Annotated in this window: 111 protein-coding genes, 1 tRNA gene, 1 pseudogene and 1 riboswitch (1 of these 114 running past the window's edge); of the genes and pseudogenes, 60 read left to right on the top strand and 53 right to left on the bottom strand. The window is 71.9% G+C overall.

Going from position 1 to position 110663, the window contains the following annotated elements:
* From paaZ to QRN56_RS11635, 4 genes are all read right to left on the bottom strand, one after another.
* A protein-coding gene (gene paaZ, locus QRN56_RS11650) for a phenylacetic acid degradation bifunctional protein PaaZ (protein WP_285103366.1) crosses the window boundary here: on the bottom strand, nucleotides 1-2084 show its 5' portion. 16 nt of this gene lie to the left of the window's left edge; 2084 of the gene's 2100 nt are visible here — the first part of the coding sequence; its start codon is at nucleotides 2082-2084; its stop codon lies off the left edge, out of view.
* Nucleotides 2085-2121: 37 nt separating this feature from the next.
* Entirely contained in the window at nucleotides 2122-2973 is an 852-nt protein-coding gene (locus tag QRN56_RS11645; protein ID WP_285103365.1) for a 3-hydroxyacyl-CoA dehydrogenase family protein, read from the bottom strand.
* Nucleotides 2970-3710, bottom strand: coding sequence for an enoyl-CoA hydratase/isomerase family protein (locus tag QRN56_RS11640; RefSeq protein ID WP_285103363.1), 741 nt, complete (start codon nucleotides 3708-3710; stop codon nucleotides 2970-2972). Before QRN56_RS11640 ends, QRN56_RS11645 begins: the two co-directional genes overlap by 4 nt.
* Nucleotides 3711-3820: 110 nt before the next feature.
* Entirely contained in the window at nucleotides 3821-4489 is a 669-nt protein-coding gene (locus QRN56_RS11635; protein ID WP_285103361.1) for a TetR/AcrR family transcriptional regulator, read from the bottom strand.
* A gap of 101 nt (nucleotides 4490-4590) precedes the next feature.
* Between QRN56_RS11635 and paaA the strand changes: the two genes are divergently transcribed.
* From paaA to QRN56_RS11605, 6 genes are read left to right on the top strand one after another with little or no spacing between them, the layout of a single operon-like run.
* Nucleotides 4591-5565: a 1,2-phenylacetyl-CoA epoxidase subunit PaaA gene (gene paaA, locus QRN56_RS11630; RefSeq protein ID WP_285103359.1), complete on the top strand. Its 975-nt coding sequence runs from the start codon at nucleotides 4591-4593 to the stop codon at nucleotides 5563-5565.
* Nucleotides 5562-5861, top strand: coding sequence for a 1,2-phenylacetyl-CoA epoxidase subunit PaaB (gene paaB / locus QRN56_RS11625; protein WP_285103358.1), 300 nt, complete (start codon nucleotides 5562-5564; stop codon nucleotides 5859-5861). The genes paaA and paaB overlap by 4 nt, the downstream gene beginning before the upstream one ends.
* 50 nt (nucleotides 5862-5911) lie before the next feature.
* Nucleotides 5912-6739: a 1,2-phenylacetyl-CoA epoxidase subunit PaaC gene (gene paaC, locus QRN56_RS11620; RefSeq protein WP_285103356.1), complete on the top strand. Its 828-nt coding sequence runs from the start codon at nucleotides 5912-5914 to the stop codon at nucleotides 6737-6739.
* Nucleotides 6739-7266, top strand: coding sequence for a 1,2-phenylacetyl-CoA epoxidase subunit PaaD (paaD, locus tag QRN56_RS11615; protein ID WP_285103354.1), 528 nt, complete (start codon nucleotides 6739-6741; stop codon nucleotides 7264-7266). Before paaC ends, paaD begins: the two co-directional genes overlap by 1 nt.
* Nucleotides 7266-8399, top strand: a complete 1134-nt coding sequence (gene paaE, locus QRN56_RS11610; RefSeq protein ID WP_285103352.1) for a 1,2-phenylacetyl-CoA epoxidase subunit PaaE — start codon at nucleotides 7266-7268, stop codon at nucleotides 8397-8399. Before paaD ends, paaE begins: the two co-directional genes overlap by 1 nt.
* Entirely contained in the window at nucleotides 8396-9166 is a 771-nt protein-coding gene (locus QRN56_RS11605) for an enoyl-CoA hydratase/isomerase family protein (protein ID WP_285103351.1), read from the top strand. Before paaE ends, QRN56_RS11605 begins: the two co-directional genes overlap by 4 nt.
* A gap of 25 nt (nucleotides 9167-9191) precedes the next feature.
* Here QRN56_RS11605 and QRN56_RS11600 read toward each other — a convergent pair whose 3' ends face one another.
* The 3 genes from QRN56_RS11600 to QRN56_RS11590 are packed head-to-tail and all read right to left on the bottom strand — an operon-like array spanning nucleotide 9192 to nucleotide 12678.
* Nucleotides 9192-10565: a dihydrolipoamide acetyltransferase family protein gene (locus QRN56_RS11600; RefSeq protein ID WP_285103349.1), complete on the bottom strand. Its 1374-nt coding sequence runs from the start codon at nucleotides 10563-10565 to the stop codon at nucleotides 9192-9194.
* On the bottom strand, nucleotides 10562-11572 hold the full coding sequence (locus tag QRN56_RS11595; protein WP_285103347.1) for an alpha-ketoacid dehydrogenase subunit beta: 1011 nt from the start codon (nucleotides 11570-11572) through the stop codon (nucleotides 10562-10564). The genes QRN56_RS11600 and QRN56_RS11595 overlap by 4 nt, the downstream gene beginning before the upstream one ends.
* Complete coding sequence (locus QRN56_RS11590; protein ID WP_285103346.1) at nucleotides 11569-12678, bottom strand: thiamine pyrophosphate-dependent enzyme; 1110 nt, start codon at nucleotides 12676-12678, stop codon at nucleotides 11569-11571. Before QRN56_RS11590 ends, QRN56_RS11595 begins: the two co-directional genes overlap by 4 nt.
* Before the next feature lie 89 nt (nucleotides 12679-12767).
* Between QRN56_RS11590 and QRN56_RS11585 the strand changes: the two genes are divergently transcribed.
* The 6 genes from QRN56_RS11585 to QRN56_RS11560 all read left to right on the top strand — a co-directional run bounded on the left by QRN56_RS11585 (nucleotide 12768) and on the right by QRN56_RS11560 (nucleotide 18278).
* Nucleotides 12768-13277, top strand: coding sequence for an Lrp/AsnC family transcriptional regulator (locus QRN56_RS11585; RefSeq protein WP_285103345.1), 510 nt, complete (start codon nucleotides 12768-12770; stop codon nucleotides 13275-13277).
* Nucleotides 13278-13312: 35 nt separating this feature from the next.
* Entirely contained in the window at nucleotides 13313-14320 is a 1008-nt protein-coding gene (locus QRN56_RS11580; RefSeq protein WP_285103343.1) for a LacI family DNA-binding transcriptional regulator, read from the top strand.
* Between the two features lie 136 nt (nucleotides 14321-14456).
* Nucleotides 14457-15626, top strand: coding sequence for a Gfo/Idh/MocA family protein (locus tag QRN56_RS11575; RefSeq protein ID WP_285103341.1), 1170 nt, complete (start codon nucleotides 14457-14459; stop codon nucleotides 15624-15626).
* Nucleotides 15626-16723, top strand: coding sequence for a Gfo/Idh/MocA family protein (locus tag QRN56_RS11570; protein ID WP_285103339.1), 1098 nt, complete (start codon nucleotides 15626-15628; stop codon nucleotides 16721-16723). Before QRN56_RS11575 ends, QRN56_RS11570 begins: the two co-directional genes overlap by 1 nt.
* 100 nt (nucleotides 16724-16823) lie before the next feature.
* The gene (sigJ, locus tag QRN56_RS11565; RefSeq protein WP_285103337.1) at nucleotides 16824-17717 is read left to right on the top strand and encodes an RNA polymerase sigma factor SigJ; all 894 of its coding nucleotides are present in this window, start codon (nucleotides 16824-16826) and stop codon (nucleotides 17715-17717) included.
* Between the two features lie 105 nt (nucleotides 17718-17822).
* The gene (locus tag QRN56_RS11560; RefSeq protein WP_285103336.1) at nucleotides 17823-18278 is read left to right on the top strand and encodes a carboxymuconolactone decarboxylase family protein; all 456 of its coding nucleotides are present in this window, start codon (nucleotides 17823-17825) and stop codon (nucleotides 18276-18278) included.
* Nucleotides 18279-18307: 29 nt separating this feature from the next.
* On the opposite strand, the gene QRN56_RS11555 is transcribed toward QRN56_RS11560, so the two are convergent.
* The 8 genes from QRN56_RS11555 to QRN56_RS11520 form a co-directional block, all read right to left on the bottom strand.
* Nucleotides 18308-18598 (bottom strand): hypothetical protein, encoded by a 291-nt coding sequence (locus QRN56_RS11555; RefSeq protein ID WP_285103335.1) that lies wholly within the window; start codon nucleotides 18596-18598, stop codon nucleotides 18308-18310.
* Nucleotides 18599-18662: 64 nt separating this feature from the next.
* Nucleotides 18663-18911, bottom strand: a complete 249-nt coding sequence (locus QRN56_RS11550; protein ID WP_285103334.1) for a hypothetical protein — start codon at nucleotides 18909-18911, stop codon at nucleotides 18663-18665.
* Between the two features lie 76 nt (nucleotides 18912-18987).
* The gene (locus tag QRN56_RS11545) at nucleotides 18988-19608 is read right to left on the bottom strand and encodes a DUF3618 domain-containing protein (RefSeq protein WP_285103333.1); all 621 of its coding nucleotides are present in this window, start codon (nucleotides 19606-19608) and stop codon (nucleotides 18988-18990) included.
* A complete protein-coding gene (locus QRN56_RS11540; protein ID WP_285103332.1) occupies nucleotides 19605-20066 on the bottom strand; it encodes a phage holin family protein in 462 nt (153 codons plus the stop codon). Before QRN56_RS11540 ends, QRN56_RS11545 begins: the two co-directional genes overlap by 4 nt.
* Before the next feature lie 4 nt (nucleotides 20067-20070).
* Nucleotides 20071-20574, bottom strand: a complete 504-nt coding sequence (locus QRN56_RS11535) for a hypothetical protein (RefSeq protein ID WP_285103330.1) — start codon at nucleotides 20572-20574, stop codon at nucleotides 20071-20073.
* Between the two features lie 349 nt (nucleotides 20575-20923).
* Nucleotides 20924-21637, bottom strand: coding sequence for a PAS and ANTAR domain-containing protein (locus tag QRN56_RS11530; RefSeq protein WP_285103329.1), 714 nt, complete (start codon nucleotides 21635-21637; stop codon nucleotides 20924-20926).
* Between the two features lie 200 nt (nucleotides 21638-21837).
* The gene (locus QRN56_RS11525; RefSeq protein WP_285103327.1) at nucleotides 21838-22614 is read right to left on the bottom strand and encodes a PAS and ANTAR domain-containing protein; all 777 of its coding nucleotides are present in this window, start codon (nucleotides 22612-22614) and stop codon (nucleotides 21838-21840) included.
* Nucleotides 22615-22724: 110 nt separating this feature from the next.
* A complete protein-coding gene (locus QRN56_RS11520) occupies nucleotides 22725-23393 on the bottom strand; it encodes a GAF and ANTAR domain-containing protein (protein WP_285103325.1) in 669 nt (222 codons plus the stop codon).
* Nucleotides 23394-23751: 358 nt separating this feature from the next.
* Between QRN56_RS11520 and QRN56_RS11515 the strand changes: the two genes are divergently transcribed.
* From QRN56_RS11515 to QRN56_RS11470, 10 genes are all read left to right on the top strand, one after another.
* Complete coding sequence (locus QRN56_RS11515) at nucleotides 23752-24393, top strand: hypothetical protein (protein ID WP_285103323.1); 642 nt, start codon at nucleotides 23752-23754, stop codon at nucleotides 24391-24393.
* A gap of 18 nt (nucleotides 24394-24411) precedes the next feature.
* On the top strand, nucleotides 24412-25440 hold the full coding sequence (locus QRN56_RS11510) for an SRPBCC family protein (RefSeq protein ID WP_285103322.1): 1029 nt from the start codon (nucleotides 24412-24414) through the stop codon (nucleotides 25438-25440).
* The gene (gvpJ, locus tag QRN56_RS11505) at nucleotides 25437-25925 is read left to right on the top strand and encodes a gas vesicle protein GvpJ (protein ID WP_285103320.1); all 489 of its coding nucleotides are present in this window, start codon (nucleotides 25437-25439) and stop codon (nucleotides 25923-25925) included. The genes QRN56_RS11510 and gvpJ overlap by 4 nt, the downstream gene beginning before the upstream one ends.
* Before the next feature lie 30 nt (nucleotides 25926-25955).
* Nucleotides 25956-26681: a GvpL/GvpF family gas vesicle protein gene (locus QRN56_RS11500; protein WP_285103319.1), complete on the top strand. Its 726-nt coding sequence runs from the start codon at nucleotides 25956-25958 to the stop codon at nucleotides 26679-26681.
* A gap of 3 nt (nucleotides 26682-26684) precedes the next feature.
* Nucleotides 26685-26939 (top strand): c-type cytochrome biogenesis protein CcmI, encoded by a 255-nt coding sequence (gene ccmI, locus QRN56_RS11495; RefSeq protein WP_285103318.1) that lies wholly within the window; start codon nucleotides 26685-26687, stop codon nucleotides 26937-26939.
* A complete protein-coding gene (locus QRN56_RS11490; RefSeq protein WP_285103316.1) occupies nucleotides 26932-27234 on the top strand; it encodes a gas vesicle protein GvpO in 303 nt (100 codons plus the stop codon). The genes ccmI and QRN56_RS11490 overlap by 8 nt, the downstream gene beginning before the upstream one ends.
* Before the next feature lie 61 nt (nucleotides 27235-27295).
* Nucleotides 27296-27778: a gas vesicle protein gene (locus tag QRN56_RS11485; protein ID WP_285103314.1), complete on the top strand. Its 483-nt coding sequence runs from the start codon at nucleotides 27296-27298 to the stop codon at nucleotides 27776-27778.
* Nucleotides 27775-28425 carry a gas vesicle protein gene (locus QRN56_RS11480; RefSeq protein ID WP_285103312.1) on the top strand — a complete coding sequence of 217 codons (651 nt, stop codon included), beginning with the start codon at nucleotides 27775-27777 and terminating at the stop codon, nucleotides 28423-28425. The genes QRN56_RS11485 and QRN56_RS11480 overlap by 4 nt, the downstream gene beginning before the upstream one ends.
* Nucleotides 28412-28729, top strand: coding sequence for a gas vesicle protein K (locus QRN56_RS11475; protein WP_285103310.1), 318 nt, complete (start codon nucleotides 28412-28414; stop codon nucleotides 28727-28729). Before QRN56_RS11480 ends, QRN56_RS11475 begins: the two co-directional genes overlap by 14 nt.
* Complete coding sequence (locus tag QRN56_RS11470) at nucleotides 28726-29535, top strand: GvpL/GvpF family gas vesicle protein (protein WP_285103308.1); 810 nt, start codon at nucleotides 28726-28728, stop codon at nucleotides 29533-29535. The genes QRN56_RS11475 and QRN56_RS11470 overlap by 4 nt, the downstream gene beginning before the upstream one ends.
* A 14-nt stretch (nucleotides 29536-29549) precedes the next feature.
* Here QRN56_RS11470 and QRN56_RS11465 read toward each other — a convergent pair whose 3' ends face one another.
* Complete coding sequence (locus QRN56_RS11465) at nucleotides 29550-29723, bottom strand: CsbD family protein (protein WP_285103306.1); 174 nt, start codon at nucleotides 29721-29723, stop codon at nucleotides 29550-29552.
* A gap of 116 nt (nucleotides 29724-29839) precedes the next feature.
* Here QRN56_RS11465 and QRN56_RS11460 point away from each other — a divergent pair, with 116 nt between their 5' ends.
* Entirely contained in the window at nucleotides 29840-30247 is a 408-nt protein-coding gene (locus tag QRN56_RS11460; RefSeq protein WP_285103454.1) for a hypothetical protein, read from the top strand.
* Between the two features lie 145 nt (nucleotides 30248-30392).
* On the opposite strand, the gene QRN56_RS11455 is transcribed toward QRN56_RS11460, so the two are convergent.
* The 8 genes and pseudogenes from QRN56_RS11455 to QRN56_RS11420 form a co-directional block, all read right to left on the bottom strand.
* Nucleotides 30393-31178 carry a MerR family transcriptional regulator gene (locus tag QRN56_RS11455; RefSeq protein WP_285103304.1) on the bottom strand — a complete coding sequence of 262 codons (786 nt, stop codon included), beginning with the start codon at nucleotides 31176-31178 and terminating at the stop codon, nucleotides 30393-30395.
* 110 nt (nucleotides 31179-31288) lie between these two features.
* Nucleotides 31289-32392 (bottom strand): serine hydrolase domain-containing protein, encoded by a 1104-nt coding sequence (locus QRN56_RS11450; protein ID WP_285103302.1) that lies wholly within the window; start codon nucleotides 32390-32392, stop codon nucleotides 31289-31291.
* Between the two features lie 331 nt (nucleotides 32393-32723).
* Nucleotides 32724-32921, bottom strand: a pseudogene (locus tag QRN56_RS11445) (IS3 family transposase); the annotation flags it as partial.
* A 365-nt stretch (nucleotides 32922-33286) separates the two neighbouring features.
* Nucleotides 33287-33892 (bottom strand): NADPH-dependent F420 reductase, encoded by a 606-nt coding sequence (locus QRN56_RS11440; RefSeq protein ID WP_285103301.1) that lies wholly within the window; start codon nucleotides 33890-33892, stop codon nucleotides 33287-33289.
* Entirely contained in the window at nucleotides 33889-35361 is a 1473-nt protein-coding gene (locus QRN56_RS11435; protein WP_285103299.1) for an MFS transporter, read from the bottom strand. Before QRN56_RS11435 ends, QRN56_RS11440 begins: the two co-directional genes overlap by 4 nt.
* On the bottom strand, nucleotides 35358-36098 hold the full coding sequence (locus QRN56_RS11430; protein WP_285103297.1) for an SDR family oxidoreductase: 741 nt from the start codon (nucleotides 36096-36098) through the stop codon (nucleotides 35358-35360). The genes QRN56_RS11435 and QRN56_RS11430 overlap by 4 nt, the downstream gene beginning before the upstream one ends.
* Before the next feature lie 217 nt (nucleotides 36099-36315).
* Nucleotides 36316-36786 carry a nuclear transport factor 2 family protein gene (locus QRN56_RS11425; RefSeq protein WP_285103295.1) on the bottom strand — a complete coding sequence of 157 codons (471 nt, stop codon included), beginning with the start codon at nucleotides 36784-36786 and terminating at the stop codon, nucleotides 36316-36318.
* 55 nt (nucleotides 36787-36841) lie between these two features.
* Nucleotides 36842-37243: a nuclear transport factor 2 family protein gene (locus tag QRN56_RS11420; RefSeq protein WP_285103293.1), complete on the bottom strand. Its 402-nt coding sequence runs from the start codon at nucleotides 37241-37243 to the stop codon at nucleotides 36842-36844.
* A gap of 202 nt (nucleotides 37244-37445) precedes the next feature.
* Here QRN56_RS11420 and QRN56_RS11415 point away from each other — a divergent pair, with 202 nt between their 5' ends.
* Nucleotides 37446-38276: a helix-turn-helix transcriptional regulator gene (locus QRN56_RS11415; RefSeq protein ID WP_285103291.1), complete on the top strand. Its 831-nt coding sequence runs from the start codon at nucleotides 37446-37448 to the stop codon at nucleotides 38274-38276.
* On the opposite strand, the gene QRN56_RS11410 is transcribed toward QRN56_RS11415, so the two are convergent.
* On the bottom strand, nucleotides 38248-39156 hold the full coding sequence (locus QRN56_RS11410; RefSeq protein WP_285103290.1) for a helix-turn-helix transcriptional regulator: 909 nt from the start codon (nucleotides 39154-39156) through the stop codon (nucleotides 38248-38250). The genes QRN56_RS11415 and QRN56_RS11410 overlap by 29 nt on opposite strands.
* Before the next feature lie 114 nt (nucleotides 39157-39270).
* Here QRN56_RS11410 and QRN56_RS11405 point away from each other — a divergent pair, with 114 nt between their 5' ends.
* Nucleotides 39271-39483, top strand: coding sequence for an OsmC family protein (locus QRN56_RS11405; RefSeq protein WP_350224566.1), 213 nt, complete (start codon nucleotides 39271-39273; stop codon nucleotides 39481-39483).
* Nucleotides 39484-39596: 113 nt separating this feature from the next.
* Here QRN56_RS11405 and QRN56_RS11400 read toward each other — a convergent pair whose 3' ends face one another.
* On the bottom strand, nucleotides 39597-39944 hold the full coding sequence (locus tag QRN56_RS11400) for a nuclear transport factor 2 family protein (RefSeq protein WP_285103286.1): 348 nt from the start codon (nucleotides 39942-39944) through the stop codon (nucleotides 39597-39599).
* Nucleotides 39945-40317: 373 nt separating this feature from the next.
* On the opposite strand from QRN56_RS11400, the gene QRN56_RS11395 reads away from it, so the two are divergent.
* From QRN56_RS11395 to QRN56_RS11375, 5 genes are all read left to right on the top strand, one after another.
* Nucleotides 40318-40929, top strand: coding sequence for a TetR/AcrR family transcriptional regulator (locus tag QRN56_RS11395; RefSeq protein WP_285103284.1), 612 nt, complete (start codon nucleotides 40318-40320; stop codon nucleotides 40927-40929).
* The gene (locus QRN56_RS11390; protein ID WP_285103282.1) at nucleotides 40922-41293 is read left to right on the top strand and encodes a nucleoside triphosphate pyrophosphohydrolase family protein; all 372 of its coding nucleotides are present in this window, start codon (nucleotides 40922-40924) and stop codon (nucleotides 41291-41293) included. The genes QRN56_RS11395 and QRN56_RS11390 overlap by 8 nt, the downstream gene beginning before the upstream one ends.
* 54 nt (nucleotides 41294-41347) lie before the next feature.
* Nucleotides 41348-41935 carry a GyrI-like domain-containing protein gene (locus tag QRN56_RS11385; protein WP_285103280.1) on the top strand — a complete coding sequence of 196 codons (588 nt, stop codon included), beginning with the start codon at nucleotides 41348-41350 and terminating at the stop codon, nucleotides 41933-41935.
* Between the two features lie 103 nt (nucleotides 41936-42038).
* On the top strand, nucleotides 42039-42869 hold the full coding sequence (locus tag QRN56_RS11380) for a helix-turn-helix domain-containing protein (protein ID WP_285103279.1): 831 nt from the start codon (nucleotides 42039-42041) through the stop codon (nucleotides 42867-42869).
* Between the two features lie 115 nt (nucleotides 42870-42984).
* Nucleotides 42985-43833 (top strand): enoyl-CoA hydratase/isomerase family protein, encoded by an 849-nt coding sequence (locus tag QRN56_RS11375; protein WP_285103277.1) that lies wholly within the window; start codon nucleotides 42985-42987, stop codon nucleotides 43831-43833.
* A 59-nt stretch (nucleotides 43834-43892) separates the two neighbouring features.
* Here the strand turns inward: QRN56_RS11375 and QRN56_RS11370 are convergent, their stop codons facing one another.
* Nucleotides 43893-44462, bottom strand: coding sequence for a TetR/AcrR family transcriptional regulator (locus QRN56_RS11370; protein WP_285103275.1), 570 nt, complete (start codon nucleotides 44460-44462; stop codon nucleotides 43893-43895).
* Nucleotides 44463-44663: 201 nt separating this feature from the next.
* Between QRN56_RS11370 and QRN56_RS11365 the strand changes: the two genes are divergently transcribed.
* Entirely contained in the window at nucleotides 44664-45641 is a 978-nt protein-coding gene (locus QRN56_RS11365; protein ID WP_285103273.1) for a saccharopine dehydrogenase family protein, read from the top strand.
* Nucleotides 45642-45664: 23 nt separating this feature from the next.
* Here QRN56_RS11365 and QRN56_RS11360 read toward each other — a convergent pair whose 3' ends face one another.
* From QRN56_RS11360 to QRN56_RS11350, 3 genes are all read right to left on the bottom strand, one after another.
* A complete protein-coding gene (locus QRN56_RS11360; RefSeq protein ID WP_285103272.1) occupies nucleotides 45665-46645 on the bottom strand; it encodes a helix-turn-helix transcriptional regulator in 981 nt (326 codons plus the stop codon).
* 145 nt (nucleotides 46646-46790) lie between these two features.
* Nucleotides 46791-47708 carry an alpha/beta fold hydrolase gene (locus QRN56_RS11355; RefSeq protein WP_285103271.1) on the bottom strand — a complete coding sequence of 306 codons (918 nt, stop codon included), beginning with the start codon at nucleotides 47706-47708 and terminating at the stop codon, nucleotides 46791-46793.
* Nucleotides 47705-49054 carry an MFS transporter gene (locus QRN56_RS11350; RefSeq protein ID WP_285103269.1) on the bottom strand — a complete coding sequence of 450 codons (1350 nt, stop codon included), beginning with the start codon at nucleotides 49052-49054 and terminating at the stop codon, nucleotides 47705-47707. Before QRN56_RS11350 ends, QRN56_RS11355 begins: the two co-directional genes overlap by 4 nt.
* A gap of 403 nt (nucleotides 49055-49457) precedes the next feature.
* Between QRN56_RS11350 and QRN56_RS11345 the strand changes: the two genes are divergently transcribed.
* Both QRN56_RS11345 and QRN56_RS11340 read left to right on the top strand, forming a co-directional pair.
* Nucleotides 49458-50384 (top strand): helix-turn-helix transcriptional regulator, encoded by a 927-nt coding sequence (locus tag QRN56_RS11345; RefSeq protein ID WP_285103268.1) that lies wholly within the window; start codon nucleotides 49458-49460, stop codon nucleotides 50382-50384.
* 175 nt (nucleotides 50385-50559) lie between these two features.
* Complete coding sequence (locus QRN56_RS11340) at nucleotides 50560-51303, top strand: SDR family NAD(P)-dependent oxidoreductase (RefSeq protein WP_285103267.1); 744 nt, start codon at nucleotides 50560-50562, stop codon at nucleotides 51301-51303.
* Between the two features lie 183 nt (nucleotides 51304-51486).
* Here the strand turns inward: QRN56_RS11340 and QRN56_RS11335 are convergent, their stop codons facing one another.
* Together QRN56_RS11335 and QRN56_RS11330 are read right to left on the bottom strand one after the other, a co-directional pair.
* On the bottom strand, nucleotides 51487-52293 hold the full coding sequence (locus QRN56_RS11335) for a tyrosine-type recombinase/integrase (protein WP_285103265.1): 807 nt from the start codon (nucleotides 52291-52293) through the stop codon (nucleotides 51487-51489).
* A 313-nt stretch (nucleotides 52294-52606) separates the two neighbouring features.
* A tRNA-Met gene (locus QRN56_RS11330) sits at nucleotides 52607-52680 on the bottom strand.
* Nucleotides 52681-52791: 111 nt separating this feature from the next.
* On the opposite strand from QRN56_RS11330, the gene QRN56_RS11325 reads away from it, so the two are divergent.
* Nucleotides 52792-53610: a nicotianamine synthase family protein gene (locus QRN56_RS11325; protein ID WP_285103263.1), complete on the top strand. Its 819-nt coding sequence runs from the start codon at nucleotides 52792-52794 to the stop codon at nucleotides 53608-53610.
* Nucleotides 53611-53670: 60 nt separating this feature from the next.
* On the opposite strand, the gene QRN56_RS11320 is transcribed toward QRN56_RS11325, so the two are convergent.
* Entirely contained in the window at nucleotides 53671-56688 is a 3018-nt protein-coding gene (locus QRN56_RS11320; RefSeq protein WP_285103262.1) for a UPF0182 family membrane protein, read from the bottom strand.
* A 141-nt stretch (nucleotides 56689-56829) separates the two neighbouring features.
* Nucleotides 56830-57930, bottom strand: coding sequence for a YlbL family protein (locus QRN56_RS11315; RefSeq protein WP_285103452.1), 1101 nt, complete (start codon nucleotides 57928-57930; stop codon nucleotides 56830-56832).
* 139 nt (nucleotides 57931-58069) lie between these two features.
* Here QRN56_RS11315 and QRN56_RS11310 point away from each other — a divergent pair, with 139 nt between their 5' ends.
* Nucleotides 58070-58612 (top strand): SprT-like domain-containing protein, encoded by a 543-nt coding sequence (locus tag QRN56_RS11310; protein WP_285103261.1) that lies wholly within the window; start codon nucleotides 58070-58072, stop codon nucleotides 58610-58612.
* A 14-nt stretch (nucleotides 58613-58626) separates the two neighbouring features.
* Here the strand turns inward: QRN56_RS11310 and QRN56_RS11305 are convergent, their stop codons facing one another.
* Complete coding sequence (locus QRN56_RS11305; protein WP_285103259.1) at nucleotides 58627-60042, bottom strand: zinc-dependent metalloprotease; 1416 nt, start codon at nucleotides 60040-60042, stop codon at nucleotides 58627-58629.
* A gap of 150 nt (nucleotides 60043-60192) precedes the next feature.
* Here QRN56_RS11305 and QRN56_RS11300 point away from each other — a divergent pair, with 150 nt between their 5' ends.
* Nucleotides 60193-61257 (top strand): ThiF family adenylyltransferase, encoded by a 1065-nt coding sequence (locus tag QRN56_RS11300; RefSeq protein ID WP_285103257.1) that lies wholly within the window; start codon nucleotides 60193-60195, stop codon nucleotides 61255-61257.
* Between the two features lie 8 nt (nucleotides 61258-61265).
* On the opposite strand, the gene QRN56_RS11295 is transcribed toward QRN56_RS11300, so the two are convergent.
* Both QRN56_RS11295 and QRN56_RS11290 read right to left on the bottom strand, forming a co-directional pair.
* The gene (locus tag QRN56_RS11295; RefSeq protein ID WP_285103255.1) at nucleotides 61266-61631 is read right to left on the bottom strand and encodes a WhiB family transcriptional regulator; all 366 of its coding nucleotides are present in this window, start codon (nucleotides 61629-61631) and stop codon (nucleotides 61266-61268) included.
* 500 nt (nucleotides 61632-62131) lie between these two features.
* Nucleotides 62132-64156, bottom strand: coding sequence for an ATP-dependent DNA helicase UvrD2 (locus QRN56_RS11290; protein ID WP_285103253.1), 2025 nt, complete (start codon nucleotides 64154-64156; stop codon nucleotides 62132-62134).
* 88 nt (nucleotides 64157-64244) lie between these two features.
* Here QRN56_RS11290 and QRN56_RS11285 point away from each other — a divergent pair, with 88 nt between their 5' ends.
* Complete coding sequence (locus QRN56_RS11285; RefSeq protein ID WP_285103251.1) at nucleotides 64245-64514, top strand: mycoredoxin; 270 nt, start codon at nucleotides 64245-64247, stop codon at nucleotides 64512-64514.
* Nucleotides 64515-64520: 6 nt separating this feature from the next.
* Here QRN56_RS11285 and QRN56_RS11280 read toward each other — a convergent pair whose 3' ends face one another.
* Complete coding sequence (locus QRN56_RS11280; protein WP_285103249.1) at nucleotides 64521-65438, bottom strand: phosphotransferase; 918 nt, start codon at nucleotides 65436-65438, stop codon at nucleotides 64521-64523.
* Between the two features lie 114 nt (nucleotides 65439-65552).
* Between QRN56_RS11280 and nudC the strand changes: the two genes are divergently transcribed.
* Complete coding sequence (nudC, locus tag QRN56_RS11275) at nucleotides 65553-66470, top strand: NAD(+) diphosphatase (protein WP_285103247.1); 918 nt, start codon at nucleotides 65553-65555, stop codon at nucleotides 66468-66470.
* 18 nt (nucleotides 66471-66488) lie between these two features.
* Here the strand turns inward: nudC and QRN56_RS11270 are convergent, their stop codons facing one another.
* The 3 genes from QRN56_RS11270 to QRN56_RS11260 form a co-directional block, all read right to left on the bottom strand.
* A complete protein-coding gene (locus QRN56_RS11270) occupies nucleotides 66489-69878 on the bottom strand; it encodes an ATP-dependent helicase (RefSeq protein ID WP_285103245.1) in 3390 nt (1129 codons plus the stop codon).
* Entirely contained in the window at nucleotides 69875-73087 is a 3213-nt protein-coding gene (locus QRN56_RS11265) for an ATP-dependent helicase (protein WP_502928789.1), read from the bottom strand. Before QRN56_RS11265 ends, QRN56_RS11270 begins: the two co-directional genes overlap by 4 nt.
* A gap of 170 nt (nucleotides 73088-73257) precedes the next feature.
* A complete protein-coding gene (locus QRN56_RS11260; RefSeq protein WP_285103241.1) occupies nucleotides 73258-74226 on the bottom strand; it encodes a DUF3152 domain-containing protein in 969 nt (322 codons plus the stop codon).
* Between the two features lie 178 nt (nucleotides 74227-74404).
* On the opposite strand from QRN56_RS11260, the gene QRN56_RS11255 reads away from it, so the two are divergent.
* From QRN56_RS11255 to QRN56_RS11245, 3 genes are all read left to right on the top strand, one after another.
* Entirely contained in the window at nucleotides 74405-74626 is a 222-nt protein-coding gene (locus tag QRN56_RS11255) for a DUF3107 domain-containing protein (RefSeq protein ID WP_285103239.1), read from the top strand.
* A gap of 314 nt (nucleotides 74627-74940) precedes the next feature.
* Nucleotides 74941-76593 (top strand): DEAD/DEAH box helicase, encoded by a 1653-nt coding sequence (locus QRN56_RS11250; protein WP_502928788.1) that lies wholly within the window; start codon nucleotides 74941-74943, stop codon nucleotides 76591-76593.
* Nucleotides 76594-76682: 89 nt separating this feature from the next.
* A complete protein-coding gene (locus QRN56_RS11245; RefSeq protein ID WP_285103237.1) occupies nucleotides 76683-76979 on the top strand; it encodes a DUF1905 domain-containing protein in 297 nt (98 codons plus the stop codon).
* A gap of 22 nt (nucleotides 76980-77001) precedes the next feature.
* On the opposite strand, the gene QRN56_RS11240 is transcribed toward QRN56_RS11245, so the two are convergent.
* Both QRN56_RS11240 and QRN56_RS11235 read right to left on the bottom strand, forming a co-directional pair.
* A complete protein-coding gene (locus tag QRN56_RS11240; protein ID WP_285103234.1) occupies nucleotides 77002-77637 on the bottom strand; it encodes a MarC family protein in 636 nt (211 codons plus the stop codon).
* The gene (locus tag QRN56_RS11235) at nucleotides 77634-78482 is read right to left on the bottom strand and encodes a PHP domain-containing protein (protein WP_285103232.1); all 849 of its coding nucleotides are present in this window, start codon (nucleotides 78480-78482) and stop codon (nucleotides 77634-77636) included. Before QRN56_RS11235 ends, QRN56_RS11240 begins: the two co-directional genes overlap by 4 nt.
* A 159-nt stretch (nucleotides 78483-78641) precedes the next feature.
* On the opposite strand from QRN56_RS11235, the gene QRN56_RS11230 reads away from it, so the two are divergent.
* On the top strand, nucleotides 78642-79475 hold the full coding sequence (locus QRN56_RS11230) for an alpha/beta fold hydrolase (RefSeq protein WP_285103230.1): 834 nt from the start codon (nucleotides 78642-78644) through the stop codon (nucleotides 79473-79475).
* A gap of 12 nt (nucleotides 79476-79487) precedes the next feature.
* Nucleotides 79488-81029 carry an aminopeptidase P family protein gene (locus QRN56_RS11225; protein WP_285103228.1) on the top strand — a complete coding sequence of 514 codons (1542 nt, stop codon included), beginning with the start codon at nucleotides 79488-79490 and terminating at the stop codon, nucleotides 81027-81029.
* Nucleotide 81030: 1 nt separating this feature from the next.
* Here QRN56_RS11225 and QRN56_RS11220 read toward each other — a convergent pair whose 3' ends face one another.
* Nucleotides 81031-81849 carry a YflT domain-containing protein gene (locus QRN56_RS11220; RefSeq protein WP_285103226.1) on the bottom strand — a complete coding sequence of 273 codons (819 nt, stop codon included), beginning with the start codon at nucleotides 81847-81849 and terminating at the stop codon, nucleotides 81031-81033.
* A gap of 73 nt (nucleotides 81850-81922) precedes the next feature.
* On the opposite strand from QRN56_RS11220, the gene QRN56_RS11215 reads away from it, so the two are divergent.
* On the top strand, nucleotides 81923-83236 hold the full coding sequence (locus QRN56_RS11215; RefSeq protein WP_285103224.1) for a magnesium transporter MgtE N-terminal domain-containing protein: 1314 nt from the start codon (nucleotides 81923-81925) through the stop codon (nucleotides 83234-83236).
* Nucleotides 83229-83753 carry a DUF1003 domain-containing protein gene (locus tag QRN56_RS11210; protein ID WP_285103222.1) on the top strand — a complete coding sequence of 175 codons (525 nt, stop codon included), beginning with the start codon at nucleotides 83229-83231 and terminating at the stop codon, nucleotides 83751-83753. Before QRN56_RS11215 ends, QRN56_RS11210 begins: the two co-directional genes overlap by 8 nt.
* Here the strand turns inward: QRN56_RS11210 and QRN56_RS11205 are convergent.
* Nucleotides 83708-85642 carry a hypothetical protein gene (locus QRN56_RS11205; RefSeq protein ID WP_285103220.1) on the bottom strand — a complete coding sequence of 645 codons (1935 nt, stop codon included), beginning with the start codon at nucleotides 85640-85642 and terminating at the stop codon, nucleotides 83708-83710. The genes QRN56_RS11210 and QRN56_RS11205 overlap by 46 nt on opposite strands.
* A gap of 117 nt (nucleotides 85643-85759) precedes the next feature.
* Between QRN56_RS11205 and QRN56_RS11200 the strand changes: the two genes are divergently transcribed.
* From QRN56_RS11200 to QRN56_RS11165, 8 genes are all read left to right on the top strand, one after another.
* Nucleotides 85760-86899 carry an Mrp/NBP35 family ATP-binding protein gene (locus tag QRN56_RS11200; protein WP_285103218.1) on the top strand — a complete coding sequence of 380 codons (1140 nt, stop codon included), beginning with the start codon at nucleotides 85760-85762 and terminating at the stop codon, nucleotides 86897-86899.
* A 261-nt stretch (nucleotides 86900-87160) separates the two neighbouring features.
* Nucleotides 87161-88150 carry an NAD-dependent epimerase/dehydratase family protein gene (locus tag QRN56_RS11195; RefSeq protein ID WP_285103216.1) on the top strand — a complete coding sequence of 330 codons (990 nt, stop codon included), beginning with the start codon at nucleotides 87161-87163 and terminating at the stop codon, nucleotides 88148-88150.
* Between the two features lie 117 nt (nucleotides 88151-88267).
* On the top strand, nucleotides 88268-90199 hold the full coding sequence (locus QRN56_RS11190) for a glycosyl hydrolase 53 family protein (RefSeq protein WP_285103214.1): 1932 nt from the start codon (nucleotides 88268-88270) through the stop codon (nucleotides 90197-90199).
* Between the two features lie 36 nt (nucleotides 90200-90235).
* Nucleotides 90236-92308 (top strand): beta-galactosidase, encoded by a 2073-nt coding sequence (locus tag QRN56_RS11185; protein WP_285103212.1) that lies wholly within the window; start codon nucleotides 90236-90238, stop codon nucleotides 92306-92308.
* Between the two features lie 84 nt (nucleotides 92309-92392).
* Nucleotides 92393-93625, top strand: coding sequence for a galactokinase (galK, locus tag QRN56_RS11180; protein ID WP_285103210.1), 1233 nt, complete (start codon nucleotides 92393-92395; stop codon nucleotides 93623-93625).
* Between the two features lie 154 nt (nucleotides 93626-93779).
* Nucleotides 93780-94856: a permuted SH3 domain-containing protein gene (locus QRN56_RS11175; protein WP_285103208.1), complete on the top strand. Its 1077-nt coding sequence runs from the start codon at nucleotides 93780-93782 to the stop codon at nucleotides 94854-94856.
* Nucleotides 94853-95614 carry an ABC transporter ATP-binding protein gene (locus QRN56_RS11170; protein WP_285103206.1) on the top strand — a complete coding sequence of 254 codons (762 nt, stop codon included), beginning with the start codon at nucleotides 94853-94855 and terminating at the stop codon, nucleotides 95612-95614. Before QRN56_RS11175 ends, QRN56_RS11170 begins: the two co-directional genes overlap by 4 nt.
* Entirely contained in the window at nucleotides 95611-96795 is a 1185-nt protein-coding gene (locus tag QRN56_RS11165; protein WP_285103205.1) for an ABC transporter permease, read from the top strand. The genes QRN56_RS11170 and QRN56_RS11165 overlap by 4 nt, the downstream gene beginning before the upstream one ends.
* Here QRN56_RS11165 and QRN56_RS11160 read toward each other — a convergent pair.
* A complete protein-coding gene (locus tag QRN56_RS11160; protein WP_285103203.1) occupies nucleotides 96792-97616 on the bottom strand; it encodes an exodeoxyribonuclease III in 825 nt (274 codons plus the stop codon). The two genes, QRN56_RS11165 and QRN56_RS11160, sit on opposite strands and share 4 nt — an antisense overlap.
* Nucleotides 97617-97798: 182 nt before the next feature.
* Here QRN56_RS11160 and QRN56_RS11155 point away from each other — a divergent pair, with 182 nt between their 5' ends.
* Nucleotides 97799-98527, top strand: coding sequence for an alpha/beta fold hydrolase (locus QRN56_RS11155; RefSeq protein WP_285103201.1), 729 nt, complete (start codon nucleotides 97799-97801; stop codon nucleotides 98525-98527).
* A gap of 56 nt (nucleotides 98528-98583) precedes the next feature.
* Nucleotides 98584-99240 (top strand): trimeric intracellular cation channel family protein, encoded by a 657-nt coding sequence (locus tag QRN56_RS11150; RefSeq protein WP_285103199.1) that lies wholly within the window; start codon nucleotides 98584-98586, stop codon nucleotides 99238-99240.
* 5 nt (nucleotides 99241-99245) lie between these two features.
* Here QRN56_RS11150 and QRN56_RS11145 read toward each other — a convergent pair whose 3' ends face one another.
* The 3 genes from QRN56_RS11145 to glyA all read right to left on the bottom strand — a co-directional run bounded on the left by QRN56_RS11145 (nucleotide 99246) and on the right by glyA (nucleotide 102060).
* On the bottom strand, nucleotides 99246-99728 hold the full coding sequence (locus tag QRN56_RS11145; RefSeq protein WP_285103197.1) for a VOC family protein: 483 nt from the start codon (nucleotides 99726-99728) through the stop codon (nucleotides 99246-99248).
* Between the two features lie 165 nt (nucleotides 99729-99893).
* Nucleotides 99894-100775: a bifunctional methylenetetrahydrofolate dehydrogenase/methenyltetrahydrofolate cyclohydrolase gene (locus tag QRN56_RS11140; RefSeq protein ID WP_285103195.1), complete on the bottom strand. Its 882-nt coding sequence runs from the start codon at nucleotides 100773-100775 to the stop codon at nucleotides 99894-99896.
* A 4-nt stretch (nucleotides 100776-100779) separates the two neighbouring features.
* Entirely contained in the window at nucleotides 100780-102060 is a 1281-nt protein-coding gene (glyA, locus tag QRN56_RS11135; protein ID WP_285103193.1) for a serine hydroxymethyltransferase, read from the bottom strand.
* A 98-nt stretch (nucleotides 102061-102158) separates the two neighbouring features.
* A riboswitch (ZMP/ZTP riboswitch) is annotated at nucleotides 102159-102245 on the bottom strand.
* A gap of 154 nt (nucleotides 102246-102399) precedes the next feature.
* Here glyA and QRN56_RS11130 point away from each other — a divergent pair.
* The 3 genes from QRN56_RS11130 to QRN56_RS11120 all read left to right on the top strand — a co-directional run bounded on the left by QRN56_RS11130 (nucleotide 102400) and on the right by QRN56_RS11120 (nucleotide 105203).
* Nucleotides 102400-103230: a hypothetical protein gene (locus tag QRN56_RS11130; RefSeq protein WP_285103192.1), complete on the top strand. Its 831-nt coding sequence runs from the start codon at nucleotides 102400-102402 to the stop codon at nucleotides 103228-103230.
* A 75-nt stretch (nucleotides 103231-103305) separates the two neighbouring features.
* Nucleotides 103306-104772: an NAD(P)/FAD-dependent oxidoreductase gene (locus QRN56_RS11125; protein WP_285103191.1), complete on the top strand. Its 1467-nt coding sequence runs from the start codon at nucleotides 103306-103308 to the stop codon at nucleotides 104770-104772.
* A gap of 38 nt (nucleotides 104773-104810) precedes the next feature.
* Nucleotides 104811-105203 (top strand): PPOX class F420-dependent oxidoreductase, encoded by a 393-nt coding sequence (locus tag QRN56_RS11120; protein WP_285103189.1) that lies wholly within the window; start codon nucleotides 104811-104813, stop codon nucleotides 105201-105203.
* Between the two features lies 1 nt (nucleotide 105204).
* Here the strand turns inward: QRN56_RS11120 and QRN56_RS11115 are convergent, their stop codons facing one another.
* Nucleotides 105205-105714 carry a GNAT family N-acetyltransferase gene (locus QRN56_RS11115; protein ID WP_285103188.1) on the bottom strand — a complete coding sequence of 170 codons (510 nt, stop codon included), beginning with the start codon at nucleotides 105712-105714 and terminating at the stop codon, nucleotides 105205-105207.
* 89 nt (nucleotides 105715-105803) lie between these two features.
* Between QRN56_RS11115 and QRN56_RS11110 the strand changes: the two genes are divergently transcribed.
* Nucleotides 105804-106403, top strand: a complete 600-nt coding sequence (locus QRN56_RS11110) for a GNAT family N-acetyltransferase (RefSeq protein ID WP_285103186.1) — start codon at nucleotides 105804-105806, stop codon at nucleotides 106401-106403.
* A gap of 9 nt (nucleotides 106404-106412) precedes the next feature.
* A complete protein-coding gene (gene purU / locus QRN56_RS11105) occupies nucleotides 106413-107273 on the top strand; it encodes a formyltetrahydrofolate deformylase (RefSeq protein WP_285103185.1) in 861 nt (286 codons plus the stop codon).
* A 19-nt stretch (nucleotides 107274-107292) separates the two neighbouring features.
* On the opposite strand, the gene QRN56_RS11100 is transcribed toward purU, so the two are convergent.
* The 3 genes from QRN56_RS11100 to QRN56_RS11090 are packed head-to-tail and all read right to left on the bottom strand — an operon-like array spanning nucleotide 107293 to nucleotide 110406.
* The gene (locus tag QRN56_RS11100; RefSeq protein ID WP_285103184.1) at nucleotides 107293-108177 is read right to left on the bottom strand and encodes a carbohydrate ABC transporter permease; all 885 of its coding nucleotides are present in this window, start codon (nucleotides 108175-108177) and stop codon (nucleotides 107293-107295) included.
* Entirely contained in the window at nucleotides 108177-109052 is an 876-nt protein-coding gene (locus tag QRN56_RS11095) for a carbohydrate ABC transporter permease (RefSeq protein ID WP_285103182.1), read from the bottom strand. The genes QRN56_RS11100 and QRN56_RS11095 overlap by 1 nt, the downstream gene beginning before the upstream one ends.
* 4 nt (nucleotides 109053-109056) lie before the next feature.
* On the bottom strand, nucleotides 109057-110406 hold the full coding sequence (locus QRN56_RS11090) for an extracellular solute-binding protein (protein ID WP_285103180.1): 1350 nt from the start codon (nucleotides 110404-110406) through the stop codon (nucleotides 109057-109059).
* Between the last annotated feature and the right edge of the window lie 257 nt (nucleotides 110407-110663).

The raw sequence follows: 110663 nt of genomic DNA, 5'->3' as shown, positions 1-110663 counted from the left end.
CCGGCGCGGTCCTCCTTGGCGACCAGGGTCAGCACGTCGTACGTGGCCACCTGCTCGTCGCGCTGGTTGGTGAGCACGGCATCCCAGCGCACCTCGCCGTAGTCCTCGTCCTCGCGCGGCGTGATCTGGGCGGCCGTCAGCCGCACCCGGATCGTGTCCCCGGGCGACACCGGCGTCAGGAAGCGCAGGTTCTCCAGGCCGTAGTTCGCGAGCACCGGCCCCGGCGCGGGGTCGACGAACAGCCCCGCCGCGAACGACACGAGCAGGTACCCGTGCGCCACGCGCCCGGGGAAGAACGGGTTGGCGGCGGCGGCCTCCTCGTCCGTGTGCGCGTAGAAGGTGTCGCCGGTGAAGTCGGCGAAGTGCGTGATGTCGTCGAGGGTCACCTCGCGCGGCGCGGACTCGACGGCGTCACCGATCCGGAGGTCGGCCAGCGACCTGCGGAAGGGGTGGCCCGCGTCGGTGCGCGACGGCGCCCCCGCCCGCCACCTGCCGGTCAGGCCGGTCAGCGCCGCGGGGGTGCCCTGGATCGCGGTGCGCTGCATGTAGTGCTCCACGGCGCGGACGCCGCCGAGCTCCTCACCGCCGCCCGCGCGGCCCGGCCCGCCGTGGACCAGGTGCGGCACCGGGGAGCCGTGGCCGGTCGACGACCGCGCGTCGTCCCGGTCGAGCACCAGCACCCGCCCGTGCATCGGCGCGATCCCCGTGACGAGGTGCCGCACCACGTCGGGGTCGGCGGACGCGACGGTGGCCACCAGCGAGCCGCCGCCGAGGTTGGCCAGCCGGACGGCGTCGTCGAGGTCGCGGTAGCCGATCACCGAGGCGACCGGCCCGAAGGCCTCGATGTCGTGCACGGCGGGCGCCGCGGGGTCGGCGAACCGCAGGAGCAGGGGCGCGACGAACGCGCCGTCCGGCGCGGGTCCGCGGCTGCCGTCGGCGTGCACCACCTCGGGCTCCGCGAGGTCGCCGACCACGATCAGCCCGCCGCCCGCGACGAGCTCCCGGACGCGGCGCAGCACCTCCTCCTTCTGCCCCGCGCTCGCCAGGGCGCCCATCGTGACGCCGTCGGCCCGCGGGTCGCCGACCACGACGCGCTGCGCGATCCGCTCGCGCACGGCCTCGATCACGGCATCCTCGCGGTCGGCCGGGACGATCACCCGGCGGATCGCCGTGCACTTCTGCCCGGCCTTCACGGTCATCTCCGTGACCACCGAGCCGACGAACGCCTCGAACTCCGGGCTCCCGGGCTCCACGTCCGGGCCGAGCACCGCCGCGTTCAGGGAGTCGGTCTCCGCGGTGAGCACCACGCCCCGGCGGATCACGGCGTCGTCGACCGCGAGCACCCGCGCCGTGGACGCAGACCCGGTGAAGCTCACGGCGTCGCGCACGTCGAGCACGTCGAGGAACCCGCGGGCCGGGCCGCTGACGAGCTGCAGCGCGCCGTCGGGCAGGAGCCCGGAGTCGACGATCGCCCGCACCGCGGCCTCGGCGAGGTACGCCGTGGCCGAGGCCGGCTTGACGACGGTCGGGACGCCCGCGAGGAAGGCGGGCGCGAACTTCTCCAGCATGCCCCAGACGGGAAAGTTGAACGCGTTGACCTGGAAGGCCACGCCCTGCCGCCGCACGCGCACGTGCTGGCCGCCGAACGACCCGTCGCGGGACAGGCTCTCCGGCGGCCCGTCGACCAGGAGCTGCGCGTTGGGCAGCTCCCGGCGCCCCTTCGACCCGTAGGTGAACAGCACGCCGATGCCGCCGTCGATGTCGACCAGGGCGTCCCGCCGGGTGCCGCCGGTGCGCAGGCTCACCTCGTAGAGGTCGTCCTTGACGCCGGTGAGGTGCTGCGCGAGCCGCTTGAGCAGCAGCGCGCGCTGGTGGAAAGTGAGCGCGCCGAGCGCGTCCTGGCCCACGGTCCGGCCGTAGTCGACGACGGCCCGCAGGTCGACCGGGCTGCCGGAGACCGCCGCGACCGGCTCACCGGTCGAGGCGTCCCGCACGACCTGGGCCTCGGCGTCCGAGGGCGGGCGCTGCCACGCCCCCAGGACGTAGCTGTCGAGGGTGCGCACCGGGGTCTCCGTCGCGGTCATGGCGTCTTCCTTTCGGCTGTACCGACGTCTCTGCAGGTCACTCGTCCCATGTGAAGAACCCTTCGCCGCTCTTGCGCCCCAGCCGGCCCGCTTCGACCATCGCCCGCAGCAGCCGCGGCACGGCGAACCGCTCCCCCAGCTCGCGCTCCAGGTGCTCGGCGATGCCGAGCCGCACGTCCAGGCCGACCAGGTCGGTCAGGCGCAGCGGCCCGACGGGGAACCGGTAGCCGCGCACCATCGCGGTGTCGATGTCGGCGGGCGAGGCGACGCCCTCCTCGACCATGCGGATCGCCTCGAGCGCGATCACGACGCCCAGGCGGGAGCTCGCGAAGCCGGGCGTGTCGGACACGACGATCGAGGCCTTGCCGAGCGCTGCGACCCAGGCGCCGGCCTCCTCGACGAGCACCGGCACGGTCGCCCGGCCACGCACGATCTCCACGAGCGCCGACGCGGGCACGGGGTTGAAGAAGTGCAGCCCCACGAAGCGCTCGGGGCGCTCCAGGTGCCCCGCGAGGGTGTCGATCGACAGCGACGACGTGTTGCTGGCCAGCCAGGCGGTCGGCGACAGCACCCGCTCGACGCGCGCCAGGACCTCGACCTTGGCCGCGAGGTCCTCGGGCACCGCCTCGACGACCAGGCCGGCCGGCCCGACGTCCGCGACGTCGGTGGTCACGCGCGCCCGCTCCGTCAGCTCGGCGACGGTGCGCGGGGTGGTCCCGCGCTCCACGCTGGCGGTCACCGCGCGCTCCAGCCCTGCCTGCGCCCGGGCCGCCGACTCCCCGTCGCGCTCGACGACGACGACGTGGGCCCCCGCCAGCAGGAAGGCGTGGGCGATCCCGACGCCCATCCGGCCGCCGCCGACCACACCGACGTTCCGGGGCAGCGTCATCGCTTCTTCCGTTCCAGGAACGCGGTCATCCGCTCGCGCTTGGCGGGCGACTCGAACAGCACGGACTGCGCCAGGTCGTCGATGTCCGGGTGCGCCGCGCGCGGCGCCCGGAAGACCTGCTTGGTGTAGCGGACCGCCGTCGGGTCCTGCTCCGCGATCCGGTCCGCGAGCGCGTCGGCCGCGCCCACCAGGTCGGACGACGCGTGGACCGCGCTGACCAGCCCCGCCGCCAGCGCCTCGGGGGCGTCGAGCACGCGGCCGGCGAGCAGGACCTCCAGCGCGAGCGTCTCGCCGACGAGCTCCTTGAGCCGCCAGGACGCGCCCGCCGCGGCGATGATGCCGAGCCCCACCTCGGGGTTGCCGAACCGGGCGTTCTCGCCGGCCAGCCGGAAGTCGGCCGCGTAAGCCAGCTCGGCGCCGCCCCCGAGGGCCCAGCCGTCGACGGCGGCGATCACCGGCATCGGCAGCCGGGCGATCCGCTCGAACAGCCGCGAGTTGATCCCGGCGAGCGCGTCGTCGCGGCCACGCTCGCGCAGCTCGGCGATGTCGGCGCCGGAGGCGAACACGCGCTCGGAGCCGGACAGGACCAGGATGCGCGGCCGGGCCTCCAGCTCGGCGCAGACCTCGTGCAGCTCGCCGACCATCGCCTTGTCGATGGCGTTGCGTACCTCGGGCCGGTCGAGCCGGACGTGGAGGCGGTCCGCGCGGTCATCGACGCGCCGCAACGCTGCTGCCATGGCCTCATCACCTGGGGGTCGCACCGGCGTAGCGTCGTCGCGCTACTTACTGACCGTTCGTTCTGTGCAGCATGGCACGCGGGACGGCCGGGTTCAAGAGCGGCGATTCGTCAGCGGCGGGCGCCGGGCTGGGCGCGCAGCCCCTCGAACGCCATGGCGACGACGGCGTCGGCGAGCTGGTCGGCCGTGAGCCCACCGCCGGGGCGGTACCACTCCACCAGCGAGTTGACCATGCCGAAGAGCAGGCGGGTGGCGGTGCGCGCGTCGACGTCCGACCGGAGGGCGCCGTCCGCGACCGCCTCCTCGACCAGGCGCGCCACGGCGTGGTCGAACTCGCGGCGACGCGCCAGCGCCTCGCGCTCGACGTCGGTGTTCCCGCGCAGGCGCAGCAGCAGCGTGACGAACGGCAGCTCCTGCACGAGCACCCGGACGGCACCCCGGATGACGCGTTCGAGCCGCTCCAGCGCGCTCGGCGCGGCGGCGTCCGGCGCCCCACCCGGCTGGCCGTCCGGCTCCTGGAGGAGGGCCTCGAGGTTGCCGAGCGCGCGCTCCAGCGCCAGCCGGAGCAGCTCCTGCTTGCCGCTGACGTGGTAGTAGATCGCGGACTTGCTGGTCCCGAGGCGTTCGGCCAGCTCGCCCATCGACGTCGCGTCGTACCCGCGCTCGTTGAACGCCTGGACGGCGACGGCCAGCACCGCGTCCAGGTCGTACGCCACACGCCCGGCGCGGCCGTTCCCGCCCCGTCGAGCGGGTGCGGGAGCGGCGTCGGGATCACTCATGCGAGCCAACCTAACCGACCGGGAGGCCGTTGCCGCCGCCCCCACCCCGGTGTTAGCCTGACTGAACGATCGGTAAGTAGGGCTCCAGCACAGGAGACGTCATGCCCGCAGAAGAACCGCCCACGACCGCTTCCCAGGAAGCCGCGCGGCTCGCGGCGTTCGACTCGCTCATCGCCGCCGACCAGCGGATCGAGCCCACCGACTGGATGCCGCCGGCGTACCGGAAGGCGCTGGTGCGGCAGATGTCGCAGCACGCGCACTCCGAGATCATCGGCATGCAGCCCGAGGGCAACTGGATCACGCGCGCGCCGAGCCTCAAGCGCAAGGCGATCCTGATGGCAAAGGTGCAGGACGAGGCCGGGCACGGGCTCTACCTCTACTCGGCGGCCGAGACGCTGGGGACCACCCGCGACGAGATGCTCGACGCCCTGCACTCGGGCAAGGCCAAGTACTCGTCGATCTTCAACTACCTCGCGCCGTCGTGGGCCGACATGGGCTCGATCGGCTGGCTGGTGGACGGCGCCGCCATCGCGAACCAGGTGCCGCTGTGCCGCGCGTCCTACGGCCCGTACGGGCGCGCGATGGTGCGCATCTGCAAGGAGGAGTCGTTCCACCAGCGGCAGGGCTTCGAGATCCTGCTGGCGCTGATGAACGGCACCGACGAGCAGCAGGCCATGGCGCAGGAGTCCGTGAACCGCTGGTACGCGCCGGCCCTGATGATGTTCGGCCCGCCCGACGCAGAGTCGCCCAACTCGCGGCAGAGCATGGCCTGGAAGATCAAGCGCTTCTCGAACGACGAGCTGCGCCAGCGGTTCGTCGACATGATCGTGCCGCAGGCCGAGATCCTCGGGATCACGCTGCCCGACCCCGACCTGCGCTGGAACGAGGAGCGGGGCCACCACGACTTCGGCGAGCTCGACTGGGCCGAGTTTCACGCCGTCCTGCACGGGAACGGGCAGGCGAACGCGCTGCGCCTGGCCAAGCGCCGCGCCGCGCACGCCGAGGGCGAATGGGTGCGCGAGGCCGCCCGGGCGTACGCCGAGCGCACCGCGACGAGCGAACGGATGGCGTCATGACCGAGGAACCACGCCGGGAGACCTGGCCCCTGTGGGAGGTGTTCGTGCGCTCGGCGCGCGGCCTCTCGCACGTGCACGCCGGCTCGCTGCACGCGCCGGACGCCGAGCTGGCGGTGCGCAACGCCCGCGACCTCTACACCCGCCGCAGCGAGGGAGTCTCGATCTGGGTGGTGCCCGCCGCCGCGATCACGGCGTCGGACCCCGACGCGAAGGACGCGTGGTTCGAGTCCCCGCGCGGCAAGGACTTCCGGCACGCGACGTACTACACGGCGTCGCAGGCCGTGCCGCACCTCTGACCCGTACCGCCGGCCCCCGGCCGGACGGCCCGACGCTCGATGGAGAGCCCATGCAGAACCAGCACCAGTCCCCGTCCGCGGTGCTCACACCCGAGGCGATCGCCGCCCGGGTCGCCCCGCAGGACAGCCCCGCCCGGGCCACCGACGACGTCGCGCGGTACGCGCTCGGCCTGGGCGACGACGCCCTGGTCCTCGCGCAGCGGCTGGGCTCGTGGATCGCCGCCGCGCCCGAGCTGGAGGAGGACGTCGCGCTCGGGAACATCGCGCTCGACACCCTGGGGCACGCGCGCGGCCTCCTGACCTACGCGGGTTCCGCCTGGGACCAGACCGAGGACGACCTCGCGTACTTCCGGGACGAGGCGGACTTCCGGTGCCGGCAGATCTTCGAGCGGCCCAACGGGGACTTCGCGTGCACGATCGCCCGGCAGCTCGTCGTGTCGGCCTACTTCACCGTGCTCTACCGGCGCCTGGCCGACAGCGCCGACCCCACGCTGGCGGCCATCGCCGCCAAGGCGGTCAAGGAGGTGGAATACCACCTGGACCACGCCACGCTCTGGACCGTGCGCCTGGCGCTGGGCACCGAGGAGTCGCGGCGGCGGATGATCGCGGGGCTGGAGGCGATCTGGCCGTTCGTGGACGAGCTGTTCGCCGCGGATCCCGCCGCCGACGCCGTCCCGGCTGCCGCCGTGGCGCCCGCCGGGCTGCGCGAGCCGTTCGACGCGCTGCTGCTGCCGGTGCTCGACCAGGCCGAGCTTCCCGTACCGGGGATCGCGGCCGTCCGCGGCGGCGGCCGCCTCGGGGTGCACTCCGAGGCGCTGGGCCCGCTGCTCGCGGAGATGCAGGTGCTGGCCCGGCGGCACCCGGGGGCGGTGTGGTGATGAGCGCCGTCGACAGTCCCGTCGAGCGCGTCGCCCGCCCCCGCCCGGAGGCAGGGCCGGAGCGCGCCGTGTGGGATGCCGCGGCGACCGTCACCGACCCCGAGGTGCCGGTCCTGACCATCGAGGACCTGGGCGTGCTGCGCGGCGTGCGGATCGTGGACGGGTCGCCCGTCGTGGACATCACGCCCACCTACTCGGGCTGCCCCGCCGTCGACGCGATCCGCGACGACATCGTCGCCGTGCTTCGCGAGCGCGGCTTCCCGGGGGCCCGCGTGGACGTGGTGCTCTCCCCCGCGTGGACGACCGACTGGATGAGCGACGCCGGCCGCCGCAAGCTCATGGAGCACGGCATCGCCCCGCCGGGCCGCCGGGCCGGCGGCGTCGTCGCGCTGGGCCTGGGCGTCCGGTGCCCCCGGTGCGGCTCGCTGCACACGCGCGAGCTCGCACGGTTCGGCTCGACGTCGTGCAAGGCGCTGTACGTCTGCCAGCGCTGCCGGGAGCCCTTCGACCACTTCAAGGAGCACTGATGCCGGTCGCCGACACCGGTGTCCCCGCCCCGCCCGGCACGCGGCGTCGCGCCCGGTTCCACCCGCTCACCGTCGCGGCGGTGCGCACGCTGACCGCGGACGCCGTCGAGGTGACGTTCGACGTCCCGGACGACCTCGCCGACGCCTACTCCTACGCGCCGGGCCAGTACGTCGCGCTGCGCGCGCGGGTCGACGGCGAGGAGGTGCGCCGCACCTACTCGATCTGCCAGGCGCCCGTCCCCGGCTCGCTCAAGGTGGGCATCAAGCGCGACATGGGCGGGCTGTTCTCGCCCTGGGCGATCGACCACCTCGCCCCGGGGATGACGCTCGACGTGATGAGCCCCGAAGGCCTGTTCGTGTCGCACCGCCCGCCCGGCCAGGGCGGGCGCGTGGTCGGGGTCGCGGCGGGCAGCGGCATCACGCCGATGATGTCGCTCGTGGAGCACACGCTCGGCTCGGCGGCGGACAGCACCTTCGACCTGGTCTACTCCAACCGGACCACGACGGACACGATGTTCGTGGACGAGCTGGGCGACCTCAAGGACCGCTACCCCGCCCGGCTGGCCCTGCACCACGTGCTCACCCGCGAGCGCCGGGGCGCCGAGCTGCTCTCGGGCCGCCTCGACGCCGACCGGCTGCGCCGCATCGTGACGGCTCTGATCGGGCCGGACGACGTGGACGAGTGGTTCCTGTGCGGGCCGTTCGAGATGGTGCAGACCTGCCGGGCCGTGCTGGAGGAGCTGGGTGTGCCGCCGGAGCGGGTGCGGCACGAGCTGTTCACCACGGGCCGGCCGGAGCGTCCGACGGCGCCGTCCGGGGCCCCGCCGGCGTCGGGCGCCCCGGACGGCGAGTCGCACTCGATCTCCTTCCGGCTCGACGCCGCGACGTCGACCGTGACCAGTCCGGCCGGGGCGCGCGAGAGCGTGCTGAACGCCGCCCTGCGGGTGCGCGGCGACGTGCCGTTCGCCTGCGCGGGTGGCGTGTGCGGCACATGCCGGGCAAAACTGGTCTCGGGCACGGTGGAGATGGTGGAGAACTACGCGCTGGAGCCCGAGGAGCTGGCGCGTGGCTACGTCCTGACCTGCCAAGCGATCCCCACCAGCGAGGAGATCTTCGTGGACTACGACTCATGATCACGCTCACGATCGAGGACGAGATCGCCGAGGTGGTGCTCGACGCGCCCGGCCGGCTGAACGCCCTGGACGAGGCCGGGCTCGCCGAGCTGGACGACGCCTACCGGCAGGCGGAGGCCGCCGGCGTGCGGGCGCTGCTCCTGCGGGGCGAGGGCCGGGCGTTCTGCGCCGGCCGGGACATCTCGGGGGTCGACCCGGCGACGGACGACGCGCTGGGCTACCTCCGCAACCGGGTGACCCCGCTGCTGTGGCGCATGGCCGCGTTCCCGGCGCCGACGTTCGCCGCGGCGCACGGCGCCTGCCTGGGTGTGGGGCTGGGCCTGCTGATCGCCACCGACGTCGTCTACGTGGCCGACGACGCCAAGGTGGGCTCGCCGTTCGCGAACCTCGGGGCGACGCTCGACTCGGGCGGGCACGCGCTCTTCGTCGAGCGCCTGGGCGCGCACCGCGCGCTCGACCTGGTCTATACGGGCGAGCTGATGAGCGGGGCCGAGGCGGTCGCCGCCGGCCTCTTCTCCCGGGCCGTGCCCGGCCCGGAGCTGCTCGGGTTCACGCGCGACCGGGTCGAGCAGGTCGCGCGCGGGGCGACGAGCGCCTTCCTCGCCTCCAAGCGCCTGGTCACCGAGCTCCGTGACGAACGGATCGCGTTCTGGGCCGCCGTGGCCCACGAGAGCGAGGCGCAGGGCGACCTCAGCCTGACCGACGACTACCGGGAGGGCTTCGCCGCCTTCCAGGAGAAGCGGCGCCCCACGTTCACGGGCCGGTGACCTGGACGTTCCTGGTGGCACGGGGTCACAGGCGGACGATCGCCGGGAGCGGGTTCTCGATCGCGTCCGCGACCGTGCGCATGAAGGCCGCCGCCGTGCCGCCGTCGCAGACCCGGTGGTCGAAGACGAAGGACATCTGGGTGATCTTGCGCGGCACGATCTGGCCGTCGACCACCCAGGGCCGGTCGATGATCCGGCCGAAGCCCAGGATCGCGACCTGCGGGTGGTTGATGATCGCGGCGCTGCCGTCCACCCCGAGGCTGCCGTAGTTGTTCAGCGTGAACGTGCCGCCGCTGAGCTCCCCGGGCGTGGACCTCCCGACCCGGGCCCGGGCGGTGAGGTCGCGCAGGGCCGTGTCGAGCTCGCGCGTGGTCATCGAGTCCGCGCCGAGCACGGCCGGGGCGACGAGCCCGGTCTCGCCCTGGACGGCGATGCCGAGGTTGACGGCGTCGGACACGACGATCTCGTCGCGCTCGGTGTCGAGCCGCGCGTTGAGCACCGGATAGGCCTCCAGGCCGGCGACGACGAACCGCGCGATGTGGGCCAGCAGCCCGGGCCCGGGGTCGTCGGGCGTGCGGGTGGCCTCGCGCAGCTCCCAGAGCGCGGTGGCGTCGACGTCGACCCAGACGGTCGCCTCCGGGATCTCCGCGCGGCTGCGCGAGAGCACCCGGGACGCCGCCCGCCGGAAGCCGCTGAGCGGGATCCGGTGCTCGCCGGGGGCGGCCGGGGCGACGGCGGCAGCCGGGCTCGGTGCCGAGGCGGCCCGTGCCCGCTCGACCGCGGCGCGCACGTCCGACCGGGTGACGGTCCCGCCCGCGCCCGTCGGCGGGATCGCGGCGAGGTCCAGGCCCGCCTCGCGGGCCAGCCGCCGGACGATCGGGGAGATCACGCGGACCGGGCTGCTGTCGTGCGGGGGCTCGGGGTTCGCGACGCCGTCGTCGGCCGGTGCCGCGACCACGGCAGGCACGGCGAGCGCAGCGGGCCGCGTCCCGCGGGGCCGACGCCGCCGCCCCGCGCCGGGATGCGCGGACGTCCCGTACCCGACCAGCACGTTCCCCGACCCGGCCTGCTCCTCGGTGCGGTAGGCCTCTGCCTGGGGGTCGGGCTGGGGGTCAGGCTCCGGGTCGGGGTCAGGCTCCGGCTCCAGGTCGGCCGAGATCGTGATCAGCGGCCTGCCCACCTCGACGCACTCCCCCTCGGCCGCGTGCAGCACGCCCACCCGGCCGGCGTACGGGCACGGCACCTCGACCACGGACTTGGCGGTCTCGACCTCCACCACCGGCTGGTCCATGGTCACGACGTCACCCTCGGCGACCAGCCACTGCACCACCTCGGCCTCGGTCAGGCCCTCGCCGAGGTCGGGCAGGAGGAAGGTCTGCTCGGTCGTGGTGCTGGTCATGCGTCCTCCCACTGCAGGTCGTCGACGGCGTCGAGGATCCGGTCGACGGACGGGAGCTGGAGGTGCTCCAGCTTGGGCGGCGGGTAGGGGATGTCGAAGCCCGTGACGCGCCGGACGGGCGCTGCCAGCGAGTGGAAGCAGCGCTCGCCCACCCGGGCCGCGATCTCGGAGGCGACGCTGGCGAACCCGGCCGCCTCGGCGATCACGACGGCACGCCCGGTCGACTCCACGGCCGCGCAGACCCCGGCGTCGTCGAACGGGACGATCGAGCGCAGGTCGACGACCTGGAGGCTGCGGCCGTCGCGCGCGGCCGCCTCGGCTGCCTCCAGCGCGACCGGCACGGACGGGCCGTAGGCGATGAGGGTGGCGTCGGTGCCCGGACGGCGCACGACGGCCGTGCCGATGCCCGGCCCGCCGCCGTCCGCCAGGGCCACCTCGCCCTTGGCCCAGTAGAGCTTCTTCGGTTCGAGGAAGACCACGGGGTCGGGCGAGGCGATCGCCTCGCGCAGGAGCCAGTAGGCGTCCGAGGGGTTCGACGGCGCGACGACGTGCAGCCCGGGCGTGTGCGCGTAGTAGGCCTCCGACGAGTCGCTGTGGTGCTCGACGCCGCCCACGCCGCCGGCGTACGGGACCCGGATGACCAGGGGCAGCTCGACGCGGCCGCGGGTCCGGTTCCGCATCTTCGCGATGTGGCTGACCACCTGCTCGAAGGCGGGGTACGCGAAGGCGTCGAACTGCATCTCGATCACCGGCCGCATGCCGTTCATCGCCAGGCCGACGGCGAAGCCGGCGATGCCGGCCTCGGCGAGCGGGGTGTCGAAGCAGCGGTCCTCGCCGAACTCGGCGGTGAGCCCGTCGGTCACCCGGAAGACGCCGCCGAGGGGGCCGACGTCCTCGCCGAGCACGAGCACCGTGGGATCCTCGGCCAGCGCGTCGCGCAGCGCCCGGTTGATCGCCTGGGCGGTGCTGAGCGTCTCGCGCTCCACCGCGGGGCTGGTGGTGGTCATCGGGGCGTCTCCTCTCGGCTCGGCTCGTCACGGCTCAGCTCGTCCCGGACCAGGGCGAGCTGCTCCACGAGCTGCGGCGTCGGCGTGGAGTAGACGAAGCGGAACAGGTCCTCGGGGTCCGGCACGACATCCACGGCGATGCCGTCCCGGGTGTGCCGCGCGAGCCGCTCGGCGGCGTCGGCGTGGGCCGCGGCGCGCGCGTCGTCGAGCAGGCCCGCCCCGCGCAGGTAGGCGTCCAGCCGCAACAGCGGGTCCTTGGCCGCCCAGGCCGCGACCTCGTCGTCACCGCGGTAGCGGGTCGCGTCGTCGGCGTTGGTGTGGGCCTGCATGCGGTAGGTGCGGCCCTCGACGAGCTGCGGTCCCTCCCCGGCCCGCGCCCGCCCGACCGCCGCGGACAGGACGTGCAGCAGGGCCGCGAGGTCGTTGCCGTCCACCTGCTCGCCGGGCACGCCGTAGCCCACGCCCTTGTGCGCCAGCGACGGCGCGACCGTCTGCCGGGACAGCGGCACCGAGATCGCGTACTGGTTGTTCTGCACGAAGAAGACGACCGGTACCCGAAAGACGGCGGCGAAGTTCAGCGCCTCGTGGAAGTCGCCCTCGCTCGTGGCGCCGTCGCCGCACATCGCCAGCACCACGGTGGACTCCCCGCGCAGCCGCGCCGCGTGCGCCACCCCCACGGCGTGCGGGAGCTGCGTGGCGAGCGGCGTCGCGAGAGGCGCGACGCGGCGCTCGTACGGGTCGTACCCCGAGTGCCAGTCGCCCTTGAGCAGGCCGAGCACCTCGACCGGGTCCACGCCGCGCGTCACGGCGGCCGCGGTGTCACGGTAGGTCGGGAAGAGCCAGTCCTCGTCGTCAAGCACCTGCGCGGCCGCGACCTGGCAGGCCTCCTGCCCGTACGACGACGGGTAGACGGCCAGCCGCCCCTGCCGCACGAGCACCGAGGCCTGCTCGTTGAAGCGGCGGGCGGTGACCATGCCCGCGAGCCCGCGGAGCAGGTCGTCGGCCGCGGGCAGCGCGGCCGTGTCGTCGACCGTGGGCCGGCCGTCCGGGTCGAGGAGCATGACCGGCTCGCGGGACGGCAGCATGAGATCTTCGTTGATCACCATGTAGATATACTGGTCAAAGTTCCATTCGGATTCCATCAACGGCGAGGATCCGAGAACCCGTCCAGTCATGACCGGGTCACACGATCCAAATGTCCAGCACAGAAGGGCCTGAGGGCGTGGTGGCGAGACAAGTGGCAGCGGGCCTCGACGACGTCGACCGGCGCATCATCGACGAGCTGCGCCGGGACGGGCGGATGTCCATGCGGACGCTCGCCGAGAAGCTGCACATCTCGCGGGCCAACGCCTACGTGCGCGTGCAGCGCCTGGAGTCCACCGGGGTGATCCGCGGCTACCGCGCGGAGATCGACCCGGTGCTGGCCGGGCTGGGCACGTCGGCCTACGTGACGGTCAACCTGGACCAGGCGCAGTGGCGCTCGGTCCGTGAGGAGCTGCGCACCCTGCGCGGCGTCGAGCACATCGGGCTGGTCGGCGGGGAGTTCGACCTCGTCCTGCTCGTCCGCGCCCGCGACAACGCCGACCTGCGGCACCTGATCCTGGACCAGATCCAGGGCATGAACGGCATCGTGAACACCCACACGCTGCTGGTGTTCGAGGAGCCGGTGCCCGCGGGCCCGGCACCGGCGGCGCCGGCGAGCTGATGCGGCCGGTCGCGGCGAGAGGGGACACTGTGTCGATGTCAGCCCGCCAGCCCACCAGCCACGACGTCGCGCGCGCCGCGGGGGTCTCGCAGTCGACGGTCAGCTACGCCCTGTCCGGCAAGGGCACCATCGCGCCCCGGACCCGCGAGCACGTGCTGGCGGTCGCGGCGTCCATGGGCTACCGCCCCAACCTCGCGGCGCGGTCGATGCGCACCCAGCGCTCGGGCCGGCTCGCCGTGGTCACCGGCGTGACGGTGGACAACCGGCTGCGCATGCTCACCGGCGCGGCGGAGGTCGCCGCCGAGGCGGGCTACGCCGTGGACACCCACAGCGTCGACGGGACCGCCGAGGCCCGCACCGAGCGCGTCGTCGACCTGGCCCGGAGCGGCCAGGTCGAGGGGGTGCTGACGTTCCTGCCCGTGGTCCCGGACGCGCTCACCCTCGACGAGGACTCCGCACCGGTCGTGGCCGAGACGGCCCTGGACGAGCAGCTGCGCACCACCGGCGAGCTCGCCGACGCGGGCCTGCTCGGCACCGTGATCTCGGCGCTGGTCGCGGCCGGCCACCGCCGGTTCCTGCACGTGGCCGGACCCGAGCACTTCGCCTCGGCCCGCTCCCGGCGCGACGTCTACCTCGCGGAGGTCGAACGCCTCGGCGTCGAGTCGCTCGGCGTCGTCGGCAGCGCCTGGTCCCCCGAGTCGGGCCGGGAGGCCATGCTCGCCCTGCCCGACGACGCCCCGCCGCTCGCCGTGATCGCGGCCAACGACTACGTGGCGCTCGGCGTGCTGCGCGGGGCGGCGGAGCGCGGCTGGTCCGTCCCGGGCGACCTGGTCGTCACCGGCTGGGACGACGCCGACTTCAGCGCGTTCACGACGCCCTCGCTCACCACGATCCCCGTGGACTTCGTCGAGGCCGGACGGCGCGCGATGCGCCGGCTCGTCGCGGCGGTGCGGCACGAGGAGCCCCCCGCGCACACGGCGCCGCTCCAGCGCGTCGTGTGGCGGGAGTCGACGGGGGCGCTCACGCCCGCCGTCGTCCCCTGACGGCAGACCGGCCCTTGACATCCCGAGCACCGGACATGACGATGTTGAACCGTTGCATCATACGTATGATGCGATCTGCGACGTCGCACCGTTCCGCTGGTCGGCGTCGTGACGCCGTCGTCCAACCGGAGGAAGCATGCTCAAGATCGGCATCGTCGGGACCGGCGGTATCGCAGGTGCGCACGCCGAGGGATACCGCCGCTTCGCGCAGGAGTGCGAGGTCGTCGCCGTCTGCGACATCGTCCCGGGCAAGGCCGCCGAGCAGCGCGCGCGGCTCCAGGTGCCCGGTGCGCGGGCCTACGGGAGCATCGAGGAGCTGCTGGCCGCCGAGCCGGACCTCGACCTGGTGAGCATCACGACGCCGCCGTCGACCCACGCGGAGCTGACGGTCACCGCGCTGCGGGCCGGGGTGGACGTGCTGGTCGAGAAGCCGATGGCGCCCTCGCTGGAGGAGTGCGACGCGATGATCGCGGCCGCCGCCGAGCACGGCCGCGTGCTGTCCGTCGTGGCGCAGAACCGCTTCCGGAACGACATGGCCACGCTCAAGGAGGTGCTGGACTCCGGCCTGGCCGGACCGGTCTCGCACGTCCAGGTGAACTCGGCATGGTGGCGCGGCACGGCCTACTACGACCTGTGGTGGCGCGGCACGTGGGAGTCCGAGGGCGGCGGCTGCACCCTGAACCACGCGATCCACCACCTCGACCTGACCCAGTGGATGCTCGGCGCGCCCCGCGCCGTCACGGCCGTGCTGACCAATGCCGCGCACGAGAACGCGGAGGTCGAGGACCTGTCCGTCGCCGTGCTCCAGTACGACCGGGCGCTGGCCGAGGTGACGAGCTCCGTGGTGCACCACGGCGAGGAGCAGGCGATCGTCGTGCAGGGCCGGGAGGCCCGCGTCTCGCAGCCGTGGAAGGTGGTGGCCTCGGCCGCCTCCCCCAACGGCTTCCCCGCCCCCGGCGGCGGCAACGCCGAGCGCGTCGCGGAGATCGAGGCGCTGGCCGCGGCCCGGGAGCCGCTGGCGCACGAGGGTCACAACGGGCAGATCGGCGACACGCTCGCCGCCGTACGGGAGCGCCGCGAGCCCGCCGTCACCGGCGCCGACGGGCGCCGCGCCGTGGAGCTGGTGACCGCGATCTACCAGGCCGGGATCGAGCGGCGCACGGTGGACCTGCCGCTGCGGCCCGACGACCCGTACTACCGCACGGGCACACTGGTGGCACGTGCGCCCCACTTCTTCGAGAAGACCGCGTCGGTGGGCGACCTGCCCGGCGCGATCACCGTCGGCAGCAGCCAGGAGGCGATCTGATGAACGCGAGCAGCGGTGCTAGCTACGCACCCGAGCCGGTACCCGACCCCGTGGTGAGCGCGGGCGACTTCCCCTTCGCCGCGGTCCGGCTGGACCACGGCCACATCTACGGCATGGCCGAGGGCCTCCAGGCCGCGGGCGGCACCGTGAAGTGGGTGTACGACCCGGACCCGGCCAAGGTGGAGGCGTTCCGCGCCAAGTTCCCGGACGTGCGCGTGGCGCGCAGCGAGGACGAGGTGTTCGACGACGACGAGGTGCGGCTGGTCGCCGGCGCCGCCGTCACCTCCGAGCGCTGCGCCCTGGGACTGCGCGCCATCGAGGCGGGCAAGGACTACTTCACGGACAAGGCCCCGCTGACCACTCTCGACCAGCTCGCGGCGGCCCGGGAGGCCACCGCGCGGACCGGCCGCAAGTACGCCGTCTACTACTCCGAGCGCATCCACGTCGAGGCGGCGGTCCTGGCCGACCAGCTCGTCGAGCGCGGCTCGATCGGCCGCGTGCTGCAGGTCATGGGCCTCGGCCCGCACCGCCTCGGCACCGGCCGCCCCGACTGGTTCTTCGAGAAGGACAAGTACGGCGGCATCCTGTGCGACATCGGCAGCCACAACTTCGAGCAGATGCTGCACTACGCGGGCGCCAAGGACGCGCAGGTGACGCACGCCGCCATCGCGAACTACAACCACCCGGATCACCCGGAGCTGGACGACTTCGGCGAGGCCAACATCGTCATGGACAACGGCGCGGCGGGCTACTGCCGGGTCGACTGGTTCACTCCCGACGGCCTGAGCACCTGGGGCGACGGGCGCACGTTCATCCTCGGCACCGAGGGCTACATCGAGCTGCGCAAGTACGTGAACGTGGGCACCGACGAGGGCCCCGGGCATGTGTTCCTGGCCAACGGCGACGGCGAGCACCACCTCGTCGCCAAGGGGAACGTGGGCTACCCGTACTTCGGCCGGCTCATCCTCGACTGCCTCGAGCGCACCGAGAACGCGATGACCCAGGAGCACGCGTTCAAGGCCGCCGAGCTGAGCGTCCAGGCCCAGCTCGCGGCCCGGGTGCTCACCCCGGACGCCGAGGGCGCTGGCATCGGCTGACCCTCCCTCGTGCGCCGGGCCCGGACCTCCGGGCCCGGCGCTCCTTCTGATCCGGCGTGGCGGCCGATCTATGCTGCTCCCGACCGAGAGGAGCAGCCGCGTGGCGACCGACGATCTGCCCGGGCAGGACCGGCTCCGTGCCGAGTGGTCCACGCACCGGCCCGCGGTGTTCGGCGCGGCGTACCGGCTGCTCGGGAGCGTGGCCGACGCCGAGGACGTCACCCAGGACGTCTGGCTGCGCGCGGTCGGCGCGAACCTGGACGAGGTGCGCAACCTCCGGGCCTGGCTGATCACCGTCGCGGCCCGCCGGGCCTACGACATCCTCAACAGCGCCCGCCACCGCAGAGAGTCCTACGTGGGGCCGTGGCTCCCCGAACCCCTGCTGACCGGTCCGGACGCGGCCGAACCCGTGCTCGTCGACGAGTCGGTCACCGCGGCGATGCTCCTGGTCATGGAGAAGCTCAGCCCGCCGGAGCGGGTCGCCTTCGTGCTGCACGACGTCTTCGACCTCGAGTTCGCACGGATCGCCGAGATCCTCGACGTCACGGTGCCGGGCGCCCGGCAGCTCGCCTCGCGGGCCCGCCGGCGCGTGGCCGCCGAGAAGGACGCGATGCCACGCACGTCGCGGGTGTCGCGGGCGGAGCGGGAGCGGGTGCTCGATGCCTTCCGCGGCGCCTACGAGACCGGGGACCTGGAAGGACTCGTGCGCCTGCTGGACCCCGACGTCGTCTACGTCACCGACGGCGGCGGCAAGGTCTTCGCGGCGCGCAAGGCCGTTCTCGGTGGTCAGCGGGTGGCCGAGCTCATGGTGCGGGTCGGCCACCAGCGGCGGCCCGACCACATCGACCTGGTGGAGGTCGGGGGCGAGCTCTCGCTGGTGTTCCGTCGCGAGGGCCAGGTGTACTCCGTGGACACGCTGCAGATCGCGGACGGGCGGATCACTGCCTACCGCCGGGTCCTCAACCCGGACAAGCTCACCCGGGTCCGAGTGTGACGTCTCTGACCGTCACGTCCGGGCGGGCCACGTCGTCTCCCTGGCGGCCCCGGTGCCGCTCCGGCGCGCACCGACCCGGGCCGCACGACGACTCAGAGGAGAACCATGACCACCACGCAGCGCGTCGACATCGGCAAGCAGCAGCCGAACGCGTACAAGGCGCTGACCGCCCTGTCCGGGGAGGCCGAGAACAACGCCGTGTCGGCGGGGCTCGACCCGCTCCTGGTCGAGCTGCTGAGGATCCGCACCTCCCAGATCAACGGCTGCGCGTTCTGCCTGCGGCTGCACACGCGCGACGCCCTGAGGAAGGGTGAGAACCCCGACCGGATCGCCGTGCTGCCCGCCTGGCGGGAGACGGGCTACTTCTCCGACACCGACCGGGCGGCGCTCGGCCTGGCCGAGGCCATCACCCTGGTCGCCGACGGGCACGTCGGCGACGCCGACTACGCCGGCGCCGCGGCGGTCCTCACCGACGACCAGGTCGCGGCGGTCTCCTGGATCGTCACGGTGATGAACGCCTTCAACCGCGTGGCGATCACCAGCCGGTACACCGTCGCCTGAGCCTCAGGGCGTCGCGCGGGCGCCGGCCGTCACTCCGGCCGCGCGTCCGGGGCGGGCCGGCTCCGTCGTCCGACGGCGAAGCCGGCCGCGCCGCCGAGCAGGAGCGTGCCGGCGGACGAGAGCAGGGCCACGGTGCCGGGGGACGAGGTGCCGCCCGGCACGTAGGTCGTGTCGGACAACGGCGCGTAGGCGAACCAGCCGAAGGCCGCCGGGCGGCTCCCCACCCAGGCCGCGGCGCCCAGCAGCGCGAGGCCGAGCACGACGAGAACCGCGAGGACGAGGCGCGAGGCGCGCTCGGGGCGGGGTGCGGGTGCTGTCATGCGGACCATCGTCCCAGACCCGTAGGCCGATGCCGTCTGGCGCCCGTCGTCGCCGGGACCCAGGTCACGCGGCCCGACCGGTGCTCGACCGCTGGACGTGTCGCAGACGGTCGTGATGCGGCAGCTGTGCGGGCGCGACGGCCTCCAACGCCCTGTCCAGCGTGTCCGATGTCAGGTCTTCCCTGCCGATGCGGGACTGGAGGCTGGTAAGGAACTGATCGGAGGCCGTGCGAAGCGGTACTCCGGCCTCGTTGGCGACGTCGAGCAGCATCTTCTCGGCCGTGCGCTCGTCGATCCCTCGCACCACGGCCACGACGCTCTTGGCTCGTTCGATGGCGACCTCACCGATGATGATCGACTCGCCCTAGGCCTGTTGCGCTCGCCCGGAGTCAATCGGTCGTTCGTGAGCGCACCTCCGCGGCGGCCTCACGGCCATGCTCGGCGACCGACCGTGCCGCCTCCTTCGCCGCGTCCCTCACGGCTTCAGCACCCTCCCTCGCCGGCCCCTCCAGATCCTGCGCGATGTCGGACGCAGCCGACCTCACGTCGTCCACCAGCGGAGCCGTCTTCTCCTGGACCGCCGTGGCGGCGCGTCGTTCGCCGCGGCTGGACGGCAGGAGCGACGCGACGATCAGGCCCGCACCGAAGGCGACCAGACCGACCGCGAGAGGGTTGCCCTTCGTCTGCTCCCGGACGAAACGCGGAGCCGATCCGACGGTATCGCCGAGGGACGATGCTGTACGTCGAGCGGAGTCGGCGGCCGATGCGGCCGCCTCCCGTCCACGGTCGGCCATGTCATGTGCCGCTCCTGGCGCGGTGTCCGCGGTGTCGTGTGACGTGCCCATGACCCGGTCCCGGACGTGCACCATGCCGGAGCGCATGCGGTCGGCCTGGCGCCGTGCCGCGTGGCCCGGGTGCACCTTGTCACCGAGTTCGTCGACGTCACGACTCAGCTCGGAGCGGGTGCGTTCGATGTCTGCTCGGATCTCCTCGGGGTCGCCGGCGCTCATGAGTTCTTCTCCTCGTGCCCTCGTAGGGCGTCTGGGATCTTCTTGACGGATTCGGCCGTCTGCGACAGGCCGTCGATGGCACGCAGCTCGGATCGCCCACGCGCGGCGAGAACCGCCGCGACCACGGCCCACACGGCCGCGACGACCAGAGCGGACCAGCCTCCGCCCATCAGGGTGCCGAGCGCCCACCACAGGGCGAGCGACACGAACAGCAGGACCATGTGGCCCGCCACGCCGGCGCCGCCGAACAGGCCGGCGCCTTTCCCTGCACGCCGTGCCGACTGCGCCGCTTCCGCCTTGGCGAGCTCGATCTCCTGGCGGACGAGCGTCGAGAGGTCGCGGCTGATCTCGCCGACGAGATGACCCAGGCTCGGTGGCGAGCCGTGGCCGGCCGACGCGGCCGCCTGCGACTCGTCCTGGCCTGTCGGCAACCGCGGCGCCGCGCCGGGCGGCGCCATGGGATCAGGGGCGCTCGACAAAGGTCTCACCTCCCGTGGTCTGCGGTGCTGCCGGGTCCGGCACCGACGGCGCGAGGACGGCGGGCGGCGTCCCCCCACCTTCCGTTCGGTCGTGCGCGGCCGGATCAGGCCGTTCCTCCCCCGTGCCACGATCCGAGGCGTCCTTCGCACCGCGCACGAACCGGCCCACCAGCAGGCCCGCTCCGGCCGCGAGCGCGACGAACAGCCCGGGCCGGCGCCTGGCGAAGTCCTCCACCTGGTGCAGGACGTCGACGGGTTCCCGGCCCTCGAACCACTGCGCGGCGCGGCCGGTCGCATCCGCTGCGTGCTGGACCAGGTCGGTCGCGAAGCCGGGGTCCTGGGCCCCGTCGGCCATCTGGCCCAGCTCGTCCCCCAGGGCGCGGAGTCCGGTCGCCAGGTGCCGCTGCTGGGAAGCCGCCTGTGACCTGAGCTCGGTCCGTGTGCGGTCGACGAGTCCGCGGGTGCGATCCGTCGCCTCGTGAACCACGTCGCGAGCCCGTTCCTTCGCTTCGTGTGCCGTCTCCCGGCCGGCCTCTCCCACCTGCGAGGCAGCGTCGCCGATTCTCTCCCGGACGCCGGTGCTCCCCGCCTCGGCGTCTGCCTGGGTGCCTCCGGCCGGCCAGGACTTCTCCGATCCAGCCGCTGTCCCGTGCGGAACGTTCGTCGCGCCCATGGTCGGACTCCTGTCGTCGTCCTCGCTCGGACGGACCGAGCGCAGAGCACCGACCGAGACGGCCCGTGCCCACCAGTGCGGCCGCTTCCTGACCACTCACCAACGTAGGACCGAGGCTGCCACTCGCAACCCGCGGGCACCTGGTCGAGCGCCTGCGAAAGCTCTAGGCACTGTCCTCGGACAGGATCTCCCGGACGTCACCCGGCGGAATGGGGGCCGCCAGGAACTCGTCGATCGCCTCAGTGGTCGGGACCAGCGTGACGTCCGGCGCCGCGAGGAGATGCACCAGCGAGTACGCGATGTCGCGAACCGCGATGTTCGCCTCGTTGGAGGCCCGTCGGAGCAGTTCGAACGCCTCGTCGCTCTCGACGCCGTAGACCATCATGAGGACACCTTTGGCCTGCTCGATCACGGCACGTCGTTCGGCCGACGCCCGGATGGAGGCCGTCGCCTCGCGTGACGCCGCCTCGCGGTGCGACTCGGTGACGTCGAGGAAGTATCCGAAAAGCTCGGTGACCTGTCCTGTGCCGGGGTCGCGTCTCCCCTGCCCCGTGACCGCAAGCGTTCGAGTATTGCCCTGGGCGTCAAGGATGCGGTGCACCGAGCTGAACGTCTGTCCCGTCTCCGCCGCGCGCCGCAGGACGCCGTCCACACGCCCCCGGTCGTCCGGGTGCTTGTGGGCGAGGATCAGCGAGGTCGTGGGCACGATCTCGCCCGGCCGAAACCCATGCATCTCGTAGATCTCGTCCGACCATGCCCACTCGCCCGTCGCGAGATCAAGCCGGTACCGGCCCACCGGCGGTCGGCCGCCCCCGTCGAGCGCTCGCTCGATCTCATCATCGAGCGCCGGGCCGTCAGGCGTCTGCGCAGAACTCACGAAGCAGCCTCCAGTGCAAGGTCGAGCCGTTGGTGCTGTCTTCACGCTATGCCCGCTCCGCCGAGTCCACTACCCCTGCTGCTCCCGAGGTCGCGTCGAGCACACGTCAGACTGCCGGAGGGCAGGAGACAGGGCGCGTGCACGGCCTGGCGCTGCTCGCACCACCGGGACGCGTCGGTCGTCGGTCGGGGTGGTCGGCATCATGTGGGCCGGCCCGTGTGCTTGCGTCGGGTCAGCAACGGCTCGCGGCTTCGCGGTCGGCCGACAGGACTGACGGCGTCGAGCGCGCGCGTCAGCCCCTCCGGCGTGACTCCGGCTGCCTCCTCGGCTCGCATCGCGGCCATCACCTGGTCGGCGGCCGCGCGCAGCGTGATCCCCACGGCGCCCGCGGTTTCGCGCAATGTGTGCTCCGCAGCAGCCTCGTCCGCACCGCACACAGCCATGATCACGCCCTTGGCCTGCTCGATCACGGCCTGGCTGACAAAGGCCTGGTTCACGATCTCCTTCGACCGGCGGTTCAGAGCCTCCGTCTGGAACGGCGTCACGTCCACCACGTAGCCGGCGACCTCGGGGGAACCACCAGAGCCGGTCCGGCGACCCTGCCCGGTGACGACGAGCGAATGAGCGCGCCCGTTCTTGTCCACGATGCGGTGTGCGCATGCGAACGGAATTCCCGTTCGCAGAGCCTCGCTGGCCGCGCGGAGAACCCGTGCCCGGTCGTCAGGATGCTTGCGGGCGAGCAGCACGTCCGGACCGGGCTCGACCTCATGCGGCTTCCAGCCGTGCATGGTGTAGATCTCGTCCGACCACCACCAGTCCCCGGACGCCAGGTCGACGCGGTACCGACCGACCAGGAGGCTGGTACCGAGTCCGAGGGCAGCCGTCAGCTCGGCCGCCGAGACCGTCAGTCGTCCTGGCGGTGCCTGGCACCGGGAGTTCTCGACGGGGGCGAGGGGAACACGCGTGTCGAGCGACATGTGAACCTCCAGATCCGATCGGACCTGGAGCCGCTTCATGACTCCGCGGCAACGAGTGTAGATCGCCTCGCACGGATCGGACAGTCGTGCCGGGTGGACGGCGACGAGGCCTAGTCCGAGTCATCGAGGGAGAACTGGAGACGTTGGCCGAGCACGTCCTGCGCTACGGACAGCAGGCTGGTCGATCGCGTGAAGGCGCGTGCCCGGATCACCGCGAACGCATCCTCGGGGGAGATGCGCAGCTGGACGACAACCATCCCGATGGCCCGATGGATCTGGGTCCGCTCCGACCAGTCGAGCGATTCAGCAGCCCCCAGCAGTGCCGCCCCGACGGCATCGGCCACCAGTCCCAGGTCCTCCGCGCTACGCGTCTGTGGTTCAGCGGTCACATAGAGGCTGAGCACGCCGACGACCCGGCCGGCCGCGCGCATCGGGGTCGCGTAGAGCGTCGCCTCGTCCACGATCGATCCGGCCAGCTGAGAGAAGACCGGGTACTCGTCTGCCACCGGGTCGACGTGCATGACGATCAGCCGCTCCTCGGCGAGCGCCTGGTGCAGAGGGCCCACGCCCAGGACCTCCTGGAGCGATTCGAGCTGGTCGAACATCCCAGGTGTGCTGACGGCCAGCCGTTCTCCTGGCGCAGCCGACAGGGTGAGAGCCGCGCCTTCCGCCCGGAGGATGTCGACGCAGGCCTCGCAGAGCCTCATCGCCAACGGGTGGTCGGTATCGACCTTGGCGAGGGACCGCGCGAACAAGCCCAGCAGCTCTGTCCGGTCCAACCGGCCGTCACCACCTTCGCTCGGCTTCGGTCTCGCGCTGCAACCGTGTCCCTGACGGTTTGCTTGCCTGTCGCTCGTCGGTTCCCGGTCCGGATGGCGCGCGCACCACCCTACGACGGTACGGCTGCCGGGCGACGCTCGCACCAGCGCCGTGATCAACCGCTCGACGGACGAAAGCGCACGTCAGACCGGTGCACCGGACACGTGCCAGGGCTCCGATCACGGACCAGGTGCCGGTCGAAACGTCACCCTGCCGCCCGGTGCGCGAGTCAAATCCGGCGGTGTTAGCCTGAAAATTCGGACCCCCCGCAACGCGACGACGCGCTGCTCGCACCTCCCGGGTCTATAGGGATTCAGCATGGACGACAAGCTCAAGATCGCAGCGGTCCTGCTCACCGGGTACCTGCTGGGACGAACCAAGCGCATGAAGCTGGCGCTGGCCGCAGCCGGCGCTCTCGCAGTCAGAGAACTGCGCGCCAACCCCGACCTCCTCAAGACAGGCAGCTCTGTCCTCGCCTCACCAGCCGTCAAGAAGCTCACCGACGAGCTGTCCGGCCGACTGGTCGACGCGGGGAAGACCGCCGTGGTCGCGGCAGCCGCCAAACGGGTCGACGGGCTCGTCTCCAACCTCGAGAAGCGCACGGGTGCACCACCTTCCGCGCGGGGGCCCGAGGAGGACGAACCCACCGACCAGCCGGACGAGTCCCCCGAGCCGGCTGACGAAGCCGGGGACGAAGTTCCACCTGAGGAGACCGAAGAGGAAGAGCCCTCGGACGAGCCAAACGAGCCGGACGAGCCGGACGACGAGCCGGCAGCGGCAAGGTCAGCTCCCCGGCAGCGGCGGTCGGAACCGAAGGAGACCTCCCGCTCGTCGCGCACATCCGGCGAGGGCGGATCGCGCAAGGCCACGTCCGGTGGGCGCGGCAAGAAGTCGTCAGGAACCGCATCAACCAGGAAATCGACAAGCGGGACCTCGACGAGAAAGCCGAGCTCCCGGTAGTTCGACGAACTCGGCACCGTGCGGCTGCGGCGCCGGGAAGGAGCAACTCCCATGGACAACACGTCGTCCGACACCAAGGCTGACGCCGGTCCGCAACCATTGGCTGCACTCCGGGAATCGGCTGGAAACTACGTCAAGTCACTTGCCAACCATGCAGTCGACAACCTGACGGACAAGGTCGGTGGGTTGACCGACCGCCTCACCCAGTACGCGAACGGGTCCGGCGCAGATGCCGGCGGGGCCAAGGCGGCCGCCGCCGCAAAGGGCGCCGAAGAGCTCGCGCAGGGCGCGTCGCCGGCCAAGGCGGGGCTGTCCGCCGCCGTCGCCGGTGTCAAGGAGAAGGTCACCGGAGTCTTCGGTGGCGGGAACGGCGGCGGAGACGGAGACGGCGGCACGTTCGACTTCAACAACATCGTCGAGTCCATCGACGTCGGAGCCCCGGTCGAGGTCGTCTTCAACGCGTGGACCTCGTACGAGAAGTGGCCCGAGTTCATGAAGAAGGTCGAGCACACGGAGCTCGACGAGGACTCGGGTGAGGTGCAGCTCAGGGGCAAGGTGCTCTGGTCCCATCGCCAGTGGGAGACCGTGATCACGGACCAGGTGCCGGATCGGCGCGTCGCCTGGAGCTCCACCGGGGAGAAGGGGCACCTGAGCGGGGTCGTGACGTTCCACCCGCTCGGCGAAGAGCTCACGCGTCTCGTCATCGTCGTCGCGTACTACCCGGACGGGTTCGTGGAGAAGACCGCGAACATCTGGCGGGCCGTGAACCGGCGGGTACGTCTGGAGCTCAAGTTCTTCGTGCACCACGTCATGACCGAGTCCGTCCTGCATCCCGAGGAAGACGAGGGGTATCGCGCGGAGATCCACGACGAGGAGATCGTTCGGAGCCACGAGGAGGTCGTCGAGGACGAGCGGGCCGACCGCGACGAGCAGGAGGAAGAAGAGGGCGAGGAAGAGGCCGAAGAAGAAGAGGGCGAAGAAGAAGCAGAAGAGGGCGAGGACGTGGACGAGGACAAAGAGTCCGGGACCAGGCGGCGATCGCGATGACCACGGTGAGCACCCGGCCCCGGAGCACGGGGTACGTCGAGCGCCCGCCGTCCTCGTCGTTGGCTGACGTCATCACCATCATCCTCGACAAGGGCATGGTGATCGACGCCTTCATCCGGGTGTCGGTCGTCGGCATCGAGCTGATCACCATCGACGCCCGCATCGTCATCGCCAGCGTCGACACCTACCTGCGGTTCGCCGAGGCGACCAACCGTCTCGATCTCGCGCAGTCCGGCGGACGGGACCTGCCCGAGCTCATGGAGGACGTCTCGGAGAGCGGGGCGAAGAGCAAGACCAAGGGCGTGCTGTCGGGCGCCAAGGATGCCATCTTCGGCAAGGACGAGGACGAGGACGCTGACGAAGAGCAGGACCAGGACTTCGACCAGGACGAGTCTCAGGACGAGGAAGACGAGGTAGAGGTCCCCGCGCGCAACCGAGAGCACCGTCGGCCCCGCCGGCGCGTGTCAGGGACGCGCAACACCTAGCAGACATCCCTTGTGGCGGACGGAGGAGCCATGCTGTACGTCTACGGGCTGGTCCTTCCCGACACCGACGTGCCCGCCGAGCAGGCGGGGCTCGGCGAAGGCGATGTGCACCTGGTCGGCCTCGGCGAGATCGCCGCGCTCACCTCCGAGGTCCCCGACGCGGAGGTGGTCGGGGTGCCCGCCGAGATACGCGCCTACACCGCGGTCCTCGACGGCGTGGCCGCCGCGCGTCCCGTCCTGCCGATGAGGTTCGGCACGGCCGTACTCGACGAGGAGGCCATGGCTGAGGCGTTCCCCGTCGATCGTCGGGGAGCACTCGCCGAGGACCTGCGCCGTCTGGATGGCCTCGCCCAGCTCACGGTCCGGGCGCGCTATGTCCAGGACGCCGTGCTCGCCGAGCTTGTCGCGGAGGACGCCGAGGTCGCAGAGCTGCGCGCCCTGCTCCAGGACCTCCCCACCGACGCGACGTACGACACCCGCATCCGCCTGGGCGAGCTCGTGGTCCGGGGGTTCGCCCGCAAGCGGGCACACGACGCCGCTCACATTCTCGACGAGCTCACACCGTTCGCGGTGGATGTCCGTGAGCACGAGACCGGACTGGTCGACGACGTGGTGGAGATCGCCGCGCTCGTCCGGCGTACCGGGCTGGCGAAGTTCGATGCCGCGCTCGAAGGACTCGCCGCGCGTTCCCACGGCCGCATCACCTTTCGTCTCGTCGGACCGCAGGCTCCGTACGATTTCGTCGGCGAGGAATGACCCATGGGCATCTTCAGCGGTCTGCTGTCGCTCCCACTGGCCCCGGTTCGAGGCACGGCCTGGGTCGCGCAGCAGGTGCTCGACGAGGCCGAGCGTCGCTACTACGACGTCGAGACTCTGCGGCGGCAGCTCGAGGAGGTCGCCATGGCGCGCGAGAACGGCGAGCTCGACGACGACGGTGCCGATGCGCTGGAAGAGGAGCTGACAGCACGCCTCATCGAGGCGAACCGACGCAGCAGGGAGGAGCGCGATGGATGACGCCGACACGCGGGCCGACGAGGCCGAGCGACCGTCGCGCCTCACGGCCACCCGTGCGGCCCGCAAGGCCGTCGAGCAGCTCGCCGGGCTCACCGGCCGCAAGCTCGAGAGTGTCGTGGGGATCCACTCGGAGAACGACGCGTTCACCGTCGTCATCGAAGCCGTCGAGGACCCGCACGTCCCGAGCACGGCGGACGTCATGGCGGAGTACGAGGTACAGCTCGACGAGGACGGCGAGCTGGTCGGCTACCGGCGCCAGGCGCGTTACGTCCGCGGCAGCACCGACGACGGGTGACACTGCTCGACAATGGACCGCCTTTCGGGCCGAGGCGTCGGGGCGAAGGAGGTGACCGGGCATGAGTGTGGTCGGCGGCGGCCATGGCCGCTCGATGGAGCCGCGACGCGACGAGGGGGCGCTCGTCAACGTGATCGAGACCCTGCTCGACAAAGGTCTCGTCGTCAATGCCGACATCATGGTCTCGGTTGCCGGCGTGGAGCTGCTGGGGATCCGGATCCGAGCGGCGCTTGCCTCCTTCGAGACCGCCGCGCGCTACGGGCTGGAGTTCCCGGCCGGGACCAACACCGAGACGCTCGCCTGGCGGCGCGCGATCGAGCAGAAGGAGACGTGCCCGAAGTGCGGCAAGTCGTCCCCACGCTCACAGCTGCTCGAGGACGTCTGCCCGTGGTGCGGCTGGCGCAGCGCCCTCGCCGAGCGCACGCACGACCACGCCGAGCTGAGCAGCACGGAAGATGACGGCGACGGCGTCATCGAGGAGCAGGACCGCCCGGCCCGCAAACCGGCACGGGCCCCACGGCGGGACTCCGAGGCGTCGTCATGACTGCCGACCCTCGGGCGGTCGCCCTCCGCTCGGTCGGGATGCAACCAACGCACGATCTGCGCGCGACCCTGCCGGACCTCCTGGACGTCATGCTCGACAAGGGGGTCTACCTCGATCTCGACCTCGTCATCACCGTGGCGGACGTCCCACTCATCGGCGTCAGCCTGCGGGCCGCCGTGGCCGGGATCGAGACGATGCTCGAGCACGGTCTGATGCAGGACTGGGACGAGCAGACCCGCCTGTCGGCGCGCCACGCGCTCGCGCCCGACGCCATGCTCGCGGACGACGAGGAGGTCGTCGTGCGCATGGCCGGCGGACACCTGCAGGAGGAGCCGTACCGGAGCTGGCGGCCGGGGACCGTCATCCTGACCTCCCGGCGGCTCCTGGTCTGGCGTTCCGACCCGCCCGAGGTGCTCTGGCAGGCCCGGCTGGAGGACGTGTCCGCGGTTGGTCTGCGCACCGAGAAGAGCGTCGGCGGACCGGACCGCACGCGGGTGCACGTGGCCGTCCGTGACGACCACGCGCGGCTGTCCGCGGCTGACCCGCGGCGGCTCCACGACGCGCTGCGAGCGCAGATCTCCGGGTGGCGGGTCGATGCCGGCCGGCCCGGTCCCACCACTCCGGGAGGCGACGATGCAGGTCGATGAGACGAGCCTCAAGAACGGGCTGCTCACCCTCGTGGTCACCCTGGTGGAGGTCATCGAGGAAGCCTTGGAGAGCCAGGCGATCCGGCGTCTCGAGGGCGGCGAGCTGACCGAGGCCGAGCAGGAGCGACTTGGCCAGGCACTGCTGGACCTCGACAGCGCGATCGAGCAGATCAAGGACGATCACGGGCTCGCGGCGTCGGTCGCGGACCTGAGACGTGGACTGGACGACCTCGTGGGTGACCTCGTCGACCAGCTTGCCAACCCGACACGATGGGTCCGAGAGCCCGGGCGTGAGCCCCCATGACCGCCGACCGGCTCTACCTCTACGGGATCGCGATCGCCGAGCCAGATGATCTGGGCACCGGGATCGCCGGGGCCCCGCTGCGTGCGGTCACCGGTGTCGAGGGCATGACCGCCGTCGTGCACGAACACGACGGCGGGCCGTTCCAGGGTGCGGACGCCGACGTCGAACGCTGGGTCGTCGAGCACAGCACTGTCGTCGAACAAGTCTGGCGGAGCGTCGGCACAGTGCTCCCCGCCAGCTTCAACGTGATCGTCGCGCCGACCGTGCAGGTCACCGCGCGACAACGACTCCTGGACTGGCTCACATCTCACGCGGACCCGCTGCGCGCCCGTCTTGCGGCCCTGCAGGGGCGGGTCGAGCTGCGCGTCGAGATCGGACTGGACAATCACCTGGTCGCCGAGAACCACCCGGAGGTCGTCGCGGCGCGGAGCGAGCTGGAGGGACGTTCACCGGGAGTCCAGCGGTTGCTGCACAAGCGCCTCGATCACCTGGAGCGGGACATCACCGCGGCAACCGCGCGCGACCGGTACGCCGACTACCTCCAGCGTCTGGAGGGAGCCAGCGAAGACCTCGACGAGAACCTGCGAGCACGTCCCGAGCCAGGAACCGCCCTGGTCCTCTCCGTCTCGCTGCTGGTGCCCGCCGACTCGGTGGACGAGGTCGGCCTCGTCCTGGCGGCCGTCCAGGACGAGGAGCCGGCGGCACGGATCCGGTTCCTCGGGCCGTGGCCGCCGTACTCCTTCGCCGACGTGCTCGGACTGTCTCCCCTTCTGGCCGGCGACTCAGGCGACGACCAGGCGGGGTAGGTCCGTGGAAGGCACTACTTCTTGAACGCGTCCTTCGCGTGCTCGGCGGCGTCCTTGAGCTCCGCCTTGGCCTGTTCGGCCTTGCCCTCGGCGACCAGGTCGTCGTCACCGGTGACCTTGCCGGCACCCTCCTTCGCCTTTCCTGCCACCTTCTCGGCCGCAATCTTGGCCTTGTCCTCGGCGCCCATCGTCGTCTTCCTCTCTCTCGAGGTTCCCCCGGTAGGAGGAACCGAGTCTCGGACCCGCTCGGTGGACGCTTCCGCGCCAGGAGCCGGTCTCGCCCCCGCGCTCCTCGATGAACTCCTTGAACCGCTCGGACTGCGTCCACTGGTTGTACGCCGTACGCACCGGGACGTCGACGGACTTCATGCTGCCGGCCAGGAGCATCGGCTCTCTCGGGTTCTTCCACCGTGACCCGGACGCCGGTCACTCGCTCGTCGAGCCCGCCCTCCTGGTGAGAGCAGTGCTGAGAATTGTCCTGAAGGTGCGAGTGGGCACGAACGGGGCGAATGTCGAGTTGTGGGTCGGCGCGCACCGCGTCGCCACGACAAGGAGGTTAGGTATGCCGTCCTGGCTCATCCTCATCATCATCGGAGTCGTGCTCGTGATCCTGGGAGTCGCGACCGAGATCGGTCAGTTCCTGATCTGGATCGGCGTGGCCGTTCTTGTGATCAGCCTGATCGTCGGGCTTGCGCGACGTACCAGAACATAACCGCGACCATCGGGGCCCGGCCGACCCTCAACAGGGTCTCGGCCGGGCCTTGGTCGTGCAGGCTGCGCACGCTACGGCCCGGCACTTGGTTTGTCTCCTCTGCGTTTGCGAGCATCGACGTGGAAGTGGCCGATTCGCTTCGCCGTCAACGGGGGTCGGACCTCGGGATGCGGATGCCGGCGGCGCGGAGTCTGGACTCGAAGAGTGCGGACAGTCGCGCCATGGCCGGTGTCGGCTTGTCTCCGTGGCGGGCGATCATCGCGTACCGGGGCGCGGTGTCGGTCCGTGCCTGCATGCTGGTGACGGTCTTGAGCAGTGCGGGGTCGGCCAGGTAGTGGTCGGCCGCATCGGCGGCGAGACGGTCGATGCGGGGGTCGTCCGCTTCCCAGGTCGCGGCTTCGGCGATGCGCCTGGTCAGGGCGATGAGCCTGGTGTCTTGCAGGGCGTGCTCGAACTGGGCGAGGTAGTCGTCGAAGCCTTCGGGGACCAGAGCCCGTGCCAGCACCCAGCCCTCCCTGGTGGCCGCAACCTCGTCCTCGGAGTATCCAAGGCCGAGCATCCGGTCCAGCAGGGCCACGGCGCGGTCGGGCAGCAGTGCCCGGTCGCCGTCGGCGAGGCGGTGCAGCATGGCGCGCCGCGCGGTCAGTTCCGCGATGTGTTCGTCGAGCCGTCGTTCGACCTGGACGAGCGCGGAGGCGAACAGCGCGGAGTCGGCGTCGAGCAGGGGTCCGATCTCGGCCAGCGGTACCCCGGCGGCGGCCAGGGTCCGGACTTGCACCAGCCTGAGCAGGTCGTCCGATCCGTACCGCCGGTATCCGGAGCCGTCGCGTTGGGGTTCGGTGACCAGGCCGAGCTTGTGATAATGCCGGACCGTCTTGATCGTGATGCCAACGAACGCGGCTGCCTGGCCGATCGTGACTCCGTTGTGCATCTGCTCATCCTGCCAAGTGTCCGGGGGCGCTGATCGCGTGTGCCACTGCGGGGTGCGGGGACCGGCCGCGCCGGGCTCGGCGAGCTCGGCGCGGCGACGGTTCTCTTGGTCTACGCGGGCCTGCTGCCGAATACCTCGTTGAGGAGGCGCTGCTGGGCGCCCTGGAACGCCGCGGCGACGGTGAGGTTCGCGTCGTCCACGCAGTTCAGCGCGGCGGTCAGGGTCTTGGACCCGTCGGGGGTGGCGTACATGAGCGCCGCGTGGCCCACCGCGGCGCCGTTGTGGGAGATCACGGTGGCACCGTCGTCGGTGGTCAGCACGAACACCCCCAGCCCGTAGTCCATGTTCGGGATGCCCGTCGCACGTGGGGTGAACATCTCCTCGCGCAGTTCGTCCGGGAGGAGCTTGCCGCCGGTGAGCGCGGCGATGAACGTGTGAAGGTCCTCGGTGGTCGAGATCATGTCGCCGCCGGCAGAGACCCAGGAGGGATTCTGGCGGGTGATGTCGACCGTGCGCGGCTCGCCGTCCTCGTCGTACCGGTAGTAGGCGTGGGCGTGCGGCTCAGCGATCTCCGCGTCATCCGGGACCACGGTGTGCGACATGCCGAGCGGGGTCAGGATCAACCGCTGCATCTCCTCGGTAACGGTACGACCGGTGACCTTCTCGACAAGCAGGCGAGCCAGGACGTAGTTGGTGTTGGAATAGCTCCAGCCCGCTCCGGGCTCGAACCGCGCAGGCTTGGACAGCGCGAGTTCGACCAGTTCCTGTGGCCGGTAGGTCTTGAACCGGTTGTCCAGCCACTCCTTGCCGTTGGGGCCGTAAGGGATGGGGATGCCGAACACGATCGAGCCGTCCTCGTAGACCTCGCCGGTGAAGTTGAACAGGCCGCTGGTCTGCTGGAGCAGCATCCGCACCGTGATCCGCTGGTCGATCCCGAACTCGGGCAGGTGGTCCGAGACCGGGTCGTCCAGGCCGATCCTGTCCTCGGCCACGAGTTGAAGCACGAGGGTCGCGGTGAAGGTCTTGGTGTTGCTGCCGATCCGGATGTGCCCGTCGGCAGGCGGCTTCACGTTCCCGCCCGCCCCGGCGGTGCCGACCCACTCACCCTGCTCGTTGTTGACGCGGACCGACAGCCCGATGATGCCGGGGTCGACGATCTTCTCGATCGCCAGCTGGAGACGGTCGGCGGTCTGGTTGGAAACAGTGGTGGTCATGGTGGTTCGCTCCTTGGAAGCGCTCGATTCCCTTCGGCGCCCTGCCGATGCGAGAACCGTCCACCTTGACCTCAGGTCAGGGTCAATCGTGACGTGCGTCACTCGATTTTCGGAGCCGCGGGTCGCGGCCGGGATGAGCCCAACCATGACCCGATGATCTGACCCCCCACGCACCCAGGACCCGCGCATCGAGGGATTCCGCCGCTCCCTGGCCGACCGGGACGGAACCACGATCGACCCCACCAAGGCGGAATCCCGAACCCGGCCAACCGCTCCTGAAACTCACCTCCACGGCAGGAGGGACTGCTGCACGGATAGGTGACAGGGTTTCTCAGGCGGCGAGTGCGACCTGAGTGGTCATGGTGGCTTCGTACTCGATCGGGGTCAATCGTCCGAGGCGGGTCTGGCGGCGCCTGCGGTGGTAGGTCCGTTCGATCCAGGTGATGATCGCGATCCGCAGCTGTTCGCGGGTGGTCCAGCGGCGCCGGTCCAGGACGTTCTTCTACAGCAGGGCGAAGAAGGACTCCATGCGGTGCTCAAGTTCTACAAACCACTCAGGCCCGGAGATCCGCAGATCTCCGGGCCTGACTTTTGTAGCGGGGGCAGGATTTGAACCTGCGACCTCTGGAACTCGTTGTGCCCGAGTTGTCCCACTACGGAATGGTCTGGGTCGGCGGGATCTACCTTGGTTTTTCGGGAGATGACCCAACTGACAGGGACGATGCTAACGCAACCCTATGGGAGGGGCCTGGGCGTGACTGGACCCGTTTGGACTGAGTCTGTTGCGTATTAGTTGCGGGGCTCGAATCGCCACGGGCTTCGCTTCCAGGGTGGACCGTTCGGCCAAGTCAGACAGTTCTACGGCGGTCAGAGCCCCGAACTGATCGCCACGGCTCAGTGCACCACGTTGATGTTGAACACGGGCGTGCCAACGACCTGCAGCGTCATGAAGAACAACGGGGTGTAGTGCTCCGGCCCGACAGCAGTCTCGATGCCGCCGAGGTCGAGCTGGCTGGCCTCAGGCCAACCCAGATCGGTCAGGAGCGACTTCACGACCGTTTTCGCGTCCTCGTTGTCGCCGGAGACGTAGACCGTTGTGGCGCCGAGCGCGGTCGGGTCGGTCATTACTCCGTGGTACATCGTGCTCAGCGACTTCACCACCTTGGCGTCGGGGAAGCGTTCCTGCATGAGGCGCCCGACGCTGTCGTTGGGGTAGGCGAGCGTGGACTCGGGAGTGAGGGCGTTCGAGATGTCGAGCACGATCTTGCCGGCGAGCACGTCGTCCCCGACAGTCTCTAGTGTCGGGATGGCCGCTGTGCCAGGCAGTGCCGTGAGGATCAGGTCTGCGGAGCCGGCCGCGTCTGCTGCCGTTGTGACGGGTGCGGGCAATCCTTCCTTCCCTGCCGAGCGTGAGCCGTAGACCACGTCATGGCCTGCTGCGATGAAAGCGTTGCCGAGTGCGATGCCGACGGGACCGGTGCCGAGGATGGCAATTCTCATGATGTTCTCCGAGTGAGTTGACTGGGATCTGTGGGCATGGGGGCATGGGTGTCTTCTGTGGCTTCAGGTCGGAGGCTTCTGCGCCGGCTGGCGACCGTGGCGGACGCGATGATCGCCGCCAGTGCGGCCAGACCGCCGCCGGTGAAGAAGGCGGCCTGGAGTCCCGGCACGAACTGACCGGTGACCGAGCCCGTCGCGTAGACAGAGACGACGATGGCGATGCCCAGCGCGCCACCTATTTGCTGGATCATCTGGAGCATTCCCGAGGCGGAGCCCGCGTCGCTGTCCGGTACGCCGTCCATAGCGAGCAGCGTGCCCGCGGTGAAGATGAGTGCGCAGCCGAGCGCGTGGATGATCAACGGGATGACGACGTGCCAGTAGGTGCTCGAGGTGTCGAGCGCGGACCAGCCCAGGAAGCTGGCGACGAGCAGTGCGCCGCCGACCAGGAGCAGTGGCCGCGATCCGAGATGGCCGGCCCAGCCCGGTACCCATCTGGTGAAAATGAAGATCGTGGCGGTGAGAGGCAGGAAGCCGACGCCCGCGAGCAACGGGCTGAAGTCGAGAACGCGCTGGAGATACTGCGCGATGAAGAACAGCATCGACGCCTGTGCTCCGAGGGTCAGCCCCATGTTGGCGAGCGCCCCGACCCGAGCGGGTTGCTTGAGTAGATGGATCGCGATGAGCGGGTTCGCCGCACGTCGCTCCACGAGCACGAGCACGGTGATGAAGACGATGGCAGCGCCGAAGAATGACGGGGTGCCGGCCGAGGTCCAGCCGTTGTCGCCGGCGTTGACGAAGCCCCAGACCAACGCGACGGAGCCGAGGGTCGCCAGAGCTGCACCCGGCACGTCGAACTTGCCTGTCGCGTGGGGCGCTCCGTCTCGGACGAGCCTTCTGACGACGAGGATCACGGCGATCCCGATGGGAACATTGATGAGGAGACCCCAGCGCCAGGACAGCAGGTCCGTCAGGACACCGCCCAGGACCAGGCCGGCGGAAGCACCCACTGCCGACACCACCGTGAAGGACGCGAGCACCTTCCTGCGGGCGTTCTCGTCCTTGGCCATTGTGGAGACGAGCGCCAGCACTGCCGGAGCAGCGGTGGCCGATGCGACACCCTGCGCGACTCGTGCGCCGATCAGTATCTCGGGAGTGCTCGACATCCCACCCACGAGCGAGGCCACGACGAATAGGCCGGTGCCGAACAGGAAGACGCGCGCTCGCCCGAAGGTGTCGCCGATCCGGCCTCCGAGAAGGATCAAGCCTCCGAAGGCGATCGCGTAAGCGTTAGGAATCCAGGACAGCGCCGAGGGGCTGAAGCCGAGCTCATGCTGGATGGCGGGCAGCGAGACGGTCATGACCTGCGCATCGACCGTGAGCATGAGCTGAAGTGTGAGCACCGCGGCTGTCGCAACAGCGGTGGCCCGCGATGACAGGGCGGGCGCCGCCGAGATTCCGTCGGCGCTCATGCACTGAAACCGCCGTCGATGTCGATCGACGCCCCGTTGATGAGCGAGGACTCCGGGCCGGCGAGGTAAGCGACCAGTGAGGCGACCTCGGTGACGGTGCCGTAGCGACCGATCGGGATCATGGACCGCTGAAGGTCCGAGGACGGCCCGTCCGCGGGGTTGGCGTCCGTGTCGACCGGGCCCGGCTGGATGTTGTTGATGGTGATGTCCTGCGGTCCGAGCTCGCGCGACATGCCACGGACGAACCCGATCAGCGCCGAACGGTCCAGGGCGTGGATCGCCATTGAGTCGAACGGTGTGTAGTGGGCGTTCGCGCTGCCGATCGTGATGACGCGTCCGCCCGCACGCAGGTGCGGCAGGGATTCCTTCACCAGGTTGACGGTCCCGTTCACCGTCGTGTCGATCATCTTGTCGATGTCGTCGTAGCTGATCTCCCGCAGGGGCAGCAGGACACCGCCGCCGGCATTGCTCACGACGACGTCGAGGTGACCGAGGCGTTGGACGGCGGTGGCGACGGCTTCGATGACCTCTTCGCGATCGGCACTGTTCGCCTTCACTGCCGAGACCGACCCGGCGCCGCTGTCGATGCTCTCAATCAAGGTATCCGCAGCGCCCTGGTCTGCAGCATAGGTGAAGACGACCTCAGTTCCCTCCGCGGCGAGACGCCGGACGATGGCGGCTCCGATACCTCGGGAACCTCCGGTGACGATCGCGGTACGCCGGGTCTGGCTTGACATCGTGGTCCTCCTGGACAGTATTCGGAGACCCTCTCCGAATAGAAGGCCCAATGCCAGCGTCTTGGGGATTATTCCCACGGCAGGCGATCAGCGGTCGGCGGACGGTCCGTGATGGATGCGTGCCTGCGAGGGTCCTCAGCGCGGGCGCTCCTGTTTGCATCACACCTGTTGCCGGCCTGCTCAGACCGGCAACAGGCGGGAAGCTGGTTCGGCTCGTTCAGTCGCCGGTGACCACGCTGGGCTCACCCATGGTCCACGAGGTGTGCAGCAGGCGGCGGTTGGTTCGCCACCCGTTCTCGGTCCGGACGAAGTCGTCGATGTACGTGCCACCGGTGTGGTAGAAACCGCCACCGCGGTGGTGGTGTGCGATGACCTGCGTCTGCGTCCGCACACCGTCGCCGGTGGGGTCCAGCAGGATCGCGCCCAGGAAGTGCTGGGTGGCGTCGAGCGGGCCCATGAGGTTCCCGACGGCCTTGGCGATCTCGTTCGCGCCGCGCGCCAGGACGCCGGTGAACGCGTCCCCGCCCGGGATGTAGCTCTCGAAGGTGTTCTCGAGCGTCGCGGTGTCGGTGTACGCGTCTGCGAGCCGCTCGAAGTTGCGACCGTCCAGCGCCTCGGAGTACCGCTGGATGACCGACCGGATCTCGGCTTCGTCGCGTGCGTCGATCTGCTTGATGTTCTGGGTCATTACCGTTTTCCTCTACGTGTCGTGGTGGGTGGATCGTGTGCGATGAGCGGGGGAATCAGTTCGAGAACAGCACGTCGTTGGCGTGCTGCGTGTCGATGTATTCGTCCACCTGCGTGATGAGGTCCTCGCGCAGCGTGACGACGAACACGAAGTTGTTGGCGTAGTCACGGCCAGAGGCAGCGACGGCTTCGACGTGGCCGATCACCGCGACGGCATCGCCGTCCGCGATCGTCGTGGTGATCGTCGGGTTCGCGCCGTCGGGGACCGTCGGGCCGATGAGGCCGAGGAGGTCGGTGACCTGGTCCTTGCTGTAGACGCCCGCCAGGGGGAAGTCATCGGGACGCCCCATGACCCTGTACTGCGCCTGGGGCGCCATGAGGGCAAGTGCGGCGTCGAGCCGCCCGGCGTAGAGATGTTCGAAGAACTGCAGAGCGACAGCTCTGTTGGTGGTGAGCATGAGTGGCTCCATGTCGGGCCCGTATCGCGGGGGTTCTTAGCGCACCGGTGTGGTGTCGCATCACCAGCGTGCAGTCCGGGCGCGCATGGAAAGAAGGGCCGGGAACTCCCCGGGGCAGGGTGCAGCGCACCCACCCTGCTCGGTATCACTCATGGACGCCGGCTTCTAGTCTGTTGTGATGGGCCACAGTTCTAGCAACCGCATGGGGGACTTCCTGCGCGCGCAGCGTGAGCGGCTGAGTCCCGAGGACGTCGGGCTGCGAACTACCGGAAGCCGTCGCGTGCATGGGCTCCGGCGTGAGGAGGTAGCGGTGCTTGCCGGCGTGAGCGCTGACTACTACTCGCGACTGGAACAAGGGCGGGAACGGACACCGTCGGCGCAGGTCGCTGAGGCGCTGAGTGCGGCGTTGCGTCTCGGGCCTGACGGTCGAGACTTCCTGTTCCGGCTGGCGCAGCTCTCGCCGTCCACGCTGTGCGCGGACAGCGAGGTGAGCGGCGAGCTGCAACAGACGTTGGATGCTTTCCCCGGAGCCGCCGCGTTCGTCACGAACGCTGCCTCTCGGGTGGTAGCCACGAACGCGACCGCCGCGGCCCTTCTCGCTCCGCTGAGCAGTCAAGGAACCATCGTCGGCGCGCTCTTTCTCGACGAGGGCGCCCGCCGGTTCTACGTCGACTGGGAGAACGCGGCGCGCGCCGAGGTGTGCAGCCTCCGGCTCGCCATGAGCTACTCACCGCCGCACCCTGACCTGGTCGCCCTGGTCGAACAGCTTCTGGAGGCGAGCGAGCCGTTCCGGGTGATGTGGAACGACCAGAACATCACGGGTGCGCCCGCCACGTCACGCGTCATCGAGCACCCAGCGGTGGGGCTGCTGCGACTCGCCCACCAGCGATTCAACGTCCGTGGCGCACCCGATCTGGAGATGGTGGTCCTGTCCGCGACCGCCGGGTCACAGAGCGCAGAGGCGCTGCGCCGGCTCGCACCGCACGACAGCCTCGAGACCTCGATCAACGCTCTGTTCGCTGATCTCCAGTAGTTACGCCACGCTCTGGCGCCGGCCGGGCCCCGGCGATCTCGTCCTCGCTCCCCCAGCTCGCGAGCAGCTGCAGGGCTTCGTCGCTCCGGGACCCTCTCTCCGCCGTGTAGATCACCATCGTCTGCCCGTCGTCCTCGAGCGCCATGGACTCGTAGTGCAGGGTGATCGCCCCCACCAGGTCGTTACGGAACGTCTTGCTCCCGTGGGTGTGCTCGTACAAACGGTGTGCAGCCCATGCCTCGCGGAACTGCGGCGAGGCCGCGGCGAGCTCGCCAATCATGTGCCTGAGCACCGCGTCATCGGGTCGTGCGCCGGCCAGGGCCCGCCAGGACGCGGCGACTTGTGCGGCGACGTCGGCCCAGTCCGCGTAGACCTGGCGCGCCCGAGGGTTGAGGAAGGTCCAGCGCACGATGTTGCACTCACGTCGCGGCAGCGCCGCGAAGTCGTCCAGCAGGAGCGCGGCCAGGCGGTTGGCGGCCAGCACCTCGGCACGTGGCCCGAGCACCATCGCTGGGACCGCGTGCAGGGCGTGGACGGTGGCTGCGAGTGCCGCACGGGCCCGTCGTTCTGGCTCCAGTGGTGCGGGCCGGACACTGGACGGCTGGGCGGAGCGGACCAGGTGGTGCAGATGGAGGCGCTCCAGGTCGTCGAGGTGGAGGGCCCGCGCGACGGCGTCGAGCACCTGGTTCGAGACGTCGCCGGCGCGGCCCTGTTCGAGCTTGGTGTAGTAGGCGGTGCTCACCCCGGCCAGAGCCGCGACCTCTTCGCGGCGCAGACCGGGCACCCGGCGCTGGGCCGCCGATGGCGGCAGGCCGACGTCGTGCGGGTCGAGTGCGCCTCGCCGGGAGGTCAGGAACTCACGCAGGTCGTTGGCGGCCATGTGTCCTTTGTAGCCTGAGGCGGCCGCGCAGGGAGCGCTCAGCCTGACTCTGTCAGGGTCAGGTTGGGCCTGTCGTGCCTGGGCCGGTGCTGGTCGACTGTCGGATGACATCAGATCGACGCCGAGGACTCCGCGGTGGTCGCCGAGGTCGGCATCCGCCCGGAGGAGGACGGCGCGTACGGCCTGAGCGCCGCGCTGCACGTCGAGCTCGCCGGAGTGGACCAGGCCACCGCCGACCAGTTCGTCGAGGCTGCCCACAAGGTCTGCCCGTACTCGAACGCCACCCGTGGCAACATCCCGGTCACGATCGACGCGACGGTCGCCTGATCGCACGAGCCAGATCTGAAACGACGAGGAGGGGCACCCAGTGTGACCGTGTGCCCCTCCTCGTCGTTCGCGCGCCGTGTCCGAGCGGGATAAGGGTCGATGGAGCGCCACCCCTACCGGCGCAGGTCGGCCCGCACATGCGCGATCTTGTTCTCCGCGGTCAGGGTGACGTCGAAGATCCCGCCGACGCGCCTCTCGGGGAAGGTGCCGGTGAACTCGACCGCGACATGGAGATACCCGTCGCGTGGCTCGGTGCTGAGCAGTCGTGTCTGGGTGCCATAGCCGATGAAGTAGGACTGGAAGTACTCGTTGATCCCCGCATGTCCCTCGAAGATCTCCCCGACCGAGGGGTCGTCCAGGACGGCGTCATCGGTGAAGAACGCCAGGTACGCGGCAGAGTCGTGCGTGTTGGTCGCGGCGATCCACTCGGCGATCGTGGTGTCGTGCTCAGTGCCAGGCATGTCGTGCTCCTTCGTTGTCGTGGTCATCGCTGGAAGGCTGTGGAGGTCAGGCCGTTGATCGTGGTCGGTCCGTCGTCGAAGTTCAGGGCACCCAGGCACCCAGCGCGAGCGGGCTCACCCGCACCCCGCAGCGGCCCAGGGTCCGATCGTGGTCAAGAGGCATCGCCATCCACATTCACGGTCGTCACGGGGCACCGGTCGGCCGCCGCGCACACCCACCCTCCAACAGCGGATACCTGCGAGGAAGGGTGAGCGATACAGGGAGGACTGCACCCACCTTTCTGAGCCGACGACCCGATGACAGAAGCCCAGTCGTGTGGCACGATCTTTTTGTACCGCCCGTTAAGAAAAGCCCCTCGATCAGGAGGTGACGATGGCAAGACCCGGTCGACCTCGTGCCTTCGACACGGACGAGGCACTGGATGCCGCCGTCGAGGTGTTCTGGCGCCGCGGTTTCACGAACGCCGGCCTGACGGAACTTGCCGCGGCAATGGGAGTCAACAAGCCCAGCGTCTACGGGGCGTTCGGCGACAAGGCGCAGCTGTTCCAGGCAGCGTTGCGGCGGTACGTCGAGCGCAACATGGGGTACGTCACCGAGGCCCTCCAGAAACCCACCGCGCTGGAGTGCGCGCGGGCGTTCCTGATCGGTAACGCCCACGCCGTGACCATGCCCGGGCGACCGGCCGGCTGCCTGTCGGTCCAGGCAGTTGCCACCCCCGAGGGTTCAAACGAGTATTCCGTCCTCGCCCGGAACCGTGCGGCGATCCAGGAGCGGTTCGCCGACCGCTTCCGGCGCGCCATCGACGAGGGCGATCTGCCCCCCGACGAGGATCCCGGCGAGCTCGCCGCCTTCCTCATCACGCTCAGCAGCGGTTTCGCCGTCCGCGCCGCCGACGGGACGACGCGCGAGGCACTCCTCGCCCTGGCAGACCGAGCCATGGCGACCTTTCCCGCACCACCTTCGGAGGAGAACAACCGTGACTGATTCGAGTGCGCCGCTGGGCGCCGCCCGCGAGCAGGCCCTCGCCGTCCGCTCGCTCTACGAGGTCCTGGAGGAGCGGTTCAACGGCAAGACGTGGTCGTTGCACGAGCTGATGCTCGGCTTCTCCAACGACGTCGGCTACATCGGACGTCTCCTGCTCGCGAACGACGGCACCTGGAACATCGAGGGTGACCCGCGCGCGGAGCTGGAGCACAAGCTCGCTGAATCGATGTGGTGGACGTTCGTCCTGGCCGACAAGCTCGGCATCGACATCGACGAGGCCTACACCCAGACCATGGACCGCATCCGCACCGGCCTGGAGTCCACCATCGCCCACACGGACCCCGCCAGGTCCGAGCAGGGCTGACCCGTTGCACCGCCCCGCCTGACCCCGCTGCGCACGATCCGCGAAGGAGCAGCCATGTTAGAGACACAGCCCACCGAGCACTTGCAGGCCTCCGACGACCCCGAGCACGTTCGCAACCCCGCGGTGACCTATGTCGCCGTCCTGGGCGACGGAGCGCCGGGAACCGACGAGTTCTACCGCAAGAAGGCCCTGGTCACCGAAATCGCCGCCGAACTGACTGGCGCGGACTCCGCACCGGTCGAGGAGATCCAGTACTGGTACCCCGAGGGGTCCAGGCCCGTCGAGATCGCCGACTTCTACAGCGTCAACCCGGTTCCGTCCCTGCTCTACCGGGTCCTGTCCCAGGTCCCGGTCGGCACCACCCAGCAGGACGTCGATGCCGCTCGCGCCCGCGCATCCAGCACCGCGGACACGGCGTCCGACGAGGTCACCGTCTTCACCATTGCCGAGCAGGACGTCGTCCAGGTCATGCACCACGGCCCGTTCGCCGAGGAGTTCGCCACGCTTGGACGGCTCGGCGACTTCGCGCGGCAGCGCGGTCTCCACCGCAGCGGGCCGCACCACGAGGTCCACCTGGACGCCTTCACGCGCAGCACGCCGCAGGACACGTTGCGCACGATCCTGCGCGACCCGGTCACATGAGCGAGCACCGCTGTGAACCTGTGCGTGCGGCGGCACTCCGGGTCGCGAGACAGGGAGGACCGCACCCTGTCCGAGCCCGCCGAACGCGGTTAGCGTGAGAGGCATGGCGACACCACCCGGCCCCCTCGGCGAGTTCCTCCGCGCCCAGCGCTCCCGCCTCACGCCCGCCGACGTCGGCCTGCCCGACGTCGGCGCACGGCGGGTCAACGGGCTGCGGCGCGAGGAGGTCGCCGTGCTGGCCGGCGTCAGCGCCGACTACTACGCCCGGCTCGAGCAGGGGCGCGAACGCACCCCGTCGGCGCAGGTCGTGGACGCCCTGTGCACCGCCCTGCGGCTCAGCCCGGACGCCCGCGAGCACACCTTCCGCCTCGCGAAGCTCGCACCCGCCGGCCAACCCGAGCCAGGACCGGTCAGCCCCGAGCTGCTCCAGCTCATGGACGCCTTCCCGCACGCCGCCGCCTACGTCGTCGACCCCGGTTTCCAGATCCTCGCCGCCAACACCACGGCCAAGGCGCTCCTGGGCCCGTCGCAGCTGACCCTCGGGGCGTTCGACTTCCTGTTCGTCGACCCCGCCGCGCGAGACTACTTCGCCCACTGGGACCATGTCGCACGCGCCGCGGTCAGCGCACTGCGCCTGGCAGCGGGCTACGCCGACCCGCACCCCGCCGTCCGCCCGGCTGTCTCCCGCCTGCTCGCCACCTCACCAGAGTTCGCCACGTTCTGGGCCGACCAAACCGTGGCAGGCCTGAGCCTGACCGAGAAGGTCATCAACCACCCCGACGTCGGCCGGATCACCCTGACCTACCAGACGCTCGACGTCCGCGAAGCACCCGGACAGCAGCTCACCGTCGCGACCGCACCGGCAGGAAGCCCCAGCGCGGACGCCCTCGCCCTCCTCGGCACTCTCGAGGCCACCCGAACCACGCAGCCGTGAGGACGCGGGGCGGGGCACGCCAAGGAGCAATCCCGGGCGGGAATATCAGCAAGCTCGTCGATGCTGCACACCAAGTAATCGGAGACCCTCTCCGAATACTTGGAAAGGCTGCAGCATGACGTTCCTCGAAGAGTTCAACCCCAAGCACCTCACCCTGACGGTCGAGTCGCCCACGTTCTGGCGTGTGACCTTCAACAACCCGCCGATCAACGTCATCGGGCTGGAGATGATGGGGGACCTCAAGGCGCTGCTCACCGAGCTGGAGAGCAACAAGACGGTCAACGTGGTGGTGTTCGACAGCGCTGACCCCGACTTCTACATCGCCCACTACGACGTCACCGTGGACAACGACCTCGCCGAGGCCCTGCCCAAGGCCACCGACTACTCCGCCTGGGTCGACATCACCGTCCGCATAAGCAAGCTCGACGCCGTGACCATCGCCGCCATCCGGGGCATCACCCGCGGCGCAGGCAGCGAGCTGGTGCTGGCCATGGACATGCGCTTCGCCAGCCTGGAGAAGGCCAAGCTCGCCCAGGTCGAGATCGCCCTGAACGCGGTCACCGGCGGCGGTGCCAGCGGACGGCTGCCTTCCCTGGTCGGCCGTGGGCGCACGATGGAGATCCTGCTCGGTGCCGAGGACTTCGACGGCGCCCTCGCGGAGAAGTACGGCTACGTCAACCGTGCGCTCCCGGACGCCGAACTGGACGAGTTCGTGGCCCGCTTCGCCCGGCGCGTGTCCGGGTGGGACCACCAGGCGATCGTGGAGGTCAAGGAGTTCATCAACAAGTACACGCGCCTGCCGGACGCGGAGTACCCGCTGCACTCCGACGCCTACTGGGCGGCCGTCTCCAACCCTGAGGTCGGCGCCACGGTCGGGCGGCTGCTCGAGAAGGGCATGCAGGAGCGCGGGCCCCTGGAGTACGACCTGGCCACGGAGATCGCCGTGATCGCGCAGCAGCGCTGACCGCTGGAAGGACGCACGGGCCGGCACCACCAGGTGCTCACCCGTGCGTCCTTCGTGGTTCAGCCAGGGCGTGCGGTCAGCCCGTCCAGGATCACCCAGAGCATGTCGCGCACCTGTTCGGGCGGCAGCTTCGCCTGCTCCGCGACCATCGCCACGCCGGTGACCAGCCGCGCCACCGTTCCGGAATCCACGGCGTGGCCGATCAGTCCGGCCTCGCGGGCCCGCTCGAACACGAGCGTATTGGCCACAAGGCTCGCGCGATGCGCATGACGCAGCGGGGAGGACTCGTCCTCCATGCTCGCGGCCATGCTCGCGGCCAGTCCGCGGTAGCCGCTCGCGATTCCGGCAAGGCGTCCGAGCCAGTCCACGAGATCGTCGCGAGTGCGCACAGGAGCCGACTGGGCGGCTTCCTCCACTCGTGTCACCCATGTCGCCAGCACTTCCGCGAGCAGGGCCTCGCGTGAAGGAAAGTGACGGTAGAGCGTGCCGGGACCCACTCCGGCACGCTTGGCAATCTCGTTCAACGACGCCATCGTGCCCTGCTGTTCGATGACGTCGGTCGCGACCGCCAGGATGCGGAGGCGGTTCTCGCGCGCATCCGCGCGAAGCTCACGAGGCTTGGTGCTCATTGCTCGTCTCACCTCTTCGGTTCCTCGGACCAGGCTACTGGCGCACGGGACGGATCCGGACTTCGCGGAGCCTGCTCGGCGCGCACCGGTGTCCGTCGGATCACACGACCGGCAGCGCTTTGCGGACGGAACCTGTCCGGGTCGGTCCCTAGCGTGCAGATGGACCGGGAAAGACCCGGCCTGAAGAGAGGAACCAACAGCATGAGCGGACGACTGCTGATCTACGGCGCGACCGGGTACACCGGTCGCTTGGTCGCCGAGCGGGCGGTACAGACCGGCCTGGATGTGACAGTGGCAGGACGCGACACTGGAAAGGTCCGCGAGCTGGCGGGGACCCTAGGTGTCGAGTCCCGGGTGTTCGACGTCGATGACGCTGACGCGGTGCGCAAGGCGCTGCAGGACGTCGACTGCGTGCTCAACGTCGCCGGACCGTTCCGGCACACGGCCCGGCAGCTGATGGACGCGGCCATCGAGGCCGGCGTGCACTATCTCGACACGACAGCGGAGTTCGACATCTTCGCACTGGCGGAGTCCAAGGGCTCCGAGGCGTTACGTGCCGGTGTCATGATCATGTCCGGCACCGGGTGGGACGTGGTCCCGAGCGACAGCCTCGCCCTGCACACCGCCCGCCGTGTGCCCGATGCGGAGAAGCTCACGATCGCACTGCGCGTGACCGGCGGCTTCTCCCGCGGCTCACTGGCCAGCTCTGCCGGTATCGGGGACCTGGGCACCCTGGTACGTCGGTCCGGCGAGCTGACCCGGCTCGACGAGGTCGCCACGCGGTCGTTCGACTTCGGCAACGGCCCGGAGGACTGCGTACCGGTCCCGATGGGCGATCTGATCACCGGTCTGCGGTCGACCGGCATCGGGAACATCGAGGTGTTCCTCGGCACGGATGCCGGCTTCCCCGACGTCGACCCCGCTGACGCTGGGCCCACCGCGCAGGAACGCAGCCAGGGCCGCTACCTGGCCATCGCTGAGGTGACCGGCCGTGACGGTCAGGTGGCACGGTCGCTGATCGACACTCCCACCGGTTACACGTTCACCCAGCTGAGCTCGGTCGAGATCGCGCGCCGCGTGCTCGACGGGCAGTTCTCCGCCGGGTTCCAGAGCCCTGCCTCGGCCTACGGCCCGGAGCTGGCCACCGGCATCGCGGACACCACCATCGTCGACCTCTGACAGCAGTGCTGACGGCGCACGCGCTACGGCCGGGGCGACGAGCTCGTCGCCCCGGCCGAGCCGTTGGTTTCGACCAGCGCCATGGCTCGTCGTCGTACCGCCTCGCGTACCGAGTCCGGGGACAGGACCGTCAGCGGGACACCCACGCGCATCAGGTACTCCCCGAGGGACTCCACGTCCGCGCCGCCGATCCGCACGATCGTGGCGTGCGGCCCATCGGGCTCATAAGTACCGGCGGTGGGCGGCACCGCGCGCATCGCGTCCTCGAGCGACAGCGACAGGCGCACGACGGCGTAGAGCGGGTAGTCGCTGACGAGCGTCTCGGCAACGAGCTGTGCGGCGTCGGGCGGGTCCTGCAGGCGCACCACCCGGCCGGTGGGGTGGACGTCGATCGCCCGGTCGGCGCGGAAGGTCCGCCAGGCTCCCTTGGCCACGTCTAGCGCCACGAGGCACCAGCAGTTCCCGGTGAAGACCAGGCGATACGGGTCGACGTCACGCACCGTGTCGATCCCCTGCATGCTCCGGTAGGACAGTGTGATCCGCTCGCTGCGCCGGCAGACCTGCGCCAACCCGGCGAGCATCCCGGGTGAGAGCGGCTGCCCGCAGACTCTCGTGGTGTGCTCGAAGACGTCGTCCATCGCGCCGAGCCTCGAGGCCACCCGTGCCGGGAGGAGCTGGCGCAGCTTCAACAGCGCCGACAGCACCGCCTGGTCGTCACCGAGCACCCTGGTCTGCGCGGCCTCACGCAGTGCCACACTGACAGCCAGCGCCTCTTCGTCGTCGAGCACGAGGGGCAGATGGCTGAGACTCTCCCGGAACCGGTAGCCACCCCAGTGGCCCGGATCCGACTCGACGTCGTAGCCGAGGTCGCGCAGACGAGCGACGTCACGGCGCACCGTCCGCTCCGTGACGTCCATGCGCTGCGCGAGCTCGCCGGCCGTCCAGCTCGTCCGCGACCACAGGAGGGACAACAGCTGTAGCAGCCGCGAAGAGGTGCTGATCACGATTGCCACCATAGGAGCGAAGAGGGATCACACGGAGCCAGGCCGCAGGCTCCACGGCTGACGCGTACGGAGCGCGACGACGGTGCCGGTTGCGAGAGCTGGCACCGTCGCGCACCATCGCCGGGCGAGTCGGCCAGGATCACGGTCAGTAGCCGAAGAATTCCCTGATCGCGGTCAGGACTGCCCCGGGTGCTTCGTGCAGCATCCAGTGACCGGTGTCCAGCGCCGCACCGGTGGCCTGGGGCGCGCCGTCGCGGACGGCCGTCAGGAACGTGTCGAGCAGGGATGCCTGAGCCAGGACGTGCACGGGCAGTGTCAGCGGCTGTGTCATCGCCAGTCGGTTGTCGACCTCGTCCTGCGGCCACGCCTGGTAGTACCGGGACCCGTTGTGCAGCGCGACCGGCCGGGAATAGGCACGAACGTACTCGTCGAGGACCTGGGGGGTCATCGGCAGGGCCCCTCCCGGCGTCAGGACCCGGTAGAAGTAGTCCAGGTACAGGCGCTCACGCCCGGCGACGAGGTCCTCGAACAGGGGCTCCTGCTCGTAGAACGCGAAGTGGTAGGACAGCGTGCGCACCTGGTCGTAGCGCAGCGATCCGCCGACAATCGGGAAGTCCATCATCAGCCAGCCCGAGAACTGGTCGCTCCACTGCGTGACCAGAGCGAACGCGATGCCGCCACCCGCATCGTGCGACACGAGCTGGACGCCTCGGCTGAAGCCCAGCAGGTCCAGGAGCCGGTGGACGTAGCCGGCGAGGGTGACCTTGTCGTGCGACGGGAGGGAACCGGTGCTGTCACCGAGGCCGGGGAGGTCGATCGCGATCACGGTGTGACCCGGCAGGAGGTCGGCCATGATCGGCAGCCAGCCGTACCAGGTCTCGGTGAAGCCGTGCAGCAGCACGATCGGGGTAGGCCCGTCACCGCCCACGACGTAGTGCATCTGCAGGTCGTCGATCGTGGTGAAGCTGTGCCGGAACGTGTCCTGAAAGGCTGGATCGTCGCGGGTCGCGGTGTCGTAGCCGGCGCTCAGCGGTTCTTCGGTGGTGAGGTCGGAGAGGGTCATGACTGGGTCCTTTCACGGGGGACGGTGATGTTGAGGGAGACGAGCACGGTGGCGACCATGAGACCGGCGCACACCAGGAGGGCCACGGACAGTCCGTCCATGAGCGAGCCGCTGCCGACCGTCACGCTGGCGGCGACGGTGTTCAGCACGGCGATGACCACCGCACCGCTGACCTGCTGGGCAGCGTTCACCGTTCCGCCCGCTGCCCCGGAGTGCTCGTCCGGCACGCCGGTCAGGGCTGTGGCGCTCAGTGCGGGCCAGGACAAGCCGACTGCGGCGCCGACCAGCGCCATCGCGGGCAACAGGACGGCGAGCCCGGTGGCGCTGCTCGCCGAAGCGAGCATCAGGAACCCTGCGACACCAGACGCCGCGCCGGTCGCGATCACGACGCGCGGCCCGAACCTGAGCATGAGTCGCCCACCTACCGTGGCGAAGATGAGAACGGCGAGGGTCGTGGGTAAGAATGCCAGCCCGGACTCGAGCGCGTTGTAGCCGCGCACCTGCTGCAGGTAGTAGATGATCAGCACGTTGCTGGCGAAGATGGCGCCGGCCAGGAGCGCGGTCGCTCCGAACGCGCTGCCGCGGACGCGGTCGGTAAGCACGGACAGCGGGAGCAGCGGGTCCTTGGTCCGGTACTCGATGCCGAAGAAGGCCGCCAGCAGGAGTAGCCCTCCCACAATCGGCGCCAAGGCTTGGATCGAGGCCCAGCCGTACGCCTCTGCGAGGGTGGCGCCGTAGACGATCGCCGCGACGCCGAGGGTCGACGTCACCGTTCCGGGCAGGTCGAGCCGGCCGCGGACGGCGACCTTCGACTCCCGGACGACGAGTAGCGCTGCGGCGGCGATAGCGATCGCCAGCGGGGCGTTGACCAGCAGGGTCCAGCGCCAGGAGGTGTACTCGGTCAGGACGCCGCCCAGGATCAGTCCGAGCGATGCGCCCAGGCCCCCTACCCCGCCCCATACTGCGAACGCCTTGGCTCGCTGGGCCGGCTCGGTGAAGTTCGTGGTGATCAGCGAGAGGACCACCGGTGCGAGGACGGCGCCGAAGGCGCCCTGCAGTGCGCGCGCGGCATACAGCAGGCCCGCACTGCCCGCGAGGCCACCCAGGAGGGACGCGATACCGAACCCGACCAGCGACCACACCAACGCGCGCTTGCGCCCCAGATAGTCACCGACCCGGCCCCCGAGGAGCAGCAGGCCGCCGAACGTGATGGCGTAGGCAGTCACGACCCAGTGCCGGTCGGCGTCGGAGATGCCGAGGTCCGCCTGCGCCGACGGCAGCGCGACCGTGACGATGGTCGTGTCGAGCTGGATGGTGAGTTGGGTGATCGCGAGGACGGCGAGCAAGAGGCCCGGCCGTATCGGGAGCTCGGCGCCCCGCGGCCCCCGGCCCGGGGACACGCCACGGGGTCGGCGGGCCGTCGGACCGGCGGATGCGGAAGTGGTTGACATGGCTCCAGACTGGGCGGGCCAGTGCCGTGAGCCCATCCCCCACCTTGGGGGTGATGAACACCCCCGCACCTGGGGGATGTCGCACCTCACGCGGGCCTCGTACTGTGACAAGGTGGTCACCTCCCAGATCTCCCTGAATGACCATCGTGTCGTTGCACTACGCGAGACCGTCGCAGATCTCGCGGCCCGCCCACCCGCGGCACGGGAGCTCCTGGACGAGGTGGAACATCGCCTGCGGAAGGTGGTCCAGTTCGACGGCGGCGACTGGTGGACGTCCGACCCGGAAACCTTGCTCCCGATGGAGCTACGGCCTTTCGAGTACCCAGCTCTGCAGTACGAGGTAGCCGCCAACGACGTCAACCGCCTCGACGAGCTCGATCGGCAGAGCCGCAGCGTCTCGACACTGGGGCTGGCCATGCCGGGCGAGCGAGCCCGCTCCGCGCAGTTCGACGGTCACTACCGCGCGGCCGGCGCTGGCGATCAGATGCGGGTGCTCGCCCGCAACGGCGGGAGGACGTGGGGCGCCGCGTGCTTGTATCGCGGTGCGGACCTACCTGACTTCACACGGGATGAGGTCGCCGTCGTCTCAGCCATCTCGCGAGACGTCGGCCTGGCCCTGCGCACCGACCTGCTGCGGACCGTGGTGCGCAACAGCGGCGAGTGGTCCGCCGCGACCGTCGATGAACGGTCGGGCACCGTCCTCACCGACCGCGACGACCGAGTGCTCGGCTTCACGCCCGACGGCGGGCGCTGGCTCGAACAGCTCGGCGTCCGCACGTCGGACGAAGAACTTCCCGCGTCACTGCGCTGGATCACACTCCAGGCGCGCGCCCAGGACCGCCAGTCGGCCTCGGGGTCGGCCGGGGGCCGCACCCTGCGGCCGGCACGCTCCCGCATCCGAGCCGCGAGCGGCGAGCTGGTGACGGTACGCGCCGAGGTGCTGCGCGGCACGGTCGACGGCGCCGTCGTCCTCGGGCTCGAGCCCGCGACCGGCGCCTCGATGTGGCCGCTGCTGATCGCGCTCTACGGCCTGACCGAACGCGAGACCCAGCTCACGTCGATGCTTGTCGAAGGTCGCTCCATCAAGGAGATCGCCACGGGGCTCCACCTCTCGATCCACACGGTCCGTGACCACGTCAAGGCCGTGTACACCAAGGTCGGCATCAGCTCCCGTCCAGAACTGACAGCCCGGCTCGGCGGCGGTCCGGGCGTCGCGCCAGCTTGACCCGGACGGCCGTTGTGATCGGCCAGAGGGTGGTGTGGTACACCCCGATCTTCGTCAGGGTCGGCTAGGCACGGTGCGGGGGCGGTACGGGTGCGTGGTTCTCGCATCCAGGGTGTACCGCTCCTAGGCAGTCTCGCCCTTCTCCGGTCGCCGCCGCGGCCGAAGACTCAGGGTCATGAACATCGTGATCATCACCGGCGGCAGCCGCGGTATCGGCGCCGCCACAGCACTGGCCTGCGCCCGACGCGGCCTCGGCGTCATCATCACCTACAACAGCAATCCGGACGCGGCCGCGGAAGTCGTCGGCAAGATCAACGCCGACGGCGGCACGGCGGTAGCGGTGGAGCTCGACGTGACCGACACCACCACATTCCCGGCCTTCGCCACAGCGGTCAGTGGCACCTTGCAGGAGACCTGGGGCCGGACCGACTTCGACTACCTGGTCAACAATGCCGGTTACGGCCTTTACAACCCCATCGCCACGGTTACCGAGGAGCAGTTCGACGGCCTGTTCCGTGTGCACCTCAAGGGCCCGTTCTTCCTCACCCAGACCCTGCTGCCTCTGATCGCCGACGGCGGTCAAATCGTGAACCTTGTCAGCGCAACAAGCCGCGTGGCGACCATCGGTGTCGCACCGTACGCGAGCTTCAAGGGCGGCCTCGAGGTCCTGACCCGCTACATGGCCAAGGAGTTCGGCGACCGCCGAATCCGGGCGAACTCGATCGCCCCTGGCGCCATCCGCACCGAGCTCGGCGGCGGCCTGAACGACGAGTTCGAAGCGCAGCTGGCGGGCGCCACAGCACTGGGCCGGGTCGGCGAACCCGACGAGATCGGTGGCGTCATCGCGAGCCTGCTCTCCGACGACAACCGCTGGGTCAACGCCCAGTCGATCGAAGTCTCCGGGGGGTTCTATATCTAATGCTCGACGTTGGCCTCTTGCCGGTCAGCGCTCTCGGCCGCTCGATCGCATTCACAGCGCGGTAGGAGTCGGCCCACGTCGTGCGGCGGTTTCACCACAAGCCCTCCAGGCAGTAGCGCGACAGACACTGCCTGGAGGGGAGGTGACCTAGCTCAGGCGCATCTTGATCCGCCCTTCAGAAACTCACAGTCCCAACGACCGGCTCGACGTGTTTGCCATCGCGTCCAACGGACGGATGTAGTGCCGGACGAGCGTAGAGATCTCCTTGTGACGCGTCTGAGCAGCGATCCTGTCCAATGGGACGCCAGCGAGCGCGGCGGCCGTGGCGTGCCCCGCACGTAACGAGTGCCCCGAGACACGTTCGCTCTCGATCCCCGCAGCTGCGGCCCGAGTGCGAATGATGCACCTGACGGTGTGGCCACTGATCCGTTCGACAGTCGCGCGACCGTTCGAGCGAACCCTGGTGAACACGTTCCCCGGCCGGGTCCCGCGCACTGCGATCCAGTAACGCAGCGCTGCCACCGGGTCGGTCCCGGCGTGCGCACCTGTGGCGACCGCGACCACCTGCCCCTCCGCATCCGGGTCGCCCTTGGACCTCCGGATGTTCAGCAGTACTCCGTCTCGCACGAACACGACGTCGTCGAGCGCCAGCTCCGCCAGTTCAGACCTGCGCAGAGCCGATGCGAAGCCGAGCAGGAGCAAGGCGCGGTCCCGAGCACCCGCCACGGTGTGCCCGTCGATCTGATCGACCATGGACCGGATGTCCTCGGTCAGCAACGCACGCGCCTGCCGACGGGGCGCGACGCCGAGGATGCGCCGCAGGCCCCGCCGCACCCGCGCGACAGTCGGATCTGCGATCGGGTCGGGGGCGCCGGCCCGCTGGTGCTCATACCGGATCGCAGCACAGCACGCCGTGATCGTGGCGTTAGCCAGACCACGCTCTGCCCGCTCGGCCAGGTAGGCACACACCGTCGCCGGATCGGCAGGCAATGGCTCCAACCCACGGACCGCGCACCATCGGACGAAGAGGCGCCACGCCGAGGCATACGAGACCAGCGTCGACGGAGCGCGCTCAGCAGAGGGATCGCTGCCGCCACACGGGCAGCATCCACGGCCGTCAGGCCGGAGTAGTCGCGGCCGGCGTGGATTGGGGCGGGTTCGAGAAGAGTCGTCCTGCCCGAACTACTACGGGGCGGCCACGACGCCCGCACGCTACTTACGGAAAGTTGCGTTTCTGTTGCGGTGCTCAAGTTCTACAAACCTCTCAGGCCCGGAGATCCGCAGATCTCCGGGCCTGATTTCGTAGCGGGGGCAGGATTTGAACCTGCGACCTCTGGGTTATGAGCCCAGCGAGCTACCGAGCTGCTCCACCCCGCGTCGGTGATCCCTACTTTACGCACCCCGAGCGACGAAGTGCAAACCGGGCCGCCCGGTCGAGACGCAGGTCACAGCCGGTCGAACCGATCCGGCCGTGGAACCATCGTCCCCATGACGACGGAGCTGAGCGATACCACCCTGTCCGCCGACCGGATCGTCCACCTCACCGACCAGCTTGCCGCACTGCCCCACCTGCGCCCGGACCCCGGCACCAACGCCCTCTTCGGCGACCTGGTCCAGGCGGTCCTCGCGACGCCCGACCGGCAGGCCCGGGACGTCCTGGCGCATCCCGAGGTCCACCGCCGCAAGGACGCCATCCGCGACCTCTCGGCACGCGGCGAGACGGAGCTCGAGCACGCGTGGGCGGAGCACATCGCCGGCGCGCCCGACGCCCGGGCCGCGCTCGCCGCGTTCCCCTACCTCGACAACTACCGCCGGCTCACGGCCCTGGAGGCCCGGCTGATCGCCCACGCGGGCGGCGGCACGCCGGCGTCGGTCGCCGTCGCCGGGAGCGGACCGCTCCCCCTGAGCGCCCTCGGCTACGCCGACGCGCTCGACGCCCCCGTCGTCGGCCTGGACCGGGACGCCACCGCGGTGGCGCTGGCGCGCCGGGTCGCCGCGCGCCTCGGCTCGACGGCGGTCCGGTTCGAGCAGGCCGACGCCGCCGACGTGGGCCTCGGCGAGCACGACGTCGTGGTGCTCGCGGCGCTGGTGGGCGAGACGCCGTCGGCCAAGGCCGCGATCCTGCGCCGGATGGCCGACACGATGCGGCCCGGCGCCCTGCTGCTCGCCCGCAGTGCGCGCGGGGCACGCACCCTGCTGTACCCGCCCGTCGACCTGGGTGCCATGCCGGGGTTCGAGGTGCTGGAGGTGGTGCACCCCACCGACGACGTCATCAACTCGGTGGTGGTGGCCCGCCGCCTCGCCTGAAAGAGTCAGACCTGCAGGTCACCGAAGTGACCTGCAGGTCTGACAGGGTGCGTCGGAGCGTCAGCCCTGCTGGGCCTCCTCCGCCGCGATCGCGTCCTCCAGCGCCTGCTGCAGCCGCTCCTGCGCCTCGCCGTAGGCGGCCCAGTCGCCGTCGCGCTGGGCGGCGTTGGCGTCCTCCATGGCCTGGCGGGCGTCCTGCAGCGCGGCGTCCAGCTCGGACGACGGCGCCTCGGTGCTGTCCGGCGTGGACTCGCCGCTCGGCTCCTGGCTGGGCTCCTGGCTGGGTTCCGTGCCCGTCTCGCCCTCGCCCGTGGGCGGTGCGGTGGGCGCCTCGTCCTCGGCCGCCGCGCCGGCGTCGCCGGCCTGGGCACCCGAGTCACCGCCGAACACCTGGTCCAGCGCCTCGTCGAGCGTGTCTGCGAACCCGATGTCGTCACCGAACGCGACGAGCACCTTGCGCAGCAGCGGGAACTGCGTGCCACCGGTCGACTGGATGTAGACCGGCTGCACGTACAGCAGACCGCCGCCGACCGGCAGGGTGAGCTGGTTGCCCCGGCGCACCGTGGACGCGCCGATCTGCAGGATGTTCAGCTGCTCGGAGATGGTCGGGTTCGAGTCGAAGTTGTTCTGCACCTGGCCGGGGCCGGGCACGGTGGTGTCCCGTGGCAGCTCCAGCAGGCGTAGCTTCCCGTAGTCCTCGGACTTGGCACCCGCCTCACTGCCGGCGTCGGCATCCACCGCGAGGAACCCGGTGAGCACCTCACGGTCGGTGTTACCACCAGGGATGAAGGTCGACGTCAGCGAGAACGTGGACTCGTCCTGGCCGGGCATCTGCAGCGTCAGGTAGTACGGCGGCTGCAGCGGGGCGGTGGTCGCCTCCGACGTCGGGTCCGTCGGGTTGTTCCAGAAGTCCTGGCCCGAGAAGAACTCCGCGGAGTCCGTCACGTGGTACTGGCTGAGCAGGGTGCGCTGCACCTTGAACAGGTCCTCCGGGTACCGCAGGTGGCTCATCAGGTCGCCGGAGATCTCGTCCATCGGCTTGACCGCGCCCGGGAAGACGTTGCTCCACGCCTTCAGGATCGGGTCGTCGGCGTCCCACGCGTACAGGTCGACCGAACCGTCGTAGGCGTCGACCGTGGCCTTCACCGAGTTCCGGATGTAGTTGACCTCCTCCGGCAGCGCGACGGTGCCGCCGGCCTGCTGGGTGGTGAGCGTGTCCGCCACCGCCTCGTCGAGCGGGGTCGACGTCGAGTACGGCACGGCGTCGCTCGTGGTGTAGGCGTCGACGATCCACTTGACGCGGCCGTCCACGACCGCCGGGTAGACCCGGTTGTCGAGCGTCAGCCACGGCGCGACCTTGCTGACGCGCTGCTGCGGGTCCCGGTCGTAGAGGATCTGCGACTCGCTGGTGACGCGGTCGGAGAACAGCAGCTGCTCCTCGCCGAACTTCAGCGCGTACAGCAGCTTGCTGCCGAACGAGCCGACGTCGGGGCCGGCGTCGCCGGTGAACGTCGTGTTGACCTGGCCGCCGTCGTCCGCGTCGTCGGCCTGGTAGTCGAGCTCCCACGCCTTGGTGCCCTCGGGCGCGCCCACGATCGAGTACGTCGTGGTGCTCGGGCTGAAGTAGATGCGCGGCTCGTACTCGCCCTCGAGGTCGCTGATCGCGCCCTGGGACGGGATGCCGCCCTCGAAGAAGGCCGGACGCCCGTCCGGGCCCGGCTGGTTGCCGTACGCGGCGACGACGCCGTAGCCGTGCGTGTACACGGTGTGGTCGTTGACCCAGTTGCGCTGGTCCTGGCCCAGGCCGTCGAGGTTCAGCTCCCGCACGGCGATCACGGTGTCGCGGGACTCGCCGTCGATCTCGTACTTGTCGACCGACAGGGAGTCGTTGAAGTTGTAGTACTGCTTGTTCTGCTGCAGCTGGCGGAACGACGGCGAGACGATCTGCGGGTCCAGGAGCCGGATCGACGCGGCGGTGTCCGCGTCGGAGCGCAGGGCGCCCTCCTCCGCCTCGGTCGTGGCGTCGTACGGTTCCTTCTCGACGTCGTCGATGCCGAAGGCCGACAGGGTCGCGTCGATGTTGCGCTGGATGTACTCGCTCTCGAGCTCCTGCGCGTTCGGGTTCACCTGGAAGCGCTGGACGACGGCGGGGTAGATGCCGCCGATCGCGATGGCGGAGACGACCATGAGGCCGACGCCGATCGCGGGCAGACGCCAGTCGCCGCGGAACGCGGTGACGATGAACAGCGCGGCCACGAAGATCGCGACCACCGTGAGGATGCCCTTGGCGGGGATCACGGCGTGCACGTCGGAGTACGAGGCGCCGTCGAACCGGTCGCCCGCGTTGGTCAGGATCGAGTACCGGTCGAGCCAGTAGTTGGCGCCGATCAGCAGCAGGAGCACCGCGCCGATCACGGCCAGGTGGATGCGCGCGGCGGGGGTGGTGCGGGGGCCGCCGGCCGCGGCCGGGCCGACCCGGAGCCCGCCGTACAGGTAGTGCGTGATCACTCCGGCGATACCGGCGATAACCACCACCGAGATGAGGAACCCGACACCGAACCGCAGCGCGGGGAGCAGGAAGACGAAGAACCCGAGGTCCATGCCGAACTGCGGGTCCGTCTCACCGAAGGGCTCGCTGTTGAACGCCAGGAGGACGGTGCGCCACTGCGCCGACGCCGCGACGCCCGCGAAGAAGCCGATCAGCACCGGGGCCGCGATCATCACGACCCGGCGCAGCGGCTCGACCGCCTCGCGGTACTGGTCGAGCGTGGCCTGCTCGGGGGTGCTCGGCGCGTACACGGGGCGCGAGCGGTAGGCCGCGGTGAACGACCAGAACACGGCCCCGGCCATGACCAGGAAGCCGACGGCGAACAGCGCGCCGCGCATGCCCCACTCGGTCCAGATCACCCGGGAGAACCCGAGCTGCCCGAACCACATGACCTCGGTCCAGAACTGCGCTAGGAGAAGCAGGGCCGCGACGACGACGGCGACCGCGACGACCGCCACCCCCAGGGGACTGCGTCGTCGGGCTCGGGGTGCGCCGCCGGATGGGCGACGAGGTGCTGCGGCGAAGGACACTTCTGCGTTACCTCACGTCATGAATGGTTGGGCCGTACGCAGTTGGAACGGCCAGGCTCTGGTCAAGGTTCCCACCACAAGGTTCCCACATCCTCCAGATGTGCAACATGCGGTCAACACCCGGGATCCCGCCCGCGAGCGTCAGGAGCACGTCGGCAGGTCGGCTCCCTCGCCGCGCCCGATCTGCTCCACGGCGTCGCGCGCCTCGGCCAGCGTCGCCACCCTCACCACGCGCAGCCCGTCGGGCACGTTGCCCACCACCTGGTCACAGTTGTCGGCGGGCGCGAGGAACCACTCGGCGTCGTCGCGTACGGCGCCGTACAGCTTCTGCTCGATGCCGCCGATCGGACCCACCGTGCCCTCCGGGCTCATGGTCCCGGTACCCGCGATGATCTCGCCGTTCGCCTCGTCCTCGGGGGTGAGCTTGTCGATGATGCCGAGGGCGAACATGGTGCCCGCGCTCGGCCCGCCGATGTCCTCGATCTCGATGGAGACGTCCACGGGGAAGTCGTAGTGCGGGTCGATGAAGACACCGAGCACGGCCCGCTGGCCGTTGTCGGCGGTCGTGATGGTCACGTCCATGGTCCGCTCGCCCCGTTGCACGCCGAGCGTCACGTCCTCCCCCGGGGTCGTGCCGGCGAGCCCGTCGATGAGGTCGGCGTAGGTGCCCACGGGTTCACCCTGGAACTCCGTGATGACGTCGCCCTCCTTCAGCTTGCCCTCGGCCCCGGAGCCGGGCTCCGTGCCGGCGACGTCCAGCACGGCGGGCACGTCGTAACCGAGCTCCGTGAGCGCCGCGGCCGTGGCCGACTCCTGCGACGAGACCATCTCCGCCTGGCTGACCTCCTGCTGCTCCTCCTTGGTGGTGGCCTCCGGGAAGATCGCCTCCACCGGCAGCACCGAACGCCGCGGGTCCAGCCAGCCCTGGATCACCTGGCCGGCCATCATCGGGTAGCCCGGCCCGCCCAGGACGGACACCGTGGTCAGGCGCAGCTGCCCCGTGGACTCGTACGTGCGGGCGCCCTCGATCTGGATGAGGTTCCGCTCCAGGGTGTCCTCGGTGGGCCCCGGCGAGCGCATCGCGTAGGGCGTGGGCACGACCAGCGCCAGCGCGGCCAGGACGGCCGTGAGCAGCAAGGACACCCCGAGGGTGACCGTGCGGCGCGTGATCGGCGCAGGGGTCACCGCCAAGTCGTCGAACGGTGACGGCTCGGGCTGCGGAGCGTGCTGGAGGTCGCGCATGTCGGTCACCGGCCCATCATTCCTCACTTGCCTGGGGGTTCCGTGAATCGCACCCGAGCACAACCCCGTAGGCAAAGTTTTTCCACTTGAACGGTGTGTTATACCCCACCTTGACGCCGATAACCGGTACGGTCGTCCCGTGGCCCACGACGCCCTGACGTCCGTGGAGGTGCGCCGGAGCCGCCGTCGCACCGCCACGGTGAGCGCATACCGCGACGGTGGACGGACCATCGTCGCCATTCCTGCGCGCTTCTCTCGGGCTCAGGAACGAGAGTGGGTGGCGAAGATGGTGGCCCGGCTCGAGGACAAGGAGCGGCGGCGTCGCCCCTCCGACCAGGAGCTCATGGACCGCGCCGGCGAGCTCTCCGCCAAGTACCTCGGCGGCAGGGCCCGGCCCTCCAGCGTCCGGTGGTCGGCCAACCAGGGCAGGCGCTGGGGATCGTGCACGCTGCTGGACGGCTCCATCCGAATCTCCACCCGGCTGCAGGGGATGCCGTCCTGGGTGCTCGACTACGTGCTGCTGCACGAGCTGGCGCACCTGCTGCACGCCGGCCACGGCCCCGAGTTCTGGAAGATCCTCGAGGTCTACCCCCGGACGGACCGCGCACGCGGCTTCCTGGAGGGCGCCTCGTTCACACAGGACGACAACGGCCAGGCCACCCCGGACGACGAGGAGGACTGAGCTCCTCCGCCGGGTTACTTGTCGGCGTCGTCCTGGTTCTGCCCCTCGTCGCCGAAGATCTCCTTGAGCGCCGCGTCGACGTCGGCATGCTCGTTCTCCGCCGCCTCGCGGCGCACCAGGTAGCCCGACGGGTCGTCCAGGTCCTCGGTGCCGGGCAGCAGGTCCGGGTGGTCCCACACCGCGTCCCGCCCGGCGGGCCCCTGGGCGCGGGCCACGATCGAGAACAGGGTCGCGGCGTCGCGCGACCGGCGCGGCCGCAGCTCCAGGCCGACCAGCGTCGAGAACGTCTGCTCGGCGGGCCCGCCGGCGGCACGCCGGCGGCGGATCATCTCCCGCAGCGGGATGGCGTGCGGCAGGTGCGGCAGCGCGGCCATGGCGCTGACCTCGTCCACCCAGCCCTCGACCAGCGCGAGCGTCGTCTCCAGGTTCAGGAGCACGGCCTTCTGCTCGTCCGTGTTCTGCAGGCCGAAGACCCCGCCCGACAGCGCGCTGCGCAGCGCGTCGGAGTCGGCGAGGTCGATGTCGCGCACCTGGGCCTCAAGCGCGTCGAGGTCGATGGTGATGCCGCGCGCGTACCGCTCCACGATCGACAGCAGGTGCGAGCGGAGCCACGGGACGTGGGTGAACAGGCGCGCGTGGGCCGCCTCGCGCACCGCGAGGAACTGCCGCACCTCCTCCAGCGGGGCATCCAGGCCGTCCGCGAACTCGGCCACGTTGGTGGGGAGCAGCACGGTGTCGGGGCTGTCGAGCAGCGGCAGGCCGACGTCGGTGGCGCCGAACACCTCGCGCGAGAGCGTGCCCGCGGCCTGGCCCACCTGCATGCCGAACACGGCGGAGCCGAGCCGGCGCATCATCTGGGCCGGGTCGATCGAGCCGCCCAGGCCGTGCAGCACGCCGGCGGGCATGCCGGGCACGGCCTCGCCGTCGTCCACGCCCTCCGGGAGCTGGTCGCGCAGCACCGTGGCGAGCGCCTCCGAGACGGAGGACGCCACGGGCGCGGCGAGCTCGTTCCACACCGGGAGCGTGGCCTCGACCCACTCGGACCGGTTCCACGCGCGTCGCGTGCCGCCCGCCGGCGGGAGGTCGGTCACGGCGTCGAGCCAGAGCTCGGCCACGCCGAGCGCGTCCGTCGCGTCCTTGGCCTGCTTGCCGGTCAGGGACGGGTCGCCCTCGCTGACCGCGACCTGCCGCGCGACGTCGTGCGCGACGTCGGCGTTGACCGGTCCGGTGCCCTCGGCCGAGAGCATCTTCTGCACCTGGGCCAGGGCGTACTGCATCATCACCGGGTCCGGTGCGCCACCGAGCGCCGTCGGGTCGATGCCGCGTTCGCGCATCTCCGCCATGACCTCGTCTGCGCCGTCGCCGAGCATGGAGCGCAGCATCTCCTCCCACGACTGGGGAGTATCGCCGGGCTGGTGCTGGTCGCTCATAGTGTTCACCGTAACCGGGTCCGCAAGGGTTGCGCCGTCCATTTGGCTCTGGGCGCAGCCGGGAACTTCCGGACCGCTCGATGCTTTGGATATGCCTCCGGGCCTGTGGACAACGGCCCCGGCGCGCCGCCGTCAGGCATCGTGGTGGGCATGAAGCGCACCCCCGCCCTGCGGCTCCGGCCCGGCACGCCCGTGCTCACCCGCGGCGGCGGTCAGGTGCAGTGCGGCTCGGACCCGCGCTGGTCGTTCGTGCTGTCCGGGCTCACGCCGGCCGAGGAATCGTGGCTGGAGGAGATCGCGGAGCGGCGGCACGTGACGGTCGAGCAGTCGGCCGCGCGGTGCGGCGTGCCCGCCGAGCGGCGGGACGAGATCATGGGCGCCCTGGTCCGGGCGGGCGTGCTCGTCCCCGTCCCGGGAGCGGTCGGCGTGGTGACCGCCCCGGCCGACGGGGCGGCGGACGCGACCGCGCTCGGCATGCTGCGGCCCGACGGCGCCGGGCTCGCCACGCTCGCGGAGCGCGCCGGGCGGGTCGTCGGCGTCGTCGGGCTCGGGCGGCTGGGTACGGCGGTCGCGCTGCACCTCGCGACGGCGGGGGTGGGCGGCCTCGTGCTGTGCGACCCGCTGCCGGTGCAGACCACCGACGTCGGGCTGGGCGGCCTACGGGCGGCCGACGTGGGCGAGGCGCGCGACCTGGCCGTCCAGGCCCTGCTCGCGGACCGTTCCCCGCGCGTCGGGGTCCGGGTGGACGTCGACGCCAGGGGCGGCACGGGGCTGGACCCTGCGGCGCTCGACGTCGTCGTGGTCACCGAGCCGCACGCGGCGCACCCGGCGCGGTACCAGCGGCTGCTGGGCCTCGGGGTACCGCACCTGCCGGTCGTGGTGCGTGAGGCCGACGTCGTGGTGGGCCCGCTGGTGCGGCCTGGCCGGTCAGCCTGCGTGAGCTGCGTCGACCTCGCCCACGCGGACGCCGACCGGGAGTGGCCGGCGCTGGCGGCCCAGCTCCGCAAGACGCCGGAGCCGACGCACGAGGCGACGCTCGCCGCCGTGGCAGCGGCGACGGCCGCGGGCCAGGTGCTCGCCCAGCTGGACGGGCACCGGCCGGCGGCCGTCGGTGCGTGCCTGGAGATCTCGCTCCCGGCGGGGATCCCCCGCGCCCGGCCGGCGGAGCCGCACCCGCGGTGCGGGTGCGTGGTCCTGCCGGTCCGGGCGGCCTGACCCGCGGGTCATGCGGCGGCGACGTTCTCCGACTTGCGGGGCCGGCCACGGCCGCGCTTGCGGGCTACGACGGCGCCGTCCACGAAGACCTCGCCGCCCCAGACGCCCCACGGCTCGTTACGGTCGAGGGCGCCCGCGAGGCAGCCCTCGATGAGGGGGCACGTCCGGCAGAGGGCCTTGGCCTGCTCCACCTGGGTGCTGTGCTCGGCGAACCACAGCTCCGGGTCGTTGGTACGGCACGGCAGCAGTGTGTCCATGAGCCGGTTGAACTCCGCCGAGTCCGAACCGGTCCCGCTCGTGGCGGGGTGTTGAGGCGGGTCCCAGGGGCCCGAGCCGCCCTGGGGAAGAGTGTCGAGGAGCGCAGTGAGGCGCACGGTTGTCTCCTGTGTCCTGAAGGAACGTCGTCGATGAACGTTGGTGGTGCAGGACCCAGGGGCTAGATCCTTGCCGGGCCGGCCGAGGTGGGGCCGGGTCTCCGGGCAAGAATTAAGGCCGCGGGTCCTAGGTGGACTCCGCGGCCTGGAACTCTTCGGTCGTCAGACCGGTGAGTCTCCTGGAGATGCGGAGTCGGGTGCGAGAGCGGACGGCTTGACGCCTCCGCGGTGAGTGCGCGCGCGGAAAGGCAGAGCTGCGCCAGTGGCCGGGACGGGCTCGTAGCCGAGCACGTGCTTGCACACCTGCAGATCCGTCTGCGGAATCATGTTCATCTCCAATGCACCCACCTCCTCACTCGAATCCGGGCCAAGCCTCTCGGCCTCGCCCACTGCTGTCAGGGACATGTGAACACTATGCCGGGCCGCCTTGGCGAGCCAACTCTTTTTCCAAACTTTCTTGAGAAGTTTTTCGGACCACCCCGGGAGGGGTCCGAAACGGCTCAAGAAGCCGGTGCGTTCGCCACGATCGCGAGGATCGTGGGGCCGTACCTGTCGATCTTCGCAGGACCGATCCCGTTCACGCGAGCAAGTTCGGTCGTGCCCGAAGGTCGGATCTCCGCGATGGCCGCCAGGGTCGCGTCCGTGAGCACCGTGTAGGCGGGCTTGTCGGTCTCCCGGGCCACCTCCCGCCGCCACTCGCGCAGCGCGTCGAAGAGCGCGGCGTCGTGCTCGCCGGTGAGCTGCGTGCGGGCCTGGCCCTTCGGCCCTGTCCGGGCGCGAGCCGCGCGCGGCGCGCGCGGCTCGTCCGGCCAGAGCCCGTCGAGGAACCGCGTGCGCTTGCGTGTGGCCCGCCCGCCCGGGTTGCGCGAGCGGGCGAACGACACGTCCAGGTGCTCGCGGGCCCGGGTGATCCCCACGTACAGCAGCCGGCGCTCCTCGTGCACCGCGTCGTCGGTCTCCGCCAGCGAGATGGGCATGAGGCCCTCGCTCATCCCCGCGAGGAACACCGCGTCCCACTCCAGGCCCTTCGCCGCGTGCAGCGAGGCGAGCGTGACGCCCTCGACCGTCGGCGCGTGCTGCGCGGAGGCCCGCTCGTCGAGCTCCGCCACGAGCCCGGAGACGGTCGCGGGGCTCTCCGGCGTCGCGGCCGCCGCCAGGTCGTCGGCCAGCGAGACGAGCGCCTGCATCGCGTCCCAGCGCTCCCGGGCCGCGCCGCGGGCCGACGGCGGCTGGTCGGCCCAGCCGGCGGCGGCGAGGATGTCGCGCACCTGGTCCGGCATGGACGCCGCCGGGTCGGCCGACCGGGCCGCGCCCCGGAGCAGCACCAGCGCGTCCCGCACCTCCTTGCGCTGGAAGAACCGCTGGCCGCCGCGCACGAGGTAGCCCACCCCGGCGTCGGCGAACGCGGCCTCGAACGCCTCGGACTGCGCGTTGGTGCGGTACAGCACGGCGATCTCGCTGGGCTTCACGCCCGACCCGATCAGGCGCGCGGCCCGGGTGGCGATGCCCTTCGCCTCGGCCTCGTCGTCGTCGTACGCCGTGAACGCGACCGCCGGGCCCGGCTCGCGCTGCGCGATCAGCTCGAGCGCCTGGTGCGCGCCGCCCGCCCGGCCCGCCCGCTTGAGCACCTCGTTGGCGAGGTTCACCACCTGGGGAGTTGAGCGGTAGTCGCGCACGAGGCGCACCTCCTGCGCCTCCGGGAAGGTGCGCCGGAAGTCGAGGAGGTGCCGCGGGGTGGCGCCGGTGAAGGAGTAGATGGTCTGCGACGGGTCGCCCACGACGCACAGCTCCCTGCGCCCGCCCAGCCACTGGTCCAGCAGGAACTGCTGCAGGGGCGAGACGTCCTGGTACTCGTCGACCACGAAGTGCTTGTACTGCGAGCGCACCTCGTCCGCCACGATCTTGTGGCTGTTGAGCATGTCCGCGAGCATGAGCAGGACGTCCTCGAAGTCGATGACCTCGCGCTCGGTCTTCACGTCCTCGTACGCCGTGATGAGGCGGGCCACGGCCTGCGCGTCGTAGCCCGACGGCGCCTCGCGGCCGGTCCGGTACGCCGCCTTCTCGTAGTCGTCCGCGGCGACCAGCGAGACCTTGGCCCACTCCACCTCGCTGCTCAGGTCGCGGACCGCCACGCGGTCCACGCTGAGGCCGACGCGCCGCGCGGCCTCGGCGACGATCGGGGCCTTGAACTCCTGCAGCCGCGGCGGGGCGCCGCCGACCACCCGCGGCCAGAAGTAGCCGAGCTGCCGCAGCGCCGCGGAGTGGAACGTCCGGGCCTGCACCCCCTGGACGCCCAGGCCCCGCAGACGGGTGCGCATCTCCCCCGCGGCACGCGCCGTGAACGTCACCGCCAGCACGCTGGTCGGCTTGTACGCGCCGATGCGGACGCCGTACGCGATGCGGTGCGTGATGGCGCGGGTCTTGCCCGTACCCGCCCCCGCCAGCACGACCACGGGCCCGTTGAGCGCGAGAGCGACCTCGCGCTGCTCGGGATCGAGCGCGGTCAGGATCGCGTCGGGGCTCATCGGTCCAGGATGATTCGAACCGTCGGCGGAGTTGGTCTGGGTGAGCATCGTCTGCGATTCTCGCAGCAACCACCGACAAGGAGAACAGATGTCCGAGACGACCACGCCGATTCCCGAGGACGGGACCGTCCTCATGTACTCGACCACCTGGTGCGGGTACTGCCGGCGGCTGCGCACGCAGCTCGACTCCGAGGGCATCGGCTACACCGTCATCGACATCGAGGAGCAGCCCGAGGCCGCCGCGTTCGTGGAGCAGGTCAACGGCGGCAACCAGACCGTGCCCACGGTGGTCTACCCGGACGGCTCCGCCGCGACCAACCCGAGCCTCGCCCAGGTGAAGCAGGCCCTCGCGGCCTGAGGCCGGTCAGGCCTCGTCGAGGGTCGCCTCGTCCAGGTCCTCCAGCATCGACGTCGCGTCCTCGACCACCTCGGGCAGCCGGTGCCGCACGCCGTGCAGGAGCCAGCGTGCGAGCGCCAGCTCGCCCACGAGCATCGCGCGCTCGGCGAGGCGCGAGTCGCTCAGCTCGGTGCGGCGCAGCTGGTAGGCCTCCATGATCGAGTCCACGGCCTCCATCGGCGCCGCGGCGATGAGCCACGCGAGGTCGTCCGCGGGGTCCGCGACCCGGGCCTCCGCCCAGCCCGAGACCGCGACGACCCGCTGCCGGTCCACGAGGAGCTGGTCGGGGGCCAGGTCGCCGTGCGTGACGACGGGCTTGAACCGCCACAGCGACACGTCCTCCAGGGCGGTCTCCCAGCGGCGCAGCAGGGTGGGCGGGACACGGCCGGTCTTCGCGGCCTCGTCCACCTCGGTGAGCCGACGCTCGCGGTACTCGGACGCGGTGTAGCTGGGCAGCCCGCACGTCTCGACGACCGACGTCGGCAGCTCGTGGATGGCCGCTATGGCCCGGCCCAGGTCGGCGGCCAGCCCGGGGCCCTGCTCCAGGACCTCGACGTCGAGGTTGTCGCCGATGATCCTGCGGTGCACGACGGCGCGGCCGCCCTCCGGCAGGAGGGCGTACCCCGCGACCTGCGGGACCACGAACGGGAGCACGCCCGTGTCGATGTAGAGCCGGAGCGCGTCGAGCAGCTCGATCTCGGCCTCCAGCGCGGCCCCGGCCACCGTCGTGCGGGGCGCGCGCACCACCCACTCCTGGTCGTCCGCGCCGGTCACGACGGCGACGTCGTAGTCGCCGGCGAGGTCTCCGACGCGCACCGACCGGGCGTCGAGACCCGGCACTGCGGCGGTCGAGAGGGCGGCGAGAGCGAGGGGCGTGCGGGACACGTGCTCACCCTAGAGCAGCGCCCGGCGCTCGACGGGGCAGGACCGTGGCGTGTCCGGCGTCTCCGCCCGAGACGTCTGGCATCACGCGCTCCCGCGGGCGACTAACGTCGTCCCGTGCGTTCTCTCGACCTCCCCTTCGCCCGCGCCGCCCACGACCGCGCCGCGCACCGGCGCGCCGAGCCCGGTCTCCTCGACGACCTGCTCAAGGAACCGGCCACGCGGGTGCTGGTGGTGCGCGGCACCCGCGTCGCCACGGTGGAGCAGCGACTCGCCTTCTTCGCGCCCGACGACGTCGCGCACCTGGCCGTCCGGACGCACCTCTTTCTCGGGGAGGCCGACGGCGTCGCCCACCTCGCCGCGCTGCTGGACGACCCGGACCGCCGGGCCGGGGCCGAGCCCGTGCCGGAACCCGACCTCGACGCCGGGTGGACGGGCATCCGCTCGCTCGACGCGTCCGACCTGGAGGTGGGGCTGGTGGTCGAGGCGGTCGCCCTCGCCCAGTGGCACGCGGTCTACACGCACTGCCCGCTGTGCGGCACGCGGACCGAGGTGCGGCAGGGCGGCTGGGTGCGGCACTGCCCGGCGGACGAGTCCAACCACTTCCCGCGCACCGACCCCGCGGTGATCATGGCGATCACCGACGCGGACGACCGCCTGCTGTTGGCCCGCGGCCCGCAGTGGGACCTGGGCCGCCGTTCGGTGCTGGCCGGCTTCGTGGAACCCGGGGAGGGCCTGGAGCAGGCGGTGGCGCGCGAGACGGCGGAGGAGGTCGGCGTCGCCGTCGATCCGGCGTCGATCGAGTACCGCGGCAGCCAGTCGTGGCCGTTCCCGGCCTCGCTCATGCTGGGCTTCCGTGCGCGCGCGACCACCACGGGGCTGGTACGGCAGGAGGACGAGATCGCCGAGGCCGACTGGTTCACCCGCGACGAGGTCGCCACCGCGGTCGCGGACGGGCACCTGGGCCTGCCCGGGCACACCTCGATCGCGCGTTCCCTGATCGAGGAGTGGTTCGGTGGGCCGATCGAGGACTGACTCCGCCGTCGCCGGTGGTCAGGCGCCCCGGATCAGCGCCTCGAGCTCGGCCTCGTCGAGGAGCCGGTCCGGGCGCACCGTGGTGTCCGAACCCACGTAGTAGAAGGCCGCGCTCACCTGGTCCAGCGGCAGCCCCGTCCAGCGGGACCACGCCAGCCGGTACACGGCGAGCTGCACCTCGCGCGCGGCGCGCGCCGTCGCGTCGAGCGGCTCGCGGCCCGTCTTCCAGTCGACCACCACGACGGCGTCCGGACCCGTCGCCGGGTCCTTGAAGACGGCGTCCATGCGGCAGCGCAGCATGACGCCGGCGACCGGCGTCTCGACGTCGACCTCGACCGCGACGGGCATCCGCGCCGACCACTCCGAGCCCAGGAAGGTGTCGCGCAGCTTGTCGAGGTCGGTGTCCTCCGGGAGGTCGTCGTCCTCGGCGCTGGGCAGGTCGTCGACGTCGAGCAGCGTGGCGGACGTGAAGAACTGCTCCACCCACTCGTGGAACCGGGTGCCGCGCCGGGCGTGCACGGTGGGCTGCACCGGCACGGGCCGGCGGAGCTGGAGCGCGAACGCGTCGCGGTCCGCGGCGAGCCGCACCAGCCCCGAGGCCGAGACGTGCGCCGGGAACGCGACCTCGCGGTCCGCGTGCCGGTTCCGCTCGGCCAGGAGCATCCGGGCCAGGTCGACCAGGTCGTGGCCGGCCGCGTCGGCGAGGACGCCCTGCGGCGCGGTCAGCGCGTCCGCCGGGAGGCGCATGGCGGCGAGCGCGACCAGGCGCTCGTCGGCCGCCTCGTCCACGAGTGCGGCCGTGGCGCGCAGGACGTCGCGGGCGGTGGGCTGCTGGTCGGGCCGTCGTTCGTCCGAACCCCCGTCCGGGGCCGGCCACACGGCCGTGATCTCCTCCGCGTTGCGCGGGTTCTCGGCGTCGGGCTCCGGCATCGGGGCCCACAGGTCCGCCTTGACGAGCTCGGCGTCGGCCAGCTCGGCGAGGAACGGGGAGACGCCGCGCGGGCGGCTCGCCGTGCCCCACCAGGAGGCGGTGAGGAAGAGCTCGCGCCGGGCCCGCGTGAACGCGACGTAGGCCAGCCGGCGCTCCTCGGCGAGGCGGTGCTCGCCGCACTCGGCTTTGAACTCGTCCCGCAGCGCGACGAGATCCTTGGTGTCGGAGGCGTGCTCCCAGTCGAAGCGGGGCAGGTCGTCCGCGTCCCCGCGCAGGTGGTAGGGCAGCTCGCCGAGGTCGGACAGCCAGCCGGACGACGACTCGCCCGACCTGGAGCCGCGGTCCCAGGTGGGGAACGCGCCGTCGGCCAGGCCGGCCACGGCCACGGCGTCCCACTCCAGGCCCTTCGCGGCGTGCGCGGTGATGACCTGGACGGCGTCCGGGTCGGGCTCGTGCACCGGCATGTCGAGCCCACGCTCCCGCTCGCCCGCGACGCCGAGCCAGGCGAGGAAGGCGCCGAGCGTCGCCGTGTCCGAGGACTGCGCGAACGACGCCGCGACGTCCCGGAACGCGTCGAGGTGCTCGCGCCCGCGGTCGCTCACCGCGCCGCCCACCCCGGCGCCGGCCAACGCGAGGGCGGTGGCCGCCTCGACGTCGAGGCCGAGCGCGCGCTCGGCCTGGACGACCAGCTCGGGGAGCGAGAGGTAGGTGAGGCCGCGCAGGTCGCGCAGCAGCCGGGCGAGCGCCGCCAGCCGGCGGTGCGCGTCCTCCGACAGCACGCGGCCGTCGCGCGCCGGCTCGCCCGCCGGCGGGAGGTCGTCGAGCGCGTCCACGATCGAGCGGTGGTCGGAGATGTCGCCCTCGACCACGCGCAGGTCGTCGTCCGGCACGGGCTCGGCCGTGGCGGCCGCGGCCCGGCGCGGGTCGTCCAGCCGGGCCAGGTCGGCCGCCCAGGAGCCGAGCGCGTGCAGGTCGGCCGCGCCGAGGTTGAGGCGCGGGCCGGTGAGCAGGCGCAGCAGGGAGTCGCCGCGCGACGGGTCGTGCGCGGCCTGCAGCAGCGCCACGACGTCGACCACCTCGGGCGTGGACAGCAGGCCGCCTAGGCCGACCACCTCGACCGGGAGGCCGCGGCGGCGCAGCGCCACCTCGATCGCGGGGAACTGGGCCCGCGCGCGGCAGAGCACGGCGGCCGTGGCCCGCCCGTCCGGGTGGGCGCCGGAACGCCACCGCTCGGCCACCCACTCGGCGACGGCCTCGGCCTCCTCCTCCAGAGTGGCCGCGACGTGCGCCGTCACCACGCCCTCGCCGGCGTCGGGCCGCAGGTCCAGCGGCGGTACCTCGACGGTCGCGGCCGCGCCGGTCCGCGAGCGCAGCGGCCCGGACACGATGTTCGCGGCGGTGAGGACGGCGGCGTCGTTGCGCCAGGACGTGGAGAGGTAGTGCACGGCGGCGGGGACGCCGTCGTCGCGCTGGAAGCGGTCGGGGAAGCGCGCGAGGCCCGCGGCGGAGGCGCCGCGCCACCCGTAGATGGACTGGTGCGGGTCGCCGACTGCGGTGACCGGGTGCCCGCCGCCGAACAGGCCGGAGAGCAGCTCGACCTGGGCGTAGGAGGTGTCCTGGTACTCGTCGAGCAGCACCACCTCGAACCGGGCCCGTTCGGCGGCGCCCACCATGGGCACCTCGCGGGCGAGCTGCGCGGCGAACGACACCTGGTCGCCGAAGTCGAGCGCCTCGGCGATGCGCTTGCGACGGCGGTACTCGACCACGAGGTCCACGAACCGGGCCCGCTCGGCGATCGAGCCGATGAGCTTGTCCACGTCCTTGGTGCGCCTCTTCTGCCGCGGGCCCAGCGGCACGGACTCGAGGTGCTCGGCCATGTCGGTGAGCCGGGCGCGGGCGTCCGCGGGGTCCACGAGGTGCTCGCCCAGCGCGTCGGACAGCGCCACGACGGCCGCCGTCACGGTGCTGACGGCCCGGTCGGTGGCGAGGTCCTCGTCCCAGGACTCCACCACCTGCGACGCGAGCTGCCACTGCTCGGCCTGACCGAGGAGGCGGGCGCTCGGCTCGACGCCGAGGCGGAGGCCGTGGTCGGCCACGAGGGAGGCGGCGTAGGCGTTGTAGGTCGCGACGGTGGGGCGGTCGAGGTCCAGGCCAGCCAACGCCTCGCCCGACTCCTCGCCGAGCGCCCGGTTGAGCTGGGCGAGCCGGGTCTGGACGCGCTGGGTGAGCTCGCCCGCGGCCTTGCGCGTGAAGGTGAGGCCGAGCACCTGCTCGGGGTGGACCAGCTTGTTGGCGATCAGCCACACCACGCGCGCGGCCATGGTCTCCGTCTTGCCGGAGCCCGCGCCCGCGACGACGAGGGCGGGCTCCAGCGGGGACTCGATGACGCGGACCTGCTCGTCGGTGGGCTCGTGCCGCCCCAGCAGCCGTGCGATGGCCCGGGCGGACAGGCGGATCTCCGGCTCGTGCCCGGTCACTCGACCACCTTCCGTCCCTCGGGCTGCAGCGGGCAGGACCGCCGCACCGCGCACATCTCGCACAGGTCGTTGTTCCGGGCCGCGAACCGGGCGGCGGCCATGGTGTCGGCGGCGCCCTCGACGGTGTCGCGCGCCCAGCTGTTGCCCTCGGCGTCGGGGGCGAGCGCCGGCTGGTTCCGCACGCTCGCCGAGACCGTCTCGGTGCCGACGTAGACGAGGCTCGCGCCCTTGCTGACCGTGCCCTCGGGCAGGTCGAGCGCACCCTCCTCGACGGCGAGCTGGTAGGCGCCGAGCTGCGGGTTCTCCACCGCCTTGTCCTTGCTGGCCGCGGTCTTGCCGGTCTTGAGGTCGGCCACGGTCACGCCGCCGTCGCCGGCGTCCTCGACACGGTCCACCTGGCCGCGCAGCCGGGCGCGCCCGACCCGCAGGTCGAAGTCGGCCTCGACGAGCAGCGGCTCCCCCGAGTCCCCCAGGTACTCCGCCAGCCGTTCCACCATGCGCTCGGCACGCTTGCGCAGCTGCAGCGACGGCCAGCCGTCGGGCAGCGCCAGTTCGGGCCAGCGGCGGTCCAGCTCCGTCCTCAGGTCGGTGAGCGAACCCTTCGGGTGGCTCTGCGCGATCGAGTGGAGCAGCGTGCCGAGGGTCTGGTGCGTGGCGTCCGGCTTGGTGCCGCCCGCCGACTCGAACGCCCACCGCAGGGCGCAGGTGGTCACCGTCTCGACCTTGGAGGGCGACACAGTCACCGTGTCCCGGGCGCCCCACAGCGGCACCTCGCTCGAGACGCCGGCCACGCCGTACCAGGTGCTCGGGTCCGCCTCGGCCACGCCGGCCGCAGCGAGGTCGGCGAGCAGCGCCGCCGCGGGCTGCGCACCGGGTGCCGGCTCAGGTCCGGCCGCCGTCCGCACGAGCTCCGAGCGCGCCGCGGCCACGACCCCGCGCAGGTCGAGCGGCGGGCCGACCGGGACCCGCCGCGGGTCCGGCCCGTCGCCGCCGTCGTCCCGGGGGGACACGAGGTCGCAGAACACGCTCGGGGACTCCTCGGTGTCCTCCACCGCGGTCACGAGCAGCCGCCGCCGGGGGCGCGAGACCGCCACGGCGAAGGCGCGCAGCTCGTCGGTGAGCACCTGGCGGCGGGCCTCGGCGCCCACCACCCGGCCGTCCTCGGACCGGCCCGCGATGAGCTCGACGAGCGCCTGGGAGCCGAGCAGGGAGTCGCGCAGCCGCAGGTCGGGCCACACGCCGTCCTGCACGCCGGCGACGACGACCACATCCCACTCCCGCCCCGCCGCGCCGGGCGGCGTGAGCGCCTCCACGGCGCCCGTGCCCTGCGCGGAGGCCGCCAGGGAGTCGGCCGGCAGGTCCTGCGACGCCAGGTAGTCGACGAAGGCGCCGACCGGCGCACCCGGCATCCGGTCGACGAACGTCTCGGCCGCACGGAACAGCGCGAGCACGGCGTCGAGGTCCCGGTCGGCCCGCAGGCCCGCGGGGCCGCCGGCCAGGGCCGCGGCACTCCACCGTTCGGCCAGACCGGTCGCGGCCCAGGCCGCCCAGAGCACGGTCTGCGCCGTGGCGCCCGGCTCCCCCGCCGCCTCCCGGCCCGCGGCAAGCACCCGGGCCACCGCGAGCGGTCCGCGCCGGACCTGCGTGGGCAGCAGGGCCGCGCGTGCCGGGTCCGCGAGCACCTCGACGAGCAGCGCGTCCGAGGTGCGGCCGCCACCCGCGGAGAGCTCCTCCGCCCGCAGGGCGCGCCGCAGGCGCCGGAGAGCCACCGCGTCGAGCCCGCCGATCGGCGAGATGAGCAGCAGCGCCGCCGTCTCCGGGTCCAGCACGGGCTCGTCGCCGTCGAGCTCCTCGGCGATCAGTGCCTCCAGGCTCCCGCGCGGCGCGCCCGCGCACGTCTTCACGGCGGCCAGGAGCGGCGCCACGGCGGGCTCGTCGCGCAGCGGCAGGTCCGACCCGAGCAGCGCCACGGGCACCGACGCGGAGACCAGCTCGCGGCGCAGCGCCCCCAGCCGCGTGCCGCTGCGCGCGATCACCGCCATGCGCTCCCAGGGCGTGCCCCGCAGCAGGTGCTCCGCACGCAGCTCGCGCGCGATCCACGCCGCCTCCTGAGCGGCGCCCGCGAGCACCGCCACCTGGACGGCCGGCGGCGCGTCCTCGGCGGCGGGCTCCTCGTCCGCACGCGCCGTCGCGCGGCGGTGCAGCGCGCTCGCCGACACCGGGATCCGGTTCGTCACCGCGCGGGTCACGGCACGCAGCTCCGGCCGCTGACGCCAGACCGTCCCGAGCACCACCGTCTCGGCGTCGAACGCGCCGAAGGCACGTCCGGGGCCGGCGGGCGCGGCGGCGCGGCCGGTGAGCCCCGGCGCGGCGCCGCGGAACGTCTGGACGGCGGAGTCCGGGTCGGACAGCAGGACCAGCCGCGCGCCGTCGTCGTGCAGCACGCGCAGGAGGCGGACCGTCGCGGCCGTCGCCTCCTGGTAGTCGTCCACCACGACCAGGTCCCAGGTCGGCCGCGGCGCGCCCGGCACCTCGTCCTCCCAGGAGCGCAGGGACTCCGCGGCCTCGTCGATCACGACGGCGGGGTCGTACCGCGGCCCGGCGTCGGGCGTGGCGAGCCGCAGCGCCATCGTGTCGAGGTACTCCTCGTAGAGCTGCGCGGCCATGATCCACTCGGGGCGGTCGTGGGCCCGGCCCATCTCGTCGAGCTCGACCGGTCCGAGGCCACGCTCGGCGGCCCGCATCAGCAGGTCCCGCAGCTCCTGGCGCAGGCCGCGCAGGCCCAGCGACTCCTCCGGCAGCCCGACCGGCAGCCGCAGGGGCCGCCCCTCGCCCGCGACGTGCCCGGCGAGCAGCTCAGCCAGCACGAGGTCCTGCTCGGGGCCGGACACCAGGGTCGGCGTGGGCTGCCCGAGCGCCGCGGCGCGCGTGTGCAGCACCGCGAACGCGGCCGACGACGCCGTGCGCACCATCGGGGCGCCGACCGTGCGCCCGGCCTGGGCCGCCACCTCGTCCCGCAGCCGCGCCGCCGCACGACGCGACGACGCCAGGACCAGGACCCGCTCCGGCTGCACCCCGGACATCAGCGCCCGGACCGCCACCTCGCAGGCCACCGTCGTCCGGCCCGACCCCGGGGCCCCCAGGACCAGCGTCGCGGGCCGGCTCAGCGCGGACTCGACGGCGGCCGCCTGGCTGTCGTCGAGCCGCACGGAGGTGGCGCCGGCGGGACGGGTCCCGGGCGGCGCCAGCCGAGGTGCGAGGGTGAGGGTCGGTGTCACGCGGACGATCGAACCACGAGCCACTGACACTCCCCGACGCCCCGCGCGGAGGCGTCGCGAATGTCCGGTTCACCCCCGGTGGGGGCGCAGTGATCCCGGTCTCAGCCCGCGTCCGGGGCGGGCCACGGCTGCGGGATGCAGCCGCTCGTCGTTCTGGTCTGCTGCACCATCACGGTGGCGTGCTCGCCCTTGCCCCGGCACAGGTCGTGGTGGTACCCGATCACGTGCCCCACCTCGTGGTTCACCAGGTAGTGCCGGTAGTTCCCGACGTTCTTCCACGCCTCGGACCCCGTGGCCCAGCGCTTGAAGTTGAGCACGGCGGTCTCCTCGATGCCGCACGAGAGCTCGCCGATCGTGTCCAGCGGGAGGCAGAGCCGGTCGGTCGTGCCGGGGCTCGCGAGCACGACGCGCACGTCGTAGCGGTCCGAGTCGGTCCAGGCGAAGGTCGACCCGTCCGCGCCGTTCCAGCCGCGCGGGTCGTTCAGCGTCGCCAGCACGGCCTCGGCGAACGCCTCCGGATCCACCGGCAGGCCCTTCTCGACCGCGATCTGGACCCGCCAGACCTTGCCCTCCGCCGGCGCCGCGCGCGACCCGCTCGCCACCACGAGCTTGCCGGACAGCTCCGGCTTCACGCTCACCCGCGTACCGAGCAGACCGGAACCGGGCTCCGGCGTCGGCTCGGGGACGGTGGCGGGCGCCGGCGGGGCCGACTTGCCGGCGGACGGCGCGTCCGCCGAGGGCAGGCCGGACGCCGCGGGTGACGGAAGGCCGGTCGCGTCGGCGGCATCCAGCTCCGGCGCGCCCTCGGCCTCGACGGCCGCGCCGGCGTCCAGGGGGACGGCCGGGACCGGCGGCGCCGTGCGGTCGCCCGACCTGGCCGCCTCGTACGCGTCCCGGATCGCGTCGCCCGCCTCGACGCCGAGGTTGTCCTCGACCACTCCGGCCACGGCGGCCGCGGAGGCCTCGGGCTCGGTGCTCATCGTCACGGCGACGCCCGCGCCGAGGCCGAGCGCCAGGCAGAGACCGAGCGCGAGCATGGCGCGCCGAGGGTCAGGCCGCGGGCTCTTCACGCCGACCATGGTGCCACGCACCGGCCCGCGGGCCCACGATGTCGTCCACAGGATGTGGACACGTATCGGCTCACGGCGAAACCGCGGGCCGACCGCCCCGGTGCGTGACTAGGATCGTCAGGCCGGGTCCCCGGACCACCGGGCACACGGCGCAATCCCCGACCGAACTGGAGTAAACGTGGACGTCACCATCGGTGTGCAGCACCTGCCGCGCGAGGTCGTGGTCGAGACCGACGAGAGCGCGGACGCCGTCGCGACGGCCGTCAAGAAGGCCCTGGCCGGCGGCCCCCTCGAGCTCACCGACTCCCGCGGCCGCCAGGTGATCATCCCTGGCAGCGCCATCGGCTACGTCGAGATCGGCTCCGAGGAGCAGCGCAAGGTCGGCTTCGGCGCCGTCTGATCCCTGCGGTATCCGACGCCACGTGGCGGACGGGGCCCGCGAGGGCTCTCCGCCACGTGGCGTTCGTTACTAACGGGGTGCGGGAGGCGTTTCGCTAACCACACGGAAACATCCTGCGCGTACCATGAACGACGTACATCGGTTGCCCGGTCGTCACGTTCCGACCCCCGAGCCTGTGCTCCGACCTCCTCCGCGAGGCCGCCGACAGGACGCGCAGCCTGGGCCTCCCCGCCCGGCGCGCGATGATTTTCACGATCGGCTGCCGCACGAAGGCGCGATCGCCGGGCCATGAGGGCCCACCGCGCCGCGAGAAGATGAAGGCGCCAGTGACTACCACCGACACCCCGGCCGCGAGCGCGGCCACCGTGACCGACCCCGAGCCCACCGTGGCCTCGGGGCCCGACTACTCCTCCCCGTCCGCCATCCAGGCGCAGAACGTGACGTTCGCGGACTTCGGCGTCCGCCCCGAGATCGTCGCCGCGCTGCTGGACTCGGGCATCACCCACCCGTTCCCCATCCAGGCCATGACGCTGCCCGTCGCGATGAGCGGGCACGACATCATCGGCCAGGCCAAGACCGGTACCGGCAAGACGCTCGGTTTCGGCGTCCCGCTGCTGCACCGCGTGGTGGCCCCGGGCGAGCCCGGCTACGACGAGCTCGTCGCCCCCGGCAAGCCGCAGGCCGTCGTCGTGGTCCCGACCCGCGAGCTCGCGGTCCAGGTCGCGAACGACCTGGCCACCGCGTCCGCCAAGCGCAGCGTCCGCATCGTGCAGGTCTACGGCGGCCGCGCGTACGAGCCGCAGATCGACGCGCTGAAGTCCGGCGTCGACGTCGTGGTGGGCACCCCCGGTCGCATGATCGACCTCCTCAACCAGGGGCACCTCACGCTGCTGCGCGCCGCGACCGTGGTCCTCGACGAGGCCGACGAGATGCTCGACCTCGGGTTCCTGCCCGACGTCGAGAAGATCCTCGCCCGCACCCCCGCGCAGCGGCACACCATGCTGTTCAGCGCGACCATGCCGGGCGCCGTCGTCTCGATGGCCCGCCGCTACATGAAGCAGCCCACGCACATCCGCGCCGCCGAGCCGGACGACGAGGGCGCGACCGTCAAGAACATCAAGCAGGTCGTGTACCGGGCCCACGCCCTGGACAAGGTCGAGGTGCTGGCGCGTCTGCTCCAGTCCGAGGGCCGCGGCCGCAGCATCGTGTTCGCGCGCACCAAGCGCACTGCCGCCAAGGTCGCGGAGGAGCTGCAGTCCCGTGGCTTCGCCGCCGGCGCGATCCACGGCGACCTGGGCCAGGGCGCCCGCGAGCAGGCGCTGCGCGCGTTCCGCAACGGCAAGATCGACGTGCTCGTCGCGACCGACGTCGCCGCCCGCGGCATCGACGTCGAGGACGTGACCCACGTGGTCAACTACCAGTGCCCCGAGGACGAGCGCACCTACCTGCACCGCGTGGGCCGCACCGGCCGCGCCGGCAACACGGGTACCGCCGTCACGTTCGTCGACTGGGACGACGTGCCGCGCTGGTCGCTCATCGACAAGGCACTCGAGGTCGGCTTCCCGGAGCCGGTCGAGACCTACTCGACGTCGCCGCACCTGTACGCGGACCTGAACATCCCCGAGGGCACCAAGGGCCGCCTGCCGCGGTCCGCGCAGCACCTCGCCGGCCTGGACGCCGAGGAGCTCGAGGACCTGGGCGAGACGGGCAAGCGCAACAGCGGCTCGCGCTCGGGCGGCGGTCGCCCCGGCGGCAGCCGTTCGGGCGGCCGTCAGGGCGGCGGCTCGCACGGCGGTTCCCGCTCGGCCTCCCGCACCGACGCCGGCCCGGCAGCCGGCTCCGAGGGCGCCCCCGCCGACCGCCCGGCGTCGGGCGGCGAGGACGACGGTCAGCGCCGTCGCCGGAGCCGCAGCCGTCGCCGCACGCGCGGCGGACGCCCGGCCGAAGGAACCCAGGCCGACTCCTGATCTGGAGCCGTTGAACGTGTCAGACCCACAGGGCACCCCGGTGACCTGTGGGTCTGACAGTTTCCCGGGTTTCTGACAGGCTCAGCAACGTGCAGATCGAGTTCGCCGCCCCCTTGTGGCAGTGGCAGGTGCGTACCGACTCCTGGTGGTTCGTGACCGTGCCCCCGGAGCACTCCGACGAGCTGGCCGACCTCCCGCTGCCGCCGCGCGGGTTCGGCTCGATCCGGGTACGGGTCACCGTCGGGGCGACCACCTGGACCACGTCGGTCTTCCCGAGCGACAGCAACGGCGGCTACGTGCTGCCGATGAAGAAGAAGGTGCGGCAGGCCGAGAAGCTCGTCCCGGAGAAGCCGGTGCGGGTCACCCTGGAGACGATCGACGTCTGAGCCGCACCCCGGCCGGACGAGGTCAGACCGTGCGCACGAACTCGATCACGCCGTTCGCGATCATCTGCGTGGCGATCGCCGCGAGCAGCACGCCCGCGATCCGGGTGACCAGGGTGACGCCGGAGTCCTTGAGCACGCGGTGCACCAGCCCGGCGAACCGCATCGCGGCCCAGGTGCAGATGCACACCGCGACGATGCCGACCCCGATCGAGGCGTAGTGCCCCACCGGTGACTCGCCGGCGCTCACGCCCTGCTGCACGAACACCATGGTGGCGACGATCGTGCCCGGCCCGGCCAGCAGCGGCGTCGCCAGCGGCACCAGGGCCACGTTCTTGGTGGACCCGCCGGAGTCGGTCTCGCCCGCGTCCATCTTGCCCATGAGCAGCTCCAGCGCCACGAGCAGCAGGAGCAGGCCGCCCGACGCCTGCAGCGCCGCGAGCGAGATGCCCATGTGCTCCAGCAGGAGCTGGCCGAACAGCGCGAACACCACGATCACGCCGAACGCCACGAAGATCGCGGTACGCGCCGCCCGCTTGCGGTCCTGCGCCGTCATCCGCGAGGTGAGCGCGAGGAACACCGGCACCGTCCCGGGCGGGTCCATGATCACGAACAGCGTCACGAACACCTCGGTGAACAGCGCGACGTCGAACCAGCTCACCCGAGCACCTCCAGCGCCCCCTGGTCCGCGATGGCCTCGAGCACGGCGGGCGCCGTGGTGTTCTCGCCGATCCGGTTCTGCTTGCCCGCCCCGTGGAAGTCGCTCGACCCCGTGACCAGCAGGCCCAGCGACTCGGCGAGGTCGCGCAGGCGCCGGCGCGTGTCGGGCGTGTGGTCGCGGTGGTCCACCTCGAGCCCCGCCAGCCCCGCCGCGGCGAGCTCCTCGATCGTCGAGTCCGGCACGATCCGGCCGCGGGCGTCCGCCCCGGGGTGCGCGAGCACCGGCACGCCGCCCGCCGCGCGGACGGCCCGGACTGCGGCGACGGCGTCGGGCGCGTAGTGGCCCACGTAGTAGCGGGTGCCAGGGCGCAGGATGGTGGCGAACGCCTCGTCCCGGTCGCGGACGACGCCCGCCGCCACCAGCGCGTCCGCGAGGTGCGGGCGGCCCAGCGTGGTGCCGGGCTTCGTCTGGGCGAGCAGGTCGTCCCAGGTGATCGGGAAGTCCTCGGCCAGCAGGTCCACCATGCGCCGGGCCCGCGACTCGCGGTCCGCGCGGGTGCGCTCGGTCTCGCCCAGCAGGTCGGGGTGCGTCGGGTCGTGCAGGTAGGCCAGCAGGTGGACGCCGGTGCCCCAGCCCGGTGTCCGGGCGATCGCGGAGATCTCGGCGCCGCGGACCAGGCTCACCTGGAACCGGCCGGCAGCCTCGGCCGCCTCGGCCCAGCCCGACGTCGTGTCGTGGTCCGTGATGGCCAGCGTGCCGATGCCCGCGCGGGCGGCGACCTCCACCAGGCGCGCTGGCGAGTCGGTGCCGTCGGACGCGGTGGAGTGCGTGTGGAGGTCGATCACCCCACAAGGGTAGAGATCCTTGGGCCCCGGGGACGCACCGGGACGTGGTGAGGTGCAGCACGCCGCGGGCGGCGCGACAGCAAGCCCACACAGCACGTTCACGCCGTGTTCCGCCGTCGTACGCCGCGCGCCCAAGCCGATCCCGCATCATCGAAGGCGATGAGCAGCAACCACGAGCCTGAGCACACCACCCCTACGAGCGTGGTCTTCGTGCACGGCATGCGCAGCTCCGGTGCGATCTGGGAGAACCAGGTCGAGCACCTGCGCGCGGCCGGCCACGAGGCCGTCGCGGTCGACCTGCCGGCGCACGGGTCGCGCCGCCACGACCGGTTCACCATGGACGGCGCCTTCGAGGCCGTGGACGACGCCGTCGCCTCCCTACCGTCCGGGCCCGTGGCCCTGGTCGGCCTGTCGCTGGGCGGCTACACGTCGCTCGCCTGGGCCGCCCGGCCGGAGGCCACCGACCGCCTGGTGGGCGTGCTGGCCGCGGGCTGCACGTCCGACCCGAAGGGCAAGCCCGTGCGGCTCTACCGGGACGTCGCGAGGACCGTGGCGAACGCCGCCTACCTCTCCCGCCGCCTGACCGGCCGTGTCGTGCACCCGACCGTGCACCGCGCACGTCTCTCGGTGCCCACGCTGCCGTTCCGCCCGCTGCGGAGCGCCCCGGGTGGCGCAGACCTGGCGCAGATCGAGATCGCGCCGCTGCAGACCGCCGAGATGTACCGGCCCACCTGGGATGTCGTCACGGACGCGCTGACGCACCTCGCCGGACGCTCCTCGATCGCGAACGTGCGCGCCGCGCAGGTGCCGGTCTGGTTCGTCAACGGTGCGCGCGACGCGATGCGCATCGGGGAGCAGCGACACCTCGCCGCCGCCCGCGACGGTGCGCTCGTCGTCGTCCCCGGCGCGGGGCACGACGTGAACACGGAGGCCCCCTCCGCGTTCAACCGGGTGCTCACCCGGGCGCTTGCCGACTTCGGTCGGCGTGCGTGAAACACTGGGCGCATGAGCGAGCCCACGACCACTTCTCAGCCTGACGAGCAGGGGACCGCGGACCGCGGCTCCAACCGCTCGCACCGCCCTGCCTCGACCGCGTTCAAGAACTTCGTGATGTCGCAGTGGGCCCCGCGCGCCGAGCTCGGCCTGACGCCGTCGGACGCCGCGCCGTTCACCGTCGCCCGCCGCTCCGCGCTCTCCGAGCGTCTGCCCGGCGCGCGTCTCGTGATCCCGGCGGGCTCGCTCAAGCCCCGGTCGAACGACACCGACTACCGGTTCCGGCCGCACTCGGCGTTCGCGCACCTCACGGGCCTGGGCACCGACCGCGAGCCCGACGCCGTGCTGGTGCTGCACCCCGTGGAGGACGGCGCCGGCGACGCCGGTTCCAACCACCACGCCGTGCTCTACGTGCGCCCCCTCGCCCCGCGCGACAACGAGGAGTTCTACGCCGACGCGCGGTACGGCGAGTTCTGGGTGGGCGCCCGCCCGTCGCTGGCCGACATCGAGACCCTGACCGGCATCGAGGCCCGCCACATCGACGAGCTGGGCGACGCCCTGGCCAAGGACGTGGGCGACGGCGGCGTCCGCCTGCTCGTGGTGACCGGCGCGGACGACGCGATCGAGGCGCTCGTCGAGGAGCTCCGGCTGGAGGCCGGCGAGACCGAGGACGAGCAGCTCCTGTCCGACGACGTGCTCGTCGAGGCCACGTCCGAGCTCCGGCTGATCAAGGACGAGTACGAGATCCAGCAGATGCGCGAGGCCGTGGCCCGCACCATCGAGGGCTTCGAGGCCGTCGTCCGCGCGCTGCCCGCCGCCAAGGAGCACCGCCGCGGCGAGCGCGTCGTCGAGACCACCTTCGACGGGCACGCGCGCCTCGAGGGCAACGCCGTGGGCTACGAGACCATCGCGGCCTCGGGCGAGCACGCCACGACCCTGCACTGGATCCGGAACGACGGCGAGGTCCGGTCGGGCGACGTGCTGCTGCTCGACGGCGGCGTCGAGGTCGACTCCCTCTACACCGCCGACGTCACGCGCTCCCTGCCCGTGGACGGCGAGTACACCGACGTGCAGCGCAAGATCTACCAGGCGGTGCTGGACGCGGCCGACGCCGCGTTCGCCGTCGCCACGCCGGGCACCAAGTTCCGCGACATCCACGCGGCGGCGATGGAGGTCATCGCGGCCCGCCTCGAGGAGTGGGGCTTCCTGCCCGACGGCGTGACCGCCGCCGAGGCGCTGGACGAGGACGGCCAGCAGCACCGCCGCTGGATGGTGCACGGCACGTCGCACCACCTCGGCCTCGACGTGCACGACTGCGCGCAGGCGCGCCGCGAGCTCTACCTCGACGGCACCCTGGAGCCGGGCATGGTGTTCACCATCGAGCCGGGCCTCTACTTCAAGGCCGACGACCTCGCCGTCCCCGAGGAGTTCCGCGGCATCGGCGTGCGCATCGAGGACGACGTGCTGGTCACCGAGGACGGCAACGAGAACCTCTCGGCGGCGCTGCCCCGCCGGCCGGAGGACGTCGAGGCCTGGATGGCCTCGCTGCGCTGACCTACTTCTGGTCGTCGGTCGGCGGCGCGTACGGGTTGCCCTGCTGGGGCGTCGTGCGCGACGTCGGGGCGTCGTCCGGCTCGCCGGCCTCGGCCGGCGGGTCGGAGGGGTCGTCCGAAGGCGGGACCGGCGCGTCGGCCGGCGCGGCACCGGCGGCACCAGGCCGCATCGCGCCGTACCGGGGCTCGCCCGAGGGCGTGACCCAGCGCGGGTCCGGGGTCCGGGGCGTCGCCGGCGCGGTGGGCGCCGTCGGCGCGACACCGGGGGCCGGAGCCGCGGGCGCGGGCGCCGCCGGGGCCGGGACCCCGACCGAGGCGGCACCGCGGGCCTTGCCCAGGCCGCCCGGCGACTGCACGAGCAGCGCCCGCGCGTCGCTCGCGTGCTCGTGGCCGCAGAGGATCGCGTAGGCGGCGGCCACGATCTGCGACGACGACGTGAAGTCGCGCCGTCCGCCCGTGAACGAGTACGACAGGATCGAGAACAGCAGGCCGAAGCCCGCACCGAGCGCGATACCGGCGAACATCACCTGGAACCCTGAGGATCCCGCGAAGAGCGTGAGCAGCAGGCCCACGAAGAAACCGAACCACGCGCCGGAGAGGGCGCCCGCGAGCGCCACCCGGCCGTAGGTGAGCCGCCCCGTGACACGCTCGACCATGCGCAGGTCGGTGCCCACGATGGTGACGTTCTCGACGGGGAACTTGTTGTCGGAGAGGTAGTCGACCGCTTTCTGCGCCTCCAGGTAGGTGGAGTACGCGGCAACCTCGTCACCGGCCGGCAGGGTCGGGACCTTCGGGACGGCACCCGGGCGAGACATGCTCATACCCCATAGTCTCCCCTACCCGGACGATAGTGGCGAGGAGCGACGCCCCGACACGGGTCGTAGGCTGACCAGCGTGAGCGCCAGCACCAGGGTTTTCGTCGCACGTCTGGCAGGCACCGCCGTCTTCGATCCCATCGGCGACCAGGTGGGCCGGGTCCGTGATGTCGTCGTGCTGGTCCGGGCGAAGGGCGCGCCGCGGGCGGTGGGTCTGGTGGTCGAGGTCCCGGGCCGGCGGCGGGTCTTCCTCCCGCTGACGCGGGTGACGAGCATCGACGCGGGCCAGGTGATCAGCACGGGCCTGGTGAACATGCGGCGGTTCGAGCAGCGGGCCATGGAGTCGGTGGTGCTGGGCGAGCTGCTGGACCGCCGGGTCCAGCTCAAGGACGGTTCGGGCGAGGTGACGATCGAGGACGTCTCGATCGCGCAGCAGCGCACCGGTGACTGGCTGGTGGACCAGCTCTTCGTCCGGCGGCGGTCGACGCGCGGGGCGGCCCCGTTCCGGCGGGGCTCGACCCTGACCGTGCCGGTGGACGCCGTGCAGGACCTCACCAGCCGGTCGGCCGAGCAGGGTGCCGCCCGGCTGCTGGAGGCGTACGAGGACATGCGTGCGGCCGACCTCGCGGACGTGATCCGCGACCTGGGGGCGGCGCGCCGGCTGGAGATCGCCGTCGCGCTGGACGACGAGCGCCTCGCCGACGTGCTGGAGGAGCTCCCGGAGGACGCGCAGGTGTCGATCCTGTCGGGCCTGGACCGCGACCGCGCGGCCGACGTGCTGGAGGTCATGGAGCCGGACGACGCCGCCGACCTGCTGAACGAGCTGCCCGGCGAGCAGGCCGCCCAGCTCCTGAACCTGATGGAGCCGGACGAGGCGGCCGACGTCCGCCGCCTGCTGGAGTACGCCGAGGACACGGCGGGCGGTCTGATGACCACGGAGCCCGTGATCCTGGGCGCGGACGACACCATCGCCACCGCCCTGGCCCAGATCCGGCGCTCCGAGCTGCCGCCCGCGCTCGCCTCCCTGGTGTTCGTGGTGCGGCCGCCGCTGGAGACGCCGACGGGGCGGTTCCTCGGCGTCGCGCACTTCCAGCGGCTGCTGCGGGAGCCTCCGCACGCGGCGGTCGCCTCGGTGCTGGACACGGAGACGGAGTGGCTGACCCACGACGCGTCGGTGGGCCAGGTGACGCGCCTGCTCGCGGCGTACGACCTGCTCGCGCTCCCGGTGCTCGACGCCCAGCGGCGGCTGCTGGGCGTGGTCACGGTCGACGACGTGCTGGACCACATCCTCCCGGACAACTGGCGCGGCAGCGACGACGAGCGCATGGAGGCGATCGCCGCGCAGTCGGCCCCGGCGGCACGCCCCGCACGACGGAGGGGCGACCGTGCCTGACCGTCTCGACACCCCCCTCGCGCAGCGGCGCAGCCTGGTCCCCCGCTTCCGGCTGGACGACGACGCCGTCGGCAAGGCCACGGAGGCCATCGCCCGGTTCCTGGGCACGCCGCGGTTCCTCATCTACCTCACGGTGTTCTGCCTGCTCTGGCTCGCGTGGAACATCTGGGCCCCGGAGCACCTGCGCTTCGACAGCGCGGCCAACGGGTTCACGGCGCTGACCCTGATGCTGTCGCTGCAGGCCAGCTACGCCGCGCCCTTGATCCTGCTCGCGCAGAACCGGCAGGACGACCGCGACCGCGTCACGGCGGAGCAGGACCGGCAGCGCGGCGAGCGCAACCTCGCCGACACGGAGTACCTGGCCCGCGAGATGGCGGCGCTGCGTCTCGCCCTCTCGGAGGTCGCGACGCGCGACTTCGTGCGGTCGGAGATCCGCAACCTGCTTGAGGAGCTGGACGAGAAGGACCGCGGTCAGGGCTCCACGTCGTCGTGGAGCACCACGCGCGACAGCTCGTAGGCGCCGCCCGGCAGCTTCCAGTAGTGCAGCCTGCGGGCCGACGGCGTGTTGACCTGCAGCGACACCCGCCAACACACGGCGCCGTCGTCCCGGTGCCGGAACGGGTCGTCGCCACCGGCGCCCGTGCGGAGGCGGTGCACCTGCAGGCCGTTCATGTCGAGCGCGAGCCCGGTCAGCACCATGACGAGCGTCCAGACCACGCGGTCGCGGCTCACGCCCTCGACCTCGGTCAGGGAGGCGAGGAACCGCGGGCCGAGCGTGTAGTCGGCCAGGGGGCGCCCGGCCTTCTCCGCCGCGGGGATCGCGCGGGCCCACTCGGTGAGCACCTCGAACCGGAGCTGCTCCTCGTCGTCGGCGAAGTACCGCTCCTCGGGTACCTCCACGCCGGCGTCGCCGAGCCGGCGGCGGAGGCGCGCGGCCTCCTGCCGGGCCTTGCGCAGGGCCGTGGCCTGCTGCTCCGCCCGGCGTTCGCTGCGGTCGAGCCGTTCGGTGAGCTCGCCGACACGCCCCAGCAGGCGGTCGACCTCCAGCTCGACCTGGCGCCGCCGGACCTTGTCGTCCAGCAGCTCCTTCTCCAGCGCGCCCACCCGGGATCGCGCCGCGTCGAGGGACAGGCTGAGGTCACGGGCGGCCTTGCCGGCCGGCTCCGGCGACGCCTCGGCCGCCGTGGGCGAGGGCAGGGCGTCGTGCCCGCCGGCGTGCCAGGCGGCCACGTCGCCCGGGGTCGGCTTGCGCTGGCCGCCGGCCGGCGTCGGCACCGGTCCGACGTCGGCGGGGCGCAGGCCGAACAGGTCGGCAGGGGTGGGCGGGCCGGTGGACCTGGCCGGTCTGGTCCCGCCGAGGTCGACGGGCTCGTGGGGCTCGGCCAGCGAACCCACCACCAGCGGGCCGTCGAGCCGGGGCAGCTCGGGCTCCGGCTCCGGGGGTTCGAGCCACGGCGGCCCGCCGTCGAGCAGCGCGATGGCGGGGACGGGCCGGTCCTCGGACTCGTCGACGTCGTCCAGCCGCAGCGCCAGGCCGTCCAGGGGCGCCGGCACCCGGCGGGCCAGGATCACCTCGCCCACCGTGAAGAGGTCGCTCAGGAGGTCCAGGTCGTTGCCCGTGATGTCGGCGCGGCGCACGCGCACGTGGACGCCGGGCGCCAGCGCGATGCGCACCGCCTCGTCCTCGACGCTCTCCACCCGGCCCAGCACCACCTGGCCCACGCGGTAGGCGAGGTGCACCGCCCGGCGCAACGCGTCGCCGTCGGGCAGCATGCCGCGCACGTCGAGGAGCCGGCGGACCGGGTCGAGCACACCGGTGACACGCATGCCGGGCGCGAGGACGCGGGCGAGCGGCACGTCGGCCAGGACGAGCTCCTCCGCGACGGTGACCTGGCCGCCGTCGTCCGTGCTGACCAGGGCTCGCGTACCGAGCACGCCCAGCACCCGGCCCTCGATCGTCGTCGCGTCCGGGGCGGACCGCGCCGCGCCGACGATCCCGGCACGCACCGCGAACCGCATGACGTCGCCGACCAGGCGTTCGCGCACGTGGGCGTCCTCGTCCGGCGAGTACGCGAAGTGCAGCGGCGAGCGGCGGGGCTGGTGCACCCACTCCAGCTCGGTGCCGTAGACGCGGGACGCACCGCCGTAGACCTGCGTGTCGGGCGGCATGCCCGACGAGAACTCCCACGACACGTCGCCCGTGGGGATGACGACGACCTCGGCGAGCCCGGCGACGTCGTCGAGCACCCGCTGCGGGTCCACGAAGGGCACGGAGTGCCCGGCCGGGGTCGAGATGACCACCACGGGCCAGCGGCGACCCTGGCGCTGAAGCTCGGCGGCGAGCTCGCGTGCCTGGTCCTCGGAGGCGACACGCCGAACTCGCGCCGGCACGCGTGGCTCAGTCATCGGGCCTCCTCACCCCTGGTGGTGAGGCAGCGTACCGCCACCAACTGACGGGCAGTGCAAGGACCCCGCCGACATCCGCCGATACGGGAGCGTCCGGGCCCCGCCTAAGATCGATTCATGACCGCAGTCGACTCCCCCGCGCTCGAGGCTCGTGTCCGCGACGCACTGACCGGCGTGCTCGACCCCGAGATCCGGCGCCCCATCACCGACCTGGGCATGGTCCGGTCGGTCGACGTCTCCGCGGGCGGGCACGTCGCCGTCGGCGTGGACCTCACCGTCGCGGGCTGTCCGATGAAGTCGACGCTGGTCAAGGACGTGACGGCGGCCGCGACGGCGGTCGAGGGCGTGTCCGGTGTCGACGTCGAGCTGGGCGTGATGACGCCCGAGCAGCGGTCCTCGCTGCGCTCGATGCTGCGCGGCGGTGTGGGCGACCCCGTCATCCCGTTCTCGCAGCCGGGCTCGATGACCAAGGTGTTCGCGGTGGCGTCGGGCAAGGGCGGCGTCGGCAAGTCGTCCGTCACGGCGAACCTCGCGGTGGCCCTGGCCGCCGACGGCCTGTCGGTCGGCGTGATCGACGCCGACATCTACGGCTTCTCGATCCCCCGGATGCTCGGCGTGGACCGGCAGCCGACCCGGGTGGACAACATGCTGCTGCCGCCCATCGCCCACGGGGTCAAGGTGGTCTCGATCGGCATGTTCGTGCCGCAGGGCCAGCCGGTGGTCTGGCGCGGACCGATGCTGCACCGCGCGCTGGAACAGTTCCTCGCGGACGTGTTCTGGGGCGACCTCGACGTGCTGCTGCTCGACCTGCCCCCCGGCACGGGCGACATCGCCATCTCCGTGGCGCAGCTGCTGCCGTCGTCCGAGATCCTCGTGGTCACCACGCCGCAGGCCGCGGCCGCGGAGGTGGCCGAGCGCGCCGGGTCGGTGGCGACCCAGACGTCGCAGGGCGTGGTGGGCGTGGTCGAGAACATGTCGTGGCTGGAGCAGCCCGACGGCACCCGCCTGCCGATCTTCGGCGAGGGCGGCGGCGAGCAGGTCTCGGCGCGGCTCACCCAGGTGATCGGCAAGGAGGTGCCGCTGCTCGGGCAGGTGCCGCTCGACGTCGCCGTCCGCGAGGGCGGGGACAGCGGCACCCCCGTGGTCCTGACGGCGCCGGACTCGCCCGGGGCGAAGGTGCTCCGCGAGGTCGCCTCCGCGCTGGCCACCCGCAAGCGGGGGCTCGCGGGGATGCAGCTGGGGATCAACCCGGCGTGACGCGGGGCCGGCTCCGGTAGGTGAGCCTCCGCACGAACACCTCGGCGGGCCCGCCCCCGGGTGAACACCGGGCGGGCCGCTCGCCTCGGCCGGCTCCTCCTTCGAGGCCCAAGTTTTCTTCGCTTTGGGGCGGCTCAAAGCGAAGAAACTTAGGCTTCGAAGGGGATGCGCCAGGGAGCGCGGTCGGTCGTACACCCGTCGAAGATTCGCCAGCAGCAGATCCGCGTGCCCCGCCGCCCCCGATGCGGTTCGGTGGGCACCATGCGAATCCTGGTGCTCGGCGGAACTGTCTTCCTGTCCCGTGCGGTGGCGGAGGCCGCCCTGGCCCACGGCCACGACGTCGTGTGCGCGGCCCGCGGCGTGAGCGGCACGGTGCCGGAAGGCGCCACGCTGGTGCGCTGGGACCGCGCCGAGGCGGTACCCGCCGAGCTGACGGACACGGAGTTCGACGCCGTCGTCGACGTCTCCCGGATCCCGTCGCACGTGCGCGGCGCCGTGGCGGCCTTCCCGGACGCCCACTGGACCTTCGTCTCGACCGTCAACGTCTACGCCGACACCGCCACGGTCGGCGGCACGCCGGCCACGCTGCCCCTGCTCGACCCGGTCGAGACCGACGAGGACCCGAGCGCCGGCCCCGAGCTGTACGGCGCCATGAAGGTGGCCTGCGAGAACATCGTCCGCACGGGCACGGCGGCGGCCCTCGTGATCCGGCCAGGCCTGATCGTCGGGCCGGGCGACCCGAGCGGCCGGTTCACCTACTGGCCGGCCCGGTTCGCCCAGGCCGCCCAGGACGGCCTGCCGGTACTGGTCCCCGAGCCCGTGGACGACCCGGTCCAGCTCGTCGACGTCCGCGACCTCGCCGAGTGGATCGTCACGGCCGCGGAACAGGGCACCACCGGCGACTTCGACGCCGTCTGCCCGCCGCTGCCCCGCGCCGAGCTGCTCGCGCAGGTGGCCGAGGGCACGGGGGCTGACCCGGAGCTGGTCGCCGTCGCCCCGGAGGTCCTCGCCGAGCACGAGGTGGCGCAGTGGTCGGGGCCGCGGTCCATCCCGTTCTGGGCGGGCGACCTGGTCGACGGCGGGTTCATGACGCACGACGTCACGTCCTCGCTGGCTGCAGGCCTGACGATCCGGCCGATCGACCAGACCGCGCGGGACACCCTCGTCTGGCTCCAGGCCACGCCGGACGCCAAGGTCACGGGTCTGACCCGTGCCGAGGAGCAGGAGGTGCTGGCCGCCGTCCGGCCCTGAGCGGATCGCCCAGGCAAGCGTATTCCCACCCGCGCGCCGAGGACCTACCGTTGTCTCCGGGTACTCCGGACGAACGATCCGACCGGGACCGTTCCCGACCTGGACAAGGAAGTCCTCATGACGCAGAGCACACACCGGCGGCGCGCCCTCGCGGGCAGCGCCGCCCTCGCCGTCGCGCTGACGACGGCGGGCCTCGCCGTCGGACCGTCGGCGGCGGGCTACGGCGAGGCCGTGATCGAGCCCGTCGAGACCGACCTGGCCGGCAAGGACTGGGTCACGACCCACGCCACCAGCAACGATGCGGCGGCAGGCCGCGCGGTCGACGGGGACGAGAGCACCGCGTGGACGCCGTCGGCCAGCACCCGGAAGGGCAAGAAGGACCAGGCCCTCACCCTCGACCTGGGCGGCGCCTACGACGGTCTGCACAAGATCGAGGTCGTGCTCGCGGAGGCGACACCCGCCCGCTACGTCGTCGAGACCTCGGCCGACCACAGGCGATGGACCACCGTCGCCGACCACCGCGACGGCCGCAGCGGAGCGGCCGGGGCCACCGCCCTGGTCGACCGCGACGGCACCCGCTACGTGCGCGTCCGGTTCACGGACGCCGGCCGAGCACCCGGCGTCGCCGAGATCCACGCCTACAACTATCTGCGCGACGACCTGAGGCTCGGCGCCGACCTGTCCTACGCCGACCAGGAACGCGACCAGCCGTACTACCTCGACGCGGAGGCGGCCCTGGCGGGCGAGCCGGACCCCGGCCCGCACCTGCTCGACGTCGTCCAGGACCGTGGCATGGAGCACCTGCGCCTGCGCATCTGGAACGACCCGCGCGACGAGACCACCGGCGTCGAGACGGACCCGGCCTACCAGGGGCCGGAGCGGTCGCTCACGGTCGCCCGCGAGATCGTCGACCGCGACATGAGCCTCGGCATCGACTTCCACTACGCCGACAGCTGGGCCGACCCGAGCAAGCAGCCCAAGCCGCGGGCCTGGGCCGAGCTGCCGTTCGACGAGCTGACCGCTCAGGTCCACGACTTCACCGCGGACTACCTGACCCGCCTCAAGGAGCAGGGCACCACCCCGGCCAAGGTCGCGGTGGGCAACGAGGTGATCAACGGGTTCCTGTACGGCAGCGAGGCGCGGATCATCGGCACCACCGCCCCGCAGTACTTCACCGACGAGGCCGACGTCTACCAGTCCCAGCCCGGCGGCGGCCTGCTGTGGGACTACTGGCGCAGCGACGACCCCGCCGAGCAGCGGCTCTACACCGAGCAGTGGGACCGGTTCGCCACGCTGATGGCGTCCGGCATCGAGGCGGTGCGTGAGTCGTCCCCGGAGTCCGAGGTCGAGATCCACGCGATCGTCGACACCGGCCGGCTCGACAAGACCATGGAGTTCTGGACCCAGCTCCTGACCCGGCTCGAGGCCACCGACGCCGCCCCGGACGTGCTGGCCCTGTCCTACTACCCGGAGTGGCACGGCAGCCCCGAGGAGCTGGAGCACAACCTGCACACCATCGCCGACGCTTTCCCGCGGTACGCGCTCGACGTCGCCGAGACGGCCTACCCGGCGGAGAGCTGGCCGCCCGGCGACCCGACGCCGCTGCCCAACTCGCCGTTCCCCGTGACCGTCCAGGGCCAGGCCGACGCGATCCAGCGCGTCTTCCAGGTCGCCAACGACGTGCCCGGCAACCGGGTCCAGGGCGTGCTGGTGTGGGAGCCCGCGAACTGGCAGCCCATGTTCACCTGGGTCGAGACCGGCTCGGGCTGGTTCCCCGAGGCCAACGCGTCGCTCGACGTCTTCCGCGAGAGCGACGTCACGCACGTGCTGCAGGACGACGTCCGCGTGGTCACCCGGGTGGACGACGACGTGCGGCTGCCCCGCACCGTGGACGTGCTGTCGCCGGGCGACCGCCGGGCGGCGCGCACCGCCGTCGTCTGGCAGGCCGTGCCCGGCGACGCGACCGCCGCCCCGGGCACGTTCACCGTCGCCGGGACGACGGAGTACGGTCCGGTCACGGCGACGGTTCACGTGCTGCCCGGCCGTTGACCGAGTTCCACCAGATACACCCCTGAAAGGATCCTCATGCCTGAGACCTCCAGCTTCGCCCCCGGACCGCGCTTCGACGGCTGGCTGACCGACGTCGAGCGGATCGGCTACGGCGGCGACTACAACCCCGAGCAGTGGCCCGAGGAGGTCTGGGCCGAGGACGTGCGGCTCATGAACGAGGCGGGGGTGAACCTGGTCAGCCTCGGCATCTTCAGCTGGGCGCTGCTGGAGCCGCGCCCGGGCGAGTTCGACTTCGGCTGGCTGGACCGCATCATCGGGCTGCTGCACGACGGCGGCGTACGGATCCTGCTCGCCACGCCGACGGCGGCCCCGCCCGCCTGGCTGTACGCGGCCCACCCGGACGCCCGGGTGGTCGACCGGGACGGCACGCCGATGGGCCCGGGCGGCCGCGGGCTCATGGCGCCGACCGCCCCTGCCTACCGGGAGGCCGCGCTGCGCATCACCACGGCCCTGGCCGAGCGGTACGGCACCCACCCGGCCCTGGCCGGCTGGCACGTGCACAACGAGTACGGCGCGCCCGTGGCCCTGGACTACTCGGTCCACGCCCAGCGCGCGTTCCGCGTGTGGCTGCGCGAGCGGTACGGCTCGCTCGACGCGCTCAACGCCGCCTGGGGCACCGCCTTCTGGGGCCAGCACTACGCCGACTGGGAGCACGTCCAGGTACCGGCGGCCGCCCCCGAGGCGGTGAACCCCGCGCAGCAGCTCGACTTCGCGCGGTTCTCCGACGCCGCCCTGCGCGCCTGCTTCATCGCGGAGCGTGACGCCGTCCGCGAGCACTCCTCCGCCCCGGTGACCACCAACTTCATGGCCGCGAGCTGCCCGGCCACCGACCTGTTCGCGTGGGGCAAGGAGGTCGACCTCGTCTCCAACGACCACTACCTCCGGGCGGCCGACCCGCGCGGCTACGTGGGGCTCTCGCTGGCGGCCGACCTCACGCGGTCGGTCGCGGGCGGCAAGCCGTGGCTCCTGCTGGAGCACTCGACGTCGGCCGTGAACTGGCAGCCGCGCAACGTCGCCAAGCGGCCCGGGGAGCTGGCCCGCAACTCGTTCGCGCACCTGGGCCGCGGCGCGGACGCGATCATGTTCTTCCAGTGGCGCGCCTCCCGATCCGGCGCGGAGAAGTTCCACTCCGCGATGCTGCCGCACGCCGGCACAGGCTCGCGGGTGTGGCGGGAGGTGACCGAGCTCGGGGCGAACCTCGGCAGGCTGACCGAGCTGCGCGGCTCGACGGTGCGGGCCGACGTGGCCCTGGTCTGGGACTACGAGTCGTTCTGGGCGCAGGACCTGGAGTTCCGGCCCAGCGAGGGCGCGCGTCACCGCGAGCGCGTGGACGCCTACTACGACCGGCTCTGGCGGGACGGCCACACGGTCGACCTGGTCCGTCCGGGGCAGGACCTGTCGGGGTACAAGCTGGTCGTCGCCCCGGCGTCGTACCTGCTCAGGGCAGAGGACGCCGCGAACCTCACCGCCTACGTGGAGGGTGGCGGCTCGCTGCTGGTGAGCTACTTCAGCGGCATCGTCGACGAGCACGACGCCGTGCACCCGGGCGGCTTCATGGCCCCGCTGCGCGACGCGCTCGGCGTGTGGGTGGAGGAGTTCCTGCCGCTGCGCGCGGACGACTCGCTCACGGTCGCGTACCGGGGGGCGGCGGGAGCCGGGGCCGCGAGCACCGGCACCACCGACCTCAACGGCACGGTCTGGGCCGACGACCTGGTCCTCGACGGCGCCGAGCCGGTGGGCACCTACGTCGACGGCCCCAAGCCGGGCGGCGCGGCGATCACCCGGCACCGGCACGGCGCGGGCACGGGCTGGTACGTGTCCACCGCCCTCGACGTCGACACGCTGGCCACGGTCATGACCGACGTCTACGCGGGCGCGGGCCTGGCGCAGTCGGGCACCGTGGACGGGCTGGAGGTGGTGCGCCGCCACGGCGACGCCGCCACCTTCACCGTGGCGATCAACCACACCGACGGCGACGTGAAGCTGCCCCTGGAGGCGCCCGCCACCGATCTGCTCACCGGGCAGGAGGTCGCGGGCGACGCGGACGTGCCCGCCGGGGCGGTCCGGGTGCTGCGCCAGGGCGCCTGACACGGCGTCCCGATGGCGAGCGCGCCGGTCTCGCTGCCTGACCGGCGGTCGGCCCGGCGCGCTCAACGGGCAATAATCAGGTACGTGACCACCATCAACTGGCTCGAGGCCTGGACCGCCGAGGACGGCGCGCACCGGGTCGACGAGCTCTTCACCCGTTCGTTCGACGGCTCCCCCGAGGGCGTCTGGTCCGCCCCCGGGCGGGTCAACCTCATCGGCGAGCACACCGACTACAACGCCGGTCTCTGCCTGCCGACGGCGCTGCCGCACCGCACCTACATCGCGCTGCGGCCGCGCGAGGACGACCTGGTCCGGCTGGTGTCGGCGCAGGCCGAGGGCGTCTGGGAGGCTCGCCTGTCCGACGTCGCGCCCGGCGCGGTGCAGGGCTGGGGCGCCTACGTCGCCGGCGTCGCCTGGGCCCTGGCGGAGGCCGGGCACAAGGTCGGCGGCTTCGACGCCGCCGTCGACTCGTGCGTGCCGTTCGGCGCCGGCCTGAGCTCCTCGGCGGCCCTGGAGGCCGCCGTCGCGGTGGCCCTCGACGCCGTGGCGGGCCTCGGCCTCACGGCGTCCGACGCCGGGCGCGCCGAGCTGGTCGACGCCACCCGCCGCGCCGAGAACGAGATCGCAGGCGCTCCCACGGGCGGGCTCGACCAGTCGGCGTCGCTGCGCTGCCGCGAGGGCTACGCCCTGCTGCTCGACTTCCGGCCGGGCCTGAAGCCGCTGGAGTCGGGCGTGCCCGTACCGTTCGACCTCGACACCGCCGGGCTCACGCTCCTGGTCGTCGACACCAAGGCCGAGCACTCGCACGTCTCCGGCGAGTACGGCGCCCGCCGCGCCTCGTGCGAGCAGGCCGCGGAGCTGCTGGGCCTGGAGTCGCTGCGCGAGATCGCGCCGACGCTCGGTGGCATGGGCATCGACCGCGCGCTGGCCGAGCTCGAGCCCCACGACCCCGACGGCGTGCTGCGCCGCCGCGTGCGCCACGTCGTCTCGGAGATCGACCGCACCGCGCGGTTCGCCGACCTGGTGCGCGAGGGCCGCGCGACCGACGTCGGCCCGTTCATGGTCGCCTCGCACGTCTCGCTGCGGGACGACTACGAGGTCTCCTGCCGCGAGCTCGACCTCGTCGTCGACTCCGCCATGGCCGCCGGCGCGCTCGGCGCGCGCATGACGGGCGGCGGGTTCGGCGGCAGCGCCATCGCGCTGGTCCGCCTGTCCGACGTCGACACGGTCGCCCAGGCGGTCGCGGACGCGTTCGCCGACGCCGGCCTGACGGCCCCCGCGTTCCTGCTGGCACCGCCGTCGGCCCCCGCCGGCTGAGCACGGCCGCACCGCCAGGGCCCCGCACCGTCAGGTGCGGGGCCCTCGTCCGCAAAGGCTTGGCTTCACCCCGTACTTTCATCCCCTTCCGGCCGGTACCTGCACTAGTGTCCAGCGGGCTGCCCTCTCACCGTCCCCGCCGCGAGGAGCCCCCATGGGTGCTGTCCGCCAGTACGTCTTCCCCACCGCCCGGATCATCATCTGGGCCGTGATCGCCGTCGCGCTCGTGGTCCTGGCGCTCAAGGGCGCCGAGCTCGACCCGCCGGACGCGCTGCAGCCCACGGGCGAGATCACCGAGGCGGTGATCCCCGTCGAGAAGGGCTCCGTCACCAACGCGGTCACGGTGCCGGCGTCCGTGGTCACCGACCCGCCGGTAGAGATCAAGGCCACCGCCAACGGCGTCATCGCCGAGATCCAGGTCGACGACGCCAAGGTCGACAAGGGCACCCGCGTCCTGTGGATCAAGAGCGAGGAGCCCGTCGAGCCCGTGGTCGAGGTCGACGACGAGACCGGCGAGGAGACCGTCACCGAGCAGGAGCCCAAGGTCACCTGGACCTCGGCCCTCGCGCCCGTGTCCGGCACCGTGGACGTCACGGCGCTCAAGGACCAGGCGGTGGCCGTGGGCGAGGTCATCGGCACGATCTCGCCCGGGACCCTCTCGGTCTCCGGCACGCTGACCGCCGACCAGCAGTACCGGCTGGTCGGCGCCAAGGGCTCCGCGCAGGTGACGCTCAAGGGTGGGCCGGCGCCGTTCACGTGCACCGGGCTGACGATCGGCGAGGCGCCCGGCGGCGCGGCCGCGGCGGGCGGCGAGGAGGCGGCGGGCGCGCCCGAGGCGGCCACCGGCGCCGTCCACTGCTCCATCCCGCCCAAGGTCACGGCGTTCTCCGGCCTGGGCGCCGAGATCGAGATCACCAACGGCAACGCCAAGGACGTCGTCGTGGTGCCGGTCAGCGCGGTGCTCGGCACCTCCCAGACCGGCCGGGTGTGGACCGTCAAGGAGGAGGGCGCGGAGCCCGAGCCCCGCGACGTGACCCTGGGGCTGACCGACGGGCTGCAGGTCGAGGTCACCAAGGGCCTGAAGGCCGGCGAGCAGATCCTGGAGTTCACGCCCGTCGACGACGGCACGGAGGGCGGTGTCGACTGCGAGGACATGGCCGCCTACGACCAGGCGGCGATGGAGGGCGACATGGAGACCACGCAGGCGTTCGAGGAGGAGTGCTTCGGATGACCGCAACCCCGCTCGTCGACCTGCAGGGCGTCACCCGGCACGTGGAGCTCCCGGACGGGAGCACGCTGGAGATCCTCCGCGGGGTGGACCTGACGGTCGGCCCCGGTGAGCACGTGGCGATCGTCGGCCGCTCCGGCACCGGCAAGTCCACGCTGCTGAACATCCTGGGCCTGCTCGACTCACCCACCTCCGGCGAGTACCTCCTGGAGGGCGAGCCCGTCGGCCGGCTGCGGAGCCGGGCCCTGGCCCGCCGCCGGGGCGACGACTTCGGCTTCGTGTTCCAGCAGTTCAACCTGCTGCAGGGCCGGACGGCGCTCGAGAACGTCGCCGCGCCCCTGCTGTACGCGCGCGGCAAGCAGTTCTGGAACCGCACCAGGCTCGCCACGCGGTCCCTCGAACGCGTCGGGCTGGGCGCACGCCTCGACACCCGGCCCGAGAAGCTCTCGGGCGGCGAGCAGCAGCGGGTCGCCATCGCCCGCGCGCTCGTGCGCGGGCCGCGCGTCATCCTCGCCGACGAGCCAACGGGCGCGCTCGACGTCGAGACCGGGCAGGCGATCATGACCCTCCTGGACGACGCCGCGAGCGAGACCGGGGCTGCCCTGGTGACCATCACGCACGACCTGGCGATCGCGGCACGCGCCGACCGCCAGTTCCGGCTGGCCGACGGCGTGCTGGTGCCCATCCACCTCGACGCTCCTGCGGCCGTGGCCGAGTCAACGCCGATGTCCGAGTCCGAGTCTGCTGGGATTCCCGCATGACCGGCGTCGTGGGCGCGATCGTCGAGGCCTGGGACGAGCTGCGGATCCACCGGGTCCGCGTGCTGCTCGCGCTGGTCGGCGTCGCCTGCGCCGTCACCGCGATCACCGGCATCACGGCCGCCGTGACGATGTTCGGCCAGGCCATGCAGGAGCAGAACGAGCGCATGTCGGGCCGCGACACGACGCTGGAGGCCTGGTCGATGGGTCCGGCCGAGGCCGGGACGACGCCGGCCGAGGTGGACGCGATCGTCGACGCCGTGGCCGAGCGGCACAAGATCTCGTACCACTCCGTGCGCGCGACCACCGACCTCGCGGTGCGCGGCGGGGAGAGCGGGACCTACGTCGAGTGGTCGGCCGTCGACGTCGACAGCGGGATCATCACCCGTCAGGACCTCGAGGCGGGCCGCTGGTTCACCGAGTCCGACGCCGAGCGGCTGGCCCCCGTGCTCGTGGTGAACCAGGCCTTCCTGGACGCCTACGCCGACGGCGCCCCCGTGACCACGCACCCGAAGGTGGTGCTCGAGGGCGAGTCGCCCGTGGCCGCCACCGTGATCGGCGTGGTGCCCGTGCAGTGGAACGACGAGGGACCGCGCGCCCTGATGCTGTTCGACCAGGCGGTGCGCTGGTTCCCCGACCGGGTGATGGCCGACAGCTACCGGTTCTGGGTCCCGCCGGAGCTCGCCGACCGGTTCGCCGAGGTGCTGCCCCGCGACCTGGCGGCGGCGGGCGTCCCGTTCGACGTGCAGAAGCCGATGGCGGACGCGCTGGTGATCGACCGCGTGCTGCAGTACCTGGTGCTCGGGGTCGGCGGGTTCGCGCTGCTCCTGGGCGGGCTCGGGCTGCTCAACATCGCGCTGGTCACCGTGCGCTACCGCATCCGGGAGATCGGCATCCGGCGGTCCTTCGGGGCCACCAGCGGGCGGGTGTTCTTCGGCGTGCTCATGGAGTCGGTGGTCGCCACCACCGTGGCGGGTGTGGTCGGCGTGGTGATCGCGGTGGCCGTGATCAAGAACATCCCGATCGACCGCATCTTCGGCCGGCCGCTCGACGACCTGCCGGGCTTCCCGTTCGACGCCGCCCTGGTGGGCATGGCGTGCGCCGTCGGGATCGGGGCGCTGGCCGGCCTGATCCCGGCGATCTACGCGGTGCGGGTCAAGGTGATCGACGCGATCCGCTACTAGAGCTCGTAGGTCGCCACGACCGGGGCGTGGTCGCTCCAGCGCTCGGCGTAGGTGGGCGCCCGGTCGACCTCGACCTTGCGGCAGGCGCCCGCGAGGGCCGGGTTGGCGAGCTGGTAGTCGATGCGCCAGCCGGAGTCGTTGTCGAACGCCGCGCCGCGCCACGACCACCACGTGTACGGGCCGGGGCCGTCACCCGCGTGGGAGCGGCCCAGGTCCGTCCACCGGTGCTCGTCGAGCCAGCGGGTCACGTACGCCCGCTCCTCGGGGAGGAACCCGGCGCTCTTCTGGTTGCCCTTCCAGTTCTTGATGTCCACGTTCTGGTGGGCGATGTTGAGGTCGCCCGCCACGACTGCCGGGACCTGCGCCGCGGAGAGCTCGGCGAGCCGCGCCGTCACCTTCTCCAGGTAGGCGTACTTGGCCACCATCGTGTGCTCCTGGCCCGGGTTGGTGGACCCGGAGTGCAGGTAGGCGGAGACGGCCGTGAGCGTGCCGCCGTCGGGCAGGCGCACGTCGGCCTCGACCCAGCGGCCGGTGTCGGCGCCGGTCTCCGCGGCACCGTCGGGCCCGTGGGTCGCGAGCCCCGTGCGGACGTCGCCGAGCGGCAGCCGGGACGCGACGAGCACCCCGGCGCGCCCCTTGACCTCGCTCTCCGCGTGTGCGACGTGCCAGCCGTCGAGCACCTCACGGACCAGCTTGTCGGGCGCCCGCACCTCCTGCAGCAGCAGGACGTCCGGCGTGCGGGTGGCGATCCAGGACTCGATGCCGCGGCGGACGGCGGCACGGATCCCGTTGACATTGGCGGTGGCGACGATCAGGGGCACCGGGAGAGCCTAACGGCCACCTCTGACAGAGGCGGATCACGCGCCCCGCCGGCGTCTGCTCATCGGCGAACTCTTGCTCGACCATCCGGCATGCAATATATTGGATGTCAGATGCGTTACGCGGGGGGAACGAAGACACCAGGTCTTCGACGAAGCAGGACCGATCGCAGAGAGAGGGCATCATGAACACCACCGCCACGAAGCAGACCATCGTCCTGGTCCACGGCGCCTACGCCGACTCGTCGAGCTGGAACGGCTCGATCACGGCACTTCGCCAGGCCGGCCACCGCGTGATCGCGGTCGCCAACCCGCTCCGCGAGCTGGAGCAGGACGCGCAGTACCTGCGTGACGTGCTCGCGACGATCGACGGACCCGTCGTCATCGCCGGCCACTCCTACGGCGGGCACGTGATGAGCCACGCGGCCGAGGGCAACCCGAACGTGACCGCCCTGGTCTACGTCGCGAGCTTCCTCGCGGAGCCCGGTGAGAGCCTGGTCGACCTCGTCGAGAAGTTCCCCGGGGCCAGGCTCGGCGGCGCGGCGCAGCCGTTCCCGTACACCACGCCCGAGGGCACGACGGCCACGGAGCTCTACATCGACCCCGCGCAGTTCCACGAGCTGTTCGCGGGTGACGTCGACGCGACCACGGCGGAGCACATGGCCGCCACGCAGCGTCCGCTCGGGCTCGCCGCCTTCGAGGCGCCGGCCGGCACCGCCGCCTGGAAGTCGATCCCGTCGTGGGTGCTCTCGGCGACGAAGGACCTCGCCGTCCCCGCGGAGCTCTCGCGCTTCATGGCCGAGCGCGCGGGCGCCACGCTCGTCGAGGTCGACGCCTCGCACGCCGTGACGGTCTCCCGGCCGGAGTCCGTGACGGACGTGATCCTCGAGGCCGCGCGGACCACCGCCCGCTGAACCCGTTCCGCCGCGCACCATGCGGTGCGCGGCGAGCACGGAGAACGAGCACCCGCATGGACACGATCATCCCCTTCGGCATCCCGCTCTGGGCCGAGCTCGCGGCGGTGGCACTGGGCGCGCTCCAGGGCGCGCTCTTCGCCGGCGCGTTCACCGACCGCCGCATCGACGTGCTGGGCACGGTGCTCGTCGGCATCGGCGTGGCGCTCGGCGGCAGCCTGCTGCGCGACATCCTGCTCGGCGAGCCGCCCGTGGTGATCTACGGGCCCTGGTACGTGCTCGTCGCGGCTGTCGCGGCCCTGGTCGGGCTGTCGCTGCGGCGGCTGTTCGCCCGCCTCGACCCCGTCATCATCCCGCTGGACGCCGTCGTCATCGGCCTGTTCGGCGCGATCGGCACCTCGAAGGCCCTCGCCCTCGGGGTGCCGGCCGTCCCGGCGGTGTTCGTCGGCGCGGCGGCGGCCGTCGGCGGCTCCGTGCTTCGCGACGTGACCCTCAACCTCCCGGTCGCCCTGCTGCACGTCGGGTCGCTCTACGCGGTCGCGGCAGCGGGCGGCGCCGCACTGCTCGTGGCGCTCGTGGCGCTCGGGGTCCCCGTGCTCTGGGCCGCCGTCGCCGCCGTGGTTCTCACCACCCTGGTGCGGCTGCTCGCCGTGCGTTACGACTGGAGGTTCCCCGAGCAGCAGGCCCTGGTCGTGCGACGCCGGCCGCGCTGAGCCTCCTACGCGGCGTCGTGCGCGGCCTGCAGCGCGGCGACGTCGATCTTGCCCATCGTCAGCATCGCGTTCATCGTGGCGATCTCGGCCGGCGTCGCGTACGAGCCGCTGAGCCGTTCGAGCTCCTTGGGGATCACCTGCCACGACACCCCGAACTTGTCCTTGCACCAGCCGCAGGCACCGGGTTCGCCGCCGTCGGCGGTCAGCACGTCCCAGTAGTGGTCGACCTCGTCCTGCCCCTCGACGGACAGGTAGAACGAGAACGCCTCGTCGAGCGTGAAGTGCGGTCCGGCGTTCAGCCCGATCACGGGCTGGCCCGCCACCGTGAACTCCACGACGAAGTCCGTGCCCGCCTCGGCACCCGGAGCGTTCTCCGGCGCCTTGACCACCCGCTCGACCGACGAGCCCGGGATGTGCTCGGCGTAGAACGCGGCCGCCTCGCCCGCCCTGTTGTTCCCGAACCAGAGATGGGTCCGCACACTCACCATGATGTCCTCCTGAGTCGGTCGGGGCCGTCCTCGGCCCCAGCATCAACTCTTCAGACGCCGCGGCAACCCGCAACTCATCGCCGCGGGCAGCCCGGGTCGCCGAGAACAGCGGTTGCTGCCAGTGAGCGAGCCCGCCTGGCAGCAACCGCTGTGGTCAACCCGAGCTCAGGCCAGCGAGCGCTCCGCCGACTCCACCACGTTCGCCAGCAGCATCGCCCGCGTCATGGGACCGACGCCGCCCGGGTTGGGCGACACCCAGCCCGCGATCTCGGCGGCCTCGGGCGAGACGTCGCCGACGACCCGCGACTTGCCCGTCTCCGGGTTGATCTCGCGAGAGACGCCGACGTCGATGAGCACGGCGCCCGGCTTGACCATGTCACCGGACACGATGCCCTTGACGCCCGCGGCGGCCACGACGACGTCGGCCCGCCGGACCAGGGCGGCGAGGTCCTGCGTGCCGGTGTGCGTCAGGGTGACCGTCGCGTTGACGGCGCGGCGCGTGAGCAGCAGGCCGATCGGGCGGCCCACGGTGACGCCGCGGCCCAGCACCACGATCTCCTTGCCGGCGAGCTTGATGCCGTGCCGCTCCACCAGCTCGATGATGCCGCGCGGCGTGCAGGGCAGCGAGGACGTGATCTCCTCGTTGACCCGCAGCACCAGGCGCCCCAGGTTCGTGGGGTGCAGGCCGTCGGCGTCCTTGTCGGGGTCGACGAGCTCCAGCACGCGGTTGGTGTCGATGCCCTGGGGCAGCGGGAGCTGGACGATGTACCCGGTGCAGGCCGGGTCCTCGTTCAGCCGGCGTACCGCGGCCTCGATCTCCTCCTGCGTGGCCGTGGCCGGGAGGTCCTCCCGGATCGACGCGATGCCGACCTCGGCGCAGTCGCGGTGCTTGCCCGCCACGTACCACTGCGAGCCGGGGTCCTCGCCGACCAGCAGCGTGCCGAGCCCCGGCACGACGCCGCGCTCGCGCAGTGCCGTGACGCGGTCCTTGAGCTCCGCCTTGATGGCGGCGGCCGTGGCCTTCCCGTCCAGGATCTGTGCGGTCATCGGCTCAGAGCCCCGGGTAGAGCGGGAACGCGGCGGTGAGCTTCTCGACCCGCGCCGAGAGGGCGTCGACGTCGGTCGCGGCGCCGTCCTTCAGGGCCGTCGCGATGATGTCGGCGACCTCGGTGAACTCGGCGTCGCCGAACCCGCGGGTGGCGAGCGCCGGCGTGCCGATCCGCAGGCCCGAGGTGACGCGCGGGGGGCGCGGGTCGAACGGGACGGCGTTGCGGTTCACGGTGATCCCGGCGTCGTGCAGGAGGTCCTCGGCCTGCTGCCCGTCGAGCTGGGAGTTGCGCAGGTCCACGAGCACCAGGTGCACGTCGGTGCCGCCAGTGAGCACGGACGCTCCGGCCGCGGCGACGTCGGGCTGCGAGAGGCGCTCGGCGATGATCGACGCACCCCGCAGCGTGCGCTCCTGGCGGTCCTTGAAGGACTCGGTCGCGGCGACCTTGAACGAGACGGCCTTGGCGGCGATCACGTGCATGAGCGGGCCGCCCTGCTGGCCCGGGAACACCGCGGAGTCGATCTTCTTGGCGTACTCCTCCTTGGAGAGGATGAAGCCGGAGCGCGGCCCGCCGATCGTCTTGTGCACGGTCGAGGAGACGACGTCGGCGTACGGCACCGGGGACGGGTGCAGACCCGCCGCGACGAGACCGGCGAAGTGCGCCATGTCGACCCAGAGCTTGGCGCCGACCTCGTCCGCGACCTCGCGGAACGCGGCGAAGTCGAGGTGACGCGGGTACGCGGACCAGCCGGCGATGATGACGTCGGGGCGGTGCTCCAGCGCCTTCTTGCGCACCTCGTCCATCTCGATGCGGTAGGACTGCGGGTCCACGCCGTAGGCGCCGACGTCGTACAGCTTGCCGCTGAAGTTGATCCGCATGCCGTGCGTGAGGTGGCCGCCGTGGGCCAGCTCGAGGCCGAGGATCTTGTCGCCCGCGTTGATCAGGGCGTGCAGCACCGCGGCGTTGGCCTGGGCACCGGAGTGCGGCTGGACGTTGGCGTGCTCGGCGCCGAACAGGTCCTTGGCGCGGGCGATCGCCAGGTTCTCGGCGATGTCCACCTGCTCGCAGCCGCCGTAGTAGCGGCGCCCCGGGTAGCCCTCGGCGTACTTGTTGGTCAGGACCGAGCCCTGGGCCTCCAGGACGGCGCGCGGCACGAAGTTCTCGGACGCGATCATCTCGAGCGTGTCGCGCTGGCGGGCCAGCTCACCGGTCAGGACGGCGGCGATCTCGGGGTCGAGCTCGGCGAGCGGGGTGGCGAGCGGGTCGGGGGTCGATGCGCTCATGGCTCCTCGATTCATGCGGGACGGGGAATGGTCGGACGGCGGTGGAGGGCACACGCGCCGCGACACGACTGGACCGGGCGTGCACCTCTCACAAGGTGACCCAGGGCCCAGGCGAACGACCCGTCGTCGGCATGACTCGTCGCTCCCCGGTGGTGATCCACCTGACGCCAGTCGCGACCCGAAGATCGTAGCAGCGGCGGCCGGAGCCCGTCCCGCGCGGCCACCACGCGCCCACCGTGCACCCGCCAGGCGTCCGGCCACCGGCCAGGAACCGCGGGATTGCAGCGAAAGTACCTGAGACCCTTTTGCGATTCACCCCGACGTCGCTACTGTGCGGCCATGCCCTCCCCCGTGTCACCGGACGCAGGCGTTCCGGAGCACCAGCCAGACCCGCGCCGCCGCTCCGGCCAGTTCGAGCCGGTCCAGCGCTCCAGCCAGTTCCAGCCCGTCCAGCGCTCCAGCCAGTTCCAGCCGCGGACCGGTCAGTTCCCGGCCCGGACCGGCGCGACCCCGCTGCCGTCCGGCCGGACCCAGCCGCCCGGCCCGGACCTGCCGTCCGGCGGGGGCGGCGAGGCCGACGGCAAGAAAGGCCGGCGCAAGGGCGGAGGCAGGCGGGACTGGATCTGGTCCGTCGTCGCCTTCCTCGTCGCCGCCGGCGTGATCGTCGCCGTGGGCGTGCACTTCTTCGGGCCCGACGGCACGGACGACACCGCCGCCGCGTGGGCGGTCGACGCCTGTGCCGGACCCGACCCGTCGCCCTCGGCCACGGACGGGGCCGACACCTACCGCCCCCTGCTGTGCGACGACCCCGACGCCACGGTCTCGATCCTCGAGATCCAGGACGCGGTGTCGCTGGCGCAGCTGCACTGCCCGGCCGGCACCGACGTCGTCTTCCAGAAGGACGGCCAGGCCGGCGGCGAGACGCAGGCGGTGTGCGCGCGCAACCTGGCCGACGACCACCCCGGGGACCCGGGCAAGGGCGGCGGACAGCTCGTGAGCGGCGACTGCGTGGACGGCAACGGCGGCGAGCTCGCCTGCTCGTCGGACGGCGCGCGCAAGGTCACGGCGCTCATCGTCAGCGGGATGGAGTGCCCCGAGGGCACCCAGGACAAGCTCGAGCTCGGGTACGACGCAGCCCGCAGCTTCGAGACGGTCTGCCTCGCCGGCTGAGCTCTGACCGGCGGCGTCATCCAGTGCTCACCCAGCCGAAACCAGCATTCATCGGGCATTGGCTAGATTTGCGACATGGGGCACCGGCGGCAGACCGTCTTCGAGCGTAACGTTCCGGCCAGGTCTGTCGTCGACCATGCCCTGGCCAGCACACGTCAAGCGGTGTTCTGGCAGGACGACCTGGGTGAGCCCGCGGCCTACCCCGCCCTGTCGGCCCGGGTGCGGGCCGACGTCGCCGTGGTCGGCGCCGGGTACGCCGGGCTGTGGGCGGCGCTGCGGGCCAGGCAGCGCCATCCCGGCGCGCGCGTGGTGCTGATCGAGGGCAGGTCCGTCGGCTGGGCCGCGTCGGGCCGCGGCCCCGGGTTCTGCGGGGCACGCCTCACGCACGGCGGACGGCCCGACGCCGACGAGCGCGCCGCGCTGACCCGGCTCGGCCAGGAGCACCTGGCGGCCGTCGGCTCCGCCGTGGCCGAGCTGGGCCTGGACTGCCCGTGGGAGCGCACCGGCGTGGTCGACCTGGCCGTGGAGCCCCACCAGATCGACTGGCTGCAGGACGCAGCGGGCGCCGCCGCCCGGGCCGGCGCACCGCACACCCTGCTCGACCGGGCCAAGGTGCGCGCCGAGATCGCCAGCCCCACCTACGAGGCCGGCCTGGTCCGCCCCGACGCCGTCGCGCTCACGCACCCCGCGCGGCTGGCCGCCGAGCTGGCGCGGGCGGCGAGCGCGCTCGGCGTCGAGATCTTCGAGCACACGCGGGTGACCCGGCTGGTGCCGCCGGGCCGGGGCGCGCACGGCGACGTCGTCCTGCGCACCACCTCGCCCGCGGGCGAGGCCGCCGTGCGGGCGGACCGCGTGGTGCTCGGGACGGGCGCGTTCCCGGCCCTGCCGCGGCGCTACCGCCGGCACACCGTGCCGGTGTACGACTACGCGATAGCGACGGAGCCGCTGTCCGCCGAGCTGCTGGGCGCCATCGGCTGGCGCGGCCGGCAGGGGCTGCGGGACCTGGCCCACCGGGCCCACCGCTACCGGCTCACGGCCGACGACCGGATCGTGTTCGGCGGGCACGACGCCGTCTACCACTACGGCGGCCGCGTGCGCCGCGCGTACGAGAACCGGCCGGAGGCCTCCCGGCGTCTCGCCGAGCACCTGCTGACGACGTTCCCCCAGCTCGAGGGCGTCCGCCTCACGCACCGGTGGGCCGGCGCGGCCGGCGTCACCACCGGTTGCGGCCCGTTCCTCGGTCAGGCCGCAGGCGGACGCGTGCAGCACGTGGCGGGGTTCGCCGGACTCGGCGTCGTCGCGACGCACTTCGCGGCGGAGGTGGCGCTGGACCGGTTCGACGTGCTCGACGGCGCCGCGGAGACCGAGCGCTCCGCGCTCCGCACCCTGCGGCAGGTCCCGGCCCCGTTCCCGCCGGAACCGGTCACGGCGGCCGGGCTCCGCGCCGTGGGCCGGTCGCTGGACGGCGCCGACCACGGCCACGGACGCCGCGACGTGCTGCTCCGGTCCCTGGACGCGCTTGGCCTGGGCCGCGATACCTGATTGGCTGCGGCGAACACCCGACGTCGAAGGAGCACGAAGTGGCCAAGCCCCCGGTCCCGGAGCACATCGCGAAGGTCCTCGAACGCCCGAACCACGCGGTCATGGCGACCGTCCGGCCCGACGGCGCGCCCGTGTCGGTGGCCACCTGGTACCTGTACGAGGACGGCCGGGTGCTGCTGAACCTCGACGGCACGCGCAAGCGCCTGGACCACCTGCGGGCGGACCCGCGCGTGTCCCTCACGGTGCTGGACTCCGAGAACTGGTACCGGCACGTGAGCCTCCAGGGCCGCGTGACGATCACGCCCGACGAGGGCCTGGCCGGCATCGACCGGCTCTCCGTCCACTACGGCGGCAAGCCCTACCCGAACCGCGAGAACCCGCGGTTCGACGCGTGGATGGAGATCGAGTCCTTCCACGCGTGGGGCTTCTGACCTACTTCTCCTGCGGCACGGGCTGCGCGCCCGCGGCGCCGAGCACACGGCGCAGGTAGGTGTACGTCAGGTCGCCCGCGGCCTTGTCGTACTGCTCCTCGTACCCGTGCTTGGTGTACAGCGCGAGGTTCTGCTTGGAGTCCTTGCCGGTGAAGACCCAGATCTCCGTGGTCTGCTCCGGCAGGTAAGGGAGCACGGCGAACAGCATCTCGGTGCCGATGCCGCGGGCCTGCTTGTCCGGGGCCACGGCGAGGCGGCCGAGGGTCGCCTTCTCGCCCTCGATCTCGACGCGCACCGAGCCGATCATCCGGTGGCCCTCCCACGCGCCGATCGTCACCACGTCGTCCCGCGCCAGGTCCTCGCGCAGCTCGGCGAGCGTCTGGGTCAGCGGGGGGATGTTCGGGTCGTCGTACAGCTGGGCCTCGGTGACGAACGCGGCACGGCGCAGCGTGAGGAGCTCGCCCGCATGGTCGTCCTCGACCAGGGCGATCGTCGTGGTGGAGTTGCTCATGGGTCCATGGTGGCAGAGGTGACACGCCCGGGTCGACGGCGACCACGGTCCGGTCGGGCGTGTCGGTGGCCCGGCGTAGGTTCGGGGGCATGGAGCACATCGAGGTGCGGCCCGCCCTCGGGCGGTACGACGACTTCTACGAGGTGGTCGGCGTCAAGAAGCCGGGCGGCAAGGGCTGCTGGTGCATGGCCTACCGGGACAGCCGCGTCGCGCAGGAGGACCGCCCCGGTTACATGCGGGACCAGTGCGCCACCGAGCCCGGCCCCGGCGTCCTGGTGTACGTGGACGACGTCGTCGCGGGCTGGTGCTCGGTCGCGCCCCGCTCCACGTACCGGCGGCTCATGAACACGCGCACCATCCCGTTCGTCGACGACCGCGACGCCTGGGTGGCGGTGTGCTTCGTGGTCCGCGCGGGGTTCCGGAGACGGGGGCTGATGCACCACCTCCTGGCCGGGGCCGTCGAGCACGCCCGGGCCCATGGCGCCGAGGTGGTCGAGGGGTACCCGGTCGACGCCGGCGCGGAGCGGGTCGACGTGATCAGCGGGTACGTCGGCACGGTGCGCATGTTCGAGGCGGCGGGCTTCGAGCGGGCGGCCGAGACCGGCGGCGTGAGCGGCGGCCGACGGCGCTGGGTGATGCGCCGCGAGCTCTCACGGGACGACATCCCGCCGGTCGCCGCGCCGGGTTAGCCTGACCGCGTGAACGACGCGACCGCTGCCACCCACTGGATCCTGACCCTGTCCTGCCCGGACCAGCCGGGAATCGTGCACGCGGTGGCCGGGATGCTCGCGGAGCACGGCGGCAACATCACGGAGTCGCAGCAGTTCGGCGACCCGGCGTCGGGCCTCTTCTTCATGCGCGTACAGGTCGAGTCGACGGCGTCGCGCGACGAGCTCACCGCCGCGATGACGCAGGTGGCGGGCCGGTTCCAGATGACGTGGACGCTCGACGTCGTGGGCCGACGGATCCGCACGCTCGTCATGGTCTCCAAGGCCGCGCACTGCCTCGTGGACCTGCTGTACCGGGAGCGGTCGCAGCGCATGCCGATCGACGTGGTCGGCGTGGTGGGCAACCACCGCGACCTGGAGGACATCGCCGCGTTCTACGGCAAGCCGTTCCACCACGTGCCCGTCACCAAGGACACCAAGGCCGAGGCGGAGGCCACGCTGCGCGGCCTGGTCAAGGAGACCGACGCCGAGCTCGTGGTGCTGGCCCGGTACATGCAGATCCTGTCCGACGAGCTGTGCCGCGACCTCAGCGGGCAGGTCATCAACATCCACCACTCGTTCCTGCCGTCGTTCAAGGGCGCGGGGCCGTACCGGCAGGCGCACGACCGCGGCGTCAAGATCATCGGCGCCACGTCGCACTACGTGACCGGCGACCTCGACGAGGGCCCGATCATCGAGCAGGACGTCGAGCGTGTGGACCACTCCCGCACGGTCGAGGACCTGGTGGGCATCGGCGAGGACGTCGAGCGCCGCACCCTGGCCCGCGCCGTCCGCTGGCACGCGGAGCGCCGGGTGCTGCTGGACGGCCGCCGCACGGTCGTCTTCCGCTGACCGGGCGGCGGCCGTCCCGTCAGCCCTTGACCGCGCCCGCCAGGGCGAAGGCCGAGCCCGAGATGCGGGTGACCAGCACGTACAGGCCGAGCACCGGCGCGGCGTACAGCAGCGAGTACGCGGCGAGCTGTCCGTAGGCGACCGACCCGTACTGGCCGAAGAACGCGAAGATGCTCACGGCCGCCGGCTGCTTCTCCGGGGAGAGCAGCAGCACGAACGGGACGAAGAAGTTCCCCCACGCCTGCACGAACACGAAGATGAACACCACCGCGATGCCCGGCCGCATGAGCGGCAGCACCACGCGGCGCAGCGCCTGCATCGCGGACGCCCCCTCGGTCCACGCCGCCTCCTCCAGCGAGATCGGCACCGAGTCCATGAAGTTCTTGGTCATCCAGATCGCCATGGGCAGCGACGTCGCCGCCATGAAGAAGATGGTTCCCGGCAGCGAGTCGAGCAGGTTGAGCTGCACGAACAGCGCGTACACGGGGACCATGATCGCCGTGATCGGCAGGCAGGTGCCGAACAGCACCGAGTACAGGAAGTACTTGCCGAATCGCATGCGGTACCGCGACAAGGGGTAGGCCGCGAGCACCGCGACCACCACCGTGATGGCCCCCGACCCCGCGGACAGCACGAACGCGTTCCACAGCGGCAGCCAGGTGAGCTCCGGCGTCATGATCGCCGCGAAGTTCGCGGTGGTCACGGCGTCGGGCAGCCCGAAGGAGAGCGTGGCCTGCGCGTCGAACGACGCGACCACCACCCACGCCATCGGGAGCACGAAGCACAGGGCGATCACCAGCAGCACCACGTTGGCGGCCACCTTGGTCGCCGTGCCGCGGGGCGCGGCCAGCGTGCCGAGGCCGCTCCGGGCCGGCGCGGCGGGCCTCGTCATCGTGTCCGTCATCAGTCCACCTCCGGTCGGAGCGCGCGAATGTAGATCACGGAGAAGATCCCGCCCACGATGATCATCACGGTCGCGATGGCCGTGCCGTAGCCGACCTGCGCGAACTTGAACGCCTCCTGGTAGGCCAGGATCGGCAGGGTCGAGCTGTCGGTGCCGGGTCCGCCGCCCGTCATCACGTAGATGAGCGTGAACACGGACAGGGTCTGCAGCGTGGTGAGCATCAGGTTGGTCGAGATGCTCCGCCTGATGACCGGGAGAGTCACCCAGGCGAGCCGCTGCAGCCCGTTGGCGCCGTCGAGCTGGGCGGCCTCGGTGAGCTCGGGCGGTACCTCCGCGAGCGCGGCCGAGTAGACCATCATCGAGAAGGCCGTGCCGCGCCAGATGTTGGCGAGGATCACCGCGAGCATCGGGGTGGAGTAGAGCCAGTCCGGCCCCGTGATCCCGATGCCGCCGAGCAGCGTGTTGAGCGTGCCCTCGGAGTGGAAGAACGCGTACGCGGCGAACGCCGCGACGATCTCGGGCAGCACCCACGCGGCGACGACGACCGTCGAGGCGATCGAGCGCACCGGCTTGACCGCCGAGCGGAGCAGGCCGGCCAGGGCGATGCCCATGACGTTCTGCCCCACCACGGCGGAGAGGAACACGAACACGACGGTGAGCCACAGCGACTTGGGGAAGTCGGGGTCGCCGATCAGCGCCACGTAGTTGTCGAACCCGATCCACTCCGGGTTCAGGGCGGTGGGCCCGGTGAGCGCGGTGTTCGTGAACGAGCCGTAGAACGACCAGATCACGGGGCCGAGCATGAAGAGCGCGAGCAGGACGACGGCGGGCGCGAGCGGAACCACCCGCGCCACGCCGCGGGACGAGACGGCCATCAGGTCAGCCCTGGACCGTGTTCTCTTCGCCGACGATGCCCGTCACCGCTTCGTCGTAGGCAGCCGCCGCCTCCTCCGGTGTCTGCTGGCCGGTCATCACGGCCTCCATCGCGACCATGATCTCGTTGGAGACCTTCGGGTAGTCCGACGTCGCGGGCCGGAAGTTGGTCACGTCGACGAGGCCGGTGAAGAACTCGGTGGTCGGGTTCGTCGCGGTGTACTCCGGGTCCTCGGCGACGTCCGTCCGCACCGCGATCTGGCTGTTCGCGACATCGAACCAGAGGGAGTTTTCGCGGTTCAGCGCCATCGAGATGAACTCGAACGCGGCGTCCGGGTTCTTGGAGCCGGAGCCCATCGCGAGGGTCCAGCCGCCCGACATGCTCACGGCGCCCGGGTCGGCGCCGTCCTGGGTGGGCATCGGGGCGGTGCCCATCTTCTCGGACCACTCGGGCCACGGCGCGACGCCGGACTCGAGCCAGTTGCCCGCCACCCACGAGCCGTCGAGCGCGATGCCGACCTTGCCCTCGGGCAGCCACTCGGCCTGCACGGTGTTGCCGATGTTGGTGTCGAGCGCCTGCTGCGGCGTCGGCGCGAGCCCCTCGGTGAACACGGTGGTGATGAAGTCGAGGCTGTCGACGAAGCCCTGGGAGCCGAGCACCCACTTGCCGTCCTCGTAGAGGGTGTCGCCGGTGCCGTACAGCAGCATCTCGAAGCCCTGCATCACCGCGGCCTCGCCCTGGGGCTTGCCGGAGTACATGTTGAACGGGACCACGTCGGGGTCGGACTCCTTGATGGCCCGGGCCGCCTCCAGCAGCTCGTCCCACGACTTCGGCGCCCAGTCCTCGGGCAGGCCCGCCTTGGCGAGCACGTCCTTGTTGAACCAGAGACCGCGCGTGTCGGTGCCCATGGAGACGCCGTAGGTCTTGCCGTCGTCGCCCGCGCCCGCCTCCTTGGCGCTGTCGACGAACTGGTCCCACTCGTCCCACTCGGCCAGGTAGTCGTCCAGCGGCGCCAGGTACCCGGCCTCGACGTCGGACTTGATCATGTACGTGTCCTCGTACATGACGTCCGGCGCGGTGCTGGGCGACCGGTTCATCAGGGCGAGCTTGGTGAAGTAGTCGTTCTGCTGCGCCTCGATGGGCACCAGCTCGACGGTGATGCCGGGGTTGGCCTTCTCGTAGTCGGCCTTGACGTCCTTGAACAGCTCGTCGGCCTGCGTGAAGTTGCCGAACTTCTGGTAGGCCACCTTGATCGTGGAGGAGTCCGAGCCGCCTCCGCCGGAGCCGCAGGCACCGAGCGAGAGGGCGAGTGCCGCTGCAGTGACGGGTGCGATGAGGAATCGTGCCGTGCGCATGAAGCTCCCTTGCGTCGTGCGAACCCGGCAACGCCGCCGGGCCAACTGACGCACACGATTCACCCCTGGCGGGCCCGAGTCAAGGGACTCCGCCGAAGAGATGTCAGCGCTGTCACCGACCGCTGCCGAGAGGAGGCGCTGAGCAGCCGCTCAGCAGGCGGGCGACGACCGTGACTTCAGGCGTCACGGTCGCCGCCCGCCTGCTGAGCGGCTGCTCAGTGGTCGGTCAGCGGCCCCGGGGGTCCGTCAGGACCGCC

It is taken from the genome of Promicromonospora sp. MEB111, from assembly GCF_030209445.1.
In the GTDB taxonomy this organism is placed as follows: Bacteria; Actinomycetota; Actinomycetes; order Actinomycetales; family Cellulomonadaceae; genus Promicromonospora.
The sequence above is the reverse complement of the archived record's forward strand: the minus strand, read 5'-3'. Positions and strand labels throughout refer to the sequence as shown.

Coding starts and splice junctions, on each gene's coding strand:
- QRN56_RS11450 (WP_285103302.1), bottom strand. CDS start 32,392: ATGACCACCACTGTTTCCAACCAGACCGCCGACCGTCTCCAGCTGGCG.
- paaB (WP_285103358.1), top strand. CDS start 5,562: ATGACCGAGGAACCACGCCGGGAGACCTGGCCCCTGTGGGAGGTGTTC.
- QRN56_RS11480 (WP_285103312.1), top strand. CDS start 27,775: ATGACTGCCGACCCTCGGGCGGTCGCCCTCCGCTCGGTCGGGATGCAA.
- QRN56_RS11315 (WP_285103452.1), bottom strand. CDS start 57,930: ATGCGCGACCTCCAGCACGCTCCGCAGCCCGAGCCGTCACCGTTCGAC.
- QRN56_RS11435 (WP_285103299.1), bottom strand. CDS start 35,361: ATGAGCGCCGACGGAATCTCGGCGGCGCCCGCCCTGTCATCGCGGGCC.
- QRN56_RS11115 (WP_285103188.1), bottom strand. CDS start 105,714: ATGAGCAACTCCACCACGACGATCGCCCTGGTCGAGGACGACCATGCG.
- QRN56_RS11635 (WP_285103361.1), bottom strand. CDS start 4,489: ATGAGTGATCCCGACGCCGCTCCCGCACCCGCTCGACGGGGCGGGAAC.
- QRN56_RS11525 (WP_285103327.1), bottom strand. CDS start 22,614: ATGTCGCTCGACACGCGTGTTCCCCTCGCCCCCGTCGAGAACTCCCGG.
- QRN56_RS11555 (WP_285103335.1), bottom strand. CDS start 18,598: ATGACAGCACCCGCACCCCGCCCCGAGCGCGCCTCGCGCCTCGTCCTC.
- QRN56_RS11345 (WP_285103268.1), top strand. CDS start 49,458: ATGGAGCTACGGCCTTTCGAGTACCCAGCTCTGCAGTACGAGGTAGCC.
- QRN56_RS11230 (WP_285103230.1), top strand. CDS start 78,642: ATGAGCAGCAACCACGAGCCTGAGCACACCACCCCTACGAGCGTGGTC.
- QRN56_RS11590 (WP_285103346.1), bottom strand. CDS start 12,678: ATGGTGATCAACGAAGATCTCATGCTGCCGTCCCGCGAGCCGGTCATG.
- QRN56_RS11095 (WP_285103182.1), bottom strand. CDS start 109,052: ATGGCCGTCTCGTCCCGCGGCGTGGCGCGGGTGGTTCCGCTCGCGCCC.
- QRN56_RS11130 (WP_285103192.1), top strand. CDS start 102,400: ATGCCCTCCCCCGTGTCACCGGACGCAGGCGTTCCGGAGCACCAGCCA.
- QRN56_RS11595 (WP_285103347.1), bottom strand. CDS start 11,572: ATGACCACCACCAGCCCCGCGGTGGAGCGCGAGACGCTCAGCACCGCC.
- QRN56_RS11640 (WP_285103363.1), bottom strand. CDS start 3,710: ATGGCAGCAGCGTTGCGGCGCGTCGATGACCGCGCGGACCGCCTCCAC.
- QRN56_RS11600 (WP_285103349.1), bottom strand. CDS start 10,565: ATGACCAGCACCACGACCGAGCAGACCTTCCTCCTGCCCGACCTCGGC.
- QRN56_RS11355 (WP_285103271.1), bottom strand. CDS start 47,708: ATGACCCTCTCCGACCTCACCACCGAAGAACCGCTGAGCGCCGGCTAC.
- QRN56_RS11560 (WP_285103336.1), top strand. CDS start 17,823: ATGACCACCACGCAGCGCGTCGACATCGGCAAGCAGCAGCCGAACGCG.
- QRN56_RS11200 (WP_285103218.1), top strand. CDS start 85,760: ATGACCGCAGTCGACTCCCCCGCGCTCGAGGCTCGTGTCCGCGACGCA.
- QRN56_RS11420 (WP_285103293.1), bottom strand. CDS start 37,243: ATGCTCACCACCAACAGAGCTGTCGCTCTGCAGTTCTTCGAACATCTC.
- QRN56_RS11290 (WP_285103253.1), bottom strand. CDS start 64,156: ATGAGCCCCGACGCGATCCTGACCGCGCTCGATCCCGAGCAGCGCGAG.
- paaD (WP_285103354.1), top strand. CDS start 6,739: ATGAGCGCCGTCGACAGTCCCGTCGAGCGCGTCGCCCGCCCCCGCCCG.
- QRN56_RS11170 (WP_285103206.1), top strand. CDS start 94,853: ATGACCGCAACCCCGCTCGTCGACCTGCAGGGCGTCACCCGGCACGTG.
- QRN56_RS11305 (WP_285103259.1), bottom strand. CDS start 60,042: ATGAGCGACCAGCACCAGCCCGGCGATACTCCCCAGTCGTGGGAGGAG.
- QRN56_RS11545 (WP_285103333.1), bottom strand. CDS start 19,608: ATGAGCGCCGGCGACCCCGAGGAGATCCGAGCAGACATCGAACGCACC.
- QRN56_RS11225 (WP_285103228.1), top strand. CDS start 79,488: ATGAGCGAGCCCACGACCACTTCTCAGCCTGACGAGCAGGGGACCGCG.
- QRN56_RS11440 (WP_285103301.1), bottom strand. CDS start 33,892: ATGAGAATTGCCATCCTCGGCACCGGTCCCGTCGGCATCGCACTCGGC.
- QRN56_RS11415 (WP_285103291.1), top strand. CDS start 37,446: ATGGGGGACTTCCTGCGCGCGCAGCGTGAGCGGCTGAGTCCCGAGGAC.
- QRN56_RS11340 (WP_285103267.1), top strand. CDS start 50,560: ATGAACATCGTGATCATCACCGGCGGCAGCCGCGGTATCGGCGCCGCC.
- QRN56_RS11375 (WP_285103277.1), top strand. CDS start 42,985: ATGACGTTCCTCGAAGAGTTCAACCCCAAGCACCTCACCCTGACGGTC.
- QRN56_RS11500 (WP_285103319.1), top strand. CDS start 25,956: ATGCTGTACGTCTACGGGCTGGTCCTTCCCGACACCGACGTGCCCGCC.
- paaE (WP_285103352.1), top strand. CDS start 7,266: ATGCCGGTCGCCGACACCGGTGTCCCCGCCCCGCCCGGCACGCGGCGT.
- QRN56_RS11395 (WP_285103284.1), top strand. CDS start 40,318: ATGGCAAGACCCGGTCGACCTCGTGCCTTCGACACGGACGAGGCACTG.
- QRN56_RS11570 (WP_285103339.1), top strand. CDS start 15,626: ATGAACGCGAGCAGCGGTGCTAGCTACGCACCCGAGCCGGTACCCGAC.
- QRN56_RS11205 (WP_285103220.1), bottom strand. CDS start 85,642: ATGACTGAGCCACGCGTGCCGGCGCGAGTTCGGCGTGTCGCCTCCGAG.
- QRN56_RS11190 (WP_285103214.1), top strand. CDS start 88,268: ATGACGCAGAGCACACACCGGCGGCGCGCCCTCGCGGGCAGCGCCGCC.
- QRN56_RS11380 (WP_285103279.1), top strand. CDS start 42,039: ATGGCGACACCACCCGGCCCCCTCGGCGAGTTCCTCCGCGCCCAGCGC.
- QRN56_RS11165 (WP_285103205.1), top strand. CDS start 95,611: ATGACCGGCGTCGTGGGCGCGATCGTCGAGGCCTGGGACGAGCTGCGG.
- QRN56_RS11090 (WP_285103180.1), bottom strand. CDS start 110,406: ATGCGCACGGCACGATTCCTCATCGCACCCGTCACTGCAGCGGCACTC.
- QRN56_RS11485 (WP_285103314.1), top strand. CDS start 27,296: ATGAGTGTGGTCGGCGGCGGCCATGGCCGCTCGATGGAGCCGCGACGC.
- QRN56_RS11475 (WP_285103310.1), top strand. CDS start 28,412: ATGCAGGTCGATGAGACGAGCCTCAAGAACGGGCTGCTCACCCTCGTG.
- QRN56_RS11385 (WP_285103280.1), top strand. CDS start 41,348: ATGTTAGAGACACAGCCCACCGAGCACTTGCAGGCCTCCGACGACCCC.
- QRN56_RS11145 (WP_285103197.1), bottom strand. CDS start 99,728: ATGGTGAGTGTGCGGACCCATCTCTGGTTCGGGAACAACAGGGCGGGC.
- QRN56_RS11100 (WP_285103184.1), bottom strand. CDS start 108,177: ATGACGGACACGATGACGAGGCCCGCCGCGCCGGCCCGGAGCGGCCTC.
- QRN56_RS11430 (WP_285103297.1), bottom strand. CDS start 36,098: ATGTCAAGCCAGACCCGGCGTACCGCGATCGTCACCGGAGGTTCCCGA.
- ccmI (WP_285103318.1), top strand. CDS start 26,685: ATGGGCATCTTCAGCGGTCTGCTGTCGCTCCCACTGGCCCCGGTTCGA.
- QRN56_RS11465 (WP_285103306.1), bottom strand. CDS start 29,723: ATGGGCGCCGAGGACAAGGCCAAGATTGCGGCCGAGAAGGTGGCAGGA.
- QRN56_RS11195 (WP_285103216.1), top strand. CDS start 87,161: ATGCGAATCCTGGTGCTCGGCGGAACTGTCTTCCTGTCCCGTGCGGTG.
- QRN56_RS11175 (WP_285103208.1), top strand. CDS start 93,780: ATGGGTGCTGTCCGCCAGTACGTCTTCCCCACCGCCCGGATCATCATC.
- QRN56_RS11365 (WP_285103273.1), top strand. CDS start 44,664: ATGAGCGGACGACTGCTGATCTACGGCGCGACCGGGTACACCGGTCGC.
- QRN56_RS11490 (WP_285103316.1), top strand. CDS start 26,932: ATGGATGACGCCGACACGCGGGCCGACGAGGCCGAGCGACCGTCGCGC.
- QRN56_RS11325 (WP_285103263.1), top strand. CDS start 52,792: ATGACGACGGAGCTGAGCGATACCACCCTGTCCGCCGACCGGATCGTC.
- QRN56_RS11185 (WP_285103212.1), top strand. CDS start 90,236: ATGCCTGAGACCTCCAGCTTCGCCCCCGGACCGCGCTTCGACGGCTGG.
- paaC (WP_285103356.1), top strand. CDS start 5,912: ATGCAGAACCAGCACCAGTCCCCGTCCGCGGTGCTCACACCCGAGGCG.
- paaA (WP_285103359.1), top strand. CDS start 4,591: ATGCCCGCAGAAGAACCGCCCACGACCGCTTCCCAGGAAGCCGCGCGG.
- QRN56_RS11140 (WP_285103195.1), bottom strand. CDS start 100,775: ATGACCGCACAGATCCTGGACGGGAAGGCCACGGCCGCCGCCATCAAG.
- QRN56_RS11150 (WP_285103199.1), top strand. CDS start 98,584: ATGGACACGATCATCCCCTTCGGCATCCCGCTCTGGGCCGAGCTCGCG.
- QRN56_RS11125 (WP_285103191.1), top strand. CDS start 103,306: ATGGGGCACCGGCGGCAGACCGTCTTCGAGCGTAACGTTCCGGCCAGG.
- QRN56_RS11400 (WP_285103286.1), bottom strand. CDS start 39,944: ATGCCTGGCACTGAGCACGACACCACGATCGCCGAGTGGATCGCCGCG.
- QRN56_RS11455 (WP_285103304.1), bottom strand. CDS start 31,178: ATGCACAACGGAGTCACGATCGGCCAGGCAGCCGCGTTCGTTGGCATC.
- QRN56_RS11515 (WP_285103323.1), top strand. CDS start 23,752: ATGGACGACAAGCTCAAGATCGCAGCGGTCCTGCTCACCGGGTACCTG.
- QRN56_RS11540 (WP_285103332.1), bottom strand. CDS start 20,066: ATGGCGCCGCCCGGCGCGGCGCCGCGGTTGCCGACAGGCCAGGACGAG.
- QRN56_RS11110 (WP_285103186.1), top strand. CDS start 105,804: ATGGAGCACATCGAGGTGCGGCCCGCCCTCGGGCGGTACGACGACTTC.
- QRN56_RS11300 (WP_285103257.1), top strand. CDS start 60,193: ATGAAGCGCACCCCCGCCCTGCGGCTCCGGCCCGGCACGCCCGTGCTC.
- QRN56_RS11585 (WP_285103345.1), top strand. CDS start 12,768: ATGTCCAGCACAGAAGGGCCTGAGGGCGTGGTGGCGAGACAAGTGGCA.
- QRN56_RS11285 (WP_285103251.1), top strand. CDS start 64,245: ATGTCCGAGACGACCACGCCGATTCCCGAGGACGGGACCGTCCTCATG.
- QRN56_RS11370 (WP_285103275.1), bottom strand. CDS start 44,462: ATGAGCACCAAGCCTCGTGAGCTTCGCGCGGATGCGCGCGAGAACCGC.
- QRN56_RS11155 (WP_285103201.1), top strand. CDS start 97,799: ATGAACACCACCGCCACGAAGCAGACCATCGTCCTGGTCCACGGCGCC.
- QRN56_RS11220 (WP_285103226.1), bottom strand. CDS start 81,849: ATGAGCATGTCTCGCCCGGGTGCCGTCCCGAAGGTCCCGACCCTGCCG.
- QRN56_RS11410 (WP_285103290.1), bottom strand. CDS start 39,156: ATGGCCGCCAACGACCTGCGTGAGTTCCTGACCTCCCGGCGAGGCGCA.
- QRN56_RS11605 (WP_285103351.1), top strand. CDS start 8,396: ATGATCACGCTCACGATCGAGGACGAGATCGCCGAGGTGGTGCTCGAC.
- QRN56_RS11250 (WP_502928788.1), top strand. CDS start 74,941: ATGAAGGCGCCAGTGACTACCACCGACACCCCGGCCGCGAGCGCGGCC.
- QRN56_RS11645 (WP_285103365.1), bottom strand. CDS start 2,973: ATGACGCTGCCCCGGAACGTCGGTGTGGTCGGCGGCGGCCGGATGGGC.
- gvpJ (WP_285103320.1), top strand. CDS start 25,437: ATGACCACGGTGAGCACCCGGCCCCGGAGCACGGGGTACGTCGAGCGC.
- QRN56_RS11575 (WP_285103341.1), top strand. CDS start 14,457: ATGCTCAAGATCGGCATCGTCGGGACCGGCGGTATCGCAGGTGCGCAC.
- QRN56_RS11580 (WP_285103343.1), top strand. CDS start 13,313: ATGTCAGCCCGCCAGCCCACCAGCCACGACGTCGCGCGCGCCGCGGGG.
- glyA (WP_285103193.1), bottom strand. CDS start 102,060: ATGAGCGCATCGACCCCCGACCCGCTCGCCACCCCGCTCGCCGAGCTC.
- QRN56_RS11470 (WP_285103308.1), top strand. CDS start 28,726: ATGACCGCCGACCGGCTCTACCTCTACGGGATCGCGATCGCCGAGCCA.
- QRN56_RS11425 (WP_285103295.1), bottom strand. CDS start 36,786: ATGACCCAGAACATCAAGCAGATCGACGCACGCGACGAAGCCGAGATC.